Origin of the sequence: Thermoanaerobacter brockii subsp. finnii Ako-1 (assembly GCF_000175295.2) — a bacterium.
In the GTDB taxonomy this organism is placed as follows: domain Bacteria; phylum Bacillota; class Thermoanaerobacteria; order Thermoanaerobacterales; family Thermoanaerobacteraceae; genus Thermoanaerobacter; species Thermoanaerobacter pseudethanolicus.
Map to the genome: position 1 here is coordinate 346030 of NC_014964.1, position 86471 is coordinate 432500.

Annotated in this window: 100 protein-coding genes, 1 tRNA gene and 2 other annotated features (2 of these 103 only partly in view); of the genes, 98 read left to right on the forward strand and 3 right to left on the reverse strand. The window is 35.8% G+C overall.

The annotated features are described in order from the left end of the window. Positions 1–138, forward strand: the 3' end of a protein-coding gene (locus tag THEBR_RS01575; protein WP_003867807.1) for a type III pantothenate kinase. 630 nt of this gene lie to the left of the window's left edge; 138 of the gene's 768 nt are visible here — the last part of the coding sequence; the start codon falls outside the window, past its left edge; it ends in the stop codon at positions 136–138. Between the two features lie 6 nt (positions 139–144). Here THEBR_RS01575 and THEBR_RS01580 read toward each other — a convergent pair whose 3' ends face one another. Beyond that, positions 145–1254: a GerAB/ArcD/ProY family transporter gene (locus tag THEBR_RS01580; RefSeq protein WP_003867808.1), complete on the reverse strand. Its 1110-nt coding sequence runs from the start codon at positions 1252–1254 to the stop codon at positions 145–147. A gap of 96 nt (positions 1255–1350) precedes the next feature. On the opposite strand from THEBR_RS01580, the gene THEBR_RS01585 reads away from it, so the two are divergent. From THEBR_RS01585 to THEBR_RS01650, 14 genes are all read left to right on the forward strand, one after another. After that, positions 1351–2886, forward strand: a complete 1536-nt coding sequence (locus tag THEBR_RS01585) for a spore germination protein (RefSeq protein ID WP_009052984.1) — start codon at positions 1351–1353, stop codon at positions 2884–2886. A gap of 1 nt (position 2887) precedes the next feature. Beyond that, positions 2888–4072 (forward strand): Ger(x)C family spore germination protein, encoded by a 1185-nt coding sequence (locus THEBR_RS01590; protein WP_009052983.1) that lies wholly within the window; start codon positions 2888–2890, stop codon positions 4070–4072. A 4-nt stretch (positions 4073–4076) separates the two neighbouring features. Next, positions 4077–4301: a hypothetical protein gene (locus THEBR_RS01595; protein ID WP_009052982.1), complete on the forward strand. Its 225-nt coding sequence runs from the start codon at positions 4077–4079 to the stop codon at positions 4299–4301. Between the two features lie 115 nt (positions 4302–4416). Then, a complete protein-coding gene (locus tag THEBR_RS01600) occupies positions 4417–4941 on the forward strand; it encodes a hypothetical protein (protein WP_003867812.1) in 525 nt (174 codons plus the stop codon). A 4-nt stretch (positions 4942–4945) separates the two neighbouring features. Further along, the gene (locus THEBR_RS01605) at positions 4946–5854 is read left to right on the forward strand and encodes a hypothetical protein (RefSeq protein ID WP_012268970.1); all 909 of its coding nucleotides are present in this window, start codon (positions 4946–4948) and stop codon (positions 5852–5854) included. A 13-nt stretch (positions 5855–5867) separates the two neighbouring features. Beyond that, on the forward strand, positions 5868–6956 hold the full coding sequence (locus tag THEBR_RS01610) for an NAD(P)H-binding protein (protein ID WP_003867814.1): 1089 nt from the start codon (positions 5868–5870) through the stop codon (positions 6954–6956). 164 nt (positions 6957–7120) lie between these two features. Next, positions 7121–7594 carry a transcription elongation factor GreA gene (gene greA, locus THEBR_RS01615; RefSeq protein ID WP_003867815.1) on the forward strand — a complete coding sequence of 158 codons (474 nt, stop codon included), beginning with the start codon at positions 7121–7123 and terminating at the stop codon, positions 7592–7594. A gap of 19 nt (positions 7595–7613) precedes the next feature. Continuing rightward, the gene (lysS, locus tag THEBR_RS01620) at positions 7614–9113 is read left to right on the forward strand and encodes a lysine--tRNA ligase (RefSeq protein ID WP_012268971.1); all 1500 of its coding nucleotides are present in this window, start codon (positions 7614–7616) and stop codon (positions 9111–9113) included. 392 nt (positions 9114–9505) lie between these two features. Continuing rightward, positions 9506–10072 carry a GTP cyclohydrolase I FolE gene (gene folE, locus THEBR_RS01625; protein ID WP_003867817.1) on the forward strand — a complete coding sequence of 189 codons (567 nt, stop codon included), beginning with the start codon at positions 9506–9508 and terminating at the stop codon, positions 10070–10072. A 12-nt stretch (positions 10073–10084) separates the two neighbouring features. Further along, the gene (gene folP / locus THEBR_RS01630) at positions 10085–10897 is read left to right on the forward strand and encodes a dihydropteroate synthase (protein WP_003867818.1); all 813 of its coding nucleotides are present in this window, start codon (positions 10085–10087) and stop codon (positions 10895–10897) included. After that, positions 10894–11394: a 2-amino-4-hydroxy-6-hydroxymethyldihydropteridine diphosphokinase gene (folK, locus tag THEBR_RS01635; RefSeq protein WP_003867819.1), complete on the forward strand. Its 501-nt coding sequence runs from the start codon at positions 10894–10896 to the stop codon at positions 11392–11394. The genes folP and folK overlap by 4 nt, the downstream gene beginning before the upstream one ends. Positions 11395–11397: 3 nt before the next feature. Continuing rightward, complete coding sequence (gene queD / locus THEBR_RS01640; protein WP_009052980.1) at positions 11398–11766, forward strand: 6-carboxytetrahydropterin synthase QueD; 369 nt, start codon at positions 11398–11400, stop codon at positions 11764–11766. A 10-nt stretch (positions 11767–11776) separates the two neighbouring features. Beyond that, a complete protein-coding gene (gene sfsA / locus THEBR_RS01645; protein ID WP_009052979.1) occupies positions 11777–12469 on the forward strand; it encodes a DNA/RNA nuclease SfsA in 693 nt (230 codons plus the stop codon). A 103-nt stretch (positions 12470–12572) separates the two neighbouring features. Next, a complete protein-coding gene (locus THEBR_RS01650; protein ID WP_012268972.1) occupies positions 12573–14570 on the forward strand; it encodes a S9 family peptidase in 1998 nt (665 codons plus the stop codon). A 40-nt stretch (positions 14571–14610) separates the two neighbouring features. Here the strand turns inward: THEBR_RS01650 and THEBR_RS01655 are convergent, their stop codons facing one another. After that, positions 14611–15249 (reverse strand): DUF1614 domain-containing protein, encoded by a 639-nt coding sequence (locus tag THEBR_RS01655; protein WP_012268973.1) that lies wholly within the window; start codon positions 15247–15249, stop codon positions 14611–14613. 146 nt (positions 15250–15395) lie between these two features. Here THEBR_RS01655 and THEBR_RS01660 point away from each other — a divergent pair, with 146 nt between their 5' ends. From THEBR_RS01660 to radA, 19 genes are all read left to right on the forward strand, one after another. After that, a complete protein-coding gene (locus THEBR_RS01660) occupies positions 15396–15623 on the forward strand; it encodes a DUF896 domain-containing protein (protein ID WP_009052976.1) in 228 nt (75 codons plus the stop codon). Positions 15624–15643: 20 nt separating this feature from the next. Beyond that, positions 15644–17071: an aspartate aminotransferase family protein gene (locus THEBR_RS01665; protein ID WP_003867825.1), complete on the forward strand. Its 1428-nt coding sequence runs from the start codon at positions 15644–15646 to the stop codon at positions 17069–17071. A gap of 21 nt (positions 17072–17092) precedes the next feature. Next, a complete protein-coding gene (locus tag THEBR_RS01670; protein ID WP_012268974.1) occupies positions 17093–17578 on the forward strand; it encodes a thioredoxin family protein in 486 nt (161 codons plus the stop codon). 178 nt (positions 17579–17756) lie between these two features. Beyond that, positions 17757–20069 carry a vitamin B12-dependent ribonucleotide reductase gene (locus THEBR_RS01675; protein WP_012268975.1) on the forward strand — a complete coding sequence of 771 codons (2313 nt, stop codon included), beginning with the start codon at positions 17757–17759 and terminating at the stop codon, positions 20067–20069. Between the two features lie 214 nt (positions 20070–20283). Beyond that, entirely contained in the window at positions 20284–21948 is a 1665-nt protein-coding gene (locus THEBR_RS01680; protein ID WP_004400940.1) for a sensor domain-containing diguanylate cyclase, read from the forward strand. Between the two features lie 220 nt (positions 21949–22168). Beyond that, on the forward strand, positions 22169–24127 hold the full coding sequence (locus THEBR_RS01685; protein WP_012268976.1) for a BglG family transcription antiterminator: 1959 nt from the start codon (positions 22169–22171) through the stop codon (positions 24125–24127). Beyond that, positions 24114–24563, forward strand: coding sequence for a PTS sugar transporter subunit IIA (locus THEBR_RS01690; protein ID WP_003870703.1), 450 nt, complete (start codon positions 24114–24116; stop codon positions 24561–24563). The genes THEBR_RS01685 and THEBR_RS01690 overlap by 14 nt, the downstream gene beginning before the upstream one ends. Positions 24564–24604: 41 nt before the next feature. Beyond that, positions 24605–25186, forward strand: coding sequence for a PTS fructose transporter subunit IIC (locus THEBR_RS12830; protein WP_244262388.1), 582 nt, complete (start codon positions 24605–24607; stop codon positions 25184–25186). Between the two features lie 56 nt (positions 25187–25242). After that, positions 25243–25650 (forward strand): PTS sugar transporter subunit IIC, encoded by a 408-nt coding sequence (locus THEBR_RS12835; RefSeq protein WP_244262389.1) that lies wholly within the window; start codon positions 25243–25245, stop codon positions 25648–25650. Between the two features lie 64 nt (positions 25651–25714). Next, complete coding sequence (locus THEBR_RS01700) at positions 25715–26026, forward strand: PTS fructose transporter subunit IIB (protein WP_003868415.1); 312 nt, start codon at positions 25715–25717, stop codon at positions 26024–26026. 180 nt (positions 26027–26206) lie between these two features. Beyond that, positions 26207–27928: a phosphoenolpyruvate--protein phosphotransferase gene (gene ptsP / locus THEBR_RS01705; protein WP_012268977.1), complete on the forward strand. Its 1722-nt coding sequence runs from the start codon at positions 26207–26209 to the stop codon at positions 27926–27928. Between the two features lie 119 nt (positions 27929–28047). After that, positions 28048–30087 (forward strand): elongation factor G, encoded by a 2040-nt coding sequence (gene fusA, locus THEBR_RS01710; RefSeq protein ID WP_012268978.1) that lies wholly within the window; start codon positions 28048–28050, stop codon positions 30085–30087. Between the two features lie 106 nt (positions 30088–30193). Next, positions 30194–31405 (forward strand): NAD(P)-dependent malic enzyme, encoded by a 1212-nt coding sequence (locus THEBR_RS01715; RefSeq protein ID WP_012268979.1) that lies wholly within the window; start codon positions 30194–30196, stop codon positions 31403–31405. A 25-nt stretch (positions 31406–31430) separates the two neighbouring features. After that, positions 31431–31622, forward strand: a complete 192-nt coding sequence (locus THEBR_RS01720; RefSeq protein ID WP_012268980.1) for a hypothetical protein — start codon at positions 31431–31433, stop codon at positions 31620–31622. 166 nt (positions 31623–31788) lie between these two features. Further along, positions 31789–32253, forward strand: a complete 465-nt coding sequence (locus tag THEBR_RS01725) for a CtsR family transcriptional regulator (protein WP_029687915.1) — start codon at positions 31789–31791, stop codon at positions 32251–32253. A gap of 14 nt (positions 32254–32267) precedes the next feature. After that, positions 32268–32783 carry a protein-arginine kinase activator protein McsA gene (locus THEBR_RS01730; RefSeq protein ID WP_003868421.1) on the forward strand — a complete coding sequence of 172 codons (516 nt, stop codon included), beginning with the start codon at positions 32268–32270 and terminating at the stop codon, positions 32781–32783. Positions 32784–32792: 9 nt separating this feature from the next. Further along, the gene (locus tag THEBR_RS01735) at positions 32793–33812 is read left to right on the forward strand and encodes a protein arginine kinase (RefSeq protein ID WP_003868422.1); all 1020 of its coding nucleotides are present in this window, start codon (positions 32793–32795) and stop codon (positions 33810–33812) included. Positions 33813–33824: 12 nt separating this feature from the next. Beyond that, the gene (locus tag THEBR_RS01740; RefSeq protein WP_012268632.1) at positions 33825–36275 is read left to right on the forward strand and encodes an ATP-dependent Clp protease ATP-binding subunit; all 2451 of its coding nucleotides are present in this window, start codon (positions 33825–33827) and stop codon (positions 36273–36275) included. Between the two features lie 81 nt (positions 36276–36356). Then, complete coding sequence (gene radA, locus THEBR_RS01745) at positions 36357–37730, forward strand: DNA repair protein RadA (protein ID WP_012268633.1); 1374 nt, start codon at positions 36357–36359, stop codon at positions 37728–37730. A gap of 305 nt (positions 37731–38035) precedes the next feature. Here radA and THEBR_RS01750 read toward each other — a convergent pair whose 3' ends face one another. Further along, on the reverse strand, positions 38036–38431 hold the full coding sequence (locus THEBR_RS01750) for a nucleoside triphosphate pyrophosphohydrolase family protein (RefSeq protein WP_003868425.1): 396 nt from the start codon (positions 38429–38431) through the stop codon (positions 38036–38038). Between the two features lie 283 nt (positions 38432–38714). Here THEBR_RS01750 and THEBR_RS01755 point away from each other — a divergent pair, with 283 nt between their 5' ends. From THEBR_RS01755 to truA, 64 genes are all read left to right on the forward strand, one after another. Then, entirely contained in the window at positions 38715–39818 is a 1104-nt protein-coding gene (locus THEBR_RS01755; RefSeq protein ID WP_012268982.1) for a PIN/TRAM domain-containing protein, read from the forward strand. An 81-nt stretch (positions 39819–39899) separates the two neighbouring features. Then, on the forward strand, positions 39900–40583 hold the full coding sequence (gene ispD, locus THEBR_RS01760; RefSeq protein WP_012268983.1) for a 2-C-methyl-D-erythritol 4-phosphate cytidylyltransferase: 684 nt from the start codon (positions 39900–39902) through the stop codon (positions 40581–40583). 66 nt (positions 40584–40649) lie between these two features. After that, positions 40650–41894: a lipase family alpha/beta hydrolase gene (locus THEBR_RS01765; RefSeq protein WP_012268984.1), complete on the forward strand. Its 1245-nt coding sequence runs from the start codon at positions 40650–40652 to the stop codon at positions 41892–41894. Beyond that, a complete protein-coding gene (gene ispF / locus THEBR_RS01770) occupies positions 41887–42384 on the forward strand; it encodes a 2-C-methyl-D-erythritol 2,4-cyclodiphosphate synthase (protein WP_012268985.1) in 498 nt (165 codons plus the stop codon). The genes THEBR_RS01765 and ispF overlap by 8 nt, the downstream gene beginning before the upstream one ends. Positions 42385–42428: 44 nt before the next feature. Further along, complete coding sequence (locus THEBR_RS01775; protein WP_012268986.1) at positions 42429–44141, forward strand: proline--tRNA ligase; 1713 nt, start codon at positions 42429–42431, stop codon at positions 44139–44141. A 93-nt stretch (positions 44142–44234) separates the two neighbouring features. Next, on the forward strand, positions 44235–44474 hold the full coding sequence (locus THEBR_RS01780; protein WP_003868431.1) for a hypothetical protein: 240 nt from the start codon (positions 44235–44237) through the stop codon (positions 44472–44474). Between the two features lie 333 nt (positions 44475–44807). After that, the gene (gltX, locus tag THEBR_RS01785) at positions 44808–46265 is read left to right on the forward strand and encodes a glutamate--tRNA ligase (protein ID WP_012268987.1); all 1458 of its coding nucleotides are present in this window, start codon (positions 44808–44810) and stop codon (positions 46263–46265) included. Then, positions 46263–46479: a binding site (T-box leader), on the forward strand. Its footprint overlaps the gene before it by 3 nt. A 34-nt stretch (positions 46480–46513) precedes the next feature. Continuing rightward, the gene (cysE, locus tag THEBR_RS01790) at positions 46514–47179 is read left to right on the forward strand and encodes a serine O-acetyltransferase (RefSeq protein ID WP_003868433.1); all 666 of its coding nucleotides are present in this window, start codon (positions 46514–46516) and stop codon (positions 47177–47179) included. Further along, positions 47166–48566 carry a cysteine--tRNA ligase gene (cysS, locus tag THEBR_RS01795; protein WP_003868434.1) on the forward strand — a complete coding sequence of 467 codons (1401 nt, stop codon included), beginning with the start codon at positions 47166–47168 and terminating at the stop codon, positions 48564–48566. The genes cysE and cysS overlap by 14 nt, the downstream gene beginning before the upstream one ends. Continuing rightward, complete coding sequence (locus THEBR_RS01800; RefSeq protein WP_003868435.1) at positions 48551–48979, forward strand: Mini-ribonuclease 3; 429 nt, start codon at positions 48551–48553, stop codon at positions 48977–48979. Before cysS ends, THEBR_RS01800 begins: the two co-directional genes overlap by 16 nt. 9 nt (positions 48980–48988) lie before the next feature. Next, the gene (gene rlmB, locus THEBR_RS01805) at positions 48989–49732 is read left to right on the forward strand and encodes a 23S rRNA (guanosine(2251)-2'-O)-methyltransferase RlmB (protein WP_012268988.1); all 744 of its coding nucleotides are present in this window, start codon (positions 48989–48991) and stop codon (positions 49730–49732) included. Continuing rightward, positions 49732–50238 (forward strand): NYN domain-containing protein, encoded by a 507-nt coding sequence (locus THEBR_RS01810; protein WP_003868438.1) that lies wholly within the window; start codon positions 49732–49734, stop codon positions 50236–50238. The genes rlmB and THEBR_RS01810 overlap by 1 nt, the downstream gene beginning before the upstream one ends. Positions 50239–50318: 80 nt before the next feature. After that, complete coding sequence (gene sigH, locus THEBR_RS01815; RefSeq protein WP_009052839.1) at positions 50319–50963, forward strand: RNA polymerase sporulation sigma factor SigH; 645 nt, start codon at positions 50319–50321, stop codon at positions 50961–50963. A gap of 61 nt (positions 50964–51024) precedes the next feature. Further along, positions 51025–51100: transfer RNA gene (locus THEBR_RS01820), tRNA-Thr, on the forward strand. A gap of 133 nt (positions 51101–51233) precedes the next feature. Next, positions 51234–52436 carry an elongation factor Tu gene (gene tuf, locus THEBR_RS01825; protein WP_003870265.1) on the forward strand — a complete coding sequence of 401 codons (1203 nt, stop codon included), beginning with the start codon at positions 51234–51236 and terminating at the stop codon, positions 52434–52436. A 183-nt stretch (positions 52437–52619) separates the two neighbouring features. Then, a complete protein-coding gene (gene rpmG, locus THEBR_RS11700) occupies positions 52620–52769 on the forward strand; it encodes a 50S ribosomal protein L33 (protein ID WP_004402360.1) in 150 nt (49 codons plus the stop codon). A gap of 29 nt (positions 52770–52798) precedes the next feature. Beyond that, positions 52799–52996: a preprotein translocase subunit SecE gene (gene secE, locus THEBR_RS01830; protein ID WP_012268989.1), complete on the forward strand. Its 198-nt coding sequence runs from the start codon at positions 52799–52801 to the stop codon at positions 52994–52996. A 32-nt stretch (positions 52997–53028) separates the two neighbouring features. After that, positions 53029–53553 carry a transcription termination/antitermination protein NusG gene (gene nusG / locus THEBR_RS01835; RefSeq protein WP_003868694.1) on the forward strand — a complete coding sequence of 175 codons (525 nt, stop codon included), beginning with the start codon at positions 53029–53031 and terminating at the stop codon, positions 53551–53553. A 46-nt stretch (positions 53554–53599) separates the two neighbouring features. Beyond that, complete coding sequence (rplK, locus tag THEBR_RS01840; RefSeq protein ID WP_003868695.1) at positions 53600–54022, forward strand: 50S ribosomal protein L11; 423 nt, start codon at positions 53600–53602, stop codon at positions 54020–54022. Positions 54023–54068: 46 nt separating this feature from the next. Then, positions 54069–54761, forward strand: a complete 693-nt coding sequence (gene rplA, locus THEBR_RS01845; RefSeq protein WP_012268990.1) for a 50S ribosomal protein L1 — start codon at positions 54069–54071, stop codon at positions 54759–54761. 47 nt (positions 54762–54808) lie between these two features. Beyond that, positions 54809–54931 (forward strand) — a sequence feature (ribosomal protein L10 leader region). Positions 54932–54944: 13 nt separating this feature from the next. After that, positions 54945–55478 (forward strand): 50S ribosomal protein L10, encoded by a 534-nt coding sequence (gene rplJ, locus THEBR_RS01850; RefSeq protein ID WP_004402359.1) that lies wholly within the window; start codon positions 54945–54947, stop codon positions 55476–55478. Between the two features lie 37 nt (positions 55479–55515). After that, positions 55516–55893 carry a 50S ribosomal protein L7/L12 gene (gene rplL / locus THEBR_RS01855; protein WP_003870271.1) on the forward strand — a complete coding sequence of 126 codons (378 nt, stop codon included), beginning with the start codon at positions 55516–55518 and terminating at the stop codon, positions 55891–55893. Between the two features lie 226 nt (positions 55894–56119). After that, on the forward strand, positions 56120–59836 hold the full coding sequence (gene rpoB, locus THEBR_RS01860) for a DNA-directed RNA polymerase subunit beta (RefSeq protein WP_012268991.1): 3717 nt from the start codon (positions 56120–56122) through the stop codon (positions 59834–59836). A 42-nt stretch (positions 59837–59878) separates the two neighbouring features. Then, positions 59879–63433, forward strand: coding sequence for a DNA-directed RNA polymerase subunit beta' (gene rpoC / locus THEBR_RS01865; RefSeq protein WP_004402357.1), 3555 nt, complete (start codon positions 59879–59881; stop codon positions 63431–63433). Between the two features lie 95 nt (positions 63434–63528). Then, positions 63529–63783 (forward strand): ribosomal L7Ae/L30e/S12e/Gadd45 family protein, encoded by a 255-nt coding sequence (locus tag THEBR_RS01870; RefSeq protein ID WP_003870268.1) that lies wholly within the window; start codon positions 63529–63531, stop codon positions 63781–63783. A gap of 54 nt (positions 63784–63837) precedes the next feature. Continuing rightward, the gene (gene rpsL, locus THEBR_RS01875; RefSeq protein WP_003868702.1) at positions 63838–64212 is read left to right on the forward strand and encodes a 30S ribosomal protein S12; all 375 of its coding nucleotides are present in this window, start codon (positions 63838–63840) and stop codon (positions 64210–64212) included. 78 nt (positions 64213–64290) lie between these two features. After that, positions 64291–64761, forward strand: a complete 471-nt coding sequence (rpsG, locus tag THEBR_RS01880) for a 30S ribosomal protein S7 (protein WP_003870267.1) — start codon at positions 64291–64293, stop codon at positions 64759–64761. Between the two features lie 51 nt (positions 64762–64812). Beyond that, complete coding sequence (gene fusA / locus THEBR_RS01885; protein ID WP_009052835.1) at positions 64813–66882, forward strand: elongation factor G; 2070 nt, start codon at positions 64813–64815, stop codon at positions 66880–66882. 14 nt (positions 66883–66896) lie between these two features. Next, positions 66897–68099 (forward strand): elongation factor Tu, encoded by a 1203-nt coding sequence (gene tuf, locus THEBR_RS01890; RefSeq protein WP_012268992.1) that lies wholly within the window; start codon positions 66897–66899, stop codon positions 68097–68099. Positions 68100–68290: 191 nt separating this feature from the next. After that, complete coding sequence (gene rpsJ, locus THEBR_RS01895; RefSeq protein WP_003868559.1) at positions 68291–68599, forward strand: 30S ribosomal protein S10; 309 nt, start codon at positions 68291–68293, stop codon at positions 68597–68599. A gap of 84 nt (positions 68600–68683) precedes the next feature. Next, positions 68684–69316 carry a 50S ribosomal protein L3 gene (rplC, locus tag THEBR_RS01900; protein WP_003868560.1) on the forward strand — a complete coding sequence of 211 codons (633 nt, stop codon included), beginning with the start codon at positions 68684–68686 and terminating at the stop codon, positions 69314–69316. A gap of 17 nt (positions 69317–69333) precedes the next feature. Then, positions 69334–69954, forward strand: coding sequence for a 50S ribosomal protein L4 (rplD, locus tag THEBR_RS01905; protein WP_003868561.1), 621 nt, complete (start codon positions 69334–69336; stop codon positions 69952–69954). Next, on the forward strand, positions 69954–70247 hold the full coding sequence (rplW, locus tag THEBR_RS01910) for a 50S ribosomal protein L23 (protein ID WP_003868562.1): 294 nt from the start codon (positions 69954–69956) through the stop codon (positions 70245–70247). The genes rplD and rplW overlap by 1 nt, the downstream gene beginning before the upstream one ends. Positions 70248–70270: 23 nt before the next feature. Then, complete coding sequence (gene rplB, locus THEBR_RS01915) at positions 70271–71098, forward strand: 50S ribosomal protein L2 (protein WP_003868563.1); 828 nt, start codon at positions 70271–70273, stop codon at positions 71096–71098. 22 nt (positions 71099–71120) lie between these two features. Then, positions 71121–71402: a 30S ribosomal protein S19 gene (gene rpsS, locus THEBR_RS01920; protein ID WP_003868564.1), complete on the forward strand. Its 282-nt coding sequence runs from the start codon at positions 71121–71123 to the stop codon at positions 71400–71402. A gap of 17 nt (positions 71403–71419) precedes the next feature. Then, positions 71420–71755: a 50S ribosomal protein L22 gene (gene rplV / locus THEBR_RS01925; protein ID WP_003868565.1), complete on the forward strand. Its 336-nt coding sequence runs from the start codon at positions 71420–71422 to the stop codon at positions 71753–71755. A gap of 13 nt (positions 71756–71768) precedes the next feature. Beyond that, entirely contained in the window at positions 71769–72434 is a 666-nt protein-coding gene (gene rpsC, locus THEBR_RS01930) for a 30S ribosomal protein S3 (protein ID WP_003868566.1), read from the forward strand. A 3-nt stretch (positions 72435–72437) separates the two neighbouring features. Beyond that, positions 72438–72872, forward strand: coding sequence for a 50S ribosomal protein L16 (rplP, locus tag THEBR_RS01935; protein WP_012268993.1), 435 nt, complete (start codon positions 72438–72440; stop codon positions 72870–72872). Continuing rightward, the gene (gene rpmC, locus THEBR_RS01940; protein WP_003868568.1) at positions 72862–73071 is read left to right on the forward strand and encodes a 50S ribosomal protein L29; all 210 of its coding nucleotides are present in this window, start codon (positions 72862–72864) and stop codon (positions 73069–73071) included. The genes rplP and rpmC overlap by 11 nt, the downstream gene beginning before the upstream one ends. A gap of 17 nt (positions 73072–73088) precedes the next feature. Then, positions 73089–73343 carry a 30S ribosomal protein S17 gene (gene rpsQ, locus THEBR_RS01945; protein ID WP_003868569.1) on the forward strand — a complete coding sequence of 85 codons (255 nt, stop codon included), beginning with the start codon at positions 73089–73091 and terminating at the stop codon, positions 73341–73343. Between the two features lie 21 nt (positions 73344–73364). Further along, positions 73365–73733, forward strand: coding sequence for a 50S ribosomal protein L14 (rplN, locus tag THEBR_RS01950; RefSeq protein ID WP_003868570.1), 369 nt, complete (start codon positions 73365–73367; stop codon positions 73731–73733). Positions 73734–73745: 12 nt separating this feature from the next. Then, complete coding sequence (gene rplX, locus THEBR_RS01955) at positions 73746–74069, forward strand: 50S ribosomal protein L24 (protein WP_003868571.1); 324 nt, start codon at positions 73746–73748, stop codon at positions 74067–74069. A 23-nt stretch (positions 74070–74092) separates the two neighbouring features. Further along, positions 74093–74632, forward strand: coding sequence for a 50S ribosomal protein L5 (gene rplE / locus THEBR_RS01960; protein ID WP_003868572.1), 540 nt, complete (start codon positions 74093–74095; stop codon positions 74630–74632). A gap of 16 nt (positions 74633–74648) precedes the next feature. Next, positions 74649–74834: a type Z 30S ribosomal protein S14 gene (locus THEBR_RS01965; RefSeq protein WP_003868573.1), complete on the forward strand. Its 186-nt coding sequence runs from the start codon at positions 74649–74651 to the stop codon at positions 74832–74834. A gap of 18 nt (positions 74835–74852) precedes the next feature. Further along, positions 74853–75251: a 30S ribosomal protein S8 gene (gene rpsH / locus THEBR_RS01970; RefSeq protein WP_003868574.1), complete on the forward strand. Its 399-nt coding sequence runs from the start codon at positions 74853–74855 to the stop codon at positions 75249–75251. A 22-nt stretch (positions 75252–75273) separates the two neighbouring features. Beyond that, a complete protein-coding gene (gene rplF, locus THEBR_RS01975) occupies positions 75274–75816 on the forward strand; it encodes a 50S ribosomal protein L6 (protein WP_012268994.1) in 543 nt (180 codons plus the stop codon). 11 nt (positions 75817–75827) lie between these two features. Continuing rightward, the gene (gene rplR / locus THEBR_RS01980; protein WP_012268641.1) at positions 75828–76193 is read left to right on the forward strand and encodes a 50S ribosomal protein L18; all 366 of its coding nucleotides are present in this window, start codon (positions 75828–75830) and stop codon (positions 76191–76193) included. Between the two features lie 16 nt (positions 76194–76209). Next, positions 76210–76713 carry a 30S ribosomal protein S5 gene (rpsE, locus tag THEBR_RS01985; RefSeq protein ID WP_003868577.1) on the forward strand — a complete coding sequence of 168 codons (504 nt, stop codon included), beginning with the start codon at positions 76210–76212 and terminating at the stop codon, positions 76711–76713. 27 nt (positions 76714–76740) lie between these two features. Beyond that, on the forward strand, positions 76741–77184 hold the full coding sequence (rplO, locus tag THEBR_RS01990) for a 50S ribosomal protein L15 (RefSeq protein ID WP_003868578.1): 444 nt from the start codon (positions 76741–76743) through the stop codon (positions 77182–77184). A gap of 1 nt (position 77185) precedes the next feature. Continuing rightward, positions 77186–78442, forward strand: a complete 1257-nt coding sequence (secY, locus tag THEBR_RS01995; RefSeq protein ID WP_003868579.1) for a preprotein translocase subunit SecY — start codon at positions 77186–77188, stop codon at positions 78440–78442. A gap of 14 nt (positions 78443–78456) precedes the next feature. Next, positions 78457–79110, forward strand: a complete 654-nt coding sequence (locus THEBR_RS02000) for an adenylate kinase (protein ID WP_003868580.1) — start codon at positions 78457–78459, stop codon at positions 79108–79110. Next, complete coding sequence (map, locus tag THEBR_RS02005) at positions 79107–79853, forward strand: type I methionyl aminopeptidase (RefSeq protein ID WP_003868581.1); 747 nt, start codon at positions 79107–79109, stop codon at positions 79851–79853. The genes THEBR_RS02000 and map overlap by 4 nt, the downstream gene beginning before the upstream one ends. Positions 79854–79868: 15 nt before the next feature. Beyond that, the gene (locus THEBR_RS02010; protein WP_012268995.1) at positions 79869–80135 is read left to right on the forward strand and encodes a KOW domain-containing RNA-binding protein; all 267 of its coding nucleotides are present in this window, start codon (positions 79869–79871) and stop codon (positions 80133–80135) included. A gap of 24 nt (positions 80136–80159) precedes the next feature. Further along, positions 80160–80378: a translation initiation factor IF-1 gene (infA, locus tag THEBR_RS02015; RefSeq protein WP_003868583.1), complete on the forward strand. Its 219-nt coding sequence runs from the start codon at positions 80160–80162 to the stop codon at positions 80376–80378. Between the two features lie 16 nt (positions 80379–80394). Next, entirely contained in the window at positions 80395–80508 is a 114-nt protein-coding gene (gene rpmJ, locus THEBR_RS02020) for a 50S ribosomal protein L36 (RefSeq protein ID WP_003373491.1), read from the forward strand. 11 nt (positions 80509–80519) lie between these two features. Continuing rightward, positions 80520–80888, forward strand: coding sequence for a 30S ribosomal protein S13 (gene rpsM, locus THEBR_RS02025; protein ID WP_003868584.1), 369 nt, complete (start codon positions 80520–80522; stop codon positions 80886–80888). Positions 80889–80906: 18 nt separating this feature from the next. Continuing rightward, positions 80907–81299, forward strand: coding sequence for a 30S ribosomal protein S11 (gene rpsK, locus THEBR_RS02030; RefSeq protein ID WP_003868585.1), 393 nt, complete (start codon positions 80907–80909; stop codon positions 81297–81299). Positions 81300–81311: 12 nt separating this feature from the next. Further along, entirely contained in the window at positions 81312–81932 is a 621-nt protein-coding gene (rpsD, locus tag THEBR_RS02035; RefSeq protein ID WP_003868586.1) for a 30S ribosomal protein S4, read from the forward strand. A gap of 48 nt (positions 81933–81980) precedes the next feature. Further along, positions 81981–82928 (forward strand): DNA-directed RNA polymerase subunit alpha, encoded by a 948-nt coding sequence (locus THEBR_RS02040; protein ID WP_003868587.1) that lies wholly within the window; start codon positions 81981–81983, stop codon positions 82926–82928. A gap of 13 nt (positions 82929–82941) precedes the next feature. Beyond that, complete coding sequence (gene rplQ, locus THEBR_RS02045; protein WP_003868588.1) at positions 82942–83280, forward strand: 50S ribosomal protein L17; 339 nt, start codon at positions 82942–82944, stop codon at positions 83278–83280. Positions 83281–83362: 82 nt separating this feature from the next. Beyond that, the gene (locus tag THEBR_RS02050) at positions 83363–84196 is read left to right on the forward strand and encodes an energy-coupling factor transporter ATPase (RefSeq protein ID WP_003868589.1); all 834 of its coding nucleotides are present in this window, start codon (positions 83363–83365) and stop codon (positions 84194–84196) included. Then, positions 84187–85047, forward strand: coding sequence for an energy-coupling factor transporter ATPase (locus THEBR_RS02055; RefSeq protein ID WP_003868590.1), 861 nt, complete (start codon positions 84187–84189; stop codon positions 85045–85047). The genes THEBR_RS02050 and THEBR_RS02055 overlap by 10 nt, the downstream gene beginning before the upstream one ends. Next, positions 85040–85846: an energy-coupling factor transporter transmembrane component T family protein gene (locus THEBR_RS02060; RefSeq protein WP_003868591.1), complete on the forward strand. Its 807-nt coding sequence runs from the start codon at positions 85040–85042 to the stop codon at positions 85844–85846. The genes THEBR_RS02055 and THEBR_RS02060 overlap by 8 nt, the downstream gene beginning before the upstream one ends. A gap of 2 nt (positions 85847–85848) precedes the next feature. Further along, positions 85849–86471 carry the 5' portion of a tRNA pseudouridine(38-40) synthase TruA gene (gene truA, locus THEBR_RS02065; RefSeq protein WP_003868592.1) on the forward strand. Its footprint extends 112 nt past the window's final position, so 623 of the gene's 735 nt are visible here — the first part of the coding sequence; the start codon lies at positions 85849–85851; its stop codon lies beyond the right edge, outside the window.

Genomic DNA, 86471 nt, shown 5'->3' on the forward strand with positions numbered 1-86471 from the left:
TTTGCGCCAAACGCTTATGTGGTAGCGACAGGTGGTTTTGCAAGGATGATTGCAGAAGAGTCAAAAACTATAAATACGGTGAATGATATGCTCACTTTGGAAGGTTTAAGAATAATCTATGAGAGGAATGCAGATTAATTCCTCTCATTTTATTTTTCTGATTTTCGCAATGATATAAAGAACTATAGGGAAAAATACTTCAAACCAAAAGGCTTCAAAAGGGAAACACCTCTGTATGTAAGTGTACAATCCATCTAAATTTTCAGATACATTTTCTGCTAAGGGGATTAACAAAGTAGCAAGGGGTAATAGAATAAAGCGATAGTCTGGGGTTTTTATTGTTTCAGCTAATCCTTTTGCAAAGAGATAAGTAAATATTACAATTTTAAGATAAATTCCCATTAACCACATTGCCATTACCAATGAATCAAACCGCTGTATATAATCGCTAATTCTTATATTTCTCACCATTTCCAAAGCTGTAAATTGAAAGTTTGATGCAGTTTTTGCTCCAAAAATTCCTATTGCTAAAACTCCCAACATCATGCTAAGAGCTAATATTCCAAGGCTTATTATTCCTCCTTTTAAGGCTTTTTCTTTTTTAGAGATATGAGGGAATATAAAAAGTATTATTACCGTTTCAAGCATATAAGAGGTAATGAGGATTGAACCTATTATGGGAGGTTTTATCCCGTTTTCGAGTATTGGGAGAAAGTTTGCCATCTTAACTTTTGGAAGGGCCAAAGTGATCACAAATGCCAAGAGGAGCATTCCAAAAGGAAATAAAAGTTCATTTAATTTAACAATTGCTAAAAAACCTTTTGATACAGTGTACATTACTGATATTATCAAGACTACATAAAAAACCATTGGGGGAGTATGAGGCATAAAAGCATTGACCATAATCTCTATTAATTCTCTCATTACTAAAGAGATACCGTGTAAGATAAATAACAAATAAAGCGAAGCTATTATTTTTCCTATAAATTTTCCTGTTATTTTATCTACATAGGAAAATAGCATTTCTTCTTTAAAGACCATTGCCAGTTTATAATAAAAAACAAAGACAATGCTAGAGGTTACAAAAGATATCACCACAGAAATCCAAGAGTCTTGTTTTGCGGCTAATGCCACAAAAGAAGGCAAAAAGACGTCTGCCGTTGATAGGACAGTTGTGACCAATAAAAATATCATTTGTTTTGTAGAGATTTTCTTTTCTGAAGTCCTTTCATATTGTCCTGTTTCTTTAAACATATCCGACTCCTAAACGTATTTTTTTTTATTATTTATCTAAAGCCAACATAATATTCTAAAAAAAACTTGAAATAATAATATCTGGAGGTGTTTAAAATGCCCCATAAGTTGCCTGATCCACAGTATGTAAAAGAAAATTATCAATATATGACTCTTAGCAAAAAATTAGAAGAAAATATATATATATTTCAAGTGCTTTTAAAAGGGAATAATGACATAGTTTTTAGGCAAATTAGCATAGGAGATAAAAAAGTTAAAGCTTTTTTAGTATATGTAGATGGAATGGTAGATAAGTTGTTAATTACTCGAAATATTTTAGAGCCAATAATGATAGAGACAAGAAAGTTGAATAAAATCATATACACTAATGACCAACTCTTTAATTATATAAATGAATATTTTATAACAACTTCAGAAGTAAATGTAAAAGATAAAATTGGAGATATAATAGACGACTTACTTTCTGGAGAGACAATACTTTTAATTGATGGAGTGGAAAAAGCTTTAATTATCTCTACAAAGGGATGGGAAGGGAGAAATATAACTGAGTCTACTACAGAATCCTATGTAAGAGGTCCTAAAGAGTCTTTTGTGGAGACTTTAAGAATAAATACTTCTATGCTAAGAAGGAGAATAAAACACCCTGATTTTGTAATTGAAAATATAAAAATTGGAAAGTATTCTAAAACAGATGTATCTATTGCTTATGTAAAAAGCATTGCTGATGATACAGTGGTACAAGAAGTTAAAAAACGACTTAAAAAAGTACAAATTGATGGGGTTATTGATAGCGGTTATTTAGAAGAATTTATAGAGGATAATCCTTTTTCTCCTTTTCCACAAATAGCTCATTCTGAAAAGCCAGACAAGGTGACTGCAGAAATTTTAGAAGGGAAAGTGGCAATATTAGTTGATGGTTCACCTTTTGTATTAATAGTTCCTGCAGTATTTGTACAATTCTTTCAGGCTGCTGAAGATTATTATGAGAGGTATTTCTTGTCATCAGCTCTCAGAATTTTGAGAATTGCTGCGATGTTTATTGCTCTTTTATTTCCCTCTATATACATTGCAGAAACTACTTTTCATCAAGAAATGATACCGACGCAACTAGCTATTTCTATTGCTGCTCAAAGGGAAGGAGTGCCTTTTCCAGCACTTTTGGAGGCATTATTCATGGAAATAACCTTTGAAATTTTAAGGGAGGCGGGTATAAGACTTCCTATGCAAGTAGGACAAGCAGTAAGTATAGTAGGCGGTTTGGTAGTTGGGCAAGCAGCTGTTCAAGCAGGACTCGTGTCTCCTGCAATGGTGATTGTAGTTGCAATGACAGGAATAGCTTCCTTTTCAATTCCTGCTTATAACGTTGCGATAACTTTTAGGCTTTTGAGATTTATCATAATGATTGCAGCAGGAACTTTAGGCTTTTTTGGGATAATAATGGTGGTGATGATGATACTCGCCCATATGGCGTCATTGGAGTCTTTTGGAGTACCATACCTTTCACCTTTGACTCCAAGTAGGACACAAGAATTAAGCGATGTATTAATAAGAATACCTTGGTGGGCAAAGATATTGAGGCCGCGAACTGTACAGAGAAAAAATATTATGAGGCAGGAGGATACAAGAGGATAAGATGAAGAGACTTGTAATATTAATTTTGGTGGGTGCCATTTTACTCACAGGATGCTGGGATAAAAGAGAAATAAATCAATTGGCCTTTGTACAAGGTTTAGGTATTGAAAAAGGAAAAGATGACATGATACATCTCATTGTGCAAATTTTAAAACCGGGACTTCTTGCAACAGGTGGCGGTGGTGCTGGAGGTACGGGGGGAGGAAGTGCTGTTGGCAAGCCCTATGCTGTTTTTCAAGCCAGTGGGGTGGATTTTGCAAAGGCTTTTTCTAACTTAAATGATGAATTGCCAAGGTCTCTTTTTCTGCAATATAACGAAATAATATTTTTAGATGAAAAATTTGCACGTTCGGGAATATACAAGACTTTAGATTTTATGACAAGAAATCCTGAGTTTAGGAGGACAGCTTATATATTAGTTGTAACTGGAGGAAACTTGCAAGAACTCTTTGATTTGCCAAGTAATGAGCAACTTGAAAGATATCCCTACAGAGAAGTGTTGGGAATGATACAAAACCAACAAAATACTTCTTCTTCGTATGTATGTGATCTAAATGAGTTTATTGAGACGTTGGAGATTCCAAAAAAAGCGCCTATAACAGGGCGACTGGAAATAGTAAAAAAAGATGGCAAAGCGATAGGATTGAGGATGGTAGGGTCTGCAGTTTTTAACAATGATAAGTTAGTGGGATTTTTAGAGGAGCAAGACACAAAAGCTGTAATGACATTAAAGAACAAATTAAAAAGAAGTACATTGACTTTAGACAAGGGATTAAAAAGCGAAAAGGCACATATTTCTTTTGTGGTTACTAAAGCCCATACTGATATTATTCCTAAAGTGAAAGGCAAAGACATTTCTTTTGATATAAAAGTTAATATAGAAACCCATATGAACGAGCAAGAGAGCAAGTATGATTTGACAGAGCCTAAAAATCTTGAAAAGCTTCAACTTTTAATAAATGACAAAATAAAACAAGGGATAGAACACGCGCTTTTTGTACTTCAAAAGAAGTATAATGCTGATGTAGTAGGATTTATCAATATTTTGCACCAAAGGAATCCTAAACTATGGAAAGAAGTTGAAAAAGACTGGGATAAAATTTATCCTGAGGTGAAATTTAATGTGACAGTGAAATCAATTGTAAGAAGGACAGGTTTAACTTCTAAACCTATATATCCGAGGTGATTTTATGATTAAAATACTTGTTCTAACATTGATTTTTGTGATTATATCATTGGTTGAGGTACCAGGTCTTGTAAGACAAAAAAAGATTAAAGAAGTTATTCTGTTTTTTGTCTTTTTGATTGTTGGCTACATATTAAACTTGCTCTACCTTTTAAATATACAAATTACCCCTACTAATAAAATAATTCAATCTCTATTAAAACCAATTGAAAAATTTTGGGGACAATAATCCAGAAAAGTATTTTATCTGGATTATTTTTCTTTTTGGTATTGAAATTTTTTTAAAAAAGTATTAAAATTGTAATTAATATGAGCACAAAATGTGCACACTGGAGGTTGTGCAAATGAAATTCATTAAAATTGGTGATAAGACTATAAATTTAGAGAAATTACACGGTATTATAGATAAAATGATTGAAATGAGACAAAATGGGTTTTCACAGCAAGAGGTTGCCTCCCGCTTCAAAGTTGACAGAAGTTTTGTTTCCAGACTAGAAAGTTTAGGTGAGGTTAGAAAAGGAGGAAATATTGCTGTAGTAGGTTTTCCTATAAAGAATAAAGAAGAGTTGGAGATGCTTTTTAGAGAGTGGGGAGTTAATTTTACACTTCTTTTGTCTGAAAAAGAGAGATTGAACTTGGCTGAAAATATGAGTGGTGTGGAGCTTTTTAACATGGTAATGGATTTAATTGCTAAAATCCAATCTCACGACGTAATAATTTTTTTAGGTTCAGACAAAAGGAGCCAGTTGGTAGAGGCTATATTTGACAGAGATATCATAACTATAAATATTGGACATTCTCCTTTGACAGAAGATGTATATGTTGACCCCCAAATAGTGAAAGAAATATTAAATTCCTTGAAAGGGTGAAAATATGAAAAAGGTTGTAAGCATAAGTATAGGTTCTTCTACAAGAAATAAAACGGCAGAAGTGGAGATTTTAGGAGAAAAATTCGTTATAGAAAGAATAGGGACTGATGGAGATTTAAAAAAAGCTATAGAACTTATTAAAGAGCTGGACGGGAAAGTTGACGCTTTTGGAATGGGAGGGATAGATTTATACCTTTCAGCAGGTAAAAAAAGATATGTTATAAAAGATGCTTTGCCTTTAAAGAACGCCGCAAAAATTACTCCAATTGTGGACGGCTCAGGACTTAAAAATACTCTTGAAAGAAAAGTAATAAAATACATACAAGAAAAAGGTATAGTTGATTTAAAAGATAAAAAGGTACTTATTGTAAGTGCTATGGATAGATTTGGAATGGCTCAAACTTTTTCTGAAGAAGGAGCAAAGCTTATTATAGGGGATTTAATTTTTGCATTAGGAATTCCTATTCCTCTTCACTCGTTAAAGTTATTGTATGGTTTGGCGGCTATATTAGCTCCAATTATTGTTAAATTGCCTTTTGAAATGTTGTATCCGACAGGAGAAAAGCAATTATCAATAGACAGTAAAAAATATGAAAGATTTTATAAAGAAGCAGAAATAATTGCAGGTGATTACTTGTTTATTAAAAAGTACATGCCAGAAAGGCTTGATGGGAAGATAATTGTGACTAACACAGTTACACAGGAAGATGTAGAAATGATGAAAGAGAAAGGGGTGAAAATGCTAATTACTACCACCCCAAATATAAATGGTAGATCTTTTGGAACAAATGTGATGGAAGGAGTTCTTGTGGCAGTAGCAGGTAAAAAACAAGAAGAAATGACACCACAAGATTACGATGAACTTTTGGATAAAATAGGTTTTGAACCAAGAATAGAATATTTACAAAAATAGGGAGGTAATAAATATGCATAAATTTGGTTTTATAATACATCCTATAGAGTACGAAGATGTAAGCCGCAAGTTTAAAATAATGGAGAAGTTTCCCAAAAGAGTTGTGGAAGGTTTTACAAGACTTCTTCCTCCTATGAAAGTTTCCGAAATAACAGGGGTTAAAAGCGAATATGCTGAGACAGAAGGTTGGTTTGTAGCGGTTCCTTTGACCTCTGAACAAATGTTAAAATTGCCTGAGGGCTATGTTTTAAATAAAATAATAAAAGCGGTAAAAATTGCAGAAAATTTAGGTGCAGAAGTTGTCGGCTTGGGGGCTATGACCTCTGTTGTAGGAGATGCAGGGATAACAATTGCTAAAAATTCAAACATCGCTGTAACTACTGGTAACAGTTATACAGTCGCTACCGCAGTAGAAGGAGCGGTAAAAGCAGCAGAGATGATGGGTAAAGATGTAAGAGATTCTCATGTCGCTGTAATAGGAGCGACAGGCTCAATAGGCAAAGTCTGTGCAGAAATTTTATCCCGAGATGCAAAGTACATGACACTTGTAGCACGAAATAAAGAAAAATTGCAAAATTTTAGAGACTATCTTTTAACAAAAACGGGTATGTCTGCTCATATCACTTCAGATATAAAAGAAGCTTTAGAAGATGCGGATATAATAATTACTGTTACAAGTGCAGTAGATACGGTGATAAAGCCTGAATATCTAAAACCCGGGGCTGTTGTATGCGATGTAGCAAGACCGAGAGATGTGTCAAAGGAAGTTGCGGATAAAAGAGATGATGTTTTAGTTATAGAAGGTGGAGTAGTACAGGTGCCTGGTGATGTAGACTTCCACTTTAACTTTGGCTTTCCACCTAAAACAAGTTATGCATGTATGGCAGAGACAATGATTCTTGCTATGGAAGGACGAATTGAGAATTATTCATTAGGACGTGATTTGACTGTAGAGCAAGTGGATGAGATATCAAAACTTGCTAAAAAGCATGGGTTTAAATTAGCGGGATTTAGAAGTTTCGAGCGAGAAGTTACAATGGAAAAGATAGAATCTGTGAGAAAAAACGCCAAAAAGAGATTACAAGAGTGGAAATTTGCATAATTTAGACTTGACTTTATTTGTTAACTGATTTATAATAATCCACATGGAAAATTACACAAGCACTGCTGAAGCAGTGCTTGTGTATTAATATTAACATAAATTTCATTATTGTTACATATGAATAAAATACAATTTTCAATATTTTATAAAAAGGAGAATCATCTATGAGCAAGCCTGTAATTTTAACTTATGAAGGACTCAAAAAGTTAGAGGAAGAATTAGAATATTTAAAGACGGTCAAAAGAGCTGAAGTAGCAGAAAAGATAAAACAAGCGAGAGCATTTGGAGATTTAAGTGAAAATTCAGAATACGACGAAGCAAAAAACGAACAAGCGTTTATAGAAGGAAGAATAGCTACTCTGGAAGCCATGCTTAAAAATGCAAAAGTGATTGACGAAGAAGACATAAAACTTGACCAGGTTAGCATTGGATGTACTGTAAAAGTGTATGACGAATCCTATAATGAAGAAGTAGAGTATACAATTGTAGGTTCAGCAGAAGCTGACCCAATGAATAACAAGATATCTGACGAATCTCCAATAGGGAAAGCGCTTTTAGGGAAAAAAGTAGGAGATGTTGTCTCTGTTGAAGTTCCTGCTGGAATTATAAAGTTAAAAATATTAGAAATACGCAAATAAAGGGTGATGGAGGTATAATATGTCTAATTCAAATGATAACATTTGGAACAACACTGAAGAACTCAATGAACTTTTGCGAATAAGAAGAGAAAAATTAAATATTTTAAGAAGCATGGGAATAGAACCTTACGGTATTGACAGGTTTGAAAGGACTAATTTGTCCTCTGATATTAAAAACGATTACGAGAATTTTGAAGGCAAAGTGGTTACTTTAGCAGGCAGAATTATGTCTAAAAGGAGCCATGGAAAAGCTTCTTTTGCTGATATTCAAGACAGAGATGGAAGAATCCAGATTTATGTCAAGTATGACACAGTAGGGGAAAAGAACTACGAAATTTTTAAAATCTTAGATATTGGAGATATAATAGGTGTTACAGGAGAGGTTTTTAAATCTAAAACTGGAGAAATAACTATTCGCGTGACAGATTTTAAACTTTTGTCTAAGTCTCTTCAAATACTGCCAGAAAAATGGCATGGTTTAAAAGACCCTGATTTGCGTTATCGGCAGAGATATACAGATTTAATAATAAATCCCGAAGTAAAAGAGGTGTTTTTAAAGAGGACGAAAATAATAAAGGCGATAAGAGAGTTTCTTGACAATAGAGGATTTTTAGAGGTGGAGACTCCTATTCTTCATACTATTGCGGGTGGGGCTGCAGCAAGGCCTTTTATTACTCATCACAATGCTTTAGACATTGATATGTACTTGCGAATTGCTTTAGAGCTTCATTTAAAAAGACTTATTGTGGGTGGACTTGAAAAAGTATATGAAATGGGCAGAGTTTTTAGAAATGAAGGAATGGATATAAGGCACAATCCGGAATTTACTCTTTTAGAGCTTTATGAAGCCTATACTGATTATTACGGTATGATGGAACTTACAGAACAATTATTCGCCTATGTGGCCCAAAAGGTTAATGGTATTACGAAAATAGTTTATCAAGGGACAGAAATAGATTTGACACCTCCTTGGAAGAGAATTACTATGGTGGATGCGATAAAAGAATATGTAGGGGTAGACTTTAATGAAGTGAAGACAGATGAAGAGGCAATAGAGATAGCGAAGAAATTAAACCTTGAGACAAAAGAAGGAATGAAAAAGGGAGAAGTAATAGCACTTGTTTTTGACGAGCTAGTAGAACAGCATTTGATACAGCCAACTTTTGTTATGGATTATCCTGTAGAGATTTCTCCTTTAGCTAAGAGAAAACATGACAATCCAGCATTTACTTCTAGATTTGAAGCTTTTATTTACGGAAGAGAAGTGGCTAATGCCTTTTCAGAATTAAATGACCCTATAGACCAAAAAGAAAGGTTTTTAGAACAATTAAAACAAAGAGAAGCCGGCGACGAAGAAGCTCATATGATGGATGAGGATTTTATAAATGCTCTTGAGGTTGGTATGCCACCGACTGGAGGACTAGGTATAGGGGTAGACAGACTTGTGATGTTTATGACAGATGCTTATTCTATAAGAGATGTAATATTATTCCCGACGATGAAGCCTAAAAATGACTAAAAAAGCAGTCGAAAGACTGCTTTTTAGACTGTAGACAAACTCTTTATTATATGTTGGCATTTTGCATAAGTGAAGCGACTTGACAGAGCAGCAACTAAACTTAGCGAGACCGAGAGACGAAGGCGAGGCCGAAGCCAGGGAGGGCGGAGGCGGGCACCTGAGGCAAGGACGCCGAATGTGCCCGGAACCCCGCCTGAGTCCGAGGTCGAGCTTTAGTTTAGTCTGTGATGTCACTCGGAGCGAACGATGCAAAATGCCAACAAAAATAGAACTTTGTTAACAAACTGAAGCAGTCGAAAGACTGCTTTTTAACTTTTTTGTAAGGACTGGCTTTTTAGAGATAAAAATAATATAATAAAGTTGTCAACTTTTTAAACAAAGGGGTATCGTACATGATAGATAAAGAAAAGATTAAAAAAGCGGTAAGAGACATACTTGAAGCCATAGGAGAAGACCCGGATAGGGAGGGGCTCCTTGAGACTCCTGATAGGGTTGCAAGGATGTATGAGGAAATTTTTGCTGGCCTTCATACGGATGTAAAAGACGTTATAAAGATTTTTCAGGAGGATGAACATCAAGAAATAATACTTGTAAAAGATATTCCGCTTTATTCTATGTGCGAACATCATCTCTTGCCTTTTATAGGAGTTGCCCATGTAGCGTATTTGCCTAGAAAAGGTAGAATTTTAGGCCTTTCAAAATTAGCTCGCATAGTAGATATTTTAGCAAAAAGGCCACAGCTTCAAGAGAGGTTGACAAGTGAAATTGCAGATACCATAATGGAAGCAGTGAATCCCTTAGGTGTTGCCGTTGTCATTGAGGCAGAACATTTGTGTATGACAATGAGAGGTATCAAAAAGCCGGGGGCCAAGACTGTTACTTCTGCTTTGAGAGGAATATTTAGAACAGATGAAAAATCAAGGGCAGAGGTAATGTCTTTAATAAATTCTAAAAAATAAGGGAGGTAAATTATGCTATTTAGGTGCAGAGATAAAAGTCTGGAGATTGGAAAAAAAACTTACATAATGGGAATTTTAAATATGACTCCTGATTCTTTTTCAGATGGGGGAAAATATAATACTTTAGAAAAAGGCATAGAAAGAGCTCTTCAAATGATAGAAGAAGGAGCTGACATAATAGATGTAGGTGGAGAGTCTACAAGGCCGGGACATACTCCAGTGGATGAAGAAGAAGAAATGAGAAGAGTTATACCTGTCATTGAAAAGCTTTCAAAAATTTCAAATGTCATTATATCTGTGGATACTATGAAATCAAATGTGGCATTAAGAGCTTTAGAAGCAGGTGCTCACATAGTAAATGATGTATGGGGACTTCAAAGGGACCCCAAAATGGCGGAAGTAGTTGCAAAATACAATGCAGGTGTAATAATGATGCATAACAGCAATGTAGCAGAATATGAAGATGTTGTTCAGGATATAATAAAATTTTTACAAAAAAGCATAGAGATAGGAGAAAAAGCAGGAATTGATAAAAGTCAAATGGTAGTGGACCCAGGGATAGGTTTTGGAAAAACTTTAGATCATAATCTTGAGGTCATGAATCGATTGGAAGAATTAAAAGTTTTAGGACTTCCTGTGCTTTTAGGTACTTCTAGGAAATCCATGATTGGAAAAGTTTTAAACCTTGAAGTAGAGGATAGATTGGAAGGGACTGCTGCAACAGTTGCTGTTGGGATTGTAAAAGGGGTTGATATTGTACGCGTTCACGATGTAAAGCAGATGTTAAGAGTTGCTAAGATGACTGATGCGATGGTGAGAAGATGAGTGAAGTGTATTTATCTTTAGGTTCTAATTTAGGAGATAGGGAAGAAAATTTAAAAAGAGCCGTTTTTGAGTTAGAACACTGGGAAGGCATAATTTTAAAGAAGCTTTCTCCTATTTATGAAACAAAACCTGTAGGATATTTAAACCAGGATATGTTTTTAAATATTGCAGTTGAAGTGGAGACAAACATTGGGCCTTATGACTTACTAAAAGTTGTAAATGAAATTGAAAAAAAATTAAAACGAGAAAGACTCATAAGATGGGGTCCAAGGACTATTGATATTGACATACTGTTGTACGATGATATTGAATTAAAGGATGAAGTGTTGAGTATTCCTCATCCGAGAATATGGGAGAGAGCTTTTGTGTTGATTCCTCTTTCGGATATAAACCCTTTTATAAAAAAAGGAGATGTGTATATTAAAGATTTAATAGCGGAGTTGCCTGATAAAGAAGGAGTTAAGCTGTATAAAGAGAATTGGTACAATGGGGTGTAAAAAATGAAAGTGACAAAAATTTTTACTTTTGACAGTGCCCACAATCTTATAAATTACAATGGGAAGTGTGAGGAGCTTCACGGTCATACCTATAAGCTGGAAGTTACAGTTGAGGGGAAGCCTGACGGAGAAGGAATGGTAATAGATTTTGTGAAGCTTAAAGAAATAGTAAATGAGAAAGTTGTAAAAAAGCTTGACCATAAGTATTTAAATGAAGTTTTAGGATTTAACACTACTTGCGAAAATATTCTTTTGTGGATATGGAAAGAATTGGAGCCTGTGTTTAAAGGAGATAACTATCATCTTTATAAATTGAGATTGTGGGAAACCCCTACAAGTTTTGCAGAAATTACCGAAAAAGATTTAGTATGAGGTTTTTAAAATGGTGATTACAAATCCAATTGTTTACGGGAAATTCATAAAGAGAATCAATAGATTTGAAGCTTATGTAGAGTTAAATAGCGGAGAAAAGACTTTAGTACATGTGCCTAATACGGGAAGGTGTAAAGAGATATTTGTCCCGGGAGCAGAGGTTATCCTTGAAGTAAGAGATAGGCAAGGCAGAAAAACACCCTACGAGTTGGCTTTTGCTTATAAGGGGAAAAGACTTATATCTATCGATTCACAAGTGCCTAATAAAGTAGTTTTAGAAAGCATAAAGATGGGGCTTATTGAGGAATTTAAAGGCTATGACATTGTAGAAAAAGAAAAAACTTTTGGGAACAGTAAGTTTGATATAAAGCTTACAAAAGGGAAAGAGATATGCTATGTAGAAGTCAAAGGAGTAACTCTGGAAGTAGAAGGTGTTGCAAAATTTCCTGATGCTCCCACAGAAAGAGGAAGGAAACATTTAAAAGAGCTTATAAAAGTAAAAAAAGAAGGTATGAGGGCAGCAGTAATTTTTTTAATTCAAATGGATGATATAAAATATTTTACCCCTAATGACGAGCAGGACCCGGAGTTTGGGAAGTTTCTAAGAGAGGCTGTAGGTAAAGGAGTAGAAGCTTATGCCTATACCTGTGATGTTGGAGAAAACTACGTGTTTTTAAAAGACAGGGTGGAAGTTGTGTTATGACCCTGTCCTTTTTAGCGTCTCTTGATGTAATTTTTTATTTTTAGATTTTTAGCAAATATATGTTATAATAAAGTTGTAAACATTTTTAATGGGGGCGATTTTAATGGAAAAATTACAGCTTGAGGACTTTACAAAGTTTAAATTTTTGTCTGGTTTGAAATACTCTCCAAATGGCGATTATGCAGCTTTTGCAGTACATAGAATGGATGTAGAAGAAAATAAATATCTTTCTAACATATGGCTCTTAGATATAAAAAGTAGGAAATACTTTCAATTAACTTCTTTTAATGAGGAAAGGGGTTTTGTGTGGCTAGATAATGAGAACATACTTTTTTCAGGTAGCAGGAATCCTAAAGATAAAGAAAAGGTAGAGAGTGGAGAGGAATTTACTAGGTATTATAAAATAAACATCCATGGAGGAGAGGCATTAGAGGCTTTTGTAATTCCTAAGAAGGTTATGAATATTGAACCAATTGATGAAAACACTTTTTTACTGACAGCGAGATATAACGTAAATGAAAAAGAGTTGGAAGGGTTAAGTGAGGAAGAAAAACAAAAAGAGCTAAAGAAAAGGAAAGAAGAAAAAGATTACAAAGTTTTAGATGAAATTCCCTATTGGGTAAATGGAGCAGGTTTTATAAATAAGGATAGAGAGAGGTTATATTTATATCGTGCTAATGAAAATAAGTTACAACCTATTACTGACGAATACACAGATGTATCTTTGTTTAAGTTAAACAGAGATAAAAGTAAAGCAGTATTCATAGGGCGGACTTATAAAGATAAAATGGACCTTGTAAGCGATGTGTATATTTATGATGTTGCATCTAATGAAGTAAAGAAAATTAATAGAGACGAAGATTTTTCCTATAGATATGCTGACTTTTTAGGAGACAAAATAATTTGCACAGGTACTGACATGAAGAAATATGGAATCAATGAAAATGGCAAGTTTTACCTTTTAGATATTGATTCAGGTGAGAAAAAGTGCATAACTCCTGATTTGGATATGAGTTTAGGCAATTCTGTTGGATCTGATTCTAGATATGGTTCTGGTTATAGTTTTAAAGTAGAAGGAGATTATCTGTACTTTATATCTACAGAAAGGTATAATGCATACCTTAACAGGATAGATGTAAATGGGAAAATAGAAAAAGTGATAGCATCAGATGGGTCTGTTGACATGTTTGATGTAAAAGGGGAAAATATTCTCTTTATCGGTTTTAGAGGGTTAAAACTTTTGGAACTTTATGAATACAAAAATGGCGAAGAAAAGCAGTTGACAGATTTTAATGAGTGGGTGCAGAAGGAAAGAAAACTTTCAAAGCCAGAAAGGGTAGAAGTTGAGACAAGGCCCGGACATTTCATAGATGGTTGGGTTATAAAGCCTATAGACTATGAAGAAGGCAAAAAATATCCTGCTATATTAGATATCCATGGAGGACCAAAAACTGTATATGGCGAAATTTATTTTCACGAAATGCAGTACTGGGCGGCAGAAGGATACTTTGTATTTTTCTGCAATCCCAAAGGAAGCGATGGAAGGGGCAATGAGTTTGCTGATATAAGAGGTAAATACGGTACAATAGATTATGAGGATATAATGAAATTCACAGATTATGTATTGGAAAATTACAAAGACATTGACCCTTCAAGAGTAGGAGTGACAGGGGGCTCTTATGGAGGATTTATGACAAATTGGATTATAGGTCATACAGATAGATTCAAAGCAGCCGTTTCTCAAAGAAGTATATCTAATTGGACAACAGAATTTGGGACTACAGATATAGGTTATTATTTTGTCCCTGACCAAATAGGAGGAACACCTTGGGATAATTTTGAAAAGTATTGGGAACATTCGCCTTTAAAATACGCTGATAGAGTAAAAACTCCTACTTTGTTTTTGCATTCAGATGAAGACTATAGATGTTGGATGGCAGAAGCCCTGCAAATGTTTAGCGCTCTTAAATATTTTGGCGTGGAATCAAAACTGGTACTTTTCCACGGTGAAAATCATGAGCTTTCAAGAAGTGGCAAACCTAAACACAGAATAAGAAGGCTTAGAGAAATAACGGAGTGGTTTAATAAGTATTTAAAGTAAATTTTATAGCACCCTTACAGTATAGGGTGCTACATTAGTTTTAAGCTAATAAAGCTGCTACTACACCTACTAAAAAAATTCCATCGAATATACCTGCGCCTCCTATACTTATAGCATGAGAGTTTAGGTCTTTAAAATGAGGCAAATTTAAAAGGTCTGCTCCAATTAATGTGCCTAAAACTCCTGAGATATATGCAACAGGTGCTGCATTGTGGGGAGATAATAAAATTGCAGAGGCAGCTGCCACAAGAGGCGGTATAAAGGCAGGGAGGGTAATGCCTACTCCTGGCACAGGTTTAGCTAGTGCTTTTGCTACAATTGTAACTATTATAGTAGCTATTATAGTTGGGAGTAGTGGTGCCCTCGGCAAAAGGTACAAACTGAGAATGACGGGAACTACAGCTCCCCCTACGTTTACTGCAATTACTTGCTCTTGCACTCGTGGGGGATAGTAAAAAAGGAATGGGGAAAAATACCGCTCTTCTTCATGGACAATAATTTTTTTTCGAGATATAGGAATGTTGATCACACTTCCTATTAAAGATAAACTAAAAACAAAAACTGCCATTTGGGGAGATAATCCCAATTTTGCAAAAGAAAAAGTTGTTGCCTGCACAAAAAATGTAAATATCAAAAAAGGAAACAACAATATTAGGGAAAGTATCCAAATTAAAGGCATTACGAAAACCTCCTTAAATATTTGCTACTATATTGTTATAATATCATAAAAGTGATGGTCATATCCATTACTTATAAAAATTCTTTTGTTTTTTAGGAAAAAGGAATATAATATATTTGTCAAAATTTATTCAACGAGGTGAAGCAATGATAACGAGAGAAATGATAGATAGAATAAATTTCCTTTATCACAAATCACAAACAGAAGGTTTAACAGAAGAGGAAAAAGAAGAGCAGAAAAGGCTGAGGCAAGAATACGTGAAAGAAATAAAAGAGAGAGTAAGAAGAGAATTAGAAAGTATTAAATATGCTAACAATAGTTGCGAACATTGTGGTCATGACCATCATCACCATCATCACCACCACAGACATTAAAGATAAAGGAGAGATGAAAAATGTATGAAGTAACAAAGGGGAAAGTGAAGGATGATATTCCGGAATATATAACTTTAGAAGAAGCACTTACATTAAACAAAAATCAAGTCAGAGAAAATTACAAAGAATACATAAATTCAGTTTTTGTCTCTATGCTTTCAATGCTTCAGTTTGATAAACTTTTTGTAAGAGCTAAGGGAGTTTCAGTATGGGACAATGAAGGAAACGAATATTATGACTTTTTAGGAGGATATGGTGCTTTAAATTTAGGGCATAACCCCGATGAGGTCATCGAAGCTGTAGAAAAAGTAAAATATATGCCTAATATATTGCAAGCGGCTATTGGAAATTTGCCAGGAGTTCTTGCTCATAATCTTGCAAAAGTGACACCAGGGAATCTTAAAAGGAGCTTTTTCTGTAACAGCGGAGCTGAGGCAGTAGAAGGAGCTTTAAAACTTGCTAAAATTGCTTCAGGGAAACAAAAAATAGTTTACTGCCAAAACTCTTTTCACGGCAAATCCATGGGTGCCCTTTCAGTGACGGGACGAGAAAAATATCAAAAGTATTTTAAACCACTTGTGCCGGAGACAGTTCCTATTCCATTTGGAGATGAAAAAGCTTTGGAGGAAGCTTTGAAAGGTAGAGATGTTGCTGCTTTTATAGTAGAGCCTATCCAAGGGGAAGGCGGAGTTATCGTTCCTCCTGAGGGATATTTGAAAAAGGTAAGAGAGCTCTGTACTAAGTATGATGCTTATTTGATTTTAGATGAGGTGCAAACTGGGTTTGGAAGAACAGGAAAAATGTTTGCATGTGAGCACGAAGGAGTAGTTCCAGACATAATGTGCCTTGCGAAGTCTTTAGGTGGAGGAGTTATGCCTATCGGTGCCTATATAACCACAGAGGAGATATGGCAAAAAGCTTATGGGACTATGGAAAAAGCTCTTTTACATACTTCTACTTTTGGCGGTAATACCTATGCTTGTGCAGCTGCGATTGCTTCAATACAAGCTATTATAGAGAAAAAGCTTCCTGATGCTGCAAAAGAAAAAGGTGGATACTTTTTAGGTCGACTGAAAGAATTAAAAGAAAAACATCCAAAACTTATAAAAGATGTTAGAGGAAAGGGGCTTTTAATAGGAGTAGAGTTTAATCAACCAGAAGGTGGACTTCTTGACAAGATTTCTGGAGGAGCTATCTCAAAGTTTTCAAGTGAATATCTCGGCTCTTTAATTGCTGGAGAGCTTCAAAATAAACACAGAATTATAACGGCTTACACTTTGAATAATCCAAATGTAATAAGATTAGAGCCTCCTTTAATTGTGACAAAAGAGCAAATTGACAAAGTTGTAGATGCTTTAGATGAGATTCTTACAAGGAATAGTAGCTTTTTAGGTATTACTGTTTCTGGAGCTAAAACAGTTTTAGGGTCATTATTTAAGAGGCAGTGATTGAAAGAGGTGAAATAAATTTTGAGAGAATTGTTTGAAAAAGGAATAACTTTTGAGGAATTTGTAAAAGAATCGGAGGAATATATTGCTAGAAGAATAAAAGAGAGATATGAAAAGACAGTTTTAGATGAAGATTTGATAGAGAAAATAAAATTTAAAGATGAGATAAATATTTTGGCATTTGCTGAGAGTTGGTGTCCTGATTCTCAAGTTAATGTGCCTATAGTTGCAAAAATCGCAAGTTATAATAAAAATTTTAAACTGAGAATTTTAAAAAGAGAAGGTAACGAAGAGCACATGAAACCTTATTATATAGATGGTAAAGCTAAAATACCCACTTTTGTATTTATGGATAAAGATTTTAAAGAAATCGGGTATTGGATAGAAAGGCCTGAAATAGTAAAAGAACTTGCAAAAAGTGGAGAAGGAGAGTGGAAAAGAGATTATCTTAAAGGGAAATATGATAAAAACATAATTGAGGAAATTGTTAATATTTTGTCCCGGTAATTGTGCCGGGTTTTTTAAATTCGTTTAATTTATTAAGATTTTAAACGAAAATTAATAGTAAAGGGAGATAATAAAGTTAATCGGATATTTTTGAAGGTTGCATAATCCACAATAAAATGTATAATTTAATAAGTAATACACAAAATATTGTGGTTTTACATAAGAGGAGGAATTTCCTGTGAAAATTACTGAGAATGCGAGGAAGGTTCTGGAAAAAAGGTATTTGGCTAAAGATGAAAATGGCAAGCCTATTGAGACAGTTGAGGAGATGTTTGAAAGGGTTGCAAAGACTATTGCTGAAGTGGATTTAATCTATGACCAAAATGCTGATGTAGAAGCAGTAAAGAAAAGATTTTATGATATGATGGTGGATCTGGATTTTTTGCCTAATTCTCCTACGTTAATGAATGCCGGTAGGCCATTAGGCCAGCTTTCTGCTTGCTTTGTTCTTCCTGTGGGAGATTCTATGGAAGAGATTTTTGACGCGGTAAAGTACGCGGCAATTATTCACAAAAGTGGTGGGGGCACGGGATTTAGCTTTTCCCGCTTACGCCCCAAGGGAGCTACAGTCAGATCCACTGGAGGCGTTGCATCAGGACCTGTTAGTTTTATGAAAGTTTTTAATGCAGCGACAGAAGCAGTGAAACAAGGTGGTACCCGAAGAGGAGCAAACATGGGGATTCTGCGTGTAGACCACCCTGATATATTGGAGTTTATACAGTGTAAAAAAGACAACAATGAAATAACAAATTTTAATATAAGCGTGGCTATTACAGAAGAATTTATGAAGGCTGTTGAGGAAGATAGGGAATACGATCTAATAGATCCTCATACGGGTAAGGTTGTAAATAGATTAAGAGCAAGAGAAGTCTTTGACCTGATTGTAGAAATGGCTTGGAGAAATGGGGAACCGGGTATTGTATTTTTAGACAGAATAAATGAGAAAAATCCTACCCCCGAAGTTGGAGAGATTGAGTCTACCAATCCCTGCGGTGAACAGCCACTTCTTCCTTATGAATCTTGTAACTTAGGTTCAATTAATCTTGAAAATATGTTAAAAAAGGTAGAAGGTAGATACGTAATAGATTATGACAAACTTAGAGAAACGGTCTATGATGCAGTGCATTTTTTGGATAATGTAATAGATGCTAATAAATATCCTCTTCCGCAAATTGAAGAAATGACAAAAGGTACTCGAAAAATAGGGCTTGGGGTAATGGGATTTGCTAACATGCTTTTAAGACTTGGCATACCTTATGATTCTGATGAGGCTGTAAAACTGGGCGAAGAATTGATGGAGTTTATTGATGAAACTTCCAAAGAAGCATCGATTAAGTTAGCAGAACAAAGAGGTACCTTTGGTTTCTATGATAAGAGTATTTACAAAAAAATGGGTATAAAAATTCGAAACGCTACAACTACTACTATTGCCCCGACTGGCACCATATCTATCATTGCAGGTACTTCTAGTGGCATAGAACCGGTGTTTGCAATAGCTATGACGCGAAATGTTATGGATAATACAGAACTGGTGGAAGTAAACCCTGTATTTAAAGAGGTTGCCATTGAAAGAGGATTTTATTCAGAAGAACTGATGCGAGAAATTGCTCGAAGGGGAAGTCTAAAAGACATAAAGGGTATACCAGAAGATGTTAAAAGAGTTTTTGTGATAGCTCATGATATTGACCATGAGTGGCATGTTAAAATGCAGGCAGCTTTTCAAAAACATGTTGACAATGCAGTTTCTAAAACGGTGAACTTTAGAAATGAAGCTACAGTAGAGGATGTTAGAAGAACTTATCTTCTTGCCTATAAACTTGGTTGCAAAGGGGTTACTATATACAGAGATGGAAGTCGTGAATCGCAAGTATTGAATTTGGGCATAAAAGAGAAAAAAGAAGAAGCAAAACCTAAAGAAGAGCAAACTAAAAATGAACCTTTAAGACCAAGGCCAAGACCTCCTGTGACAAGAGGAATAACTGAAAAAGTGAGAATAGGTTGTGGAAATCTTTATATAACAGTTAATTATGATGACCAAGGCATATGTGAGGTATTTACAAATCTTGGAAGAGCAGGTGGATGTCCTTCACAGTCAGAAGCTACAAGTAGGCTTATATCTATAGCATTGCGCTCAGGCATTGATGCTAAGACAATTGTAGAGCAATTAAAAGGTATAAGATGTCATTCTACTTTAAGGCAAATGGCTACAAACAAAGAAATAAAAGTGTTATCTTGCCCTGATGCTATTGGCAAGGTTATTGAAAAAGTGATGAAAATCCGAGTGGAAGAGGAGCAGCAATTTGCACCTATTGATGTACCTATATATGAAAATAATCATAATGGCGATGAAGATGACCCTAAAGAAGAAGTTGCATTGAGTGAAGCTGACTTATTAGACGAAGAAAAGTTTTGCCCTGAATGTGGCAGTCCGATAGAGCATGAAGGTGGTTGTGTTGTGTGTAAAAACTGTGGCTATTCTAAATGCGGTTGATATTTATAAAAAACCTTCTGTAGCAATTGCTACAGAAGGTTTTTTATAAATATTTAAAGGGAAGTACAAGATTCGACATATTATGATGGGGATTTGTGGTACAATTGGCTCTGATAAATAAATGTGATCAATTTTATAAACCTTATCAGCCCAAGAAGGATTTTTGAAATAAATGTAGAATACTAATATGATTCGGAAAAACGAGGGGATTAGTATGGGGAAGTACAGGGAACTGGTTTTTAATATAACCTTAATTACAATAGGAAGTATATTATTTGTGTGGGCACTTTACCGCTGTGGTATTGGAATTGATTGGAGAGTCTTTTTGATTTTATTAGCTTTCGCAATAATTTTGGATAATATTGGCATAATGTATACAGATATAAAATTATCTTTAAGCCCTACAATAGGAATAACTACTTTTTTGATTTTTGGCACGGTTGGAGCGGCTACTCTCATGGTATCCTCTGTTATGTTTGATACTATTGTAGTAAGAAAAAAGATAAAAAATGGGCTTTTAAATGGAGGAATGTTTTCTATTGCATATTTAGTGGCAGGATGGTTTTATGAATTCATAGGTGGAAAAATTGGCATAGTTTCTTTTTCGCAAGTTAAATATATTTTAAGTTACGTCATAATAAGTTTCCTTTTGAATAATTTTATACTGTACTATGCTTTAAAAGTACAGGGGAAGATTTTGTTTAAAGAGTATTGGAATGAGAGTGTATTATTAGAGTTGGGTACTTATATAGTTATGATTCCTGTTTCATTACTTCTTGCATATATTTATTTTAAACATAGCCTTCTGTTTTTTGTGTTATCTTTAACTCCACTTATATTCATAGCATATGCTTTTAGGATGATTAGAGATTTGATTAAGGCAAATAAAAGGCTTAACGCCATATATGAGATGGTTAAAATGATAAATTCGAAGTTAGAGTTGGAGCAAATATTAGATACTATTATAGAAGTTATTTCTCAAGTTGTTTCAGTATCTGCAGCAGCAATATATTTGACAGATTCTAATGGGGTAGCTGCTTTAGTAAAATCGATAGGTAATAGAGAGGGAGAGGAAGGCTTTAAAGAAAATTACTTCAAAGATGAGGGAATAATAGGAAAGTGCATATCTTCTAACAAAACAATAGCAATTAAGGATTTAAAGCAGGATAAAAGATTTTTAAAAGAACAATTTTTAAATAACTATGGCAGTGTAGTAGTAGCTCCTTTAAGGTTTTCGGGATCTGTCATTGGATGTCTTATGGTGTTGCATGTAGAGACAAATGTGTTTGATGAGGATTCTGTTAAAATCATAGAGATAATCGTAGATCAAGCTTCTGTTGCGATAACCAATGCTAAACGATATTATGAAGTCACCAAAAAATCTATTACTGATCCTTTAACAAAGACTTATAATAGAAGATATTTTAATGATGCATTAATGGAAAATATTATGAGGGCAGATGAGACTAGTGAGCCTGTGAGCCTTATAATGTTTGATTTGGATAATTTTAAACTGATAAATGATACTTATGGCCATTTAGTTGGAGATGAAGTACTTAAGGAAGTGGCAAAACGGATAAAAAACAATGTGAGAAGTGATGATATTGTAGCGCGATTTGGTGGAGAAGAATTTGCAGTGATTTTGCCGAAACTTACTGCAGAACAAGCCTATATGATTGCAGAGAGGATAAGAAATGAAGTATCATCAAGGCCAATTAGGACAGATAAAGGAGATATATATGTAACCATAACGGGTGGAGTAGCAGATTATCCGGAAAAGGCTGATTCTGCAGAAAAACTTATAAGCCATGCAGATAGAGCTTTATATGCAGGTGGCAAAAGTAAAGGAAGAAACAAAATTGCCATATATGAAGTGTGAAAAAGGCCTAAAGAAAAGACTGGGAGAATATTTTCCTGGTCTTTTTTGTTTTATCTCTTGATTTGAATAATTAATAAAGTTTTACCACATTAATAAGGCATAAAAAGTTACACTTAAATTCCTTGAAAATAAACGTTTTTTAGGTATAATATTAATCGAAAGCTGAAATAAATTTGTTAATATAGTTACCACATTAAATGTGGTAAAAGGGTGATTAATTATGGATAGGATACTTGAGATTATAAATATGCTTTTAAATAGCGAACAGCCACTTACGGTTGATTATATCGCAAATACACTGAAAGTATCGAATAAAACAATAAGGAATGATTTAAAAAAAGCTGAAGAATTTGTACAACAAAAAGGCGTAAAAATTATCAAAAAACCAAGAGTAGGTATTGTACTAGAGGGGCCTAGAAATAAAAAGCTTGAGCTTGTTGATGAGATTAAAAAGAGTTTAGACTTTGAAGAACCTTTTTCGCCTGAAGCAAGAAAAAACTACATTTTAAAGCGATTGTTTATGAGTAAAGGAAGTGTAACTACAAAAGAACTAGCGGAGGAACTTTATGTAAGTAGGGTTACAATACACAAAGACTTACAAAGTGTTGAAAAATGGCTTAACAAATTTAATCTAAAACTTCTAAAAAAACCTAACTATGGCATTGAAGTGGTAGGCGATGAAGAGAATTGGCGAAATGCAGTGGCAAGCTTAATTGTTTCAACTAAAGAACAAAAAGAATTAAAAGAATTTTTATATAATGATTACACTGGTAGGATAGATTATAGAACATTAATGCAATTAAGGGAACTTTTTGATATTGATTACAAGCAACTTGAAAAAATAGTTAGTAATGCTGAATCAAAACTCAAATTTAGATTTTCGGATGAGGCTTTTATAAGTTTGGTTATACATGTAGCTATTTCTATCGAAAGACTAAAGCATAAAAAAGATGTTAAATTATCAAAGGCGGTCTTAAATAATCTAAAGCAAAAAGATGAATATGTAATAGCTCAACAGATGGCGAAAGAGATAGAAGCGAAATTTAATGTAGTTCTTCCTGAATCAGAAATAGGATATATTGTATTGCATATCATTGGTACTAAAATGCAGCAAAATAAAATTGAAGATGTGAATTTAGAGTTGGAAGATGAAGAAAGTATTGAGCTAGCGGTTATTATGTCAAAAGAAATTATAAATATTGCTGAAAGGGCATTATCTCTTGATTTAAGCAATGATAAGCAATTGTTAAATGGTTTGATACTACATTTAAGACCAACTATAAATAGGCTTAAGTATGGTTTAACACTAAGAAATCCACTATTAAACGATATTAAAGAGAATTATCCTGAAATATATGGGGTTGCATGGATGACAAGTGTTGTGTTTGAGAAGTATTTAGGTAAAAAAGTTGCAGAAGAGGAAATAGGTTATATTGCACTACATTTAGGTGCTGCAGTTGAACGAGCTAAAAAACCACTTAAAGCCCTGGTTGTTTGTACAACTGGCATTGGAACAGCACAACTTCTTGCGGCAAGGCTTGAGAAATCTTTTAAACAGATAGAAATAAAAGACATAGTTTCTTCTGTTTCGCTACATGAGAGCATCTTAAATGACATAGATATAGTTATCTCTACTGTACCTATTGAGATAAATAAACCTTTTATAAATATAAGTCCTTTATTAACTCAAAATGATATAAAGCGGCTTGATGAATTTATACAGGCTCTAAATAAAAGATCTAATTTAATCGATACGCAGTTACTTGATGTTGACGGTATTTACCTAAAAAAAGAAGATTTATTAAATAAGGTATGTATGGAGTTGCATAAAAAAGGATATGTAAAGGAGGAATATATTCAAGATGTTATAACCAGAGAAAAAATAGCTTCTACTGCTATAGGAAATGGTATTGCAATTCCACATGGTTTACCAGAACATGTTAATAAATCAGTTTTTACAGTGGTAAGACTAAAAAATCCTATAGCTTGGGATGAAGAAAAGGTAGATATGTTATTTATGATATCTTTAACTCAAAGTGATATAGCAAAATCCAGGTATATATTTAGAAAATTATATAATAAACTTGAATCACCGGAATTTGTAGAAAATATAAAAAAAGCGAAAAGCAGAGAGGAAATTATAAAGTTATTGGAGGTAGTTTATAATGCTGATAAATAAAAATCTTGTCACACTAAATCTTGAGGCAAAAAACAAAGAAGAGGCAATTATAAAATTGGCGGAATTAGCGCAAAAAGAAGGGAAAATAACTTCTGTAGAGGAGTATGCGAGAAGTGTGCTTGATAGAGAAAAAGCATATACAACGGGGGTGGGGAATGGAATCGCAATACCACATGGAAAATCAAAAGCTGTAAAGGAGGCGATGATAGTATTTGGTAAAACAACTGATGGAATAGAATGGGATTCATTAGATGGCAAACCTGTCAATTTAATTTTTCTCTTAGGGGTGCCTGAAGAAAATGTGGATAATGTTCATCTTAAGATATTGTCACAGTTATCACGAAAATTAATGAATGATAGTTTTATTGAAATGCTAAAAAAAGCAGTAACTGTCGAGGAAATTTTAAATGCTTTAAGTGATATCCAAGTAAGTTAAAAATAAACAAAAATAAAATCGATAAGGAGGATAAAAATACGATGAAGGAAGAATTAAAAAGGATTAGAGAATATTTAATGACAGGCGTATCTTACATGATACCTATAGTTGTCATAGGTGGTGTTTTAATAGCTTTTTCAATTGCATTAAGTGGTGTGCAGGCGGGTAAAGGTGCAGTTGTTACAAATCCAGTGTTAAAAAGTATGATGGATATTGGTACAGCTTCTTTTTCAATGATGGTGCCAGTTCTTGCAGGATTTATAGCTTTTGGAATAGCTGATAGACCTGGACTTGCTCCTGGACTTGTTGGTGGAGTACTTGCAAACCAGTTGAAGGCAGGTTTTTTAGGTGGAATTATTGCAGGTTTTATCGCAGGATATGTTGCAAGGTGGATAAAGAGTTGGAGAGTTCCTAAGAATTTAAGACCTATAATGCCAATTTTTGTAATCCCGTTGTTATCAGCACTTATTGTAGGTTTTCTTATGATATATATACTCGGTAATCCTATAAGCAGTGCAATGACAGCTATGACAAATTGGTTAAAATCCATGAGTACAGGAAATGCTGTGATTTTAGCAATGATAATGGGTGCGATGATAGCTTTTGATATGGGGGGCCTGTAAACAAAGTTGCATTCTTATTTGCTGCAGCAATGATAGGAGAAGGCGTATATACAATTATGGGACCAGTAGCAGTAGCAATATGCATTCCCCCGCTTGGGATGGGTGTTGCTACATTGTTAGCACCCAACAAGTACACTAAAGCAGAAAAGGAAGCAGGGTATGGTGCACTTGCAATGGGGATGATTGGTATCACAGAAGGTGCTATACCTTTTGCTGCAGCCGATCCATTAAGAGTAATACCATCTATAATGGTAGGCTCATCTATAGGTGCTGCGATAGCAGCAATAGGGAAGGTTGGAGACCATGCACCACATGGTGGACCTATTGTGTTACCAGTTGTAGATAATAAAATCATGTTTATAGTAGCTGTACTAATAGGTATTGCGGTTACTGCATTAATGGTAAATGCATTAAAAAAACCTGTTATTGAAGAAGTTGAAGATGAAAGTGAAGTTGCTGAGTAAAACTAAAAATAGTTTCAAGATTATGTAAATAATTTACAAAATTTTATAGAAAGAGGGATGGAATATGAAAATAGTTGCAGTTACAGCTTGTCCTACAGGTATTGCTCATACCTATATGGCGGCTGAAGCATTAGAGAATGCAGCAAAAAAACTTGGGCACAAAATTAAAGTTGAAACGCAAGGTTCAATTGGCATAGAGAATAAAATAACTCAGAAGGAAGTTGATGAAGCAGATCTTGTTATTTTCGCAGCAGATGTAGCAGTTAAAGAAGAATCTCGATTTAAAGATAAGCCCATCTATAAAGTTGAAGCTCAAAAAGCTATAAAAAACGCTAAAGCTGTTATTGAAGAAGCATTAAAATTGGTTAATAAATAAAGAACTGGTTGCTGAGTCAGGAAAGGGATTGCCTTTCCTGATTTTGCTTTTGCGGCTATCTAAAAAATGATTTGTCAAATTTGCTTTATTTTTTTATTTTATTATTGTGCAAAAGTTTCACACTGGGACGAAAACTATGTTATAATAGACGTTAGAACTAATTTTAAGGAGGGTTAACAAATGCTAAAAGGAGTTGCGGCATCCCCAGGGATAGCGATTGGGAAGGTTTTCTTATATACTAAAGAAAAAGCAGAAATCAACATGAAAAACATAGATGAATCAAAAGTAGAGTACGAAATTGAAAGGTTTAAGAAAGCTTTAGAAGTGACGAAGGAGCAAATACAAAAAATTAAAGAAGATGCATTGAAAGAATTTGGGAAGGATAAGGCAGAAATTTTTGAGGCACATTTAATGCTAGCAAGTGACCCCGAACTTATTGAAGGGGTAGAAAACATGATAAAGACTGAACTTATAACTGCTGATAATGCTGTAAATAAAGTGATTGAACAAAATGCTTCTGTAATGGAGAGTCTAGATGATGAATATTTAAAAGAAAGAGCTGCAGATTTAAGAGATGTTGGAAGCCGTATAATAAATAACCTTTTAGGAGTAAAAAACACCAGCCTTTCTGAACTTGATGAACAAGTGATAATCATAGCCAAAGATTTAACCCCTTCTGATACCGCAACCATGAAAAAAGAAATGGTTTTGGGGTTTGCTACAGATATAGGTGGAAGAACTTCTCATACAGCTATAATGGCTCGTTCCCTAGAAATTCCTGCTGTAGTAGGATTGGGTAATGTTACCACCCAAGTTAATAATGGAAATACCGTAATAGTGGATGGGTTGGAAGGGGTTGTCATTGTAAATCCTGACGAAAGTACAATGAACGAGTATAAAACTAAAAAAGAGAATTATGATAAAAAGGTGGAGAAATTAAAGAAATTAAAAGATTTGCCTGCAATAACTCCCGATGGCAAAAAAGTCATGTTAGCGGCAAATATAGGAACTCCAAAAGATGTAAAAAGTGCACTGGCCAATGGAGCAGAAGGGGTTGGACTTTTTAGAACTGAATTCTTATACATGGATAGAACTACTCTTCCTACAGAAGAAGAGCAATTTGAAGCCTACAAAGAAGTTGCAGAAAAAATGGAAGGCCGGCCTGTTACTATAAGAACCTTAGATATAGGCGGAGATAAAGAGCTTCCTTATCTTGATATGCCTAAAGAGATGAATCCTTTTTTGGGATATAGGGCTATAAGGCTTTGCTTGGATAAGACAGACATATTTAAGACCCAATTACGAGCAATTTTAAGAGCAAGTGCTTATGGAAATATTCACATAATGTATCCTATGATATCTTCTATAGAAGATGTGAGAAAAGCAAATATCGTTTTAAACGAAGTAAAAGCTGAGCTTGATAAAGAAGGCATAAAATATGACAAAAACATAAAAGTAGGTATAATGGTAGAAATACCTTCTGCTGCAGTGACTGCAGACATATTAGCTAAAGAAGTGGACTTCTTTAGCATAGGAACTAATGACTTGTGCCAGTACACTCTCGCTGTTGACAGAATGAATGAACATGTAAAAGATTATTATCAGCCATTTAATCCAGCTATTTTAAGGCTTATAAAGTTTGTGATTGATGCGGCTCACAAAGAAGGAAAATTTGCAGCCATGTGCGGTGAAATGGCAGGAGATCCTTTAGCTACAGTTATATTGTTAGGACTTGGCTTAGACGAGTTTTCTATGAGTGCAACTTCTATACCTACAGTTAAAAATATCATCAGAAATGTGGAATATGAAAGAGCAAAAGAAATAGCGGAAAGGGTGCTAAATATTGCTGAGGCAGAAAAGATACAAAAAATGATGGAGGACATAATTAAAGACATTGAGTAAATCTCTGGCTTTTGCCAGAGATTTTTTATTAAAAAAATATCAAAAAAAATAAAGGAAAATTTCAAAATGTATAGAATAATAATATTAAAGATTATTTGCGATAAGATAGGGGGATATGTATGAAGGATTACAAAACTAATCAAATAAGAAATGTAGGATTGGTTTCCCACGGTGGAGCCGGTAAAACTACATTAACTGAGGCATTCCTTTTCAACACAAAAGTCATTGATAGAATGGGGCGCGTAGAAAATGGCACTACTGTATCTGACTATGACCCAGAGGAAATTGCCAGGCAGATATCTATTTCCACATCAGTAATTCCAGTGGAGTGGAGAGAGTGTAAAATTAATATATTAGATATGCCAGGGTATTTTGATTTCTTTGGAGAAGTTGTAAGTGGCTTGCGGGTTGTAGACAGTGTTATAATACCTGTGTGTGCTGCTTCTGGTGTAGAAGTTGGAACTGAAAAAGTGTTTAATATGGCTAAAAAGAATAAGTTGCCTATTATATTTTTTATTAACAAAATGGATAGAGAAAATGCAGATTATTTTAAAACATTAAATCAATTGATGGAGAAATTTGGTAATAAGGTTATTCCTTTGACATTTCCTATTGGAAGCGAACAAAGTTTTAAAGGCTATGTAGATGTTCTTACTCAAAAAGCATACGTTTACGATGAAAAAGGGGTAAAGGAGACAGAAGTACCGGCAGATTTGATGGATAAAGTTTTATCGGCCAAAGAGGAATTGATTGAGAACATTGCTGAAAACGATGAAACTTTAATGGAAAAGTACTTTGGAGGAGAAGAATTTACACAAGAAGAAATGAAAGAAGGAATCAAAAACAGCATAAGAATTGGAGAGTTAATGCCTGTTTTATGCGGTTCAAGCCTTAAAAATATTGGAACAGATAAATTATTAGATGCTATTGTGGAATTTTTGCCATCACCTCTGGATATAGAAAGAGAAAAAGCTAGTGAAAATGGACCAGTAGCCGCATTTGTATTTAAAACTATAGCAGATCCTTATGTGGGCAGACTATCTATTTTTAAGGTTGTATCAGGTACTCTAACTTCTGATTCTACACTACTTAATTCAAATAAGCAGATGCAAGAAAAAATAAGCCAGCTTTACATTTTAAGAGGGAAAAAGCAGATGCCTGTATCTAAGTTAGTAGCAGGAGATATAGGAGCAGTTGCAAAGCTTCAATATACCATGACAGGAGATACTTTATGTGACCCTTCTAAACTTGTGACATTAGCACCTATCGATTTCCCACAGCCTACACTTTCACTTGCTATTGAACCTAAATCCAAAGGGGATGAGGAGAAAATTAGCAATGGGCTCCAAAGGTTGCAAGAGGAAGATCCGACTTTTAAAGTTGAAAAAAATTTAGAGACGGGTCAGATGATAGTTTACGGAATGGGAGAGCAGCATATAGAAGTAATTTCTAAAAAGTTGATGAACAAGTTTGGAGTAGAATGCACCTTGACAGACCCAATTGTACCCTATAGAGAGACGATAAAGGGTAAAGTCAAAGTAGAAGGAAAGCATAAAAAGCAGACAGGTGGACATGGACAATATGGTCATGTGTGGATTGAATTTGAGCCAAATCCCAACAGTGAATTTGAGTTTGAAGATAAAATCTTTGGTGGAGCTGTTCCTAAACAATATATTCCAGCAGTAGAAAAAGGCTTGAGAGAAAGTATGAAAGAAGGTGTGCTTGCTCGTTATCCTGTTGTAAACATTAAAGCTACTTTGGTAGATGGTTCCTACCATCCTGTTGATTCTTCTGAAATGGCTTTCAAAATTGCTGCATCTCTTGCTTTTAAAAAGGGAATGGAACAAGCAAATCCAGTTCTTTTAGAACCTATTATGAGAGTAGAAGTGGTGGTACCTGAAGAATACATGGGAGATATCATTGGGGATTTGAATAAGAGAAGAGGAAGAATTTTAGGCATGGAGTCAAAAGACAATTTAGAAGTAATCACAGCAGAAGTGCCTTTGGCTGAAATGAATAGATATGCGACAGATTTAAGGTCTTTGACACAAGCAAGAGGAGACTTCAAAATGACTTTTGCAAGATATGAAGAAGCTCCACCTAATGTGGCACAAAAGATAATAGAAGAAAGGAAGAAATTAAAAGAAAAAGAAGAATAAGCCTGCTTTTGCAGGCTTTATTTTTATTGCAGCTAATAACTTTTTTCTAAAAAATATTTAAGTTATAATATAAGAAAACACGGGTATTAGAGGAGGACTTTATGAAATGAATATAAGAGAAGAAACTTTAAAACTTCACAAAGAAAATAGAGGCAAACTTGAAATTATAAGCAAAGTAGAAGTGAAAAATGACAAAGATTTAGCTTTAGCCTATACCCCAGGTGTTGCAGAGCCTTGTAAGGAGATACATAAAAATAGTGATTTAGTATATGAATATACTACAAAGAGCCACATGATTGCGGTTGTGACAGATGGTTCAGCTGTTTTAGGTTTAGGAAACATAGGGCCCTACGCAGCACTACCTGTTATGGAAGGAAAAGCAGTTTTATTTAAAGAATTTGGAGGCGTTGATGCAGTACCTATATGTCTTGCTACTCAAGATGTTGAAGAAATTATAAAAACTGTGGTGAATATTTCACCTGCTTTTGGAGGTATAAATCTTGAAGATATTTCTGCTCCTCGTTGTTTTGAAATAGAAAGAAAGTTGGACGAAATTTTGGATATACCTGTATTTCATGATGACCAGCATGGAACGGCAGTTGTAACTTTGGCTGCTTTAATAAATGCTTTAAAAATTGTAGAAAAGGAATTAAAAGAAGTTACTGCCGTTGTAAATGGAGCTGGAGCGGCAGGGATTGCTATTGCTAAATTTTTAATAAAAGCGGATATAAAAGATGTAATAGTTTGCGATAGAAGTGGTATCATATATGAAGGAAGAGAAGATGAAGACTTCTCTAAAAAAGAGATTGCAAAAATATCAAATAAAGGAAGATTAAAAGGGCTTTTAAAAGATGCTTTAAAAGGAGCAGATGTGTTTATTGGAGTATCAGCACCTAATGTATTAAATAAAGAAATGATAAAAACAATGGCAAAAAAACCAATAGTTTTCGCATTAGCTAATCCAGTGCCTGAGATATATCCTGATGAAGCAAAAGAGGCAGGAGCTTATGTAGTAGGTACTGGCAGATCTGATTTTCCAAACCAAATAAATAATGTGTTAGCTTTTCCGGGTATATTTAGAGGGGCATTAGAAGTTAGGGCTACTACAATTAATGAAGAGATGAAAATTAGTGCTGCGTATTCTATTGCCCAGACTATTTCAGAAAATGAACTTACTCCGGAATATATAATTCCAAAGCCTTTTGATAAAAGAGTTCTTAAAAATGTAGCAATAGCAGTTGCAAAAGCAGCAATAGACACGGATGTAGCTAGAATAAATGTGGATTTAAAAGAGATTGAGAAGAGTTTAAGTGAATAAGAAAAGTAAATAAGAGGTGGAGGAAATGAATAAAAATCAAAAATTCTTCAAAGGAAAATTGTACAAATCTATAAGAGGGAATTTTTTTGAAGAAGATACTTACGAAAGTACAGAAAGAAAAAATTTAAAAGGAAAAAGCAATTTTTCATCTCTTATAAACCAACAAGAGCCTCAAGAGTTGGCAGATGAAGAGGAAGAAAACTATGAAAATGAATGAAAAATGGTGAAAATTTTAGAATATGAGAGATATTTTTATTATTTGATGAAAATATTAGAAAAAATCACTTGCTTTAGCGTGAAAAAGCTATTGACGAGAGGACAAAAAAATGCAAAAATATATTCGAAGGTCAAAGAAAGTCAAAGTAAAAGTAAGAGACGTGGTGATGGCGATGGCAAGGCTTAGTGATTTGATTGAAAATTTTATAAAAGAGCTAATGGAAGAGGCTGGTAAGCATTATGTAGAAATTCAAAGAAATGAATTAGCAAATGTTTTTAATTGTGCGCCATCTCAAATAAACTATGTGTTAGAGACGCGTTTTACTATTGACAGAGGATACATCATAGAAAGTAAAAGAGGCGGCGGAGGTTATATAAAAATTTATAAAACTTCTATATCAAACAATTGGATAAATAAAATAATAGAAAACATAGGGGATAATATTTCTGAGAGTAAAGCTAGATACTACATTGATGCTCTTTTAGACCACAATATTATAACTTCAAGGGAAGCAGCTTTGATGAAAGCTGTAGTTAATGATAAAATTCTTTCTTTTTCTCAGGAAGATAAGAATATGTTGCGAGCATTACTACTTAAGGCAATGCTTATGGAAATTGCTCGCAACAAGTAAAGGAGGTAATTTTTATGATGTGTGATAAATGCAAAATAAGGCCTGCTACAGTTCATTACACTAAAATAGTAAACGGAGTAAAAACTGAAATGCATTTGTGTGACCAGTGCGCAGCAGAAGAGGGAATTTTAAATACAGAAGTTTTTTCAACTTTTACACCTTTTTCAGTTCAAAATTTATTGTCAGGGTTAATGGACTTTTTGCCTGGAGTAGATGACTTTACAAAAAAAACTTTGAAATGCAGTCACTGTGGTATGACTTACGAAGATTTCAAAAAAATTGGAAGATTAGGTTGTAGTTTCTGCTATGATGCTTTTGCTGAAGAATTAAATCCTCTTATGAGGAGAATACACGGCAGTACAGAACACAGAGGGAAAATTCCTAAAAAAGCTGGCGGTAAAATGAGAGTAAAAAGAGAAATTGAGGAGTTGAAATATCAATTGGAAAAAGCTATTAAAGAAGAAGCTTATGAAAAAGCAGCAGAATTAAGGGATAAAATCAGAGAATTGGAGAAAGAATTAGGAAAGTAGGTGACCGAAATGCTACAGTACGATAAAGATGTGGTATTGTCCAGTAGAATTAGACTTGCTCGGAATATAAAAGATATTCCTTTCCCTACTATTATGACAGAAGAGCAGGGACGAAAGGTTATAGATTTGGTTAGAAAGGCTATATTAGGTAGTAATACTATTTTATCTACCCAATTTGTAGAATATGATATGAAGAAATTGACTCCTATTGACAGGCAATCACTTGTAGAAAAGCACCTTATAAGCCCTGACCTTTCACAGAATACAAAGAGTGGTTATGCTCTTATAAAAGATGACAATACAGTAAGTATAATGGTCAATGAAGAGGATCATCTTAGAATACAATGTATATTAGAAGGATTAAGGCTTAATGAAAGCTGGGATACTGCCGATAAAATTGACGATTTGATTGAAGAAACTATCGACTATGCCTATGATGAAAAGATAGGTTATTTGACTTCTTGTCCTACTAACGTAGGAACAGGGATACGAGCCTCAGTCATGGTTCATCTTCCAGCTCTTACTATCACTGGGCAAATAAGCAATATTTTAAACTCTGTTTCTAAAATAGGTATGGCAGTGAGAGGGATATACGGTGAAGGTACTCAAGCTTTAGGAGATATTTATCAAATTTCTAATCAAGTCACTCTTGGCCAAAGCGAAAGAGAAATAATTGAAAATATTCAAGGAGTAGCAAGACAAATTATCTCTAGCGAAAGAAAAGCTAGAGAGGATTTATACAAAAAACAAAGAATTCAAATAGAAGATAGAGTAGGAAGGGCTTTTGGAATTTTATCTCATGCAAAAGTGATGTCTACAAAGGAATACATGACTTTAATGTCTGACGTGAGATTAGGAGCAATTTTAGGAATATTAGATGTGGATATAAATAAAATTGATGTTCTCACTACACATATACAACCAGCTAATTTACAAAAAATTTATGGCATTCAATTAGACCCCTATGAGAGAGATGTTAAAAGGGCAGAATATGTAGTAAGTCAAATAAACAAAAAAGATAATTTATAGGAGGTGTTTGTTATGGCGATGTTTGGAAGATTTACAGAAAGAGCTCAAAAAGCTCTTTATTTGGCTCAAGAGGAAGCGAGGTCTTTTTATCATAACTATGTAGGGACAGAACACATTTTATTAGGATTGTTAAAAGAAGATGAAGGAATTGCAGCAAGAGTTTTAAAAAAACTGGGAGTAACTTATGAAACTACAAGAGAGAAGGTATTGTCTTTGATTGGAATGGGAAATATTCCAGGAGACGTGGTAGGTTATACACCACGAGCTAAAAGGGTATTGGAATTGAGTCTTAGTGAGGCAAGGAGATTTAATACCAGCTATGTAGGGACAGAGCATATTTTGTTAGGACTTTTAAGAGAAGGCGAAGGAGTTGCTGTAAGAATTTTAATGGAACAAGGTATAGATTTCAATAGGGTGAGAGAGGAGATTGTAAAAATGCTTAATGAAGAGCCTGCAGGAGGACCTGCAAAGGCTGCAAAAGTTAAAAATACCAATACACCTACTTTAAATCAATTTGGAAGAGATTTAACTGAGCTTGCAAGAGACGGCAAACTTGACCCTGTAATAGGAAGAGAAAAAGAGATTGAAAGAGTTATACAAATCTTAAGCAGAAGGACAAAGAATAACCCTGTCCTAATAGGTGAACCGGGTGTCGGTAAAACTGCTATTGTAGAAGGTCTTGCGCAAAAGATTGTAGAAGGAGAAATTCCTGAAATTTTGAAAGATAAAAGAGTTGTAACTTTAGACATGGCTTCTATGGTAGCAGGTACAAAGTACAGAGGCGAATTTGAAGATAGGTTAAAAACAGTATTAAATGAGGTTATAAAGGCAGGAAATGTGATACTATTTATAGATGAGATGCACACTTTGATAGGAGCAGGTGCAGCAGAGGGTGCAATAGATGCATCAAATATTCTAAAACCGGCACTTGCAAGAGGTGAAATTCAAGTAGTTGGAGCTACTACTTTGGATGAGTACAGAAAATATGTAGAAAGAGACCCTGCATTAGAGAGACGATTCCAACCAATAATTGTAGATGAACCAACTGTGGAGGAGACTATTGAGATATTAAAGGGCTTGAGAGATAAGTATGAAGCCCATCATAGGGTTAAAATTACTGACGAAGCTTTAGAAGCAGCAGCTAGACTTTCTCACAGATATATTGCAGATAGATTTTTACCTGATAAAGCTATAGACTTAATAGATGAAGCAGCTTCTCGCGTAAGACTAAAGACAGTGACAGCTCCTCCAGAGATAAAAGAACTGGAAGATAAAATCAATGACCTTATAAAAGAGAAGGAAGAAGCGATAAGAACTCAAGAATACGAAAAAGCTGCAAAAATAAGAGATGAAGAACAAAAATTGAGAGAAGAATTAGAAAAATTAAAAGCTAAATGGCAACAAAATTCTCTTTCTAATGAAAAAAGTGTAGGACCTGAAGAAATCGCACAAGTCGTATCTCTGTGGACAGGAATACCTGTTAAAAAGTTAGCTGAAGAGGAATCAGAGAGATTGCTCCACTTAGAGGAGGTATTGCATGAAAGAGTTATAGGACAAGATGAAGCAGTAGAAGCAGTGGCAAGAGCTATAAGAAGGGCAAGAGTAGGCTTAAAAGATCCAAAAAGGCCAATAGGTTCATTTATCTTCTTGGGGCCTACTGGTGTTGGTAAAACAGAACTTACAAAGGCTTTGGCAGAAGCTCTTTTTGGTGACGAAAATGCTATGATTAGGCTTGATATGTCAGAATACATGGAAAGACACACCGTTTCTAAACTTATTGGTTCACCTCCAGGATATGTAGGATTTGAAGAAGGAGGACAATTAACAGAAAAAGTAAGAAGAAAACCCTATTCAGTAATCTTGCTGGATGAAATTGAAAAAGCGCATCCTGACGTGTTTAACATTCTCCTTCAAATATTAGAAGATGGACGACTCACAGATTCAAAAGGTAGAACTGTAGACTTTAAAAATACCGTTATAATCATGACATCAAACGTGGGAGCAGAACTTTTGAAAAAGCAATCTACTTTAGGATTTATGCCTCAAGAAAAAGAAGACAAAGCCTCTTATGACAAAATAAAAGAAACATTGATGGCAGAGTTGAGAAAGACCTTTAGACCTGAATTCTTAAATAGGGTGGATGAGATAATTGTATTTCATCAACTCTCAAAAGAAGATATTGAAAAGATTGCTGATATAATGATTAAAGAATTGAATGACAGACTAAAAGAGAACGACATTAAACTGGACTTTACTCCTGAAGCCAAAGAGGAAATTATCAAACAGGGATATGACCCCAACTACGGTGCAAGGCCTTTAAGAAGAGTTATACAAAGAATTGTAGAGAATCAACTGTCTGAACTTATGTTGCAAGGAGAAGTGAAGCCAGGAGATGAACTTATTGTAACTGCAAAAGACGGAAAAATAGAGTTTGTGAAAAAGGACGCTATAAAAAAGGCTTAGCCTCGGGCTAAGTCTTTTTTATAGGAGAGGTTTAAAAGTGTGATATAATTAAAAGAGAATTTTGTGAAAGATGGTGGAGGTATGGCCAAATCAACTACAAAGTTTGTGTGTAGAGAGTGTGGCTTTGAAAGTAGTAAATGGATGGGAAGATGTCCTAATTGTGACAGCTGGAATTCTTTTGAGGAAGAAGCTATAGAGAGTTCAAAAAATTTTAGGAAAACTAAAGATAGATCACAAATATACCTTCTTGAAGATGTAACTTTTTCAGAAGAGGAAAGAATAAGGACAGGGATTGAAGAGTTTGACAGGGTTTTAGGCGGCGGAATTGTAAAAGGTTCTCTTGTTTTAATAGGTGGTGACCCAGGAATTGGGAAGTCTACTTTGCTATTACAAGTAGCAGGTAATATTTCTGATAGCAGGAAGGTACTTTATGTGTCAGGAGAGGAATCAGTTCAACAGATTAAATTGAGGGCAGATAGAATTTTGAAAGAGAAACAGCGAATATATCTTTTGTGCGAAACAAATATAGAAGAGATAGAGAGAAAAATTGATGAGAATAAGCCGGATTTTGTTATTATTGATTCTATACAGACGATATACACTGAGGAAAGTGAGACAATACCGGGAAGTGTGTCTCAGATAAGACAAGTGACTCAAAAGCTGATGGAAATTGCAAAACAAAAAGACATAAGTATTTTTTTGATAGGGCATGTTACAAAAGAAGGAGCAATAGCGGGACCCAAAGTTTTGGAACATATGGTGGACACGGTTTTATATTTTGAAGGGGATAGGACCCAGTCTTTTAGGATATTGCGGGCTGTAAAAAACCGTTTTGGCGCAACTCACGAAATAGGAGTTTTTGATATGGAGGAGGATGGGCTTTGTGAGATAAGCAATCCTTCTGAATTTATTCTCTCAAATAAGCCGAAAGATGTTTCAGGGACTGCTGTTGTATCTTCTATTCAAGGGACGAGGCCAATTTTAATGGAAGTTCAGTCTTTGATATGTAAGACTACTTTTGGAGTGCCGCGAAGAATGGCCACTGGATTTGACTACAATCGCTTTATATTGCTTTTGGCAGTTATAGAAAAAAGACTGGGCATAAATCTTTCACAATTTGATGCATATGTAAATGTGGCTGGAGGAATGAAAATTCAAGAGCCAGCTGCTGACCTTGGAATAATTGCTTCATCTCTTTCTGGATATTTTAATATACCTATTCCTGAAGATGTTTGTTTTATAGGAGAGGTGGGATTGACGGGAGAAGTAAGAGGAGTCAGCAATATAGATAAACGAATAGGTGAAGCACAAAAGATGGGATTTTCTCAAGTTTTTATTCCTGAGATGAAAACAAAAGAAATAAAAAAGTTTGGGAATATAAAGGTTACTAAAATAAAGGACATAAAGGATATTATGGATTTTTTGAGAGAAAGAGAACAAAAAGCGTCTTCATAAGGAAGACGCTTCAGACTGTAGACAAACTTTCGTAAAGGAGATATTTTGCATAAGGAGCGACTTGTTACAAAGCGCTAACAAAACTTAGCAAGACCGAGGGTGGAGGCAGGGCCGAAGCCACGGATGGCGGAGGCGGGCACCTTAAGGCATGGATGCCGATTGTGCCCGGTACCCTGCCGGAACCTGAAGGTCGAGCTTTAGTTTTGTCGCTTTGGAACATCGGAGCGACGATGCAAAATATCTCCTTTGAATATTTTTTAACTTTGTCAACAAACTAAAGCGTCTCCATAGAAGAGACGCTTATTTTATAACATGTTAAATATGCCTAAAGTGTTCAATTCTTTGTGTTTTTTAAGAAGTATATCGTAAAAATTAAGCCCTAAAACATTACACAAAGCGATTATGTAAAATACATTGTTACCTATTTCTGCTTCTATAACTTCTTTACAGTTTTCACAGAGTTGGCCTTCAAGATGGGTTTTGAAATATTTGTGGGCCTCTTCCAAAGTTGCATCCGGGGGAGTTTCTTGTTTGCTAGCATTTATCCTTATGCAACCGCACTCGGTTACTGATTTAGCAACAGCTCTATTTATGCGGGCACTGCTCTCTTGTATTTTTGTCATTATATCCATAATACTTCTATGGCGCAGAAGGTATTCATCTACTGTGTTTTGAAGGTCGTCTACAATAATATCCTTCATTTTTTTGTCCACTCCCGTTCTATGAGTTTTTAAGATTTCTCTTGCTTTTATTATAGACTTAAACCATTACCATGTCAATATTTAGAATGGCATTTAAATACATTATATAGCATTAATGTAATTTTAATCTTTTGTTAAATTGACAATCCATCTACATAAGTAGTATACTGTAATTAACAACCACTTTATACGTGTAAAAATTGTGAAATATTTTTAATTATTCCCCCTATATTGCTTATAATAATGAGAAAAATAGCCAATAATAGAGATAGGAGGTGATAATATGTTGTATAAAATTATAAGAGGTGGAATTGGATTACTGGGAATGGCAGCGGGTTTTGAATTGACAAAGCTTTTGCTAGATCTTGTAAAAGATCAGAATTTTGTGCCTATACAGTTAAATTATTTTTCAACAGTGATAGCTTATATTATAGGTACTTTAATAGGTGGAATCATATTTTACGTCATTTCTCCTAAATTTATAAAGTGGGGGAAAGACTTTGAACAGTGGTTGGAAGCAAAACTTCAGAATATGCCGATTGATGAAATTTTAATAGGAGCATTCGGGCTAATAGTAGGGCTTATTGTGGCTAATTTGTTAAGCGCGCCTCTTTATCCTATCTTAGTTGTAGGAAAAGTAGTGCCAATTCTTTTGAATTTGTTTTTGGGGTATTTGGGCATTAGAATTTCTTTAAAGAAAAAAGATGATATTTTAAATGTATTTTCTTTTATGAAAAAGTTGGGACCGCAAAAGACTGTTAAAAACGAGTATAGTGGAATTCCAAAAATTTTGGATACCAGTGTAATTATAGATGGCAGGATATTTGACATATGTAAGACGGGCTTTATTGAAGGACCTTTAATAATTCCAGCTTTTGTATTAGAGGAATTAAGGCATATTGCAGATTCTTCAGATTCTTTAAAGAGAAATAGGGGTAGACGGGGACTGGATGTTTTAAATAAGATACAAAATGAGTTAAATATCAAAGTAGAAATTGTAGATAAGGAAATTGATGCGGCAGAAGTAGATACAAAACTTTTGAAACTTGCCCAAATGCTAAAAGGCAAAATAATAACTAATGATTATAATTTAAACAAAGTAGCAGAATTTCACAGGGTCCCTGTTTTGAATATAAATGAACTTTCCAATGCAGTAAAACCAATTGTTCTTCCTGGAGAAGAAATGGTAGTGCAAGTTATTAAAGATGGCAAAGAGGCCGGCCAAGGAGTTGCTTATTTGGACGATGGTACGATGATTGTTGTAGACGGTGGCAAAAAATTCATAGGTAATACCATAGAAGTGCTTGTTACTAGTGTTTTGCAAACTGCCGCAGGAAGGATGATATTTGCAAAGCCCAAACAGGCAGAACAAGAAAAGGCTATATGAAAAACGCAGGGAAACCTGTGTTTTTTTATGTGGAAATGATATAATTGGAGTGTGCATTATTTTACTTGTGAGGTAGAGAAAATGAATGTAAGTGCGGTAATAGTGGCGGCAGGTAAGGGCATTAGAATGGGGCACACAGTAAATAAAGTATACCTTACTATAGCAGGTAAACCAGTTTTGTATTATTCTCTCAAAGCCTTTGATGAAATTGATTGGATTAAGGAAATTGTTGTTGTTGTATCAAAGGAAGAAATGGAATATTGCCAAGAAAATGTAGTAAAAAAGTATATTTTCAAAAAACCAATTAAATTAGTAGAAGGAGGTAGTGAAAGGCAGTATTCTGTTTATAATGGAATTACAAATACAAAGGAAGATTGCGAAATTATAGCAATTCATGATGGAGCAAGGCCTTTAGTTGAGAAAGAAACAGTTATAAAAGCTTTAAAAGAAGCTTATTTGCATAAAGCAGTAGCATTGGGAGTACCTGTCAAAGACACTATAAAAGTAGTTGATGGGAAAAATTTTATTTTAAATACCCCTGATAGAAAATATTTATGGGCAATTCAAACCCCTCAGGTATTTGAAAGGAATTTGATTATTAAAGCTCATCAAAAGGCACTGGAGGATGGTTTTTTGGGGACAGATGACACAGTATTAGTGGAGAGATTGGGTTATAAAGTAAAAGTAGTTGAAGGGGACTATAGAAATATAAAGATAACTACGCCCGAGGATTTGATTGTAGCAGAGGCTTTTTTAAAAAAATAACGTTTTTCGCGAATCCTCATATAATTTAATAGAGAATTTTCTATTAAATTGTATGAGGGTGATTTTATGGATAACCCTGTAGTTTTTGTACACGGGATGTTTGGTTCTATTTTTACTCCAACTCCTTTAGGGAAAATATGGAGTTTTGGTCCTGCGGCTTATGCTTATAATCCTTTTATAGAAAATTTGGGCAAATTAGGCTTAGTAGAAGGGAAAAATCTATTTATATGTTATTATGAATGGTGGAAAAGTGTGCCGGATTCTGTTGATACCCTTAAACTGACTATTGAAGAGGCAAAAGCTAAGACTGGCAGCCATAAAGTAGATTTGATATGCCATAGCATGGGAGGACTTTTAGCGAGAAGTTATATAGAGAGCGATAAATATCAATTTGATGTGGCTAGATTGATATTTTTAGCTACTCCCCATTTTGGAGCGGCAAATGCTTATTATGGTTGGGAGGGGGGTACTGTAGCCCCAGAAGATGATGATTTTATAAACATGCTCTTTAAAGGATTTTTATGGATTTTTTCAAAAATTAAAGGGGAAACTGATGCAATAACTGTTATTCGAAAATACATTCCTTCTGTAAAAGACTTAATGCCTTCTAAAGAATATGGTAACTATCTTTTTATGTATCCTACGAGATATAATAAAATTTTGTTTAAAAATATAGAGTATATGAAAGTTATAAATGAGTTTTTGAATAGTCTAAATAAACAAGTAGGAGTTTTATACGACAGAGTCAAGAAAATCTATGTTTTTTCAGGAGATGGAATATATACTAATAAGTTTATTCAAGTAGGAAAACCAGTAAGTGACATAGTATGGCCAGATGGCAAACCAGTAGGTGTAATAAGGGACAATAAAGGGGACGGTACAGTCCTTAAAAAGAGCGCGTTAGGAGTAGAAGGAGAAAAATTTATTGTAAAAACAGGTCATATTGGAATTTTAAATGATTCCATTCCTTATTTGCAACAAATATTGGGTATTAAAGAAAAGCCCCAAGTTTCTATTTTAGAAAAAGTTGTATCATATTTGAGCATGATAACAGACAAGAAAATAGTAGTGTTAGATAGAAGTAAAAATGTTATAAGTTATGATATCTTTGGCAAATTTGTGTGGCATCTAAATTTAAAACCTGAAGGGGAATATCGCATTTCTGTAAGAGAGCCTTTTGTTTCGGAGGTATATATTGAGACTAATAAAGGGAATTTTGTAAAAAAGATTAAATCATCTCGCTTTGCAAGAGGTGTAAGCATGAGTTTAGAAGTTGATAAAGAAGGGAATTTTAGCGTAAAGGATGATTGAAGTGAAAGTAGGGTTAGGATATGACGTCCACAAGTTTGAAAAAGGAAGAAAGTTAATACTGGGAGGAGTAGAAATTCCCTATGATAAAGGTTTGGCAGGCCATTCTGATGCAGATGTTTTGATACACGCCTTAATTGATGCTATTTTAGGAGCAGCTGGTTTAGGGGATATAGGGGAGCACTTTCCTGATACGGAGATAGCCTATAAAGATATTGATAGTAGCCTTTTATTAAAAAAAGTGTTGGCAATAATAGAGAATAAATTCAGAGTAAATAATGTGGATTGTATTATTGTAGCGCAAAGGCCTAAGTTATCTCCTTATAAAGAGCAAATAAGAATAAAATTATCGGAATTATTAAAAATTGAGAAAAAAAGAATAAATGTAAAAGCAAAAACAGAGGAAGGATTAGGTTTTACAGGTAGACAAGAGGGAATAAAAGCCTATGTTATTGTCAGTTTAGAAGAATTAGGTGTTGACATAAAAAAGTAGGTAAAATAAAATTTACTTAAAATTATGTACTTAGGAGGATGAAGATGAGACTATCGCAGCTGTTAGTTCCGACTTTAAGAGAAATTCCTGCTGAAGCTGAAATTCCCAGCCATATTTTAATGTTAAAGGCTGCATTGATGAGGAAATTGGCTTCAGGGGTATATATTTACTTGCCATTAGGACAAAGGGTACTTAGAAAAGTGGAGCAAATTGTAAGAGAAGAGATGGACAGAGCTGGCAGTCAAGAGGTATTAATGTCTGCTCTTATTCCAGCAGAACTTTTGAAAGAAAGTGGAAGATGGGATGTATTTGGCCCTGAGATGTTTAAGCTAAAAGATAGAAATGAAAGGGACTTTTGCTTAGGGCCTACACACGAAGAGGTTTTTACAGACCTTATTAGAAATGAAGTGAAGTCTTATAGGCAGCTTCCTCTTATTTTATATCAAATTCAAACTAAGTTTAGAGATGAAAGGCGCCCGAGATTTGGCGTCATGAGAAGTAGAGAATTTATAATGAAGGACGCTTACAGCTTTGATATGGATTGGGAAGGGTTGGATAAGTCCTTTAATAAAATGTATGAGGCTTACTGCCGAATATTTGATAGATGTGGACTTAAATATTTGGTCGTAGAAGCTGATTCAGGTGCTATGGGAGGAAAAGACTCAAAAGAGTTTATGGTAATTTCTGGTGTAGGGGAAGCAGTAATAGCTTACTGTGACAATTGTGGTTATGCTGCAAATGAGGAAAAGGCAGAATGCCTTATCAATCAAGAAATAGTTGAAGAGATGTTGCCAAAAGAAGAAGTATATACACCAAATGTTAGAACAATTGAAGAGTTGGTTAATTTTTTGGGAATTACTCCTAATAAATTTGTAAAAACTCTTATATACAAGGCAAAGGACAACGTTGTAGCAGCATTAGTTCGAGGAGATAGAGACTTAAACGAGACAAAGCTTTTAAATATTTTAGGAATAAGAGAAGAGGAGTTAGAATTGGCAGATGCATCAATAGTGGAAAAGGTTACAGGAGCAAAAGTGGGATTTGCAGGACCTATAGGATTAAAAGGAGAAGTAATGATAATAGTAGATAATGAGATTCCGCAAATGAGGAATTTTATAGTAGGAGCAAACGAGACAGATTATCATATTAAAAATGTCAACTATGGTAGAGACTTTAAAGCTGATGTTGTGGCGGATATCAAAAATGTTATTGAAGGAGATAAGTGTCCAAGGTGTGGTTCACCGCTTAAAATTGACAGAGGTATAGAAGTAGGACATATTTTTAAGTTAGGGACAAAGTACAGTGATGCATTGGGAGCTAAGTATGTAGATGAAGAGGGGAATGAAAAGCCAATTATAATGGGCTGCTATGGAATAGGAATTAATAGAACGGTGGCGGCTATTATAGAGCAACACCATGATGAGAAAGGTATTATATGGCCTATGAGTGTTGCACCCTATCATGTGATTATAGTGCCTGTCAATGTTTCTAATGAAGCTCAAAATCGAGTAGCAGAAGATATATATGCTGCTTTGCAAAAAGAGGGAATAGAGGTTTTAATAGATGATAGAGATTTAAGAGCTGGTGTCAAATTTAATGACGCCGATTTGTTAGGAATACCTATAAGGATTACAGTTGGGAAAAAAGTAGATGATGGAATAGTGGAAATAAAATTGAGAGAAAATGAAGAAGCAGAAGAGGTAAAAATTTCTGATGTTGTAGAAAAGGTGAAAAATATTATAAAAGAGAAAATGTAAGGGATTTCTTAAAAGGAATCCCTTATTTTGCATAAAGAAAGTTTGTATGTGAAAAAATATTTGTCAAAAGGTTGATAAAAAGGAGGGACTCTTGTGAATATTTATATAATGGGTATCAGTGTGGAGAAAAGGAGCGAATTTGGACCAAAAGTTCAAGAAGTTTTGACAAAATACGGTGACCAAATAATTGCAAGGTTTGGAATACATGATTCACAAAATGGCAGCGGTCTTATTACTTTAAATGTAAGAGGAGAACAAAAATTTATGGAGGAATTTGAGGAGGAATTAAGTGCTATTCCTACAGTGAAGGTAAAATACATGAATTTAAAATAAAGTTTTTTAAAGCTGACGTTTTGCACCACTTGCTCCGGTGACCTCACAGGCTAAACTAACGCTCGACCTCAGACTCCAGCGGGGTTCCTACGTCAGGTGGCTTCCATGCCTCAGGTGCCCGCCTCCGGCATCCTTGCCTCCGGCCCCGCCTTCATCTTTCGGGCTCGCTAAGTTTAGCAACTGTTCAGTCAAGTCGCGCGCTTTGCGCAAAACGTCACCTAATCTACAAAATTTTACACACACAATTGTCACTTCATCTATTTAAAAAGCTCAAAATTTGTTATAATTAAATCTAGTATAAAGTATTAACTAAAAAAGGATGGAGTGACACACATGAACAATTTGAGAGTTAGATTTGCGCCAAGCCCAACTGGAGCTATTCATATAGGGAATATAAGAACTGCTTTATTTAATTATCTTTTTTCAAGAAGTGAAGGGGCTACTTTTGTTTTAAGGATTGAAGACACGGACTTAGAAAGGTCTTCAAAAGAGTTTGAAGAATTAATTTTTAAAGAATTAGAGTGGTTAGGTATAGAATGGGACGAAGGACCAGATAAACCAGGTCCCTATGGCCCTTATAGGCAAAGTGAAAGACTTGAAATTTATCATAAATTTGCCCAGAAACTTATTGAAGAAAAAAAGGCATATAGATGTTATTGTACTCCGGAGGAATTAGAAGAAGATAGAAGAAAGGCAGTAGAAAGAGGAGATATACCTTGTTATTCTGGAAGGTGTAGGTATCTTACAAAGGAGCAAGAAGAGGCTTTTATAAGAGAGGGAAGAAAACCTGTAATAAGGTTTATTATTCCTGACGATGAAGTTATAGAGTTTGAAGACATGATAAAAGGAAAAATTACAATAAAAAGTGATACTTTAGGCGGGGACATGGTAATTGTCAAATCAGACGGAATGCCTACTTACAATTTTGCAGTTGTAATAGATGACGCTCTTATGAAGATTACCCATGTCATAAGAGGAGAAGACCATATATACAATACTCCGAAACAGATACTCATTTACAAGGCTTTAGGATTTGAAATTCCTAAGTTTGCCCATGCGCCTTTAATATTGGGACCAGATAGGACTAAACTTTCTAAAAGGCATGGGAATACTTATATAGGCCAGTATAGAGAATTGGGATATTTGCCAGAAGCTATGTTTAACTTTTTATCTCTTTTAAGTTGGTCACCGGAGGATAATGTAGAAATCATGTCAAAAGAAGAAATAATAAAGAAATTTAATTTCAGAAGGATTCACAGTGCTAATCCTGTCTTTGATATTGAAAAGCTTAATTGGATGAATCAACAGTATATACAAAAAAGTTCTATTGAGAGAATTGTAGATTTGGCTATTCCACATTTAAGAAGGGCAGGATACATTGACGGAATAGATGATATGGTGTATAATTGGCTAAAGGATGTAATATCCCTTTACAAAGATGGACTCCAATATGTGGCTCAAATTACTGAGAAAGCTAAGATGTTTTTTGTAGAAGAAGTTGAGTATTCTGATGAAACGGTGAAAATATTGAATAGCCCAAATAGTAAAATTGTACTAGAAGTAGTTAAAAAAGTCATAGAGGAAGCTGATGAAATAACAGAGGAATATGTTAAAGATTTGCTTAAAAAATTGCAAAAAGAAACCAAGGTAAAAGGGAAAGAATTTTTCATGCCAATCAGAGTAGCAATAACAGGAGAAGACCATGGACCTGAATTGGTGAAGATTATTCCTCTTTTGGGGAAGGATAAAGTGATAAATAGGCTGAAAAAAGCGATAAATTTAATAAAGTAAAAAGCGATGAGGAGAAGAGTATTATAACATAAGCCTTCAGAGAAGAGCTACCATAGGCTGCGAGTAGCTCGAGGATATGTTATAAGAAGTGCATCTCCGAGCTGTATCCCTGAAATTTTAGTAGGGGGTTACCGGCCTTTGCCGTTATCTAAAATGAGTGGAGTTTAAAACTCAAGCAGAGTGGAACCACGGGAGTCCCCCCCTCGTCTCTGAGATGAGGGGGGTAAATTTTTAAGGAGGTGTTTGGTATGTTTAAAACTTTAAAAGAAGACATCCAAGTTATTTTTGAAAGAGACCCTGCTGCCAAAAGTGTGCTGGAGGTTATATTATGTTATCCCGGGCTTCATGCCATAATACTACACAGAATTGCTCATTATTTATATAAAAAAGGGTTAATTTTAATCCCGCGGCTTATTTCACAGTTTAATAGATTTCTCACAGGGATTGAAATACATCCCGGTGCTAAGATAGGTAGGAGATTTTTTATCGATCATGGCATGGGAGTTGTAATTGGGGAGACTACAGAGATTGGTGATAATGTGACAATATATCAAGGGGTAACTTTAGGAGGTACAGGGAAAGAAAAAGGAAAAAGACATCCTACTATAAAAAATAATGTAGTTATAGGAAGTGGAGCTAAAGTATTAGGTCCTATTGTAGTGGGAGAAAATTCAAAAATAGGTGCAGGAGCAGTTGTATTAAAAGATGTACCACCTAATAGCACAGTAGTCGGAGTACCTGCTCGCTGTGTGAAAAAAGATAATATACGTATAGCTTCTCCGTATGTGGTAGATTTAGAGCATGGTAAACTTCCTGACCCTGTGGAAGAGGAATTGCAAAAATTGAGAAAGAGGATTGAGAGGTTAGAGCAAATTTTAATTGAAAGGAAGGGAGAGAAAGATGAAGCTGTATAATACTCTTTCAAGGACAAAAGAAGAATTTGAACCTTTAAATGATAAGATAGTGAACATGTATGTTTGTGGACCTACTGTATATAATTACATCCACATAGGAAATGCAAGGGCTTTTATTGTATTTGATACAGTGAGAAGATATTTAGAATATAAAGGTTATAAAGTAAATTACGTTCAAAATTTTACTGATATTGACGATAAAATAATTAAAAGAGCCCAAGAAGAAAATGTTACTACAAAAGAAGTAGCGGAAAAATATATAGAAGAATATTTTATAGATGCAGATAATTTGGGTATAAAAAGAGCAACAGTTCATCCTAAAGCGACAGAGCATATAGAAGATATAATCGAATTTATAAAGATTTTAATCGACAAAGGATATGCTTATGTGGTAAATGGAAATGTTTATTTTGAAACTGCGAAATTTAAGGATTATGGAAAGCTTTCTCACAAAAATATAGAAGAATTGCAAGCAGGGGCAAGAATTGAGATAAACGAAGAAAAGAAAAATCCATTGGATTTTGTTCTCTGGAAAGCTCAAAAGCCCGGTGAACCTGCATGGGATAGTCCCTGGGGAAAGGGAAGACCAGGATGGCATATAGAATGCTCTGTTATGTCTACGAAATATTTGGGGAAAACTTTAGATATCCACGCAGGAGGTCCTGATTTGGTATTCCCTCATCATGAGAACGAAATTGCTCAGAGCGAAGCAGCATATGGTCAACCGTTTTCCAAATATTGGATGCACATAGGGTATTTAAATATAAACAATGAAAAGATGTCAAAATCTAAAGGGAATTTCTTTACAGTAAGAGAAATAACAGAGAAATACAATCCTGAAGTTTTAAGACTTTTTATGCTTATGGCTCACTACAGAAGTCCCATTAATTTTAGTTTAGATTTAATGGAGCAGGCTAAGTCCGCTTATGAAAGATTGTTAAATGCGGTGGCCAATTTAAAACATTTGCTTACTGTGTGCAAAGACAGGGAATTAAACGAAGAAGAAAAGAGAATAAAGGAAAAGTTTGAAGAATATAAAAAGGAATTTGAAGATGCAATGGATGACGATTTTAACACTGCGGATGCCATATCGGTTTTGTTTGAAATGTCAAAAACTGCTAATACAAATATCAGTGGAAATTCTTCGAAGAAATTGGTAGAATATATTTTAGATATATTTTTAAAACTCTCAGAAATTTTAGGACTTTCTTACAGAGGCGTGGAGACTGAGCTCAATGATGAAGAAATACTTGCTTTAATAGAAGAAAGGCAAAAAGCAAGAAAAGAAAAGAATTGGAAGTTAGCTGATGAAATAAGAGATAGACTGAGAGAAAAAGGAATAATTTTGGAAGACACACCAGAGGGAGTAAGATGGAAAAGAGTATGATGGGGTTTTTGGAAAATACAGAGTTACTTACGAAGGAGGGGGTGTTAAGTTTATCCCCCCTTGTTTTAGCTTTTATTGGAGATGCTGTGTATAGTTTATACATTCGCACCAAAATTGTGGCCCAAAAAAATCAGCCTGTTAATTTTTTGCACAAAGAGACAGTTAAGTACGTAAAAGCCAAAGCTCAGGCAGAATCTGTAAAAAGAATTTATGATCTTCTCTCAGAAGAGGAAAAAGATATAGTTAGAAGAGGAAGGAATATGAAGTCTAATACTACACCTAAAGGAGTAGAAGTACAGGCCTATAGATATGCTACGGGATTTGAAGCTTTGCTAGGTTATCTATATCTTGCAGGAGAATTTGAAAGATTAAAAAACATTCTTGAGCTTTCTGTACAAGTTATTGAAGAATAGGTGATGATTATGGAAGAGCAGAATGTAATTTTTGGTAGAAATCCAGTAATCGAAGCTATAAAAAGTGGGAAGGAAATTGAAAAAATATATGTTTCTAAAACAGCAGGAGGAAATATTTCAAAGATAATAAATTTTGCCAAAGAAGCAGGTATTGTAGTTTCTACTACTGATAATGATACTTTAAGTAAACTAGCCGGTAGTCAAAATCACCAAGGGGTCGTAGCTTTATCTGCTGTCTATAAATACTTTGAAGTAGATGACCTTTTGGAATATGCTGAACAAAAGAAAGAAAAGCCTTTTTTGTTGATATTAGATGAGATAACTGACCCTCACAATTTAGGTGCGATTATAAGAAGCGCAGAGGCTTTTGGGGTCCATGGGATAATAATTCCAAAAAGGCGGGCAGTAGGAGTTAATGCTACTGTTGTAAAAACTTCTGCTGGAGCAGTAGAACATATGAGAATAGCAAAAGTATCAAATATTAACAATACAATACGAGATTTAAAAGAAAGAGGCTTGTGGATTGTTGGAACGGATGTAAATGCGGAAAAAAGTTTTGAAGAGCTGAATTATGATTTTCCTGTTGCTTTTGTCATTGGGAATGAAGGAAAAGGGGTTTCGAAATTAGTTTTACAAAATTGTGATTTTGTAGTCAAAATCCCCATGAAGGGTAAGATAAACTCTTTAAATGCTTCTGTAGCAGCCTCCATTTTAATTTATCAAGTAGTTTCAAAAAGAAAAGATAAGGCGTGATGTCCTTGTACATGTTGGTGGATGGTTATAATGTAATAAATAATTGGCAGATACTAAAAGAAGAAGCGCAAAAAAACTTGGAAGATGCGCGGGACAAGTTAATAGATATGTTGGCTGATTTTAAAGGATATTCGGGGATAAATATAATATTAGTTTTTGATGCAATGTATGTAAAAGGAAGTCTAGAAAAACATGAAGAAATTAGTGGTATTGAGGTCGTTTACACAAGAGAAGGCGAATCGGCAGATCATTTTATAGAGTTAAAAGTAGTGGAATTAGCGAAAAAGGAGCAAGTAATTGTGGTAAGTTCCGATTGGACTGTGCAGCAGGTGGTTTTAGCTCATGGTGCAATAAGAATGTCTGCAAGAGAGCTTTACGAGGAAATGAATAAATATATTGAAAGCCATAAAAAAAGCTATGTGAATACAATTTATAAAGACAATTTGGAAGAGCGACTTGATAATGAAATAGTAAAAAAACTGCGCAAAATGGCAGAAAACAGTTAAAATTAGCTTGACTACCTTTACCAATATAATGTATAATTATAACGTATAAAGTTGCCGGAATAATAAATGGGGGCGGTATTGTGAAATCTGGGGCGCAGCAGGATTACTATCAACCATATGACCAAATGGAAGAGGAGGAGGTCGTTTTTAGAGCTCAAAAAGGAGACGAAATTGCTTTAGAGTACCTTATTGAAAGGTATAAAAGTTTTGTAAAAGCAAAAGCTCGCGCTTATTTTTTAGTAGGTGCCGATAAGGAAGATATTATTCAAGAAGGGATGATAGGCCTTTATAAAGCAATTCGAGATTACAAAAGTGACAAGCTCACCTCTTTCAAAGCTTTTGCGGAATTATGTGTGACTCGTCAAATTATTACTGCTATTAAAACCGCAACAAGGCAGAAGCACATACCCCTTAATTCTTATGTTTCCCTCAATAAGCCCATCTTTGATGAAGAATCTGATAGGACTCTTATGGACGTTGTTTCTACCCAATGCATTGCTGACCCTGAAGAGTTAATAATAAGCAAAGAGGAATACGTTAACATTGAGAGCAAGATGGAAGAATTGTTGAGTGGGTTAGAGTGGGAGGTCTTGGTATCATATTTAGATGGTAAGTCATATCAAGAAATTGCTGAAGATTTAAATAGGCATGTTAAATCCGTAGACAATGCTCTACAACGGGTAAAAAGAAAATTAGAAAGATATCTTGAAATGAGAAACAGCTAACTATTGACATTTAGAAGACTTTATAGTAAAATCAAAAATCGGAGTCGTGATATTCCCTTTTGCCCACGTAGCTCAGTAGGCAGAGCGTCGCCTTGGTAAGGCGGAGGTCACCGGTTCGATCCCGGTCGCGGGCTCCAATTTTGTTATTGATGTTTTTTTTTATCATAGAAGTTGTGCTTTTTAATCCTATTAATGTATAAAGGGTTACTTTTATGACACAATTTTAAGAAACACCAGGACAAGTTTATTGAAGTAAAGGAGGAAAAGAGGATGGCGAAGCAAAAATTTGAGAGGAAGAAGCCCCACGTAAACGTAGGGACGATAGGTCACGTAGACCATGGTAAGACGACGTTGACAGCAGCGATAACGATGGTATTATCGAAGGCAGGAATGGCAGAGGCGAAGGGATATGACGAGATAGACAAGGCGCCGGAGGAGAGAGCAAGGGGAATAACGATAAACACGACTCACGTAGAATATGAGACAGAGAAGAGGCACTATGCGCACGTAGACTGTCCAGGACATGCTGACTATGTAAAGAACATGATAACAGGGGCAGCACAGATGGACGGGGCGATATTAGTAGTATCAGCAGCAGACGGACCGATGCCACAGACGAGGGAACACATATTATTGGCGAGGCAGGTAGGAGTGCCATATATAGTAGTATTTTTAAACAAGGCAGACATGGTAGACGATCCAGAATTAATAGAATTAGTAGAGATGGAAGTAAGGGAATTATTGAATGAATATGAGTTTCCGGGGGATGACACACCGATAGTAGTAGGGTCAGCACTTAAGGCATTAGAGTGTGGATGTGGCAAGAGAGAGTGCGAATGGTGCGGGAAGATATGGCAGTTAATGGATGTAGTAGACGAATATATACCGACACCGGAGAGAGACATAGACAAGCCATTCTTAATGCCAGTAGAGGACGTATTTACGATAACAGGAAGAGGAACTGTTGCGACAGGGAGAGTAGAGAGAGGGAAGGTAAAGGTAGGAGACGAAGTAGAGATAATAGGATTGACGACGGAATCAAGGAAGACAGTAGTAACAGGGGTAGAGATGTTCAGGAAGACACTGGATGAGGCGCAAGCAGGAGACAACATAGGAGTATTATTAAGAGGAGTACAGAGGGACGAAGTAGAGAGAGGGCAAGTATTAGCGAAGCCAGGGACGATAAAGCCGCACACGAAATTTGAGGCACAAGTTTACGTATTGACGAAGGAAGAAGGAGGAAGGCACACACCATTTTTCAATGGATACAGGCCACAATTTTACTTTAGGACGACAGACGTTACAGGTGTAATAAACTTGCCGGATGGAGTAGAGATGGTGATGCCAGGTGACCACGTAACGATAAAAGTAGAGTTAATAACACCGATAGCGATGGAAGAAGGTTTGAAGTTTGCTATAAGAGAAGGCGGCCGTACAGTAGGTGCTGGCGTCGTGTCAGCTATCATAGAATAAAGAGAAGCCGGGTTCAAGCCTGGCTTCTTTTGGGTTAAATCAATGCTTTAGCAAACTGTGCAAAATGTCAACCAATGAGCTACCTATAAATCTTTGACACAGACTTTTTATTTTTGTGATTGACAACAAGTTATATTTATGATAAATTTGACTAAGCAGTCGAATCACCGGGAGGTGTAATAATTGAGAGTAAAAATTACGTTGGCATGTACTGAGTGTAAAAATAGAAACTACCATACGACAAAAAATAAGAAGAATGACCCTGATAGGTTAGAATTAATGAAATATTGCAAATTCTGCAAAAAGCATACCTTGCATAGAGAGACTAAGTAGTTTTTAAAACTTCAAGAGGATGTGAGGAAATGGCCGGTGAAGGAAGAAAAATTGTCAAGTTTTTCAAAGATATAAGGGCAGAAATGAAAAAGGTGACATGGCCAAGCAGAAAAACTGTGATAACTTATACTGAAATTGTATTAATAGTAGTAGCTCTTTTTACAGTATTCATTTTTTTGATTGACTCAGTTTTTAGTTATCTATTAAAGCTCATTATTAAAGTTTAAAGGAGGTTGGGGCGAGTCCCCAGAGGTTGACTATGCCAGAAAAAGAAAATGCAAAGTGGTATGTGGTTCATACCTATTCTGGATATGAAAACAAAGTTAAGGCTAATTTAGAGAAAATTGTAGAGAATAGGAATTTGCAGCATTTAATTCACCAAATCATCGTACCTACGGAAAAAGTTGTTGAGATTAAAGACGGTAAAAAGAAAACTGTCGAGAGAAAGATTTTCCCGGGTTACGTTTTGGTGAAAATGGTTATGACAGATGATACTTGGTACGTTGTGCGAAATACCAGGGGTGTTACAGGATTTGTAGGCCCTGGATCTAAACCTGTACCATTAACTGAAGCGGAAGTTAGAGCTTTAGGTATAAAAGAGATTCCAACTGCAGTTGACCTTAATGTAAAAGATACTGTCAGGGTTATTTCTGGGCCTTTTGAGAATTTTATTGGAGTAGTTCAAGAGATTTATCCAGAAAGACAAAAGGCGAAAGTTTTAATTTCCATGTTTGGGAGAGAGACACCGGTTGAATTTGACCTTGTACAACTTCAAAAAATATAAAAGTAGAAACTCATAAGCTATTTTAATTTGGTAAGGAGGTGTAATCATGGCAAAGAAAGTGGCAGCAGTTGTAAAAATACAGTTGCCAGCGGGAAAAGCTACTCCTGCGCCACCAGTAGGTACTGCTTTAGGACCTCACGGTGTTAATATAATGGCTTTTTGTAAAGAGTTCAATGAAAGGACAGCCAAAGACGCAGGGCTAATAATTCCTGTTGTTATTACAATATATGCAGACAGGTCATTTAGTTTTATAACTAAAACTCCACCAGCAGCTGTGCTACTCAAAAAGGCAGCTGGAATAGAGTCAGGTTCTCCGCAACCTAACAAACAAAAAGTAGGAAAAATTACAAGGGAGCAGCTTAGAGAAATTGCTGAAATCAAGATGAAAGACTTAAATGCTTCTGATATAGAGGCTGCTATGCGGATGATAGCAGGTACTGCAAGAAGCATGGGTATAGAGATTGTATAAAAATAAGTGGGAGGAAAGTCCGATAATACCACAAGGAGGTTAGAAAATGAAACGTGGGAAAAAATATTTAGAGAGCTTAAAGTTATATGACAAAACACAGCAGTATTCCAGCGATGAAGCAATAGATATTGTTTTGAAAACTGCAAAGGCAAATTTTGACGAAACAATTGATTTAGCTGTAAGACTAGGTGTTGACCCAAGACATGCTGACCAACAGGTAAGAGGTACAGTAGTGCTTCCTCACGGAACAGGAAAAAGTGTGAAAGTATTAGTTTTTGCAAAAGGGGAAAAAGCTAAAGAAGCAGAAGCAGCAGGTGCTGATTATGTGGGAGCAGAAGAATTAGTTGCAAAAATTCAAAATGAAAATTGGTTTGATTATGATGTTGTAGTTGCAACTCCTGATATGATGGGAGCTGTAGGGAGATTAGGTAAAATATTAGGTCCAAAAGGATTAATGCCAAACCCTAAATCAGGTACTGTGACTTTTGATTTAGAAAAAGCTATTAAAGAAATTAAAGCTGGTAAGATTGAGTACAGGGTGGATAAAGCAGGTATAATTCACGTTCCTATAGGGAAAAAATCCTTTGGGAAAGAGAAGTTATTAGAAAACTTCAGAGCAGTTATGGATGCTATAATCAAGTCCAAACCAGCAGCCGCAAAAGGACAATACATCAAAAGTCTAGTGTTATCTTCTACAATGGGACCAGGTGTGAAGGTTAATCCTTTAAAGATTTTTTAATAAAAGTTGTTGACAGACAAAAAGATGTAAGGTATAATAAGTGACGTTGAAATTGAATAAAAAGACCGTAGACAGTGGGTGTGCTTTTGCACGTAAATCCCACCGAGGTTTTTAGAAATAAATTCCCAAAAGGGATCCTCGTGTCTACGGGATCCTTTTTAAATTTTTTAAGGAGGTGGGAAGGTGGGCACAGCAAAAGAGAAAAAGCAACAAATCGTAGCAGAGTTTAAAGACAAATTGTCACAAGCACAAACAGTGATTTTTTCAAACTTTAGTGGCTTGACTGTAGAAGATGATACTATATTAAGACGCAAATTTAGAGAAGCTAATTCTGAGTACAAAGTCTACAAAAATACTTTAATGACTATTGCAGCTAAGGAACTAGGCTATGGAGATGATTTAATTAAATATTTTGAAGGGCCAACTTCTGTAGCTTTTGGATATGATGACCCTGTTGCGCCTGCTAAAGTTCTTGTGGAATTTATGAAAGACCACAAGGGAATTGAGTTAAAAGCAGGTCTTGTAAATGGGAAGTTAGTGACAGTTGAGGAAATTAAGGCTTTGGCAGAGCTTCCTTCAAGAGAAGAGCTTGTGGCGAAAGCTTTGGGCAGCATGAAAGCTCCTATTACCAACCTCGTTTTCGTGTTGTCTGGCACGTTGAGAAGCCTGCTTTATGCTTTAAATGCAGTGAAAGAGAAAAAGCAAGCTGAAGCTTGAAAACAAAAATAAAAATTTTAAGATGGAGGTAGAGAAAATGAACAAAGAGGAAATTTTGGAAGCCATAAAAAATATGACAGTTCTAGAATTAGCTGAATTGGTAAAAGCTTTAGAGGAGGAATTTGGCGTATCTGCGGCAGCTCCTGTAGCAGTTGCAGCAGCTCCAGCAGCTGGAGCACCAGCAGCAGCACCAGCTGAAGAAAAAACAGAATTTGATGTTATTTTACAAGAAGTAGGTAGCGACAAGATAAAAGTTATCAAGGTTGTGAGAGAAGTAACAGGCTTAGGACTAAAAGAAGCAAAAGATTTAGTAGAAAGTGCTCCAAAGCCAGTTAAAGAAGGAGTAAGCAAAGACGAAGCAAATCAAATCAAAGCAAAATTCGAAGAAGTTGGTGCAAAAGTAGAAATAAAATAAGGGCAAAAATTTTGCCCTTATTTTTTTATGGGGAATTGTTGACATAAATCTTCACTTGTGCTATTATAATAAATTGCATTAATAGTGGCCTTTTTTATTTGTTAATATATGTATATGTATAAGAGGACGACTGTTGGTGAATAATAATGGTAAAATAGGGTTCTTTTGTGCGCAATCCAAAAGTTGAAAACTTTTGGTAATTTACATTTTTTAAGGGGTGAAATGGATGGTACGTCCTGTACAAGTGGGCAACAAGACAAGAATGAGCTTTGCCAAGATCGACGAAGTATTAGAAATGCCCGACCTTATTGAAGTTCAAAAGAAGTCCTACAAATGGTTTTTAGAGGAGGGATTGAGAGAAGTCTTTAGAGAAATTTCCCCAATAGAGAGCTTTACGGGGAATTTGGCTTTAGAATTTGTTGATTATCGATTAGAAAATAACCCCAAGTATTCAGTAGAAGAATGTAAAGACAGAGATACTACATATGCTGTGCCGATGAAAGTCAAAGTACGCCTTACCAACAGAGAGACTGGGGAAATTAAGGAATCTGAAGTATTTATGGGAGATTTCCCTTTAATGACAGAAAAGGGTACTTTTATTATAAATGGCGCAGAACGTGTAATTGTAAGCCAATTGGTTAGGTCTCCAGGAGTCTATTATGAACAACAATTTGATAAATTTGGGAAAAAATTAATTTCTGCAACTGTAATTCCAAATAGAGGCGCTTGGCTAGAATATGAAGAAGATTCCAATGATATAGTATATGTTAGAATTGACAGAACAAGAAAAGTTCCAATTACTGTATTATTAAGGGCTTTGGGTTATAGTACTGATATTCAAATTCTTGACCTTTTAGGGGAAGAGGAAAAATTAAAAGCTACTTTAGATAAAGATACTACAAAATCTGAAGAAGAGGCTTTAATAGAAATTTATAAGAGATTAAGACCGGGGGAGCCGCCTACTGTCGAGAGTGCTAAAAGCCTTTTGTATGCATTATTTTTTGATGCAAAAAGGTATGATTTAGCAAAAGTTGGACGCTATAAATTTAATAAAAAACTTGCGTTAAAAACGAGAATTGCAAACTTAAAGAGTGCAAAAAAGATTGTCAACCCTGTTACAGGTGAGATATTAGTAGAAGAAGGAGAGAAAATTTCAAAAGAAAAGGCAGAAGAAATTCAAAATTGCGGCATAAATGTAGTAGAAGTGTTAGTAGAGGGTAAAGTAGTAAAAGTAATAGGCAATAATACGGTGGATATAAATAAATATCCAATGCCTTATGATGTATCTAGCTTAAATATAAAAGAAGCAGTGAATTTAAGTGTATTAAAAGAAATACTTGACAATTTCTCTGATGAAGAGGCGGTAATAAACGAAATAAAAAATAGAATGGATGAACTTGTTCCTAAGCACATTACTAAAGATGACATTATAGCCACTATAAGTTACCAATTAAATTTAACTCATGGAATAGGTTCAATAGATGATATAGATCATTTAGGAAATAGGAGACTGCGGTCTGTAGGGGAATTATTGCAAAACCAATTTAGAATTGGACTTGCGAGATTAGAAAGAGTAGTCAAAGAAAGAATGACAATCCAAGATGTGAATGAAATTACTCCTCAAAACCTTATAAACATTCGCCCAGTTGTAGCAGCCATTAGAGAGTTTTTTGGAAGCTCCCAGCTTTCTCAATTTATGGACCAAACTAACCCTTTGGCAGAACTTACTCATAAGAGAAGAGTAAGTGCTTTAGGTCCTGGAGGACTTAGTAGAGAAAGAGCGGGTTTTGAAGTAAGAGACGTTCATTATTCTCACTATGGAAGGATATGTCCAATTGAGACTCCTGAAGGACCTAATATCGGTTTGATTGGATCTTTGACTACCTATGCTCGTGTAAATGAATATGGATTTATTGAAGCTCCATATAGGAGAGTAGATAAAACTACTGGTACAGTTACAGATGAAATTGTATATATGACTGCAGATGAAGAAGATGAATATATTATAGCTCAAGCTAACGAACCATTAGATGAAAACAACAGGTTTATTAATGAGAAAGTGGTATGTAGATTAAAAGAAGAGATAATAGCTGTACCTCCAACAGAAGTGGACTTCATGGACGTTTCACCAAAACAGATAGTGTCTGTTGCTACTTCTATGATACCTTTCTTGGAAAATGATGATGCGAATAGAGCCTTGATGGGGTCTAACATGCAGAGGCAAGCAGTACCCCTTATAAAACCTGAAGCGCCAATAATTGGAACGGGTATAGAATATAAGGCAGCTGTTGATTCTGGTGTAGTAGTATTAGCGAAAAACGATGGAGTAGTGGAAAAAGTCGCTGCTGATAAAGTTGTAATTAGAACAAAGGACGGTAGAAGGGATGAGTATAATTTACTTAAATTTAAGAGGTCAAACCAGGGAACTTGTATAAACCAAAGGCCTATTGTAAATGAAGGAGATGAAGTGAAAAAAGGGCAAGTTATATGCGATGGACCTTCTACTGACTACGGTGAACTTGCACTTGGGAAAAATGTCTTAGTAGGATTTATGCCTTGGGAAGGTTACAACTATGAAGATGCTATTTTGATAAGTGAAGAATTGGTTAGAGATGATTCTTTAACTTCTATTCACATTGAGGAGTATGATGCAGAAGCAAGAGATACGAAATTAGGTCCAGAAGAGATAACGAGAGAAATACCGAATGTAGGCGAAGATGCTTTAAAAGATTTAGACGAGAGAGGAATAATACGTATAGGTGCAGAAGTTACCGCTGGTGACATATTGGTAGGTAAAGTTACTCCAAAAGGTGAGACTGAACTTACAGCTGAGGAAAGACTTTTAAGAGCTATTTTTGGAGAAAAGGCAAGAGAAGTAAGAGATACTTCTTTGCGTGTTCCTCACGGTGAGTCAGGTATAGTAGTAGATGTTAAAGTTTATTCTAGAGAAAATGGTGATGAATTGCCACCAGGAGTCAACCAAATGGTAAGAGTATTTGTTGCTCAAAAGAGGAAAATTTCTGTTGGAGACAAAATGGCAGGGCGCCACGGTAACAAAGGTGTTATTTCAAGGATACTTCCAGTAGAAGATATGCCATTTTTGCCAGACGGTACCCCTTTGCAGATATGTTTAAACCCATTAGGTGTTCCATCTCGTATGAACATTGGTCAGGTTTTAGAAGTTCACTTGGGTCTTGTTGCAAAAGCATTGGGATGGCAGATTGCTACACCTGTTTTTGATGGAGCAACGGAAGAAGACATACAGGAGCTTTTAGCTAAATCGGGTTTTTCTCCGGACGGCAAGGTGCAGTTGTACGATGGAAGAACAGGTGAGCCTTTTGATAATAAAGTTACAGTAGGTTATATGTACATGCTGAAACTTCACCATCTTGTTGATGATAAGATGCATGCAAGGTCTACTGGACCATATTCTTTGGTTACTCAACAACCTTTGGGTGGAAAAGCTCAGTTTGGTGGACAGAGATTTGGTGAGATGGAAGTATGGGCATTAGAGGCATATGGTGCAGCTCACACTTTACAAGAGATTTTGACTGTGAAATCTGACGATGTATCAGGTCGTGTAAAAACCTATGAAGCTATTGTCAAGGGTGAAAACATACCAGAACCAGGTATTCCTGAATCCTTTAAGGTATTGGTTAAGGAACTTCAAAGCTTAGCATTAGATGTCAAAGTTATCACAGAAGATAATCAAGAAATTCCATTAAAAGAATTTGAAGATGATGACGATTCTGATGTGCCAGATGCTACTCTTAATATCAATATAGAAGGCCGCGAAGATACGCCACCAGAAGAAGTGTATGAAGAAAGCTACGAAGAAGGCTTTGAAGAAGAGATTGAAGAACTGCCAGAGGATATTGATTTTGAGCCAGATAGTTTTGATATAGAAAATGATGATTTAGATTTAGAAGATTTTGATATTTAATTAGTTAAAACCAAAATTTATTGAAGAAAGGAGCGACACTCCTTGTTTCAGTTAAGAAATTTTGAAGCTATTAAAATCGGGTTAGCATCACCTGAAAAAATAAGAGAATGGTCAAGAGGTGAGGTGAAAAAGCCTGAAACTATAAATTATAGAACGTTAAAACCAGAAAGAGATGGCCTTTTTTGTGAAAGAATTTTTGGACCTACAAAAGACTGGGAATGCCATTGCGGTAAATACAAGAGAGTGAGATACAAAGGTGTAGTTTGTGATAGATGTGGAGTTGAAGTTACAAGGTCCAAAGTTAGAAGGGAAAGAATGGGGCACATTGAACTTGCTGCCCCTGTTGCACATATATGGTATGTAAAGGGGATTCCAAGTCGAATGGGGCTTCTTCTTGATATGTCTCCAAGAGCATTGGAAAAAGTGCTGTACTTTGTATCATATGTGGTTATTGACCCCGGCGATACTCCTCTTACTAAAAAGCAATTATTATCAGAAAAAGAATATAGGGATTACCTTGATAAATATGGCAACAGATTTAGAGCAGGGATGGGAGCCGAAGCTATAAAAGAATTGTTACAAGAAATAGATTTAGAAAAATTGAGCAAAGAATTGAGAGCTGAAATACGTGAATCTACTGGCCAAAAAAGGGTAAGAGCAATTAGAAGGTTAGAAGTAGTGCAAGCTTTTATAGATTCCGGCAATCGCCCTGAATGGATGATTTTAGATGTTATACCTGTAATTCCGCCTGATTTAAGACCTATGGTGCAGTTGGATGGTGGGCGCTTTGCAACTTCAGACCTTAATGATTTGTATAGGAGAGTAATCAATAGAAATAACAGATTGAAAAAGCTTTTAGACTTAGGGGCTCCAGATATTATAGTAAGAAATGAAAAAAGAATGCTACAAGAAGCAGTAGATGCTTTGATAGACAATGGCAGAAGAGGTAGACCTGTTACAGGCCCAGGCAACCGACCTTTAAAATCCCTTTCTGATATGCTAAAAGGTAAGCAAGGAAGATTCAGACAAAATCTTTTAGGTAAAAGGGTAGATTATTCAGGTCGTTCCGTTATAGTAGTGGGGCCGGAGCTTAAAGTTTATCAATGTGGTTTGCCAAAAGAAATGGCATTAGAGCTTTTTAAGCCTTTTGTAATGAAGAAATTAGTAGATGAGGGTTTGGCGCAGCATATAAAAAGTGCTAAGAGAATGGTTGAAAAGGTAAAGCCTGAGGTATGGGATGTATTAGAGGAAGTTATTAAAGAACATCCTGTGTTACTAAACAGAGCACCTACACTTCATAGATTGGGTATTCAAGCTTTTGAACCGGTGTTAGTTGAAGGAAGAGCTATAAAGCTTCATCCTCTTGTGTGTACGGCTTACAATGCAGACTTTGATGGTGACCAGATGGCTGTTCACGTACCTCTTTCAATGGAAGCACAAGCTGAAGCGAGATTTTTAATGCTGGCTGCTAATAACATACTCAAGCCCCAAGATGGAAAGCCTGTTATGACTCCTACTCAAGATATGGTATTAGGTTGTTATTACTTAACAGCAGATGAAGAGGGAGTTCCAGGTGAGGGCAAATATTTCTCCAGCCCTGAAGAAGCTATTATGGCATATCAACTGGGATACATTCACATCCATGCTAAGATAAAAGTGAAGATGACAAAAGAAATTGATGGAGTCAAAAAATCAAAAATAATTGAGACAACAGTTGGAAAAATTATATTTAATGAAGCAATTCCACAGGATTTAGGTTATGTAGATAGAACTAATCCTGAAACTGCTTTTGACTTAGAAATTAATGATTTAGTAGATAAATCTAAATTGGGGAAAATTTTAGATAGAGTATACAGATTACACGGGCCAACAAAGACAGCAGAAACTCTTGATAAAATCAAAGAGTTAGGTTTCAGATATTCTACAAAAGCAGCTATTACTGTCAGTGTATCTGACATGGTAATACCTAAAGAAAAAGAGAAGCTTCTAAAAGAAGCAGATGAAATGGTAAGTAAAATTGAAAGCCAATTCAGACGTGGTCTCATATCCGAGGAAGAAAGATATGAGAGCGTAATAAGGACATGGAACATGACTACAGAAAAAGTTACAGAAGCTTTGATGGCAAGCTTGGACAAATTTAATCCTATATTTATGATGGCTCATTCAGGAGCAAGAGGAAGTAAAAACCAGATAAGGCAGTTAGCAGGTATGAGAGGTCTTATGGCAGACCCTTCAGGAAGAATTATTGAGCTTCCTATAAGGTCTAACTTTAGAGAGGGTCTTAATGTGTTGGAATTCTTCATATCTACTCACGGTGCAAGAAAAGGTCTTGCGGATACAGCTTTAAGAACTGCAGACTCTGGTTATTTGACGAGAAGATTAGTTGATGTGAGCCAAGATGTCATAGTCAGAGAAGATGATTGTGGAGCCGATGAAGGAATTTATGTAGAAGAAATAAGAGAAGGAAATGAAATAATTGAAAAATTAGCTGACAGAATAATAGGAAGAGTTGCGGCTGAAGACGTGATTGATAATGAAGGCAATATAATTGTCAGAAGAAATGAGTTGATAAACGAAGAGGAAGCAGAAAAAATCGAAAAAGCAGGTATTACAAAGGTAAGGATAAGGTCACTTTTGACATGTAAGTCAAGACACGGCGTATGTAGAATGTGTTATGGTAGAGACCTTGCAACAGGTGAACTTGTAAATATAGGCGAAGCAGTGGGCATTATTGCTGCACAAGCTATAGGCGAACCAGGTACACAGCTTACAATGCGAACATTCCATACTGGCGGTGTAGCTGGTGCAGATATTACACAAGGTCTTCCAAGGGTAGAAGAGCTTTTTGAGGCAAGAAAACCAAAAGGACTTGCTGTAATTTCTGAAATTTCTGGTGTTGTAAGAATCAATGAGTCAAAGAAGAGAAGAGAAGTCATTGTAACAGATGAAGAAAACAATATTTCTAAGACTTATCTCATTCCCTATGGTTCAAGACTTAAAGTTCATGATGGTCAGGTAATACAAGCTGGGGATGAGTTGACAGAAGGGTCTGTAAATCCTCATGACCTTTTGAAAATAAAAGGAATATTTGCAGTACAGACTTACTTGCTACAAGAGGTTCAAAAGGTTTATAGATTGCAGGGTGTTGAAATAAATGATAAGCATATTGAAGTAATAATAAGACAAATGATGAGAAAAGTAAAAGTAGAAGACCCAGGAGATACTTCAATGCTTCCTGGAGAGCTTATAGATATGTTTAAATTCGAAGATGAAAACAAAAAAGCAATTGAAAAAGGATTAAGACCCGCTACTGGAAGAAGAGCTCTTTTGGGAATTACAAAGGCGGCTTTGGCAACAGATTCTTTCTTATCAGCTGCTTCTTTCCAAGAGACGACAAGAGTGCTTACAGATGCGGCTATAAAAGGTAAAGTAGACCCGCTCTTAGGATTAAAAGAAAATGTGATAATAGGTAAACTAATTCCTGCTGGAACAGGTTTGTCACGCTATAGAAATATTTCTGTTGTAAAAAAAGTGAATGACCAACAGGAAAGACAAGATAAAGAAAAAGAAGAAACAGAAGTAAAGGCAAGCAACTAAAGATTGAAACGAAATTCTACTGTTGACAGCTAAACTGCTTAATGATAAAATTATTAAGTGTGTTAAAAACCGCTGTCCTGATGGGAGGAAGGCGAATGGCGGGACAAGATTGCCCTTCTAAGCGGGTGGTTGGAGCGAAGCAGACTCTAAAAGCAATAATGAATTGCAATGTACTTCAGGTCTACATTGCAAAAGATGCGGAAGAACATGTTACTAAAAAAATAAAAGAACTATGTGAGGAAAAATCAATTAGAATAGTGTACGTCGATACTATGAAAGAACTTGGGGTAATGTGTGGTATTGATGTAAATGCTGCCGCTGCAGCGGATATTATAGGTGAAAAGAAATAATTACCCCTTTGAGGGGGTAATTATTTCTTGATTTATTTGGAAGGAGGTGCAAAAATGCCAACAATAAATCAGTTAGTAAGACAAGGAAGAAAGCCAGTAAAATATAAATCTGCTGCTCCAGCTTTAGAGGGTAATCCTCAAAAGAGAGGAGTTTGTGTTGTAGTAAAGACTACAACTCCTAAGAAGCCAAATTCAGCATTGAGAAAAATAGCAAGGGTAAGGCTAACAAATGGTACAGAGGTTACAGCGTACATCCCTGGTATAGGTCACAATTTGCAGGAACACTCTGTAGTTTTAGTAAGAGGTGGAAGGGTTAAAGACCTCCCAGGTGTAAGGTACAAGATTATCAGAGGAGCCCTTGATGCTGCGGGTGTTGCCAATAGAAAGCAAGCTCGTTCAAGGTATGGCGCTAAAAAGCCTAAAAAGTAAAAAAAGATGAAATGGAACTATAAATGTATCTAGTAGAGTTAATTATTGTAAAGTTTTTACACAAAAGGAGGGAAAAGGATGCCAAGAAAAGGTCATGTAGAAAGAAGAGAGGTCCTTCCTGATCCTGTATATAATAGTAAAAAAGTTTCAAAACTAATTAATAAAGTAATGTGGGATGGTAAAAAGAGCTTAGCTCAAAAAATTTGTTATGGAGCTTTTGACATAATAAGAGAAAAGACAGGAAGAGATCCTCTTGAAGTTTTTGAAGAAGCTTTAAATAATGTCATGCCTGTTCTTGAGGTAAGGCCTCGAAGAGTAGGTGGTGCCACTTACCAAGTTCCTGTGGAAGTAAGGCCTGAAAGAAGGCTATCTCTTGGAATAAGATGGCTTGTAGAGTATGCAAGGCAAAGAAGTGGCAAATCTATGATGGAAAAATTAGCAGCAGAAATAATGGATGCTGCAAATAATACTGGTGGAAGTGTTAAGAAGAAAGAAGATACTCATAAGATGGCGGAAGCTAACAAGGCATTTGCTCACTATAGATGGTAAAAGTAGTTTATAGGGGGTAGTGAACTAAGGGACAAGAAAGGAGGATGGAAGATGCCAAGAGACTACAGCTTAGATAAAGTTAGGAACATTGGTATTATGGCGCATATAGATGCAGGAAAAACCACTACTACCGAGCGAATACTTTTTTACACAGGAAAAGTTCATAAGTTAGGAGAAGTCCACGAAGGTACTGCTACAATGGACTGGATGGTACAAGAGCAGGAAAGAGGTATAACTATAACTTCTGCGGCTACTACTTGTTATTGGAAAGGGCATAAAATAAACATTATTGATACGCCGGGACACGTGGACTTTACTGTAGAAGTTGAAAGGTCTCTAAGAATATTAGACGGAGCTGTTGCGGTTTTTTCTGCAAAAGAGGGTGTTGAACCTCAATCTGAAACTGTATGGAGACAGGCTGACAAATATCATGTTCCGAGAATTGCTTATGTAAATAAAATGGATATAATAGGTGCTGACTTTTTCAATGTAATAAAAATGATAAAGGAAAGATTGGGAGCTAATCCTGTAGCTATACAAATTCCTATTGGAAAAGAAGATACTTTCAGAGGCATTGTGGATTTAATTAAAATGGAAGCCATAATATATGAAGATGATTTAGGTACTGTAATGGATGAGACTGAAATACCTGATGACTTAAAAGATTTAGCTGAGGAGTATAGAGAAAAACTATTAGAAGCAGTTTCTGAGCAAGATGAAACTATTTTAGAGAAGTATTTAGAAGGGGAAGAAATAACTGAAGAGGAGATTCACAAAGCCTTAAGAAAAGGAACTATAAATGGTGAATTAGTACCAGTTGTCTGTGGTTCTTCCTATAAAAACAAAGGAATTCAGCCTATGTTGGATGCGATAGTAAGATATCTTCCTTCTCCACTCGACTTGCCACCTGTAAAAGGCATGGCATTAGCCACAGGAGAAGAGATAGAGAGAAAAGCCGACGATTCAGAGCCTTTTTCAGCATTAGCATTTAAAATTATGGCGGATCCTTATGTAGGTAAACTTGCTTTTTTTAGAGTATATTCAGGGACTCTAAATGCGGGCTCTTATGTATTAAATTCTACAAAAGGTAAAAAAGAAAGAATAAGTAGAATTCTTCAAATGCATGCAAACCACAGGCAAGAAATGGAGGCTGTCTACACAGGCGATATAGCTGCAGCTGTTGGACTAAAAGATACTACAACAGGAGATACCCTCTGTGATGAGAATCATCCAATACTTTTAGAATCAATGGATTTTCCAGAACCAGTTATTTCTGTTGCTATAGAACCTAAGACTAAAGCTGCTCAAGAAAAAATGACTACAGCTTTATTAAAACTAGCTGAGGAAGACCCAACCTTTAAGACATATACTGACCAAGAGACAGGACAGACAATAATAGCCGGTATGGGAGAATTGCACTTAGAGATAATTGTTGATAGGCTAAGAAGAGAGTTTAATGTTGATTGCAATGTAGGTAAGCCTCAAGTTGCTTACAAAGAGACTATTACTAAACCGGTTAAAATTGAAGGGAAATTTATTAGGCAATCCGGCGGACGCGGTCAGTATGGTCATGTTTGGTTGGAGATGGAACCTGCTCCAAGAGGAGAAGGCTATACATTTGAAAATCGCATTGTAGGAGGAGTTATTCCAAAAGAATATATTCCTGCAGTTGACGCAGGTGTTCAAGAAGCTATGCAAAACGGTGTTCTTGGAGGATACCCTGTTATCGATGTAAAAGTGGCATTGGTAGATGGTTCTTACCATGAAGTTGACTCCTCAGATATGGCATTTAAAATAGCAGGTTCTATAGCATTTAAGGAAGGCATGAAAAAGGCAAACCCTGTTCTTTTGGAACCTATTATGAAAGTAGAGGTTGTGGTTCCAGAAGAATACATGGGAGATATAATAGGAGATATAAATGCACGACGTGGAAGAGTTGAAGGAATGGAAGCAAGAGCTGGAGCCCAAGTTATAAGAGCATTTGTGCCGCTTGCTGAAATGTTTGGATATGCCACTGATTTAAGGTCAAAAACTCAAGGAAGAGGAACTTACACTATGCAGTTCCATCATTATGAAGAAGTTCCTAAAAATATTGCTGATCAAATATTAGAAAAGAAGTAAAGGAGGAAAAGAGGATGGCGAAGCAAAAATTTGAGAGGAAGAAGCCGCACGTAAACGTAGGGACGATAGGTCACGTAGACCATGGTAAGACGACATTGACAGCAGCGATAACGATGGTATTATCGAAGGCAGGGATGGCAGAGGCGAAGGGGTATGACGAGATAGACAAGGCGCCGGAGGAGAGAGCAAGGGGAATAACGATAAACACGACTCACGTAGAATATGAGACAGAGAAGAGGCACTATGCGCACGTAGACTGTCCAGGACATGCTGACTATGTAAAGAACATGATAACAGGGGCAGCACAGATGGACGGGGCGATATTAGTAGTATCAGCAGCAGACGGACCGATGCCACAGACGAGGGAACACATATTATTGGCGAGGCAGGTAGGAGTGCCATATATAGTAGTATTTTTAAACAAGGCAGACATGGTAGACGATCCAGAATTAATAGAATTAGTAGAGATGGAAGTAAGGGAATTATTGAATGAATATGAGTTTCCGGGGGATGACACACCGATAGTAGTAGGGTCAGCACTTAAGGCATTAGAGTGTGGATGTGGCAAGAGAGAGTGCGAATGGTGCGGGAAGATATGGCAGTTAATGGATGTAGTAGACGAATATATACCGACACCGGAGAGAGACATAGACAAGCCATTTTTGATGCCAGTAGAGGACGTATTTACGATAACAGGAAGGGGAACTGTTGCGACAGGAAGAGTAGAGAGAGGGAAGGTAAAGGTAGGAGACGAAGTAGAGATAATAGGATTGACGACAGAATCGAGGAAGACAGTAGTAACAGGAGTAGAGATGTTCAGGAAGACGATGGATGAAGCGCAAGCAGGAGACAACATAGGAGTATTATTAAGAGGAGTACAGAGGGACGAAGTAGAGAGAGGGCAAGTATTAGCGAAGCCAGGGACGATAAAGCCGCACACGAAATTTGAGGCTCAAGTTTACGTATTGACGAAGGAAGAGGGAGGAAGGCACACACCATTTTTCAATGGATACAGGCCACAATTTTACTTTAGGACGACAGACGTGACAGGGGTAATAAACCTGCCGGATGGAGTAGAGATGGTGATGCCAGGTGACCACGTAACGATAAAAGTGGAGTTAATAACACCGATAGCGATGGAAGAAGGTTTGAAGTTTGCTATAAGAGAAGGCGGCCGTACAGTAGGTGCTGGCGTCGTGTCAGCTATCATAGAATAACATCATATTTTTGTGCTAATAGCAGTTGCTATTAGCACAAAAATATTGATATGTCAAGTCTTGCAATGATTTAGAACTTGAGATAAAATATTAAAGCTGGTCTTGTAGGTAAGATTTTTTTTTGACAATAAAACGCCTGGATATGTGGATATATAAAAGTGTTGAGGATTGATAGAAGGAGGGAAAGTAAAATGCCCAAGCAAAAAATTCGCATACGTTTAAAGGCTTTTGACCATGCTATTTTAGATCAATCGGCTCAAAAGATAGTGGAGACTGCAAAGAGGACGGGTGCTGAGGTTTCTGGACCTATTCCATTGCCAACAGAAAAAGATATTATAACTATTTTAAGAGCTCCTCACAAATATAAAGATTCAAGAGAACAATTTGAGATAAGAACTCATAAGAGATTAATTGATATTTTGAACCCAACACCTAAGACAGTAGATGCTCTTATGAGATTAGATTTACCATCTGGTGTAGATATTGAAATAAAACTGTAAAAGGCAATAAGTGAAAAAGCAAAAAAAATAAAAAAGAAATTAAGACGCAAAAGCGTCCGCTGATTTCAGGAGGTGGATAGAATAATGAAGAAAGGTATTTTAGGTAGAAAGCATGGGATGACACAAATATTTGATGAAAAAGGCGAAGTCATTCCAGTAACAGTGATTGAAGCTGGTCCTTGTGTTGTTGTTCAGAAAAAAACAGTGGAGACTGATGGATACAATGCTATTCAAGTTGGTTTTGGAGATGTTAAAGAGAAAAGACTTACAAAACCTTTAATAGGGCATTTTAAAAAAGCAGGAGTGCCTTTTAAAAGATATTTAAGAGAGTTTAGGTTAGATGACATAAGTGGATATGAAGTAGGTAGCGAAATAAAGGTAGATATTTTTAAACCAGGAGATAGAGTAGATGTAACAGGTATTTCAAAAGGTAAAGGCTTTGCAGGTGTTGTAAAGAGATATGGCGCTAATAGAGGACCTATGTCTCACGGTTCCAAATATCATAGAAGAGTAGGTTCGATGGGTGCTACCACAGACCCAGGAAGAACTTTTAAAGGTAAAATCATGCCTGGGCATATGGGACATGAAAGAGTGACTATACAAAACCTCGAAGTTGTAAAAGTTGATCCTGAATTAAATTTATTGTTAGTAAAAGGATCAGTGCCAGGACCTAAAGGTTCCTTGCTCATTATAAAAGATTCCGTGAAGAGCAAGTGATGAAAGGAGGAAGAAAGATGCCTAAGGTAGCAGTTTACAACGTAAAAGGGGAACAGGTAGGAGAAATAGAACTAAAGGATTCAGTTTTTGGCGTGCCAGTAAATGTTCCTGTTATGCATGAAGCTGTGTTAAATTATTTGGCAAATCAAAGGCAAGGTACCCATTCGACAAAAACCCGCGGTGAAGTTCGTGGCGGCGGAAGAAAGCCTTGGAGACAAAAGGGAACAGGAAGAGCACGTCAAGGAAGCATAAGAGCTCCTCAATGGATTAAAGGAGGCATTGTCTTTGGACCAAAACCAAGAGATTACAGCTATAAATTGCCTAAAAAAGTAAAAAGATTAGCTTTAAAATCTGCTCTTTCATCTAAAGTTAGAGATAACGAGATAATTGTATTAGATGAATTCAAATTAGATCAGCCAAAGACTAAAAAAGTTGTTGAGCTTCTTAAGAATTTTAATGTTGATAGTGCGTTAATAGTGGTACCTGAAGGGGAAAAGAACGTAGAACTTTCAGCAAGAAATATACCAGGTGTTAAAACTTTATATGCTAATTATTTGAATACTTATGATATTTTAAAATACGACAAGTTTATCATAACTAAGGATGCCGTGGGCATAGTCGAGGAGGTGTACGCCTAATGGAGGCACGCGACATTATAATACGCCCAGTAATAACTGAAAAAAGCATGAACCTCATGAGTGAGAGAAAATATACTTTTATTGTGGATAAAAGAGCAAATAAAATTCAAATAAAGAAAGCTGTAGAAGATATATTTGGTGTCAAAGTTGATAAAGTGTATACAATGAATTATAAGGGAAAGCCAAAGAGAATGGGAAAATATGAAGGAAGGACAGAAGCTTACAAAAAAGCAATAGTTAAACTTACTCCAGACAGCAAAGGTATCGAATTCTTCGAAGGATTGCAGGCATAATTTTAGGTTAAGGAGGGAAAGAAATGGGAATAAAATCTTTTAAGCCGACATCTCCCGGCAGACGTCAAATGACAGTATTGACTTTTGAGGAAGTTACTAAGGATAAACCAGAGAAATCCTTAGTTGTTACTTTAACTAAAACAGGTGGAAGAAATGTATATGGAAGAATTACTGTCAGACATCGCGGTGGCGGACATAAGAGAAAATATAGGATTATAGATTTTAAAAGAGATAAGGACGGAATACCAGGAAAAGTAGCTGCTATTGAGTACGATCCAAATAGAACAGCTTATATTGCACTTATACATTATTTAGATGGAGAAAAAAGATATATCATTGCTCCTTATGGACTAAAAGTAGGGGATATAATAGAATCTGGGGAAAATGTAGACATTAAAGTAGGAAATGCTTTGCCTTTGAGAAATATTCCTGTAGGTACAATAATCCATAACATTGAGCTTATACCAGGAAAAGGTGGACAATTAGTGAGAGCGGCAGGTACAGCGGCGCAGCTTATGGCTAAAGAAGGGGATTATGTGCAAGTTAGAATGCCTTCAGGAGAAATTAGATTGATAAAGGCTGACTGTCGTGCAACCATTGGACAAGTATCAAATTTAGACCATGAAAATGTAAAGATAGGTAAAGCAGGAAGGTCAAGATGGCTTGGAATAAGACCAACTGTTAGAGGTTCAGCTATGAATCCGGTTGACCATCCACATGGTGGTGGTGAAGGTAAAGCGCCTATCGGACATCCAGGGCCACTTACACCATGGGGCAAGCCTGCATTGGGTTATAAGACACGTAAGAAAGGTAAAGCTTCGGATAAATTCATTATAAGAAGACGCAAATAGTTAGTGAAAGGAGGTCAATGCCTTGAGCAGATCTGTAAAAAAAGGTCCCTATGTTGATCCAAAACTTCTTAAAAAGATTGTTGAAATGAATAAAAAGAATGAGAAAAAAGTAATTAAAACATGGTCAAGAAGTTCAACTATTGTGCCAGAAATGGTTGGACATACAATAGCTGTTCATGACGGCAGAAAGCATGTACCTGTATATATAACTGAAGCGATGGTAGGGCACAAGTTAGGAGAATTTGCTCCTACTCGAACCTTCCACGGACATGCTGATACTGAAAAAACTTCCAAAGTTAAATAGGCAAAGGAGGAGATAACGTGGAGGCAAGGGCAATCGCCAGATATGTAAGAATTTCGCCTCGAAAGGTAAGATTAGTTCTTAACCTGATTCGTGGCAAGCATGTGGATGAAGCCTTAACTATTTTAAGGTTTACTCCCAAAAGAGCCTCAGGTATAGTTGCCAAGGTTCTTAAATCAGCCATTGCTAATGCCGAAAATAACCATGGAATGAATAGAGATAATCTGTATGTGGCAAAGGCTGTGGCAGATGAAGGCCCTACAATGAAGAGAGTTTTCCCAAGAGCGATGGGAAGAGCAGATATTATGAGGAAGAGAACCAGTCATATAACGATAGTTGTGAAGGAAAAAGAATAAAGGAGGGATATGCGTGGGCCAAAAGGTACATCCATATGGACTTAGAGTTGGAGTTACACAAGATTGGCTAACTAAATGGTATGCGGATGACAAAGATTTTTCAAAACTCTTAATAGAAGACATTAAAATAAGAAACTATATAAAAGAAAAACTGTATGCAGCTGGGATTCCTAAAATAGTTATTGAGAGAGCTTCCAATAGGATAAAAATAGATATTCATGCTGCAAAACCGGGAATGGTAATTGGCAAAGGTGGAGCAGGCATTGACAAGTTAAGAGAAGAATTGGAAAAAATGACTAATAAGACAGTTATCCTTAATATTGTGGAAGTCAAAACTCCTGAACTTAGTGCACAACTAGTAGCTGAGAATATTGCGGCTCAAATTGAAAAGAGGATATCCTATAGAAGGGCTATGAAACAAGCCATAGCAAGAGCGATGAAATTAGGTGCTAAAGGTATCAAAATTGCTTGTTCGGGTAGACTTGCTGGTGCGGAAATTGCTCGTACTGAAAGGTATCATGAAGGGGTTGTACCGCTTCAAACTTTAAGAGCGGATATTGACTATGGCTTTGCAGAGGCAAATACTACTTATGGGAAAATAGGAGTAAAAGTTTGGATAAATAAAGGAGAGATACTGCCACAGCCTAAAAAGCAGGTAACCGCGGAAGGAGGTAAGTAAAACATGTTAATGCCAAAAAGAGTGAAATACAGAAAACAACAACGGGGCAGAATAAAAGGAAATGCTACTCGTGGTAATACCCTGACTTATGGAGAATATGGGTTGCAAGCGCTGGAACCTGGTTGGATTACAGCCACCCAAATTGAGGCAGCTAGGGTTGCAATGACGAGGTTTATAAAAAGAGGCGGGAAAGTGTGGATAAAAATTTTCCCTGATAAGCCGGTTACTAAAAAACCTGCTGAAACTCGTATGGGTTCAGGGAAAGGGTCACCAGAATTTTGGGTAGCAGTTGTAAAGCCAGGTAGAGTTCTTTTTGAAATAGCTGGGGTATCAGAAGAAGTTGCAAAAGAGGCTTTAAGGCTTGCAATGCATAAACTGCCTATAAAGACAAAGTTTTTAAAACGTGAAGAATTGGGTGGTGAAGATAATGAAGGCTAGGGAAATAAGAGAGCTTACCAATGAGGAATTGCTTCAAAAGCTTTCGGACTTAAAAGCAGAACTTTTTAATTTGAGGTTTCAACTTGCTACCGGTCAATTAGATAACCCTATGAGGATAAGAGATGTAAGAAAAACAATTGCGAGAATAAAGACAATTTTGAGAGAGCGGGAATTAGGTATTAGGCAAAATAAAGCATAAGGAAGGAGGGTATTCACTTGGAAAGAGGCTACAGGAAGGTTAGAATTGGGACAGTCGTAAGCAATAAAATGCAAAAAACTATTGTAGTTGCCGTAGAAGACAGAGTAAGACATCCTCTTTATGGAAAGACAATAAAAAGAACTAAAAAGTTTAAAGTTCACGATGAAAATAATGTATGCAATGTAGGGGATATAGTAAAGATAATGGAAACAAGACCACTTAGCAAAGAAAAAAGGTGGAGATTGGTTGAAATAGTTAAAAGAGCTGAATAATTTGAAAGGAGGTAAACTCAAATGATTCAACCTCAAACACGATTGAAAGTAGCAGATAACACAGGTGCAAAAGAAATTATGTGTATTCGCTTAGAGGGCGGTTCAAATAGAAAGTTTTCAAATGTAGGAGATGTAATAGTTGCTTCTGTAAAAAGTGCAACACCCGGTGGTGTTGTAAAAAAAGGGGAAGTTGTTAAGGCGGTAATTGTAAGGACTAAGAAGGGGATTGCTCGAAAAGATGGCACTTATATAAGATTTGACGATAATGCTGCGGTTATTATACGAGATGATAAACAGCCAAGAGGTACGCGTATTTTTGGACCAGTCGCAAGAGAATTAAGAGAAAAAGATTTTATGAAAATTATATCTTTGGCTCCTGAAGTGCTTTAAGGAGGGTTGAAAATGGCACAAAATAAATTACACGTAAAAAAGGGAGACATGGTTGTAGTAATTTCAGGTAAAGACAAAGGGAAAAAGGGTAAAGTATTACAAGCTTTTCCTAAAGAAGGCAAAGTAATTGTAGAAGGCGTCAATATTGTTACAAAACACAGGAAAGCGACAAGTCCGCAAAAACCAGGTGGAATAATTCACCAAGAGGCGCCAATTTACAGTTCGAAGGTTATGCTCTATTGTGAAAATTGTGGAAGAGGAGTTCGTTATGGGGTTAAAGTCCTCGAAAATGGCGAAAAAATACGTTACTGCAAGAGGTGCAATGAAACGCTATAATTATAAAAGGAAGGAGGCTCATTATGTCAAGGCTGAGAGAAAAATACGAAAAAGAAGTTGTGCCAGCGCTCATGGAACGTTTTGGCTATAAAAATATAATGCAGGTTCCTAAAGTTGAAAAAGTTGTTATAAATATAGGTGTGGGTGAGGCAAAAGAAAATCCTAAGGCGCTGGAAGCAGCAGTTGATGATTTGACAATGATTGCGGGGCAAAAGCCAGTTATTACAAGAGCTAAAAGGTCAATTGCTAATTTTAAGATTCGTAAGGGAATGCCAATTGGAGTAAAAGTTACTTTGCGCGGGGAAAGAATGTATGAATTTATGGATAAACTTTTTAATATAGCTCTACCACGTGTTAGAGACTTTAAGGGTGTTTCTCCAAATTCCTTTGATGGAAGAGGTAATTATGCCTTAGGAATAAAAGAACAATTGATTTTTCCTGAAATTGACTATGATAAGATAGATAAAATAAGAGGAATGGATATAATTATTGTTACAACTGCTAAAACCGACGAAGAAGCGAAGGGATTGTTAGAACTTTTAGGTATGCCATTTGCAAAGTAAAGGAGGGTAAAATTATATGGCAAGAAAGGCTTTGATAGTAAAGCAGCAAAAGCCTCAAAAATATAAAACAAGAGAATACAATAGGTGCAAAATTTGTGGCAGACCTCATGCATATTTAAGAAAATTTGGCATGTGCCGTATATGCTTTAGAAAGTATGCCCATCAAGGGATGATACCAGGCGTTAAAAAAGCAAGTTGGTAAAAGAGGGGAGGTAGTACAATGGTAATGACAGATCCTATAGCAGATATGCTAACTCGAATAAGAAATGCAAATATTGCAAGACATGAAACAGTAGAAATACCTGCTTCAAACATGAAAAGGGCTATCGCAATGATTATGCTAAAAGAAGGGTTTATAAAATCAGTAGAAGAAATAGACGATGGAAAAGGTGGTATTCTCAAACTAACATTAAAGTATGGCCCTAACAAAGAAAGAGTTATATCTGGTTTGAAAAGAATAAGCAAACCTGGTTTGAGAGTATATGCAAGGCACGATGAATTGCCAAGAGTATTAGGAGGATTGGGTATTGCAATTATTTCAACATCAAAGGGAATCATGACAGATAAAGAAGCAAGAAAAGCAGGAGTTGGAGGAGAAGTTATTTGCTACATTTGGTGATTTCAATAAGGAGGTGTGGTCAGTGTCTAGAATTGGTAGATTGCCAATAGAAATACCAAAGGGAGTAGAAGTTAAAGTAAGTCCTGATAATGTAGTAACTGTAAAAGGTACAAAATGCACTTTAGAAAAAAAGTTTCCGCCGATTGTAAATATAGAAGTAAAAGATAATCAAGTAATTGTAACTCGAAATGGCGACGATAAAGAAGAAAGAGCAATGCACGGAACTACAAGAGCAATAATAGCAAATATGGTAAAAGGCGTAACTCAAGGCTTTGAAAAAACATTAGAGATTGTAGGGATAGGATATCGTGCAGCAAAACAAGGGAAGAAATTAGTGTTAAATGTTGGATACTCTCATCCGGTAGAAATAGAAGAAGAGCCAGGGATTGAAATTGTTGTAGAAGGTAATAACAAAATAATTGTAAGGGGAGCCGATAAAGAAAAAGTAGGTCAAGTTGCTGCAAACATCAGAAGAGTCCGTGAACCAGATGCTTATCAGGGCAAGGGTATAAGATATGCAGGAGAAGTTGTGAGATTAAAAGAAGGTAAAACTGGTAAGAAGTAAGGGGTGAGATGATGATTACAAAACCAAATAGGAACGAATTAAGAAAAAGACGTCATTTAAGAGTAAGAAAAAAAGTTTTTGGAACACCAGAAAGACCACGTCTTAATGTTTTTAGAAGTTTGAAACACATTTATGCGCAAATTATTGATGATACTAAAGGGCATACTCTTGTTCATGCTTCTACGTTAGATCCTGAACTTAGAGGCATTGCAAAAGGAGCAAATAAGCAGTCTGCTAAATTGGTAGGAGAGCTGATTGCAAAGAGAGCTTTAGAAAAAGGCATAAAAGATGTTGTATTTGATAGGGGCGGCTATATTTATCACGGTGTAGTAAAGGAATTGGCAGATGCTGCACGACAAGCAGGATTAAATTTCTAAACAAGGAGGGAAATGAATGGCTCGAGTTGATTGGACAAAGTTAGATTTAAAAGAAAGGGTTGTAAGCATAAATCGTGTTTCAAAAGTTGTAAAAGGTGGTAAAAACTTTAGATTTAGCGTCACAGTAGTAGTTGGGGATGCAGAAAGGGGCTATGTAGGAGTAGGAAGAGGTAAAGCTGCAGAAATCCCAGATGCAATTAGAAAAGCTATAGAGGATGCGAAAAAACACTTAATTAAAGTTCCAATTGTAGGAACTACTATTCCTCATGAAGTCATAGGGGAATTTGGCGCTGGAAAAGTACTTTTGAAACCGGCAAGAGAAGGTACTGGTGTTATTGCAGGGGGACCAGTTCGTGCTGTTTTGGAATCTGCAGGTATAAAAGACGTTTTAACTAAATCACTTGGTTCTTCCAATGCAACTAATATGGTTTATGCTACAATCGAAGGATTAAAAAGGCTGAGAACAGCTGAAGATGTGGCAAAATTGCGTGGAATTCCTGTAAGCCAATTGTTTGAATAAACATAAAGCAATGTAGGAGGTGCAAAGATGAGACTGCACGATTTAAAACCAGCTGAAGGAGCAAGACGTGAAAGAAAAAGAGTAGGAAGAGGAATAGGTTCTGGACATGGTAAAACTTCAGGCAGAGGACAAAAAGGACAAAAAGCAAGAAGTGGCGGTGGAGTGCGTCCGGGTTTTGAAGGAGGCCAAATGCCACTTACAAGAAGACTCCCTAAAAGAGGTTTTACTAATATATTCAAAAAAGAATATGCAATTGTAAATGTTGGAACTTTAGAAGAAAGGTTTGAGGATGGAGCGGTAATTACTCCAGAAGCTTTAATAGAAAGTGGTATAATTAAAGATGTAAAAGATGGGGTTAAGATATTGGGGGATGGTGATTTAAATAAAAAGTTTACGGTAAGGGCTCATAAATTTAGCCAGAGTGCAATTGAAAAAATACAAGCCGTTGGGGGAAAGGCAGAGGTGATTTAAAGTGTTTCAAACCCTTGTCAATGCTTGGAATGTTGATGATGTAAGGAAAAGGATACTTTATACTTTGGGGATGTTAGTAATCTTTAGAGTGGGGTCTCATATTCCTGTGCCTGGAATTGACCCAAAAGTGATTGCTAACATACTTGGTCAAGGACAATTGTTTGGATTTTTTGATATAATATCAGGTGGTGCTTTTAGTAATTTTACCATTTTTGCGATGAGCATTACACCTTACATCAATGCATCAATTATAATGCAACTTTTAACAATAGCAATTCCTTCTCTTGAGCAATTAGCCAAAGAAGGCGAAGAAGGAAGGAAGAAAATTGCTCAGTATACCAGATATTTAACAGTTGTACTTGCCTTGATACAAGCTATAGGAATGACAATTGGGCTAAAGAGTGCAGTTATCAACCCTACATTTTTTAACTTAACGGTCATCGTTATAACCTTAACTGCAGGTACTGCTTTTCTCATGTGGTTAGGTGAAAAAATTACTGAAAATGGAATAGGCAACGGAAGTTCATTAATAATTTTTGCGGGGATAATTTCTAGGATTCCTAACATGATATATCTGACAAGTCAATATATTCAAGCAGGTACTGCTAATATTTTTGGTGCTATTGCTTTTGTAGTAGCAGAGCTCATAATGATAGTGTTAATAATCTTAGCTACAGAAGGCCAAAGAAGAATTCCTGTGCAATATGCAAAAAGGGTTGTTGGCAGAAAAGTTTATGGTGGACAAAGTACTCACATTCCTATAAGAATAAACATGGCAGGGGTTATTCCTATCATATTTGCTCTTTCACTATTACAGTTTCCGCAACAATTAGCAACCTTTTTCCCACGGTCGTCATTTTACAACTTTGTGCAAAAATGGCTTAGCACAAGTGGGCTAATATACAATATTTTAGATATATTATTGATAATAGGATTTACTTATTTCTATACTGCAGTAATATTTAACCCTGTAGATGTATCGGATAATTTGAAAAAATATGGGGGCTTTATCCCTGGAATAAGGCCAGGTAAACCAACTACAGACTTTCTTACAAGGGTATTGAATAGAGTTACTTTTGTAGGAGCGTTATTCTTAGCATTTATTGCTACAATGCCAGTAATTTTAATGAATATAACAGGATTGCAGCTTTACTTTGGGGGTACAGCACTTTTAATTGCAGTTGGTGTAGCGCTTGATACTATGAAACAAATTGAAGGACATCTTATCATGAGGAATTATCAAGGATTTTTGAAATAAAAGGGGGAGGATTTATGAGAGTAATACTTTTAGGCCCCCCAGGTGCAGGCAAAGGGACGCAAGCTGTGAAAATTGCTAAGGAGTTTGACATTCCTCACATATCTACTGGAGATATTTTTAGACAAAATTTAAGAGACAATACTGACTTAGGGAAACTTGCAAAAGAATACATGGACAAAGGATTATTGGTCCCCGATGAGGTTACGAATAAAATAGTAGAAGATAGATTAGAAAAAGATGATTGCCAAAAAGGGTTTTTATTAGATGGTTACCCCAGAAATGTTGCACAGGCTGAGGAATTAGACAGGTTTTTACATGACAAAGGCATTCATCTAGATTGTGTATTAAATATTGAAGTTGACAGAGAAGCTTTAATTGAAAGAATAACAGGCAGAAGAGTATGTCCTAATTGCGGTGCGACTTATCACATAAAGACTTCTCCTCCTGCAGTCGACAATGTATGTGATAAATGTGGTGCACAACTTATACAGCGTTCAGATGATAAATTAGAATCAGTTGTAAAAAGATTAGAGGTTTATGAAAGTCAAACTAAGCCTTTGATTGAGTATTATACAAAGAAAAACACTTTAGTGAATATTGATGGAAATAAATCGGTAGAAGAAGTATTTGAAGATATAAAAAAGGCTTTGGGAGACAGAGGCAAATGATATATATTAAGTCTAAGAATGAAATTGATTTGATGAGAACAGCTGGCAAGGTAATAGCAAATCTCTTTGAGGTTTTAGAAAGGGCAATTAAGCCAGGAGTTACGACATTAGAGCTTGATAGAATTGCAGAAGAGTTTATAATAAAAAATGGTTGTAAACCTGCTTTCAAAGGTTTATACGGTTTTCCTGCTAGTATTTGCACTTCAATAAATGAAGAAGTAGTTCATGGAATACCAAGTTTAAGAAAACTTAAAGAAGGCGATATTATAAGTATAGACCTTGGAGCTACCTATAAAGGGTATAATGCAGATGCAGCAAGAACTTTCCTTGTTGGAGAGATATCAGAGGAAGCACAAAAATTGATTGAGGTCACAAAAAATAGCTTTTTTGAGGGTATAAAATATGCAAAAGAAGGGAATAGGTTATCGGATATTTCTTACGCAATACAAACTTATGTAGAAAGTCATGGCTTTTCAGTAGTAAGAGAATATGTGGGACATGGGATAGGTATAAAAATGCATGAGGATCCACAGATTCCTAATTTCGGTCCCCCTGGCAGAGGACCTAGATTAAAAAGAGGGATGTGCCTTGCTATAGAACCGATGGTAAATGCGGGACATTATGCCGTAAGAACATTAGAAGATAATTGGACAGTAGTCACTGTTGATGGTAGTTTATCTGCCCATTACGAAAATACTATTGTTATTACGGAGGGGGACCCAGAAATACTGACCATTTTATAAGAGGTGAATTTATTAATGGAAGACTTGCAAATTGGTCAGGTAGTGCGGAGCAAAGCAGGTCGCGACAAAGGCAGAGTTTTTGTAGTTGTAGGAAAGTTTGATGACCAACACGTTCTTGTAGCCGATGGGGACCTTCGAAAGATAGAAAAACCTAAGAAAAAAAAGTTTAAACATCTTCAGAGGTATAATGACGTGATTTGGCAGATTAAAGAAAAAATACTAAGGGGAGATAAAATAACTAATGAAGAAATCAGAAAATTTTTAGAACCTTATAAATCCTAAGTCAATAAGGAGGAATGGATATCCTTGGCAAAAGAAGATGTTATTGAAGTTGAGGGCACAGTGATAGAGGCTTTACCAAATGCCATGTTTCAAGTACAATTAGATAATGGGCATAAAGTATTAGCCCATGTATCTGGAAAATTGAGAATGAATTTTATACGAATACTTCCAGGAGACAGAGTAACAGTAGAGTTGTCTCCTTATGACTTGAGTCGTGGAAGAATAGTATGGCGTGGAAAGTGATAAGGAGGTATTGAAGATGAAGGTAAGACCATCTGTAAAACCTATTTGTGAAAAATGTAAAGTTATAAAAAGAAAAGGTAGAGTTATGGTAATTTGTGAAAATCCAAAGCATAAACAAAAACAAGGCTAGGAGGTGTGAAAATGGCGAGAATTGCAGGCGTTGACTTGCCAAGAGATAAACGAGTTGAAATCGCTTTGACATATATATATGGAATTGGCCGTTCTCGTTCAAATGAGATACTTGCTAAAGCAGGTGTAAATCCAGACACAAGAGTCAAGGATTTAACAGAAGAAGAAGTTTCTAGATTGAGAGAGATAATTGATAAAGAATACAAAGTTGAAGGCGACTTAAGAAAAGAAGTTGCCATGAATATCAAAAGATTAATGGATATAGGATGCTATAGAGGAATAAGGCACAAAAGAGGTTTACCCGTAAGAGGTCAAAGAACAAGGACTAATGCTAGAACGAGAAAAGGTCCAAGGAAAACTGTTGCTAAGAAGAAGAAGTAATAATAAGGAGGGGAAATAATGGCTAAAAGAGTAAAAAGAGCTGGCAGAAAACGCGAGAAAAAACACGTAGAAAGAGGAATTGCCCATATTCATTCTACGTTTAACAATACTATTGTGACTATAACAGACCCAGCTGGAAATACAATTTCTTGGGCAAGTGCTGGTACAATAGGCTTTAAAGGCTCAAGAAAATCAACTCCATTTGCAGCACAAATGGCGGCAGAATCAGCTGCAAAATCTGCAATGGAGCATGGTATGAAAACTGTAGATGTATATGTTAAAGGACCTGGTGCTGGTAGAGAAGCAGCAATAAGAGCTTTACAGGCTGCTGGCCTTGAAGTGAGTCTTATAAAAGATGTGACTCCAATTCCCCACAATGGCTGCAGACCACCTAAGAGGAGAAGAGTATAAGGAGGTGCGATTATGGGAAGATATACAGGACCAACTTGCAGATTGTGCAGAAGAGAAGGCATGAAATTATATTTAAAAGGAGATAAATGTTATACAGACAAATGTCCTTTTGCAAGAAGAGGATATGCACCAGGACAACATGGACAAGAAAAGAAAAAACTCACTAACTACGGCATGCAACTACGAGAAAAACAAAAACTCAAAAGGTACTATGGCGTTTTAGAGAGACAGTTTGAAAGGCTCTATGAAGAAGCAGAAAGAATGAAAGGAATTACAGGTGAAAACTTATTGCAGCTTTTAGAAAGACGTCTTGACAATGTAGTGTTTAGATTGGGCTTTGCTGCGTCTAGACCACAAGCTAGACAATTGGTAAGCCATGGACATATAGAAGTAAATGGTAAGAAAGTTGATATACCATCTTTCTTAGTAAAACCAGGGGATGTAATATCTGTGAGGGAAAAAAGCCGTTCAATGGAATTAATAAAGAATAATTTAGAAGTATCAAGAAACGTACCTGACTGGTTAGAACTCAATAAAGATGCTTTTGAAGGTAGAGTAGTTTCATTGCCGAGAAGAGAACATATAGATCTGCCTATCCAAGAGCACTTGATTGTTGAGTTATATTCTAAGTAATGATTATAATCGGTTACCCTCATAAAACAGTTAAAAGGAGGGTTCACAGTGTTTGAAATGATTGAACCAAAAATAGAGATTATTGAGCAGTCGGAAGATGGGACGTATGGAAAGTTTGTAGTAGAGCCTTTAGAAAGAGGATATGGCATAACTCTTGGAAATTCTTTAAGAAGAGTGCTTTTGTCCTCTCTTCCTGGTGCTGCTCCTAAATCTGTGAAGATAGATGGGGTATTACATGAATTTTCAACCCTACCAGGAGTTAAAGAGGATGTAGTAGAAATTATACTTAACCTTAAAGAAGTTGCAGTTAAATTGCATTCAGATGAACCAGTGGTAGGGCGCATAGATGTAGAAGGAAGAGGAGAAGTTACTGCAGGTCATATAAAAGGCAGTGCCGATATAGAAATTTTAAACCCTGACCATCATATAGCTACTTTAAGTGACGATGGTAAACTCCATATGGAGATTGTGTTTGTCAAAGGAAAGGGTTATGTGCCTTCAGATAAAAACAAAGAGCCTAACCAACCGATAGGCGTCATTCCAGTTGATTCTATTTTTACACCAGTAAAAAGGGTAAGCTACAATGTAGAAAATACTCGTGTAGGCCATGTTACAGACTATGATAAACTTACTTTGGAAGTATGGACAAATGGAGCTGTCACGCCTAAAGAAGCTATTAGTATGGCTTCTGACATGTTGATTAAGTACTTTCAAAAATTTATATCTTTTACTGGCGAATACAAAAGTTCAGATATTTTTGTGGACAAACCTGAGAAAAAAGTCGAGAAACCTCTTGATATGACAATTGAAGAATTAGACTTATCTGTTAGGTCCTATAATTGCTTAAAGAGAGCTGGAATAAATACAGTACAAGAGCTCACTCAAAAGACAGAAGAAGAGATGATGAAAGTCAGAAATTTGGGTAAAAAATCTTTAGAAGAGGTTAAACAAAAACTCGAAGCATTAGGACTTAGCTTAAAAAAGGCAGACGAATAAAGGAGGGTTGAAGGTGGGTTACAGAAAATTAGGCCGTCCTTCTGACCAGAGGAGGGCTATGCTTAGAAATTTAGTCACAGATTTTTTGAAATATGGCAGAATAACTACAACAGAGGCGCGAGCAAAAGAGGTTCGCAGCATTTCTGAAAAAATGATTACTCTCGGTAAAAGAGGCGATTTACACGCAAGAAGGCAGGCTTTAGCCTATATCTTAGATGAAAGTGTAGTAAAGAAGTTATTTGACGAAATAGCACCAAAATACAAAGACAGACAAGGTGGTTACACAAGAATTTTAAAACTTGGGCCTCGCAGAGGAGATGGCGCACCATTAGTAATTATTGAATTAGTGTAAGCAATCGAAGGGGTTAAGTTTGGTGCCGCAACTTAATCCCTATTTTTCATAAAGGAGTTTAACTTAAAAGAAGGTGTCCTTAATGGAACACGTAATAAATACACAAAATTTATCTTTTGAATATCATGCCGAAGAACAAACTCGACACCTAGTTTTAAAGGATATAAATTTACAGTTTGAAAAAGGACAGTTTATAGGGATAATTGGTCATAATGGGTCAGGCAAGTCAACACTTGCTAAACATTTTAATGCACTTTTATTGCCGACAGAAGGAAAAGTATATGTAAAAGGAATGGACACCAAGGATACAAATCATTTGTGGGATATAAGACAGGCTGCTGGGCTTGTTTTTCAAAATCCAGATAATCAAATAGTTGCTGCTATAGTTGAAGAGGATGTAGCTTTTGGTCCAGAAAATTTAGGGATTCCACCTGATGAAATAAGAGAAAGAGTTGAATATGCTCTTAAAGCGGTAGGTATGTGGGAATACAAAGATTATCCTCCTCACATGCTCTCAGGTGGACAAAAGCAAAGAGTTGCCATTGCTGGGATAATTGCAATGAAGCCAGAGTGCATAATTTTAGATGAACCAACGGCAATGCTTGACCCAATAGGAAGAAGGGAAGTCATTTCTACCATAAAAAAGCTCAACAAAGAAGATGGGATTACTGTAATACTCATAACACATTTTATGGAAGAAGTAGTAGATGCAGATAGAGTTATTGTAATGGATGATGGAAAAGTAGTGTTAGATGGTACTCCTAAAGAAGTATTTAAAGAAGTTACTCTTTTAAAAAAGATTGGCCTTAGTGTGCCCCAAGTTACAGAGTTGGCACACCAATTGAAGAGAGAAGGCTTTGACGTCCCTCTAGATATTTTAACAGTAGAAGAAATGGTGGAATTTTTATGCCGATAAAAGTAGAAAATTTAAGCTTTGTGTATAATGAAGGGACGCCATATGCTACTGTTGCTTTAAATAATGTTACTTTTGAAATACAGGATGAAGAGTTCGTGGGAATCATCGGGCACACAGGGTCGGGTAAATCTACGTTAATACAACATTTAAATGGGCTTTTAAAACCTACTTCAGGGAAAATATATATAAATGGAGTAGACATAACAGACAAAAAAGTCAGTTTGAAAGATGTACGAAAAGAAGTAGGATTAGTTTTTCAATATCCTGAATATCAACTTTTTGAAGAAACCATTTTTAAAGATATAGCCTTTGGCCCTACTAATTTGGGACTTAGCGAAGAAGAAATTGAAAAAAGAGTATATGAAGCAATGGATATTGTTGGAATCAGTAGAGAATTAGCAGATAAATCTCCTTTTGAAGTATCAGGTGGCCAAAAACGTAGGATTGCGATAGCAGGAATATTGGCGATGAAGCCTAAAATTTTGATATTAGATGAACCTACTGCAGGCCTTGATCCAAAGGGGAAGGAAGAGATTTTAAACAAAATTAAAGAAATTCATGATAAATATAAGATGATAACAATTTTGGTATCCCATAGCATGGAAGATATAGCTAGATTTGCAGATAAAATAATTGTGATGAACAAAGGAAGAATAGAAGTTATTGGAACTCCAAGAGAGGTATTTAGAGAAGCTGAAAAATTGGAAAAGATAGGATTAGGGGTACCACAAATAACTTCTCTCGCAAGAGAATTACAAAAAAAAGGCGTAGCAATTCCAGAAGATATATTAACAATTGAAGAAGCAAAGGAATATATAGTTCGTTATCTCAGGGGGACTAAAAATGTTTAGAAATATAACTATTGGGCAATATATCCCTGGTGATTCGGTAGTTCACAAGTTGGATCCGAGAATCAAAATAATTATCACTTTTATATTTATAGTAGCCACATTCTTGATAAATAAACTTTCAGGTTACCTTTTTGCGGTTTTTTACCTTTATTTGATAATAACAATTTCTAAAATACCTTTTAGCTATATTTTAAAAGGGTTAAGACCAGTTATTATAATTCTTTTACTGACAGTGAGTTTAAACATGTTTTTTACCCCTGGGGGAACGATATTATATACCTTAGGACCATTGAAAATTACTACTACTGGGTTGCGATTAGCTGTATTTATGGGATTGAGACTTATATTTTTGATTATCGGTACTTCACTACTTACTTTAACTACTTCTCCTATCTCTTTGACAGATGGAATAGAGCATATTTTAAAACCCTTTAGCCGTATAGGGGTACCGGCTCATGAGTTAGCAATGATGATGACAATTGCTTTAAGATTTATACCTACATTAATAGAAGAAGCAGAAAAAATTATGAAAGCTCAAATGGCAAGAGGAGCCGATTTTGAAAGTGGCAATATAGTAAAAAGGGCAAAAGGACTAGTGCCTCTTTTAGTACCGCTATTTATCAGTGCTTTCAGAAGAGCTGACGAATTAGCAGTTGCTATGGAATCTCGGTGCTATAGAGGCGGGCAAAATAGAACGCGAATGAAACAGCTTAAAATCCAACCGAGAGATTATCAAGCTTTAGCTGTGACCTTGATAATGGTATTGCTAATTGTATGGAATAGAGTTTGGACGTGGTAAAAATGAGAAACGTAATGATTGTAGTAGAATATGACGGGACCAATTATCACGGTTGGCAATACCAAAAGAATGCAGTGACAGTTCAGGAGGTATTGCAAAAAGCAATAAAGAAGGTAACAGGGGAAGAAGTTAATTTAATAGGTGCGAGTAGAACTGATACAGGTGTCCATGCTCTATATCAAGTAGCTAACTTTAAAACTAATACTAAAATACCTGCAGAAAAGCTGCCCTATGCTCTAAACAGTGTATTACCCGATGATATAGTAGTTGTCCAAGCAAAGGATGTGGAAGACTCTTTTCACGCTCGATATAGTGCAAAAAGGAAAAGATACAAATACATTATTCTTAATAGGAAATTTCAAATGCCCACAATGAGAAATTATTGTTGGCATATAAGTTATCCTTTAAATATAGAAGAAATGAAAAAAGCTGCTTCTTACTTAATTGGGACTCACGATTTTTCTGCTTTTAAAGCTTCAGGAAGTAGTAAAACAAGTACTATAAGGACAGTGTATGATTTAACTATTGAAAAAAATGAAGATTTTATCAACATTGAAATAGAAGCCAATGGTTTTTTGTATAACATGGTGCGAATAATTGTAGGTACACTGTCTTATGTAGGTCT

Coding starts and splice junctions, on each gene's coding strand:
- rplX (WP_003868571.1), top strand. CDS start 73,746: ATGGCACAAAATAAATTACACGTAAAAAAGGGAGACATGGTTGTAGTA.
- THEBR_RS01680 (WP_004400940.1), top strand. CDS start 20,284: ATGGGGAAGTACAGGGAACTGGTTTTTAATATAACCTTAATTACAATA.
- rpsK (WP_003868585.1), top strand. CDS start 80,907: ATGGCTAAAAGAGTAAAAAGAGCTGGCAGAAAACGCGAGAAAAAACAC.
- greA (WP_003867815.1), top strand. CDS start 7,121: ATGAGCAAGCCTGTAATTTTAACTTATGAAGGACTCAAAAAGTTAGAG.
- gltX (WP_012268987.1), top strand. CDS start 44,808: ATGAACAATTTGAGAGTTAGATTTGCGCCAAGCCCAACTGGAGCTATT.
- rpsM (WP_003868584.1), top strand. CDS start 80,520: ATGGCGAGAATTGCAGGCGTTGACTTGCCAAGAGATAAACGAGTTGAA.
- ispD (WP_012268983.1), top strand. CDS start 39,900: ATGAATGTAAGTGCGGTAATAGTGGCGGCAGGTAAGGGCATTAGAATG.
- THEBR_RS01755 (WP_012268982.1), top strand. CDS start 38,715: ATGTTGTATAAAATTATAAGAGGTGGAATTGGATTACTGGGAATGGCA.
- queD (WP_009052980.1), top strand. CDS start 11,398: ATGAAAGTGACAAAAATTTTTACTTTTGACAGTGCCCACAATCTTATA.
- rplP (WP_012268993.1), top strand. CDS start 72,438: ATGTTAATGCCAAAAAGAGTGAAATACAGAAAACAACAACGGGGCAGA.
- THEBR_RS01600 (WP_003867812.1), top strand. CDS start 4,417: ATGAAATTCATTAAAATTGGTGATAAGACTATAAATTTAGAGAAATTA.
- THEBR_RS01685 (WP_012268976.1), top strand. CDS start 22,169: ATGGATAGGATACTTGAGATTATAAATATGCTTTTAAATAGCGAACAG.
- rplE (WP_003868572.1), top strand. CDS start 74,093: ATGTCAAGGCTGAGAGAAAAATACGAAAAAGAAGTTGTGCCAGCGCTC.
- THEBR_RS01735 (WP_003868422.1), top strand. CDS start 32,793: ATGCTACAGTACGATAAAGATGTGGTATTGTCCAGTAGAATTAGACTT.
- folK (WP_003867819.1), top strand. CDS start 10,894: ATGAGTGAAGTGTATTTATCTTTAGGTTCTAATTTAGGAGATAGGGAA.
- fusA (WP_012268978.1), top strand. CDS start 28,048: ATGAAGGATTACAAAACTAATCAAATAAGAAATGTAGGATTGGTTTCC.
- THEBR_RS02010 (WP_012268995.1), top strand. CDS start 79,869: ATGGAAGACTTGCAAATTGGTCAGGTAGTGCGGAGCAAAGCAGGTCGC.
- rpsH (WP_003868574.1), top strand. CDS start 74,853: ATGGTAATGACAGATCCTATAGCAGATATGCTAACTCGAATAAGAAAT.
- rplO (WP_003868578.1), top strand. CDS start 76,741: ATGAGACTGCACGATTTAAAACCAGCTGAAGGAGCAAGACGTGAAAGA.
- THEBR_RS01810 (WP_003868438.1), top strand. CDS start 49,732: ATGTCCTTGTACATGTTGGTGGATGGTTATAATGTAATAAATAATTGG.
- nusG (WP_003868694.1), top strand. CDS start 53,029: ATGCCAGAAAAAGAAAATGCAAAGTGGTATGTGGTTCATACCTATTCT.
- lysS (WP_012268971.1), top strand. CDS start 7,614: ATGTCTAATTCAAATGATAACATTTGGAACAACACTGAAGAACTCAAT.
- THEBR_RS01590 (WP_009052983.1), top strand. CDS start 2,888: ATGAAGAGACTTGTAATATTAATTTTGGTGGGTGCCATTTTACTCACA.
- rpsL (WP_003868702.1), top strand. CDS start 63,838: ATGCCAACAATAAATCAGTTAGTAAGACAAGGAAGAAAGCCAGTAAAA.
- THEBR_RS01580 (WP_003867808.1), bottom strand. CDS start 1,254: ATGTTTAAAGAAACAGGACAATATGAAAGGACTTCAGAAAAGAAAATC.
- cysS (WP_003868434.1), top strand. CDS start 47,166: ATGAAGCTGTATAATACTCTTTCAAGGACAAAAGAAGAATTTGAACCT.
- rpmC (WP_003868568.1), top strand. CDS start 72,862: ATGAAGGCTAGGGAAATAAGAGAGCTTACCAATGAGGAATTGCTTCAA.
- radA (WP_012268633.1), top strand. CDS start 36,357: ATGGCCAAATCAACTACAAAGTTTGTGTGTAGAGAGTGTGGCTTTGAA.
- rplL (WP_003870271.1), top strand. CDS start 55,516: ATGAACAAAGAGGAAATTTTGGAAGCCATAAAAAATATGACAGTTCTA.
- THEBR_RS01715 (WP_012268979.1), top strand. CDS start 30,194: ATGAATATAAGAGAAGAAACTTTAAAACTTCACAAAGAAAATAGAGGC.
- THEBR_RS01730 (WP_003868421.1), top strand. CDS start 32,268: ATGATGTGTGATAAATGCAAAATAAGGCCTGCTACAGTTCATTACACT.
- THEBR_RS01700 (WP_003868415.1), top strand. CDS start 25,715: ATGAAAATAGTTGCAGTTACAGCTTGTCCTACAGGTATTGCTCATACC.
- THEBR_RS01800 (WP_003868435.1), top strand. CDS start 48,551: ATGGAAAAGAGTATGATGGGGTTTTTGGAAAATACAGAGTTACTTACG.
- THEBR_RS01595 (WP_009052982.1), top strand. CDS start 4,077: ATGATTAAAATACTTGTTCTAACATTGATTTTTGTGATTATATCATTG.
- THEBR_RS01765 (WP_012268984.1), top strand. CDS start 40,650: ATGGATAACCCTGTAGTTTTTGTACACGGGATGTTTGGTTCTATTTTT.
- rpsD (WP_003868586.1), top strand. CDS start 81,312: ATGGGAAGATATACAGGACCAACTTGCAGATTGTGCAGAAGAGAAGGC.
- THEBR_RS01870 (WP_003870268.1), top strand. CDS start 63,529: ATGGCGGGACAAGATTGCCCTTCTAAGCGGGTGGTTGGAGCGAAGCAG.
- rplK (WP_003868695.1), top strand. CDS start 53,600: ATGGCAAAGAAAGTGGCAGCAGTTGTAAAAATACAGTTGCCAGCGGGA.
- secE (WP_012268989.1), top strand. CDS start 52,799: ATGGCCGGTGAAGGAAGAAAAATTGTCAAGTTTTTCAAAGATATAAGG.
- THEBR_RS02055 (WP_003868590.1), top strand. CDS start 84,187: ATGCCGATAAAAGTAGAAAATTTAAGCTTTGTGTATAATGAAGGGACG.
- folP (WP_003867818.1), top strand. CDS start 10,085: ATGCTATTTAGGTGCAGAGATAAAAGTCTGGAGATTGGAAAAAAAACT.
- rplB (WP_003868563.1), top strand. CDS start 70,271: ATGGGAATAAAATCTTTTAAGCCGACATCTCCCGGCAGACGTCAAATG.
- rpsG (WP_003870267.1), top strand. CDS start 64,291: ATGCCAAGAAAAGGTCATGTAGAAAGAAGAGAGGTCCTTCCTGATCCT.
- THEBR_RS12830 (WP_244262388.1), top strand. CDS start 24,605: ATGAAGGAAGAATTAAAAAGGATTAGAGAATATTTAATGACAGGCGTA.
- tuf (WP_012268992.1), top strand. CDS start 66,897: ATGGCGAAGCAAAAATTTGAGAGGAAGAAGCCGCACGTAAACGTAGGG.
- THEBR_RS12835 (WP_244262389.1), top strand. CDS start 25,243: ATGGGACCAGTAGCAGTAGCAATATGCATTCCCCCGCTTGGGATGGGT.
- folE (WP_003867817.1), top strand. CDS start 9,506: ATGATAGATAAAGAAAAGATTAAAAAAGCGGTAAGAGACATACTTGAA.
- rplW (WP_003868562.1), top strand. CDS start 69,954: ATGGAGGCACGCGACATTATAATACGCCCAGTAATAACTGAAAAAAGC.
- rplC (WP_003868560.1), top strand. CDS start 68,684: ATGAAGAAAGGTATTTTAGGTAGAAAGCATGGGATGACACAAATATTT.
- tuf (WP_003870265.1), top strand. CDS start 51,234: ATGGCGAAGCAAAAATTTGAGAGGAAGAAGCCCCACGTAAACGTAGGG.
- THEBR_RS01690 (WP_003870703.1), top strand. CDS start 24,114: ATGCTGATAAATAAAAATCTTGTCACACTAAATCTTGAGGCAAAAAAC.
- THEBR_RS02000 (WP_003868580.1), top strand. CDS start 78,457: ATGAGAGTAATACTTTTAGGCCCCCCAGGTGCAGGCAAAGGGACGCAA.
- THEBR_RS01965 (WP_003868573.1), top strand. CDS start 74,649: ATGGCAAGAAAGGCTTTGATAGTAAAGCAGCAAAAGCCTCAAAAATAT.
- rpsJ (WP_003868559.1), top strand. CDS start 68,291: ATGCCCAAGCAAAAAATTCGCATACGTTTAAAGGCTTTTGACCATGCT.
- rplN (WP_003868570.1), top strand. CDS start 73,365: ATGATTCAACCTCAAACACGATTGAAAGTAGCAGATAACACAGGTGCA.
- rplA (WP_012268990.1), top strand. CDS start 54,069: ATGAAACGTGGGAAAAAATATTTAGAGAGCTTAAAGTTATATGACAAA.
- THEBR_RS01750 (WP_003868425.1), bottom strand. CDS start 38,431: ATGAAGGATATTATTGTAGACGACCTTCAAAACACAGTAGATGAATAC.
- THEBR_RS01665 (WP_003867825.1), top strand. CDS start 15,644: ATGTATGAAGTAACAAAGGGGAAAGTGAAGGATGATATTCCGGAATAT.
- rpmJ (WP_003373491.1), top strand. CDS start 80,395: ATGAAGGTAAGACCATCTGTAAAACCTATTTGTGAAAAATGTAAAGTT.
- ispF (WP_012268985.1), top strand. CDS start 41,887: ATGATTGAAGTGAAAGTAGGGTTAGGATATGACGTCCACAAGTTTGAA.
- THEBR_RS01720 (WP_012268980.1), top strand. CDS start 31,431: ATGAATAAAAATCAAAAATTCTTCAAAGGAAAATTGTACAAATCTATA.
- THEBR_RS02060 (WP_003868591.1), top strand. CDS start 85,040: ATGTTTAGAAATATAACTATTGGGCAATATATCCCTGGTGATTCGGTA.
- THEBR_RS01725 (WP_029687915.1), top strand. CDS start 31,789: ATGGCGATGGCAAGGCTTAGTGATTTGATTGAAAATTTTATAAAAGAG.
- THEBR_RS01610 (WP_003867814.1), top strand. CDS start 5,868: ATGCATAAATTTGGTTTTATAATACATCCTATAGAGTACGAAGATGTA.
- rpsE (WP_003868577.1), top strand. CDS start 76,210: ATGGCTCGAGTTGATTGGACAAAGTTAGATTTAAAAGAAAGGGTTGTA.
- rpoB (WP_012268991.1), top strand. CDS start 56,120: ATGGTACGTCCTGTACAAGTGGGCAACAAGACAAGAATGAGCTTTGCC.
- ptsP (WP_012268977.1), top strand. CDS start 26,207: ATGCTAAAAGGAGTTGCGGCATCCCCAGGGATAGCGATTGGGAAGGTT.
- THEBR_RS01660 (WP_009052976.1), top strand. CDS start 15,396: ATGATAACGAGAGAAATGATAGATAGAATAAATTTCCTTTATCACAAA.
- cysE (WP_003868433.1), top strand. CDS start 46,514: ATGTTTAAAACTTTAAAAGAAGACATCCAAGTTATTTTTGAAAGAGAC.
- rplR (WP_012268641.1), top strand. CDS start 75,828: ATGATTACAAAACCAAATAGGAACGAATTAAGAAAAAGACGTCATTTA.
- THEBR_RS01605 (WP_012268970.1), top strand. CDS start 4,946: ATGAAAAAGGTTGTAAGCATAAGTATAGGTTCTTCTACAAGAAATAAA.
- THEBR_RS01655 (WP_012268973.1), bottom strand. CDS start 15,249: ATGCCTTTAATTTGGATACTTTCCCTAATATTGTTGTTTCCTTTTTTG.
- sfsA (WP_009052979.1), top strand. CDS start 11,777: ATGGTGATTACAAATCCAATTGTTTACGGGAAATTCATAAAGAGAATC.
- THEBR_RS01650 (WP_012268972.1), top strand. CDS start 12,573: ATGGAAAAATTACAGCTTGAGGACTTTACAAAGTTTAAATTTTTGTCT.
- fusA (WP_009052835.1), top strand. CDS start 64,813: ATGCCAAGAGACTACAGCTTAGATAAAGTTAGGAACATTGGTATTATG.
- map (WP_003868581.1), top strand. CDS start 79,107: ATGATATATATTAAGTCTAAGAATGAAATTGATTTGATGAGAACAGCT.
- THEBR_RS02050 (WP_003868589.1), top strand. CDS start 83,363: ATGGAACACGTAATAAATACACAAAATTTATCTTTTGAATATCATGCC.
- THEBR_RS01775 (WP_012268986.1), top strand. CDS start 42,429: ATGAGACTATCGCAGCTGTTAGTTCCGACTTTAAGAGAAATTCCTGCT.
- THEBR_RS01585 (WP_009052984.1), top strand. CDS start 1,351: ATGCCCCATAAGTTGCCTGATCCACAGTATGTAAAAGAAAATTATCAA.
- rlmB (WP_012268988.1), top strand. CDS start 48,989: ATGGAAGAGCAGAATGTAATTTTTGGTAGAAATCCAGTAATCGAAGCT.
- rplD (WP_003868561.1), top strand. CDS start 69,334: ATGCCTAAGGTAGCAGTTTACAACGTAAAAGGGGAACAGGTAGGAGAA.
- THEBR_RS01740 (WP_012268632.1), top strand. CDS start 33,825: ATGGCGATGTTTGGAAGATTTACAGAAAGAGCTCAAAAAGCTCTTTAT.